Here is a 115,343-nt window from a genome sequence, read left to right as displayed (position 1 = left end):
AAAATTGGAATTTCATAACACAGAAATTGGTATCTTTAAACATGGAATGACTCCTGAAGGGACATCTTTAAACATGTGCAAACAAATATTAGAACAAAAATTTAAGAATGACAATTCTTTCAAATTAGGATATGTCCCTGATTGTGATGGAGACAGAGGCAATTTGGTCGCAATTTTAAAAAAAGAACAAGCGAGTATCATTACACCACAAAAAATATTTGCACTCTCAGTACTCTCAGAGCTTAGCTATCTTTACCATACGGGAATTAAAGACAATTTAGCTGTCGTAGTTAATGATGCAACCTCACTAAACATTGAAAAAATAGCCTCGTTATTTAACACAAAAGTTTATAGAGTGGAAGTTGGTGAAGCTAACTTAACAGAAATGGCTGACCTTTTACGAAATAAAGGATTAATAGTAAAAATTTTGGGAGAAGGATCAAATGGGGGAAATATTACATACCCTTCAAAAGTAAGAGACCCACTAACAACTCTCTTTAGCATCATAAAATTGCTTAAAATCAAAAATCTTTACAAAATATGGTGTTCAATATCTAATAATTCATATAATGAACACTATACTCTTGAGGACATATTAAAGACAATCAATTTTTATAGCAATGTAGAAGTATCATCAGAAAAAGCCATGCTTAAAATAAAAGCAAAAAATCAAGAAATACTAAAAACCAACTACGAAAAATTATTAGAAAAAGAATTCAACAATAATACCGTATTACAAAAACTACCAATACATAATTATGAAATTATAAATTATGAGGGTATCAAACAAACTCTATCTAGAACAGGTGACTCATCAGGAGGGCTTAAAGTTTTATTTAAAAATAATAAACATGAAATAATTGCTAGTTTATGGTTCCGTGGCTCAAAAACGGAACCAATATTTAGAGTATTAAGTGAGGTCATATCTGAACATAATGATTTACTATATCCTCTCTTAGATTTTCATACAGATTTAATACACTCGGCTAACTCTTTAACCTAATTAACATACAGAAATTATGACACAAAATTCAAACAAATTGATTTCTTATGGTTAATTACGCGGTACAACTTACATACTTGGATTATTTTTTAAAATTTTCTCTACATTTCTTCTAACCCCATTCCACGTCTTTGATATACCCATTAAATTTTTAGCATTTTTTATAACTTCTACTGCAACTTTTCTAGTTTTACTTGTCCCTTCAAATATTATTTCATCAATATAACCCTTTTTAGCTTTAAAAAATTTTCTTCTCTCTCTAATTGGTATTAAAAATTGATTTAAAACCTCAAAAAGCCTCTCTTTAACTTCAACATCTCCAATTGTACCCTTCCTATACCTAGTTTTAAACTCATAAAGCTCATCAATATTACTATTAAAAAGATCATGATAAATAAAAACAGGATTACCATCAACTTCTCCTGGTATATCTGCTCTCACTCTTTTTGGATCTGTAAACATAGACATAACTTTCTTACGCAATAATTCCTCATCATCACTTAAAAATATCGCATTACCAAAACTTTTACTCATCTTAACCTTGCCATAAATTCCCACAAGAGCCTGAGAATCTGTAAAGACAGCTTCAGGGATTGGAAAAAAATCTCCATAAAGATAATTAAATTTCCTAGCAAGTTCTCTTGTAAGTTCAATATGAGCCTCATTATCACGTCCAACTGGAACTAAATTAGCCTTTGTCATCAAAATATCCGCACTCATAAGAACAGGATAACCCAAAAGTCCATAAGGAATCTCAGATAGTCCAGCAGCAATACTCATGTCCTTGATACTAGGAATCCTTTGCAAACGATTAACCATTACAATCATTGACAGCACTAAATTTAACTCTAAAAGCTCAGGTATAGCTGATTGCAAATAGATATTAACTTTTTCAGGATTAATCCCACACGCCAAATAATCCAAAACCATTTCTCTAACATTAACAGATATTTCATTAATGCTTTTTAAATCTGGTTTTGTAGTAAGAGTATGCAAATCCGCTATAATAATATAAGTCTCATATTCCTCCTGATACTTTAATCTATTAACAATAGACCCAACATAATGCCCTAAATGAAGAGAGCCTGTAGGTCTATCCCCTGTAAGCATAACTTTTCTCTGCAAACCTAACTCTCCTTATTATTATCAACACTTAAGATCTTTGAACCACTTAAAAACACAGAAAAAGGTTTTAAACACACTATATTATCTACTATTACTTTTATAATCACTGTAAAAGGATAGGCTATTAAAAGTCCCACAATACCCCAAAGCCATCCCCAAAAGAAAAGAAAACAAAGCAACAAAAAAGGAGAAAGATCAAGCCTATGTCCTTGCATCTTAGGCTCAAGAATATTCCCAATCAACATTTGAACAAATGTATTATATATAAATATATAAAAAACCAAATTTAAATTAGGATAAAACTGTACTAAAGCAGCTATCACAATAAAAAAAACTGCTAAAATTGAACCTATACTTGGAATAAAATTAAAAACAAATGTAAGAACGGCCCATACACGAGGAAAATCTTGTCCAAACAACTTTAAACCTATAAACACTAAAAACCCTGTAAGACAACTAACAAAGAGCTTTATTCCCAGATACTTACTAATCTGATTATTTATTGTACTTAAAGCCTCAATAAATATACTCGAAACAGATTGTTTAAAAGCATTTTTAACCTTGATATCAAAAATGTGTATTTCTGATAGTAAAAAATATAACAATAAAAATAATACAACCAAACTACTTGCAAATCCAATAATCTCATTAGATATCCGAGTTAAAAAAGGATAAATATATTTAGAAAAATCTATATTGCTAATAATATCACTATCTAACTTATATTTTTCAAGAATATCTACCATAATAAAAATTAACTGCTTCTGATAATAAGGTAATTGATCAATTAATACAGTAACACTATAATAAACAAAACTAAAAACCAAATAAGAAAATGAAAAAAGAACAAAAAAAATTACAAAAACTATTAAAACTCTTGGGATCTTTAGTTTTTTAAGAAAAGTATAAATGGGATATACCAAAAACCCAAGAACCACCGCAATAGCTAAAGGTTTAAATATTGTTTGTGCTATTTTTAAAATAGCAATTAACATTACAATCAAAGCTACAACATAAAACACAGACTGTAATTTAACAAACTTTAATCTATCAGTTGATTTTAGCTCTAAAGACATCTCATTGCTCCTTCAATATATCTTAATTATTATGAAAAATATTTAAAAACAAAATCAATATTCACTCACGAATATTTGCCAAAATTTAAAATCAATTTATATATTTAAATGAATCTTTTCCATTATCCAATTATATAACTTAGTTCCCTTACTATAATTAGCTTCGGCTAAATCCCCTACTCTTTTCTCTTTAACTAGCCTCTTAGCATTCTCAGCATTGCCATGATAAACCGTCAACGTATTTTTATAATGATTTAAGCTGTTATTCAAAATTTCAAAGGCTGGAATATCATTAAAACCATCTGCAATATAAAACATATTTTCAAAAGGAATCTCTCTTCTACCTTTAGGAATCCTCTTATTAATTTTATCATAAGATCCCTTATTTAGCTCGAAAATTACCCGGGTTTTTATTGTATGATCTACGAAATAACATACGCTACTTAAAACAACATTTTCTGAAAATTTATTATCTAAATTCTGATAAAAAGGCATAAGGTATGTGTCTATAAATTCACAAGCCCAAACCTTAGTAACATAAGGAGCAATACTACTGCCCAAAATCATCTGCCTAAAACCACTTGAAACAACATAAATATTTATCACAGTAGCTGATTTCTTTAAACTTCGATTTATTTCATCGATTTCTTTAAACAAAGAAAGAACTCCTTCAAAAAATCTCAATTTTGAGCCCAATTCAAATAATATTTTATTATTTAAGCCTTTAAAAATACCTTCCCTGACATATGTTAAAAAATGTGACAAATATATCATTTCATTAGCAATAATATTACAATGATTTTTATTATAAGTAATAGATAAATTTTCAACTTCATTCCAAAATAAACTAGCATCAACATTATACTCATCAAAAAGTACCTGTTGCATATTACCATAAATTAAAGTGTCATCAAAATCAAATATCAAAGCTATAATCTTTTCTTTTCTACCCATAAACAAAAAATAAATTTAAATTAACATTAACTCGTATTATAATATATACTTATATATGGTAAGATAATACCATATATAAGTATATATTGAATAAAAATGATTATGATAGATATAAGTAGTATAAATCAAATAAAAGATATTACATCTAAAGTATTAGATATAAGTTTAATCAGCATTTTAGTTTATTATATCTATAAAAATGTCATTAATTCTTATTCTGTAAATTTACTCAAAGGAATGATCATCATTACATCTATTGGTATCGTATCTTATTATTTCAACTTATACACAATAAATTGGCTATTAAATTACATAGCAAACATATTGCCAATTGCAGTGCTTATACTATTTCATCAAGAAATAAAAAAAATAATTATGCAAATTGGAAATTTTAATTTATCTTTTAAACTTGCAAATAACAAAGAAGAAACTACCAAAACTATTGTCGAGATAATAAAAGCAGTTAAACATTTATCAGAAAATAAATCTGGTAGCTTAATCTGCATAGAAAAAAAAATACAATTAGATCAAATAATAAATAAAGGCATAAAATTAGATTCAATTATATCTAATGAAATATTAATATCAATTTTTGATTATGAAACACCTTTACATGATGGAGCAGTAATAATTAGCAATAACAAAATAGTTTATGCTAGTTCTTTTCTACCATTATCTAATGTCGAATCTATCAGCAAAACCTTTGGAACAAGACACAGAGCAGGGCTTGGAATTTCTGAAAATTCAGATGCAATAACAATAATAACATCTGAAGAAACTGGTTCTATTTCACTCACACAAAACGGAAAATTAGAATATAATTTAAGCTTAAATGAAATCAAAAAAAAATTAAATCTTGCATTAATAGAATGAATAATGATTATAACTAAAAAACTCATGAATATAATAAAATTATTATTTGAAGATTGGCAAAATAAAGCTATTTCTATCCTAATAGCTATTATTATGTTCACGACATCTTACTTTAATAGTATAGAATCAATCACAATAGAAAAAAAAATTAATATTTTATTAGAAGATGAAGTTACATTAGGTAAAATACCTGATTTTAATAAACTGTTACTTACAGTCAAAATCAACAAAAAAGACTTAAAATATTTAGATCTTGACCGAATAACCTTATTAGTTGAAGCCAATAACATAAAAGAAGCTGGTGAATATGAACTGCCAATAAAGATCAAAAACTTTAATCCCATACCTATTGTTGAATATAAGCTTTCAAAAAATAAAATTACACTAAACATTGATAAAAAAATCTCAAAATTAGTCAAAGTTGAACCCAAATTTAAATTACTTGAAAAAGAGGATAAAGAGGGTAAAGGGGAATATTTCATTGCCAAATATAATATAGTACCTGAAAAATTAAAAATACATGGTCCTGAAAAAGTAATCAAGACAACAAACTCAATCAAAACCAAAATAAAAGAACTCGATATAAATACTGTATTTATTTCAGAACACCTAGAAGTAATCTCTCCAAACCCACTAATAACGCTTGACAAAAATCACGTAATAGTCAATATTACACTAGGTAAAAAATATATACATACAACAATAAAAAACCCAAATTTAATTTTCAATAACCTAAAAAATGGACTGGAAATAAAAAACAAAGAAAAAATCTTAGACCCAGAAAATGAGATGTTTATTAAGATAAGAAGCGGACTCTCAGAAAAGATAATTAAAATGCATATAGCTAACAAAAATATTAATCTCAATCTCGATTTAAGTCAAATTGCAACTCCTGGAATTTATAATATTAACACAGATATAATACTTAAAAATAACACTAATGGCATAGAAGTGTATGAATATGAACCCAAAACAATAAAGATTGAAGTAATCCCAACAGAGCAATAAAATGACGAAATCAATAGGATGTGATATAATAAAAGTTACAAGATTTAATCGTTTTTTACAAAATAGAAAAAAATTAGAAAGATTTTTTACACAAAGAGAAATTGAAAATTCAGAAATGAAAGGACAAGGGGCTTTAGAAAGTTTAGCTGGTAAATTTTCAGCAAAGGAATCATTAATCAAAGCGCTAAGCCCACTAATAGATATCAAAATAAAATATTCACTTAAAGACATTGAAATTATAAGCTTACCAAAAGGTAACATAATATTTAAATTACACAATGATATTAAAACTTTGATTAACCAAATGAACTTAAAATTATACTTGACAATTTCACATGAAAGGGAGTATGCTATTGCGTTTGTAATAGTAGAGAATTAATTTATGAAAAAAATATCATATTTGACAAAATACGAAATTGAATGTCCTTTATGCAAACACAAATTTAGGAAAGAAGAACTATTAACAGGAAGTAGCAGATTAATAGCTGGGGAGTTAAAAGTTGATTTAAAGAGAGAGTATATAAAAAATGAAAAATATGGCAACATTTATCCCAGGATATATTCAATAACAGTATGTCCCAATTGTTATCTGGCTGCATTCCCAAATGAGTTCAATGCAATAGCACTTATTAACAACAGAATAAAACAAATTCTAATCATCCGTACTGATGAACGTAAAGAAATAAAATCAATTTTTGAAGACAACCTAAATTTTAATGAACCAAGAAGACTTCAAGAAGGAGCTGCTAGTTATATCCTTGCTATAATGTGTTATGAACATCTGGATAAAACTCATAATCCAACTTTTAATCAAGCAAAATGTGCAATAAGATCGGCATGGATTTTTGAAGATCTAGACAAAGAATATCCAAATCAAAACTATAACTATTTGCAAAAAATATTTTATCATAAAGCAGCATACCTTTATAAATTAACAATCGAAAAAGAGCAAAATAATTCAGAACCAATTAACGCTGAAATAGTATTTGGTCCTGATACAGATAAAAATTATGGATATGACAGTGTTTTATACCTATCAAGTTTACTAGAATATTTTTATGGTAATAAAGAAGATAAACAATACAGATACAATCAATTAACTGAGATAAAAACTCTACTATCTAAAATAACCGGAATGGGAAAATCATCAAAAGAAAAACCTTCAATACTTTTAGATAAAATAAAAGAAGTTTATTTTAAAATTTCAAAAGAAATAAAAACTTTTAAATAAATGAAAAAAGTACTTGCAGAAATAACATATGACGGTTCGCCATATTATGGATTTCAAATCCAACCAAAAAAACCAACAATTCAAGGAGAAATTGAAAAGGTATTAGAGAAAATAAGTAAAACAAAGATTAAAATTCATTCAGCAGGAAGAACAGATAAAGGAGTACATGCAAGAGGACAAATAATATCTTTTTATATAAAAATAAATATTAAGCTTAAAAAGCTAAAGACAGCAATAAATTCCCTATTAAAGGATGATATTAGAATAATAAAATTAAAGTACGTAGAAGATAAATTTCAACCTAGATTTGATGCCAAGGGAAGAAAATATAGCTATTATATACTCAACAATGAAAAACACTATCCTTGGGAAGGATATCAGGCTTATTATGTAAAGAAAAAATTAAATATTAATAGACTAAATGAAATGGCTAAAATGCTAATTGGAATACATGATTTTACTACCTTTGCATGCAAAAGAGACCAAACAAACTCAAAATTGAAAGAAATTTATTCTGCTAGATTTAAGAAAAAAAATAAATTTATAATCTTTGAAATAATAGGATCCTCATTTTTATGGAAAATGGTAAGATCAATAGTAGGAGCAATGATCGATATAGAGATAAAAAATGAACCTGTTGATACTTTTAAAAAAATTTTAAACTCAAAAAATAGAAAATTTACAAGAAAAACAGCACCTGCTAAAGCTTTATTTTTAGATAAGGTTTTTTATGAATAAAAGCAAATTGCTTAAAAAATTGATACTTCTCAGAATACTTAAAAACAATATATCGGAAAATATTTATAGCAAACAAGAAGAATTTGAGAAACTCAAAAATCAAATAATTAAAGCTAGAAACATAAAAATTTTAAAACACACAGAACAAAAAGATACAAAAGAAAATAATAGATTAATAAAATCAATAGGATACAAAATAAATAAAAATGACAAAAAAAGTTTATTAATAATATATATAGATAAAAAACATCTAAATCAAAATGCAAAAATAATAGTAAAAAAATGGTGTGAAAGTATTAAAATATTAAATTACAAAATAATAGATAATCCTAACACTTTAACATTAGAGATTAACAACCAACAACCTAAAGCAATTCTTGCATGTGAAGAAGTAGCATTATTCTTAAACCAACACTTAAGAATCCAAATTGTGAGAGGATTTGAATTAAACTTTAAAGGAATTCCAATAGTATTTACATATCTCCCTAAAAACCAATTAACAAATCCAGAACTCAAAAAAGAAATCTGGCAAGACTTAAAAATCATAAAAGGTATAATAAAATATGGATAAAAACTCAGAACACAATTTTTACTATGAAATTGCGTTTAATATTCCCGTAAATAGACTTTTTTTTTATAAGTACAACTTAAAATTAGAAACAGGAATAAGAGTAATAACAAATTTTAATGGAAAAGACACAATTGGAATAATAATTAAAAGATATGCCAAGGAAGAACTTAGGGAAAATTTCACGTTTGAAATAAAAGATATAATAAAAGTCATTGACGAGAATGCAATAATAATAGAACATAACATCAATCTTGCACACTGGATTAGTCAAAAAACATTTTCTGGATTTGGAGAAACTCTATTTTGTGGATTACCTAAAATTTCAACTTCAAATAAAGAAATAAAAAATAATGACAATAAAAATTTAAGCTATAAACTACCCATTCAATTAAATGAAGAACAAAATAATATTTATAAAGAAATTATTGAATCAAACATACAAAATACATTTTACTTATTTGGTGTCCCCGGCTCTGGAAAAACAGAAATATTTATTAAACTATGCGAAAGCTATTTGGAACAAAAAAAACAAATAATTTTCTTAATTCCCGAAATTTCTCTGGGCTATCAAATAATTCAAAGGATCAAATCAAATCTAAGTACAAATAAAGTCTATGAATATAACTCAAAAGTATCAAATTCAATGAAAACCTTAATATGGAATAAAGTCAAGAATGGAGAAAATTTAATTATAATTGGTGTTAAGAGCGCATTAATGTTGCCATTTAAGAATTTAGGGTTAATAATAATGGACGAAGAACATGAATACACATATAAATCTGAAAATACTCCAAGATTTCATTCAAGACACATAGGATTTTTTCTACAAAGCACATTTAATGCCAAATTTGTCATGGGAAGTGCAACCCCATCACTTGAAGCATATCTTGCTATGGAAAATAATCAAATAAAAAAAATGGTTTTAAAAAATAAATTTTTTGAAAGAACATTCAAAGAACTTAAAATAATAGACATGAATAAAGAAAGCCAAATAATATCTTCAGAATTGCTTTACAGCATACAAAAAAGTTTAATTGATAAAAGACAAGCACTAATATTTATCAATAAAAGAGGATATTCAAAAACACTTGAATGCAAGATCTGTGAATATATAATTTACTGTCCACATTGTTCTTTCAATTTAATTTACCATAAAAGCGAAAATAAGCTCATCTGTCATTACTGTAATTACAAAACAAAAATAATAAACAATTGTCCTAATTGTAACTCACAAGACATCATATACAAAACACATGGGATTCAATTTATTGAAAGAGAATTAAAAAATTTTTTGCCGAATGCAAGAATAGCAAGAACAGACTCTGATCTTAATAAAAAAGAAATTATTCAATCAATAAATGCATTTGAAAATGGACAATTAGATATCTTAATTGGAACACAAATCATTGCAAAAGGTTTTAATTTTAAACAGATCAAAACACTAGGTATCATTAATGCAGATATTGGAATGGGTTTGCCTGATTTTAGAAGCAGTGAAAGAATTTTTGCAATAATTTCACAAGTACTAGGCAGAGCTGCAAGATTCCAAAGTGATAATACAATTATTATTCAAACAAAAAATCCGGATTATTATCCTATAAAATACGCATATGAGGGCAAATATGAAGAATTTTATAAAGAAGAAATAAAAATTCGAAAAGAATTAAATTACCCTCCTTTTAAAAAAATTATTAGAATAGTAGTTAGAAGCAAAAAACAAGAAGCTGCTAGACATAAATGTTTAGAATTTTTTGAAATATCTAAAGAATTATTAAATGATAAAATCGAATATATTGGCCCATCAAAAGCACCCATGTCAAAAATATCCAAACACTATAGGTATAACATAATATATTTATCAAAATCATTCAATTTACTTGAAAAGCTAATACGTTACACAAAAGAAAAAATAAAATTAACGAGAGATACGTATATTGAAATAGATTATTACCCAATTTCATTGCTTTAAAAAAAACCTGAACTCTCTTTCCCAAGAGTCCTTAAGAAAGATGAGAGAACATAAAGGGCTTTATCATTATGTCCTCCTTCAGGAATAATAAGGTCAGCATATTCCTTGGTAGGTTCTATAAACCTATAATATCCTGCCCTAGTAGTATTTAAATACTGTTCAATAACGGATTTCAATGTACGCCCTCTCTTAGACATATCTCGTTCAAGTCTCCTAATAAATCTAATATCGTTAGGCGTATCAATATATATCTTTAAATCTATCAAATTGCGCACTCTCTCTTCAACAAAAATCATAATACCTTCAACAATAACAACAGGGGTTGGAACTATTTCAACGGTTTCATCTTTTCTTTTATGATTAATAAAATCATAAAGAGGCATATGAATTAACTTATTTTCTTTTAGTTTCTTTAAGTGCTTATAAAACAAATTATTATCAAAAGCATCTGGATGATCAAAATTAACATCTAAAAATTCATATTCATAATCACCGACACTTTTATAATAATTATCTTGCGATATAAGAACAAATTCAGGAATAACTTCACTAATTTTATTAACAACTGTAGTTTTCCCACTCCCAGATCCACCTGTTATTCCGATAATCTTAACCATTAACCTCTTCTTTAGAACTAGGCAATTTAGGCATATTTTTTAAAGTTCCTGCAACAAATACATTATTAAAGCCTAATCCTTTTAAAATTTTCTTAGCCTCAATAGATTTGTTAAAACTTTTACCATAAATTATTATTTGAGTTTCAATATTACCTAACTTATCTTTTTTAGCAAACAAATCCTTAAAAGGAATATTGATTGATTTTGCATAATGAGATTTACTATACTCTTTAGGAGATCTAATATCTAATATTTTTGCACCATTTTTAATTTTTTCCAGTAATACCAAATTAGTTCTTTTCATCTTTAAAACAATAAAGAACCAAATATAAAAAAAGAGAAAAACCATCAAGCATATAAGCTTTATATAATTAACAATCATATCTTTTATAAAACAATAATATCAAAAAAAAAGAAATAAATGCAATAAAATTGAATTGTTTTTTAGTAAAATTAATATAAAATTCAAGTAAATCAATGATTTTATACTAAAGAGTAAGTAATAAAAAAATGAAAAAAAAAAGGAATAAATGGACTAGAACAAAACAAAAGATTAAGTTCATTGTATTAAAAATACTGAGAAAACAGCTAAAGAATATTCTCAAAGATCCAAAATTAATACTGATTAGCACATTGCAAATAACAACTGGTTCACTTTTAATGGCAATATCCACAAACATTCTATACATACCACACGGACTTTTAAGTGGTGGCATTGCAGGAATTGCACTTATGCTGCATTACCTCTTAAACTTTAATCTAGGACTTACAATCTTCATATTAAACATTCCTTTATTCATTATTGGAATCAAGTTCTTAAATATAACATTTGTAATTCAAAGCTGGATCGCAATGGCTCTATACTCACTCATAGTCAATTATTCACAATTTTTACAATACAAAATGCAAATAAATGATATGATACTTGTATCAATTTTAGCAGGTCTAATATCAGGTCTTGGACTTGGTCTAATCTTTAGAGCAAAGGGATCATCAGGTGGTACAGACATTGTCTCCATGATAATTAAAGAAAAATATTCAATTAGCATTGGAACTACAAATTTCCTCTTTAACCTTGCAATATTACTAATTGCAGCAGTATTTTTCAATATTGAAATTGCCCTTTACACCTTAATTGCTTCATTTGTAACAGCTATAATGACGGATAAGACAAGTACAGGATTTGGTAATCAAAAAGCAATACTTATTATCTCAGATAAAGGAAAAGAAATATCTTATTTGCTTACCAATAAATTAAAAGTAGCAGCTACATTACTTGATGGAAAAGGTGCTTGGGCTGGAAACGATAAAACTATAGTTTTCATAGTAGTTCCTACAATGCGTATGTCCAGAATCAAATATATTTCTCAAAAAGTTGACCCTAACTGCTTTATTACAGTACTCAACACAAATGAAATAACTGGAGGAAAAAAAATTATTGAATCACCAATTATAAATAAATACGATACTACAACTTAAAACTTATCTAAAAACACAATAAAATCATTAACAAGCATACTTAACGTCTCTTTATCATAAAATATCGACAAAAAATCAATGAATCTTTGTGGAAATGCTGAAATAAATTTTTTCAAAGAACATTCTTCAATATTAATTTCAAGTTTGAAAGCATGAAGCATCAAAGACATTTCTTTAAACTCTTTATCCAATCTAGCATAAATACTATCTCCTAATATTGGATGATTTAAATGCTTCATATGAACTCTTAATTGATGAGTACGTCCTGTTTTAGGCTTTAAAGCTACCAAGGAATAATTGCCTATACTAGCCAATACTCTATACTCAGTTAATGCTCTCTTTCCCCTATTATCATGCACGCTAAATCTTTTTCTATCATGTCTATCTCTATCTATAAAAGTCTCAATAATACCAGAATCAATTTTAAAATTTCCTTTAACAACTGCAATATAAACTTTCTTCACAAATCTTTCCTTAAACTGTCCAGATAAGAAATTTAAAGTTTTCAAATTTTTAGCACAAATCATCACACCAGATGTTTCTTTATCTAACCTATGTACAATTCCGGGTCTAATTTTATCCTCCTGAAAACTATCTCTTAAACCCGAGATATGATATAAAAGAAAATTTACAACAGTATTCTCCAAGCTAGATATACCAGGATGACTTAAAATACCTTGGGGTTTATCCACAACAATGACATTTATATCTTCATAAAGAATACTAATAGACAAATTCAAAGGTCTTAAATATTCCCTTAAATTAATTTCTTCATTAAACTCTATTAATATTTTATCATCCACAAAAACGGGTCTTGATAATTTTATCGCAACAAAAACACCATCATGATATCTAAAAGCTTTTACCTCTCTTTTCTTAATTTGACTTCTAGTAAAAAGACATAAATCTTCAGATAAATAAATATCCAGTCTTTGAGAATCTTTCCTTATAATAAACTCTTTTTGAAATTTTTTCATCTAATAACCAAAACAATCAATCAAGGCAATTATTAAAGATATTGCTAAACCAGCTGATGCTGAAATCATAAATTTTTTAAAAGTTTCATCTTTTGAAAGCCCAAAACCACTTGAAAAAGGATATGGAAAATTTTTCCCCTCCATATTATTAAAATAATAAGATAAATCAAAACAATACAAACCTATAAATAACGCTATAGGAAAAGTGCCAACACTTATTGCTGAAAATCTAAATAATTTCTTACCCCAATTAGAATTAATAGTTTTTTCTATGTTTAAATCTTTATTTTCTTGAACATCTTTATAAAAAAAATCATCATCAGATTTAAGCCTCACAAAAACTTCACTACTAAAATCAATATTATTTTCGCTGGAGGAAATTTTATCTCGCAGCGAAAATTTATAATAATCCAAAGAATTTGAATAAAGAATAAAAACATTAAAAAGCAAGAGCAAAAATCTAATCATCAATATTTTAATTTTCCAATTCTAATTGCAATGTTAAAGTAATTTCATCAACAAGCTCAGAAATACCAAAATATTGAATAGGTCCTGGGAAAACATATAAATTATTCACAGCCCATTCTTCACGATTTTTCACAAACTCATTAAAAGGCGCTCCTTTCAAATCAACAAGGGCCTTCTTAATAACTGGTTTAGCAACACCATATCTCTCTTCCATATTCATCATCATTGTTAAAGGTACTCCACCTGCAAGCCATTCAGTAGCATTTTTATTTAAGTTTTTAATACTAGACATATAACCTGTTAAGCCATTTAAAACAAGGATTGCAGCATTATATCCCAAACTATAACAATAATCACTATCAAAATTGGAAGGAGCAACACTTCTACCCTCATAGCCAAAAAAATGATTAATAGGAACAAATTTACCACTATATTCACCTATTTTTCTCAACTCTTCTAATCTAACATTAACCATTTCCATAAATAGTTTCTCAGTAGGAACTCTTGACACATTAAAGTTACCATGGGGATCTCTCTCTAAAACAGAATTTACAAGTTCAACTTGAATAAATAAAGGCAAAGATACATATACTTCCCTCATATAACCACTAAGCTTAGAGATAAAAATTTTTCGTACATCCTCAACATCTAATCCCTTAAACTCACTTTCATTACTGTCAAATATGCTGCACAACTCAATCATCAAAGATTTAACTTCGGGAATGAATTCAATAACACCTTCAGGTACTATAACAACACCAAAATCATATCCTTTCAAAGAACGTTTGACTACAACAGAAGTTATGTCTCTTACAAGCTCCGATAAAGTTTTCTTCTTTGCTAAAATTTCTTCAGATATAATGCAGATATTAGGACGTGTCTTTAATGCACACTCAAGAGCAACATGAGATGCACTTCTTCCCATAAGCTTCACAAAATGCCAATATTTCCTAGTTGACATAGCATCACGACATAAATTGCCTATCATTTCAGAATAAGTCTTAGTAGCAGAATCAAATCCAAACGAAATCTGAATATGTGCATTTCTCAAATCAGCATCAATTGTTTTTGGAATACCAATAACTTGAACATCATGACGTTTTTTCTTAAAAAATTCTGCCAATAAAGCCGCATTGGTATTTGAATCATCTCCACCAATAACAATAAGAGCATTAAGATTATTTTTAAGAACAACTGACAAAGCCTGTTCATATTGAGTATCGGTCTCTATTTTAGTTCGACCAGAAGATACAATATCAAACCCCCCTGTATTTCTATAAGAATCTATTAAATCTTGTGTAATCTCAATTTTTTTATCCTCTAATAAACCTGAAGGTCCACCTTTGAACCCAAAAATTTTTGAATTCGGATTAGATTTTTTTATCGCATCAAAAATGCCAGCAACAACATTATGCCCTCCAGGAGCAGGTCCACCAGAGAGAATTACTCCTACATTCAAAACCCTTGTAAAATCCACATTTGAAGAACCTTGGATAAAATTTACAACTGGAAACCCATAAGTATTTTTAAAAATTTCTCTTAAAGCATCTCTATCTTCAAGGGCTTCTGTTTTTTCACCAAAAACCACACTAATATTTTGAAAATCATTTTCCAAAATTTTCGGCAGTTTTGGAACATATTTATATCTTTCTTTTTGAAAAACTGACATCATATACCTTCTCCTTTCAAGATGTATCTAATTATTATTAAATAAATAGTAAAATAATTAACCATGAATATCTACATATGATTTAAAAATAAAGTAGCATCACCATAAGAGAAAAATTTATAATTCATTTTTACAGCTTCCCTGTAAGCATTAAATACAAAATCTTTACCACCAAATGAAGAGACTAACATTAAAAGAGTTGATTCTGGTGTATGAAAATTTGTAAAAAGCATATCAACAAACTTAAATTCATATCCCTTACCTGGGTAAATAAAAAGATTAGTCTTTTGTTCACCTCTCACAAAACCTCTTTGCTTATCATAAGCAGATTCTAATGCTCTAAGAGTAGTAGTTCCAATAGCCAAAATCTTCTTACCTAAAGTCTTTGCCTCCTCAAGTCTAAGCGCTACAGAATTTTTTATTGAAAAACTTTCAAAATGCATTCTATGTTCCTCTATTGTCTTAGTTCTTACAGGAAGAAAAGTACCAAGCCCAACATGAAGTGTAATAAAATCGTATTCAATATTATTTTCATCCAATTTAGAAAAAAGTTCCTCACTAAAATGTAACCCTGCTGTAGCTGATGCTGATGAACCAATATATTTTGAATAAATCGTTCGATAACGCTCCTCATCCTCTCTATCATAGTTTCTCTTAATATAAGGTGGTAAAGGAATAAGTCCATGCTGTTCAAAATAAGACTCATTCACACACTTATTAAATTTAATTATAAATTCATTACCTGTCTTTGAAATTATTTGAGCCAATAAACCTTGAGGAAACATATAGACTTTGCCAATATTCTGTTTTTTAGCCTTAGAAATTAAAGACGTAAACCTATCCCCTGACAATCTATCTAGAATTAAAAACTCAATACTACCTCCATGTTCCGTTTTGGCATATATTCTCGATTTCCTAACCCTTGAATCATTAAAAACCAAAAAAGTATTGCTATTAATATACTTAAAAATATCGTTTATTGAATCATTATGATAAATCTTCTGATTGCCAGGATCCAGCACCATTAATCTTGATAAGCCTCTTTTCTCACTTGGATACTGTGCTATTAAATTACATGGTAGATCAAAATAAAATTCTTTAGTATCCATTTTCTCCACTATTTAAGTCATCATGATTATTTTTATTCAAATTTAGATGAAAATATGCAAAATCAGTAGCCTTGCGTCCTCTGCTAGTCCTCTCAATCAGACCCTTTAAAATAAGATAGGGTTCGTAAAAATCCTCAAGAGAATCTGCTGTCTCGCCAACAGAAATTGCTAAAGTTTCAACACCAACAGGTCCACCTTTAAATTTCAGTATTAAACTCCTTAAAATATTTCTATCTTGTTCATCAAGTCCTTTATGATCAATTTTTAACATTTCAAGTCCAGAACTCACAATACTCTCTGTAATCAAATCACAACCACCAACTTGTGCAAAATCTCTCATCCGTCTTAAAAGCCTATTTGCTATACGAGGCGTTCCTCTTGAACTTTTTGCAAGAAGCCAGGCGGCTTTATTCTCCAATTCAATATTTAAAATAATCGAATTTCTCTGTATTATTTTCACAAGTTCATCTTCATTATAAAGATCAAATCTAAATAAAATTCCAAATCTCGCATAAAGCGGTGACGCCACTTTCCCCGGCTTTGTAGTAGCACCAATTAAAGTAAACTTAGGAATTGGCATTCTTACAGTCCTTGCAGCAGGACCTTGTCCAATTATCCAGTCTATCTTATAATCTTCCATTGCAATATAAAGCATCTCTTCTATTACGGGTTTAAGCCTATGTATCTCATCAATAAATAAAATACTCTTATCATCAAGCGTCGTTAAAATACCAACAATATCTTTTGGCTTATCAAGAACTGGAGCTGAAGTCATCTTAATTGTAGTATTCATTTCAAAAGCAATAATACTAGCCAGAGTAGTCTTCCCAAGCCCTGGAGGACCACTTAAAAAAACATGATCAAGCGCTTCATTTCTATCTCTAGATGCCTTTATAAAAATATTTAAATTTTCTTTAATATGAGATTGTCTCACAAAATCTTTAAGGGATTTTGGCCTAAGTTCACTCTCATTTCTATCATACAAAAAATTCTTGTCAGAACTTAAAAACCTAGATCCCCCTCCAAAATCCATCTAATCACCCTCTCTTTAATAAACAATCACCTATAATCCTCTAATCTAACCTGAAAGCTTTCTTAAAATTTCTCTAAACAAAAATTGTTCTTGATCAACTTCTCTCAACATTAAAAATTCATCAATAAGCATAATTTCCTTAATAGCAGCTGAAACCAATTTTCTATCAAAACCCATATTAACAATTGATTGTTCAAGCTCCTTAAATTTCAATACACCTGAACTTGCCTCATTATTAACTTTGATAAGTTTTCCCCTAAGTTTTAAAAAGATTTTACCCGCCATTTTATTTCCAATACCCTTGACATTAGAAATAAGCTTAACATCCTCCCTTTCAACTGCATCTCTAAATTCATTATATTTTATTCCAGATAATATCCTTAAAGCCGCTTTTGGACCTATTCCATCAACACTAATAAGTTTTTCAAAAACTTCTCTTTCTGATACATTTAAAAAACCAAAAAGTCTAATTTCATCCTCTCTAAGATGAAGATAAGTTAATATTTCAACATCTTCTAGCAACCCCAATTCTGCATTACAAAAAGAACTAACTAAAATTTCAAACTCAAAAGGAAGTGCTACAATGACAATACTAGACTCTCGTTTCTCTATAATTTTACCACAAATTTTATTGATCATAGACTTAAACCTATAATACATAAAAACTCAAGCATACCTTATTTATATCCAAATTATTATTATATATTTCATTTTTTTTATTAAATTTCACAAAATATGATAATTACCATGACAAATTGCAAGCGCTAATGCATCACTACTATGATCACTAGTAAAAATAAAATCGGATTTCATTCCAAGTAAAATACGAATGACATATTTTACTTGTACTTTTGCAATTCTACCAAACCCAGAAATTGAATTCTTGACCTGTATTGGAGTATACTCATAAAAATCTAAATTTTTCAAAGCAAAAGTTAAAATAATAGCTCCTCGTGCTTCAGACACACTCATAGCTGTTTTTTTATTCTTAGCAAAATAAATATTTTCAATGCTTGCAACATCCGGTTTAAAATTATCAATAATAAGAATAATTTCATCAGAAATTAATTTTAACCTATCTTTCAAAGACATCAAAGGATGAGTTATGACAGTTCCATCTTGAACATACATGTACTTACTATCTTTCCTATCTAAAATTCCCCATCCAACATTTGCAAGCCCAGGATCGATACCTAATATTCTCATAATCAACTTTCAGAAAAAATTCAATGATAAACTAATCAATCTCATCAACAATTTCTAAATTATGCACAACTTCTTGAACATCATCAAAATCTTCTAATTTTTCAATAATAGCAAGAACTCTATCCATATGTTCTTTATTTAAAGAAAGCTTGTTTTCAGGAATAAGAGCAATTTCTGCTATATCTTCCTCAAACTTAGTTCTCAAAATAGATGAAATAGCTTCAAAATTTTCAGCACTTGTTATTACTTCTATCTGAGGCCCTTCACTATAAATATCTTCTGCACCAGCTTCTAATGCAAGCTCCATTATTTCATTTTCAGAATATTTATCTAAACCATAAGAAATTAATCCTTTTTTATGAAACATATAAGATACAGAACCTGGAGCACCAAGAGAACCACCGCTCTTTGAGAGAACACTCCGTACCTCACTTGCCGTTCTATTTTTATTATCAGTTAAGCACTTAATTATTAAAGCTACACCATAGGGCGCATAAGCCTCATAAGTAAGTTCAAAATATTCAGCACCTGTATGATCCCCAATGCCCTTCTTTATTGCCTTTTCAATATTATCCTTAGGCATATTAGCAACTCTGGCTTTATTAACAGCAAGTCGTAATCTAGAATTAGATTCAATATCACCTCCTCCCATCTTAACAGCAATGCTTATTTCACGAATTAGTTTAGTAAAAATCTTATTTCTCTTAGCATCAAGAGAACCTTTTTTTCTCTTTATAGTTGACCACTTACTATGACCAGACATTCAAACCTCCACCAACTTTTCTAACTTTTCTAAAATAGAAAACTTATTATGCCTAATTAGATGGGCCTTAATTGTATTAAACATCAACATAAGAACCGTAACAGGGCCGATTCCACCTACTACAGGAGTAATAAACTTAGCTTTTTCTTTAACTGATTCAAAATCAACATCTCCTATAAGAACATTATTACCATCAATCTCTACTCTAGAAATACCAATATCAATAATATAAGGATGTCCATCAATCATACTAGCATTTATTAATTTAGGTTTTCCAACAGCAGAAATAATAATATCTGATTGTCTTACATAAATATCTAAATTAGTACTTTTACTATGACAAGTAATTACAGTAGCATCATAGGGCTTAGAAGAAAGCAAGATAGAAATAGGTCTCCCAACAAGAGAACTTCTTCCAATCACAACAACAGTCTTACCAGAAATTTCTATTCCCTTATCAAATAAAACTTTTAAAACAGCAAAAGCTGTACAAGGAATAAATCCTTTCCTATCACCCGAAATTAACTTGCCCAAGTTAATAGCAGAAAGTCCATCTACATCCTTAGTACTCATTATACTGTCTAAAACCATATTTACATCTATTTCACTAGCAAGGGGCAATTGAACAATAATTCCATCAGTATATTCATTTATATTTTCAGTCTCGATCAATGTCAAAATATTATCTTGTCCCGAATTACCAGCTAACTTAATAACATGAAAATTAATACCAATTTCTCTAGATACTCTTTCCTTAACAGCAACATAAAGTTTACTTGTAGGGTTATCATTTGCCAAAATCACTTTTAAAGAAACTTTATTCACTAAATCATGATGAATTAAAAACTCTTTAAGTAATAAATAATATTGATTTGCAAAAAATTTACCATCAAAAACATTGCTCAACTCAGTTCCCTCACCAATTTAGATCAAAACATTATATATTATACTATACTTGTATTGTAAGTATAAATAAAAATAGATTCACACAAAAATTAATTGTAATAAAACATATTTTTCAATATAATAACTTTTAAATAAAGAGTTTTTGAAATATGGAGAATAATGAAAAAGAATTTTTTAGTTGGTCTCATCTTACTATTCTTATTGCATGCAAATGTGAACAGAATTGAAGCATATTCAATTGATAGAAACGGAAATTCTATTATAGAAGTAGATTTAAGCTTAGGAATTCCCCTTTTTTACCATAGTTTATCAAAAGTCTTTTCTTCAAATCTGTACCCAGGAGGAATTGGGGCACTTAAATATAAATATCACATCCTAAGCAGCTTAGCTATAGGGTTTGAGATTAGATACATGTTCAATTTTGATATCAATCATTCATTTAACCTATTAAATCCTGATTCGGGCATAGGTAAGACATTTAGTACAGTGCCTATCACATTCTTAACAGCCTATGTTTTTGACATAGGTGAAATGTTTCAGATACCCATATTTTCAAATATAGGATTTTCTTTAAGCTCCTACGGAGATAAAAGTGATAATATCTCAAATTTAAGGACTTTTGATGCAATGCCTATAATGTCTATTGGCTCTGGAATCTTATGGAATTTCAACTACCAATGGGCTTTAGGAATTACAACTGCATGGTGGACAATGTTTGAATTTGGAAATATGGCTAAAACCGGACATTTTTTAATAATATCACTCTCGGTAATAGTGAATATCAATAAATTGTAGGTAAATATGGATAAAAAAAGTTACAAAAAATTCATGATAATAATGTTAATAATGTTAGTTTTATCATGTTCAAGTGAATCTATATTTTCTCAGCTCAGCAAGTTACAAAAAATAAATAGTAATAATAACATTTTAGACACTTCAAGTCCAAGTGGCATCTCATTAGTCAATGATACCCTTTATATTTCAGCCATGCATTTATTTAAAAAATCAAATGGAAATGTTGAAAGAGTAAATTTTAGCAATTCTTATGAATTTGTAATTGACCTTGTAAATATATCAGGCAAAACATATTTACTAGTTCAAAATAAAAATGGGCAACTAGAACTCTACTCTCTTGAAAGCAATAATTGGAAACTTCTATTTCAAAAGAATCTAATCCCAATTAAATTCTTAAAATCCATAGGAACAAGTGGTATTACTTCTGCTTTCATCCTAGCATTAGGAGAAAATGGAAATCAAACTATTCTAAATATAAATGGAAATAATGAAACTCCCAACAACACAACTAACAATGATAAATTTTATCAAATTTCAAATGACCAGAAGTTCATTACAGGAAAATTTGCAAAAATCTGGAAACTAAACGGTGACGGAGTTATAAATGTTAAATCAACAAATGAAATAATGGCAATAATAGAAACAAGTATTCGTGGCACCAAAGAAACTTTGGTGTTTACTGGAAAAGATCATGATACATCAGATCACAAATTCAAAATATACTCAAGCACAAATAATTATCAAGATCCAATATTCAATCGAAATGGCATAGGAGAATTTATTGCATACTTTGCAAGAGAAGTTGATGGAATAATACTTATCGGCAGTAATAATGGATTTGTAGAACTTGTAAGGGATAAAAACACATTTGATCTGCAACCACCTTCACAATCTGTATTACCAGGTTCTTATAATGGTTCACAACTAAGTAAAACAAGACTTAATGATATTATACCCACATCAAATAAAACAATTTACATACTAACCCAAGGAAAAGGATTATGGAAAATTGAAAATAAAAAGCTAATTAAAGAATAAACGATGAAAATTCATTGCAAAATTTGAATACCGAACTTTATTAGTTTCTTCATGAAAATATTTTTTAACTTTAATACCTAAATTAATATTTAATTTAGATCTAAAATGCAAATAATTTATATTATTTGTATCAAAAATTTGTCCCTCATCATTCATAACTTTAATTTGCAAATTCAATAAGTTTTTAACAAATAATATGTCCCTGGTAACCACCATACTATTCTTATCAATTAATTCTAAAATCAAAGAATCAACATCACTTACAATTTTAACAGAAGTATTTTTTGACATCTCTAAATTTAAATGCCTGTTTGCAACCAAAATAAGCCTCACATTTCTATGGGAAACAAAATTTTGTAAAAATTTTATTATTTGTAAATTACAAGAATCAGCATCAACAAAAATTTTATTTAACAATTTTATAATCCATTATCCTTAATACTAAGAAAGACAAAATATGAGATTGTTTAACAGGCCCAAATACTCTAGAATCATTTAAAATTTTCAAATTCTCATTTAAGAGAAAAAATTCATTTTTCTTTAAAGCAAAACACTTAATTACTTCATTAAAGTTAAAAAAATCATTTAATCTATAACCACTCATAAAATTACCATTCAAATAATAAGAATTATCATCTATCCTATGAACCAAGATATCAAAACCTTTAACATAAACTAGATCTCCCTGAGTAGCAACTATTTTTGCAATTTTATAACTTCTTGTATTAAAAATCTTGTTTAAAAAAAATAAATCCCTAAAAAAATTTAAAACAAAATTTCTCCTTAAATTTGAATCTTCATAAAGCACAATATCATTAACTTTAAAAGGAACAAAAAAAGATCGCATATATTTTGAAATAAAAACCAAACTATCATTTTTTGTTATTAAAGGCAACATTTCATCACCTTGAAAAATAAAAATTTGTAAGACAAATTTTGTAAAAAAATAATTTAATACCAAAAACAACAGAATAATCTTAATAAATTTTTGTCTTCTCTTTTTTCTTAAAAGTTTTTGTTCAAAAGTTAAATATGCTGCCATATTTAAATCAAACCTATTCTAGAAAAAGGGAAATACATGAAAAAAGCTCTACCAAGAATTTTACTTTTATTTATAACACCAAAAAATCTACCATCATAAGAATTATCTCTATTATCCCCAATAGGCAATACATATCCATAAGGCACATATATTCCATAATCCCTTATTATTGCCTTTTCCATATAATAATCAACATATGGCATGAAAGCTACCAAATAACGATATTCCAATCTTTCAATTTCAAATCTATCAACTTCCCTAACATTAAAAAATGAAAAATCAGATATATTCTCTAAATCAACACTCAATTGATTTAACGCAATAAACATAGCAAGATTATCATAAACCTTATAGTCCGCATCTTCTATAAGCTTCTTAATACCAAAATTATATCCTAATGAAGCTTTATAAGAATTTTCTTCTATAAAATTTTCTTCGCCTTCCTTCTTAACAAAAACTGTCCCATTTCGAAATCTTACAAGCTTACCATCCGCAAATAACGCTCTTTTAACAAAGAATCTAACACTAGGATTTCCATTTTCATCTCTATCAAGATCAACAAAACTAAAAGACAACATGTAAAGTAATCTATGCAAAATATCAAAAAACAGCCCTTTTGATTCATATTCTACATTTTCAAAAATCACAATCTCTGCTTCATTTGGCTCTTTTATTCCATTTATTTTACATACTCCTGGCAAAAGTTCAGGTCCATAAGAAAATTTATCTACAAATAATAAATCTCCAATTTGAAGAGTATTTTCCATTGATCCTGATGGAATTCTATATGCTTGTAAAAAATATTGATTTATTCCCAAAACAAAAATCGAAGCACCCAAAAGTTCAAGTAAAAAATTAAGCATAAAGCCTCGTCTTTTAGCTTTAAGTTTATAAAAATACTTACTTTTTTTCCTATAAGTTAAATATTTTTCAATAATCTCCACTAAAAAGCTGGCAAACTTATTTAATTTTTCTAAATACATAAACTTATCCTCAAAAATAAATTATACATAAAATAAATAATTATCACTATCTTCATAATCACAAAGCTTTATTAAAAAGAACAAAATATGAAAGAAAACATAAATATATTTGTTTATATTTTCTTTAACTAACATAAATAAAAATACATGTAATATTGAATTTCTTTTCATACTTTTTTATAATCATTATATATGCTCAAAGAGAGTGATGGTCTTGATATTAATGAAGAATTACTTACAGTAAAATTAAAGCCAATATTAGGAATAACCCCAAAAATTTACGTTTTATTTACAATAATTATCCTACCTTTAATATTAGTATTTAGTTTAATCATAAATACCAAATTAAACAATCCTGGAGCATACTTAAAGATAAAAACCAATGTCAATAATGCATATGTTTACTTAGACGAAAAATACATTGGAAGAACCCCACTAAAAAAATACATAAATGCTACTAAAGGAACCTTAAAAATTCAAAGACTTGGATTTGATACTTATGAAAAGAAAATTGATATACAAAATAAATTTTTCACAAGCTATCAATTCAACATTGATTTAAAACTAAAAAATCCTGATAAGATCATTGCACAAAGACAAAAAGAACTCTCAGTTATGACAAAAATTAAAAACAATAACGACAATATACAATTAATCCCCGTATTCTCATTAATTGTAAACGACTTACAGAACAGCCCAGAACATATAAAGAAATTCTTTAAAACATCCATTCCACATATACATTCAAATACAATGTTTAAAGACTTTCTCATAGCATACAAAAATATTTATTCAATAAACAATAATAACAGCAAAGAAATATGGCAATCTCTTCAACAAAACTTTAATTTGGAAAATAGGTCAATAATTTGGTTTTTTAAAAATTTAGATAAAGAACAACAAAAACAAATATCCAACGAAACATGGTTTCAAACACTAATAGAAAAAATAAAAAATGAAAATAAAGTATTAAACTTTGAAACTAAAAATATAAATTTACATCTAAAGAATTTTAAAAAGATAGCTCCACAAAATATTGAAAGTATCCAAAATTACAAATTATATTCACAAAATCTCACACTTAAGACTACATATAAATTAAAAGAATTTTTAATCCAAAACAGAAATGTAACTAAAACCGAATATCAAAAATTTTTAAATGAAAATCCAAAATGGACACTAAATAATAAAGATAATTTAATAAAAGAAGAACTTGTAGACGAAAGTTACCTTAAAACCTTTAAACAAATGCCTTCAAATGAAGATATTACTCACATATCTTATTATGCAGCAATAGAATATACTAAATGGTATTCTTCAAATTTACCTAAAGGATTTAAAGCAAGACTTCCTATATCTCAAGAATGGGAAGTATATCAAAAAGAAGTACCAAAATCTATAGAAAGTTTAAATATGAATGAAATATCTAAAAAAGTTGGTTTTTGGAATTTAATGCAAAATCCAAACATCAATAACTCCATATTATTTCAAGACGAAAACGATATATACTATGCGAATTCAAACTTTAACTCACTAATCACTGAGATTAGAACATACAATTATAATAACAACTCAACACTTCAACCTTCAACTCAGGCTTCATTCCTAAAACATTGGTGTTCACCAAACATTGGATTTAGACTAGTTATTGAAAAGGAATAGATGTGAGTATATTACTGCTTGAAAACAAAAAAGCAAGATTCAATTACTTCATTGAAGATAAAATAAACTGTGGAATCATCTTAAAAGGAACTGAGGTTAAATCCATTAAATTAAAAAAATTTTCATTTAATGACAGCTTTGCCAGCATTAAAAAAGATGAAGTATGGCTTGAAAATTTACATATAGCAAAATATAAAGAAGGTAATCTCTTCAATCATGAAGAGATAAGACACAGAAAACTTCTTTTAACAAAAAAAGAAATACAAAAACTAAAAAAATTTAAAGAAAAAGAAGGATACACATTAGTCCCTATCTCAATTTATCTGAATAATTCATTAATAAAAGTAGAACTTGGGGTATGTAAAGGAAAAAAATTATTTGATAAACGAGAAGTGTTAAAACAAAAAAGCATAAAAAAAGATTTGAACCGTGAGATCAAACAATACAGATGAATCAAATACAATTTATAAACCATGTAATAATAATATTAAAGCACAAATAAAAATCACTTACTTAAAAAAACTACACAATAACAAAACATTAGAAATTAGAAAAATGAAACCTATTCTTATAGGTAATGAAAAACAAATATTACCAAAATTCTCATAAAATGAGTAATCATAATTAATATACTACAATTACTCAATTTTTATTTTGATTTTTATAATCAATACAATCAATACCTCTTAGTGAAAGAGACTTCAAACATTAACCTAGCATCTTCATTAAAATTCATATCAACTTCTGGTTGCAATCCTCCCAATGTTATTCCCAAATTCTCTTGAAGTTTTCTATTATAACTAGAAGCATATGTAAAAGGAAGTATAGCTTCAATAATTCGTGTTAAAATTAGAGTAGCTCCCCCTGCCGCCGCTAAAGATAAAGCAAGTACTGTTGGTTTTTCCTTCTTTTTATAATGAGATTCAATTATAGAATATGTACCATAACTCAACAAACCAATACTTAAAGCATCAAAGCCTAAACTCAGCAAACCACCAGTAATATCTCCTTGTACTAAAGATCCTACCCCAAAACCTACAAAAACATTCAATAAAAAAGGCATTACAGGATCTTTTTTATAAGTTTCATAAAGTAACATCTTTTCCACGCTGCCACCACTACTCACAAGTTCATTATGATTTTGAGCAAAACTAACAAAAGCACAAAAGAAAACCAACATTAAAATCAATATTTTTTTCATAAAATACCTCCCAAATATAAACTGCTCAATCTTTGCAGTATATATCGTATCATATACTTCATTACATACTTATTACATTTTTATTATATACTTATTAATCAAATTGTTCAATCTTTAATTTTGATACGAATCATTTAAACTTAACCTTCTTAATAACACCGCTTGAAATTCTCTTACCCATAGAAATACGTGATTTAATTATAAAATCATCAATGCTAATCATTTTAACAATATCTTTACTAGTAGAAAATTCTACAAATTCTGGATTTAAAGCAAAATCTATAAATTCATCTCCATCATTTAAAAATTCATAAACCTTGTCTGTGATAAACTTATCTATCTTAAACCTCTTAACATAATAAAAATTATTAGGTTTATTTAGATAAATTATAGAAAATACTTGATCTTTAGAATTATTGATATCATACACTAAAATATTCACATTATTCTTATCAATGAATGTTTTATCTTCAATATTTTTTAAAACATAAGAATTTTTCTTAAATATCAATATTTTATCATAATAGCTAGCATTACCAATAAATTCACCATCAATAAGACTAGTTCCAACAAAACCTGCCTTCAAGTTCAAATAAACCTTCATATTCTTAGTAGCTATTTCTTTAACATTTTTTGACTTAATAAGGGATATTTCCGTTTTTCTACGATAAACTTTAGAATATTTTGCAAGCAGAGTATCAATAAAATTTATTGAAAAACCTCTAATTGATTTAATATTACTCTCTACACTTTTTAATTCTTTATTTAAAGTTCGAATATGTTTGTTATTTTTATCAATATCAAACATACTGATTTTCCTAATAGGAATTTTAAGTAAATTTTCAATATCATCTAAAACAATCTCTCTATACAAAAAACTATCTTTATATTTTAAAATTTCACTTAAAACAATATTAACAATATCAGATTCTTTAGAAATAGTCTCAAGAATTTTATAAATCTTCTTTTCAATAAAAATTTGTTCTAGGGTCTTAGAAAATATTTTTTCAAGTATTTTATTTCTCTCCAATTCAAGTTCCATCTTTAAAACCTTTTGCAAATGCTCAGCATGAAACTTGATAATATCTGTAACAGTATAGATAACAGGATATCTATCACTCAGTAAAAGCAAATTAACAGAAATAGAAACTTGACAATTTGTATAATGATACAATTTTTCAATAACTTCACTCGCATAAACTCCTCTTGGGAGGGTTAATTCAATCTCAACATTTTCGGTAGTAAAATCATTAATACTTGAGACTTTAATATAATTTTTCCGAATAGCTCTCTCAATTGAAGCTATCAAACTCTCAGTAGTCTCTCCAAATGGCAATTCCTTTATTAAAATGGCCTTATTATCATCTGTAGGTTCAATCCTTGCACGAACCAAAACTTTTCCATTTCCATCAGCATACTCATTAACATCGACTATTCCACCAGTTGGAAAATCAGGATAAAGCTCATAAGACTCCCCAAGCAACTCACTTTTAACAGCACTTAAAATCTCATTAAAATTATGAGGAAGAATTTTAGCAGCCATGCCAACAGCTATCCCTTCACTTCCCTGCACAAGTATTACAGGAATTTTAGCAGGAAAAATTAAAGGCTCATCATTGCGACCATCATAAGAAGGTTCATAAGAGGTTATTTCCTTGCTATAAAGCACTTCAAATGCTAGAGGGGTTAATCGACATTCAATGTAACGCGATGCAGAAGCAGGATCTCCTGTTAAAAGATTACCAAAATTTCCTTGCTTTTCAATAAATAAATCCTTATTTGCCATATTAACAAGTGCTTCATAAATTGAAGTATCACCATGGGGATGATATTTCATTGTATTTCCAACAACATTCGCAACTTTATGAAAATTGCCATCATTCATCTCAAAAAGAGAATGTATGATTCGTCTTTGCACAGGCTTAAATCCATCAATAACACTAGCGATTGCACGATCTTTAATGACATAAGATGAATACTGTAAAAAATTATCCTTAAGTAATGTTTTAATATCCATTAAATTAAATTCTCCATAATAAAGTTTCGCCTCTCAGGAGTATTTGGTCCCATATAAAACCCTAAGTGCTCTCTTATTTCCTTAATATTGACAAGATCTACTTTTGTAAGTCTAATACTAGAAACATCAATAAAACTCCTAAACTCACTTGGAGAAATTTCTCCAAGTCCTTTAAATCTTGTAACTTCAGGATTCTTAAGTTCACGAATAGCTTTTTGCTTCTCTTCTTCAAAATAACAGTAAATAGTGGAACTTTTATTTCTTACTCTAAAGAGTGGTGTCTCTAAAATATACATATGTCCATTCAAAACTAAATCTTCAAAATAAGTCAAAAAAAATGTTAAAAGCAAATTTCTAATATGAAAACCATCAAAATCTGCATCTGTAGCAATAACTATTTTATTATATCTCAAATTTTCAATTGATTCTTCAATACCAAGAGCCACCATCATATTATACAGTTCTTCATTTTTATATATCTCAGACTTATTTTTTTCAAACATGTTTTGTGGCTTCCCACGAAGAGAAAATATAGCCTGCGTATATACATCTCTACAAGACACCATTGACCCTGTTGCAGAATCTCCTTCTGTTAAGAAGATCATAGTCGAATCAGAATGCATACTCTTTTCATTAAAATGAAATTTACAATCTTTAAGTTTAGGAATTTTAAAAGATATTTTCTTTGCTCTCTCTTTTGCCTCTTTGCGTACACTACTTAATTCTTTTCTAAGACGCTCATTATCAACAACTTTATTTTCAATTGCCTTTGCAAGGGTCTTATCCTTATAAAGGATTTCCAAAATTATCCTTTGTACCTCTTTAGCAACACTGCTTCTAGTTTCAATATTACCAAGCTTATTTTTAGTCTGACTTTCAAATATTGGATCTTTTATCTTAACTGAAAGTGTAGCTATAAGACCTTCTCTAATATCAGTAGATGAATATGTTTTTTTTAGAAAATCATTAATGGCTCTAGCAAAACCTTCTCTAAATCCTGTCTGATGGGTACCTCCATCACTAGTATATTGTCCATTCACAAATGAAAAATATGTCTCACCATAATTATTTGTATGAGAGAAGGCAAATTCTAAAGTCTTACTGGAATAATAAACAAAATCATAAAGTAAATCTTCACCCTTAATCTCAGCATTTATAAAATCGAGAAGTCCATTATCAGATTGAAAAATCTGACCATTATAATTAATTTTTAAACCTTTATTTAAACAAGCATAATGAAAGAATCTTCTTCGTAAAAAATCTTCACTATATTTATATTTACCAAAAATCTCTGTATCAGCTAAAAATTCAATATAAGTACCATTTTGCTCATTCGATTTTCCTTCTGTAGTATTAATTAAATTACCTTTTGAAAAAATTGCCTCAAAGAAATTTCCGTCTCTGATTGACCTTACTAAAAACTTTGAGCTTAAAGCATTAACCGCTTTAGTTCCAACTCCATTAAGTCCCACAGAAAATTGAAAAACATCATCATTATATTTAGCACCAGTATTAATAACAGAAACACTCTCTACAACTTTTCCAAGAGGAATTCCACGACCATAATCTCTTACACTAATTATATTATTTTCTTTTTTTATCAAAATTTCTTTGCCATGGCCCATAATAAATTCATCAATTGAATTATCAATAATCTCTTTAACTAAAATGTAAATACCATCATCAATATTAGAACCATCTCCCAATCTCCCAATATACATTCCAGACCGCAACCTAATATGCTCAAGGGAAGACAAGGTAACAATCTTACTCTCATCATAACTATTTGTCTTCATTTAAATTCCTATCAACATTATATTGAATTTTCATATTTTCTAATTTTTTAATTATCTTATCTCTAACAATAATATGAAGCCTCGCCTTATCATCATCTGTCAAATTAGAAACATCTATTAAAGAATGAACATGTACATATATGGATAAACCTGAATTCAATATCAAATTTTTAACAAAAACCTTATGTGTATTAAACAAAGTCACAGGAATAATTGGAGAATTTGTTCTTAAAGCCAGATTAACAGAACCTCTTTTAAAATCTCTTGTCCTACCACCTCGATTTCTAGTCCCCTCAGGAAAAATTCCAATAGCTCCACCTTCTTGAATAACTTTCGCTGCTTTCCTTTGAGTAATAGCAGAAGATTTTAGACTATTCCTATTTATAAAAATAGATCCCATAGAAATTAATAGAAAATTAATTAACGGTATTTTTAAAAGGGATTTCTTAGCAACTATCACAAAAGGTTTCATAAAGACATAAATTAAAAAAAGTGGATCCATTGAAGCAATATGATTTGCCATAATTACTACACCATCCTCAGGTAAAGAATAATCATCATCCTTTGTAACAATAACTTTAATTCCAGAAAACCACAAACTGATCTTAATAGCAAATCTAACTAATATAAAACTAAACTTTATAAAATAATTTTCAAACCTAAAAATCTTAAAAATTAAAAATACTGGAAATAAAACAGTAAAAACCAAAACAAAGAAAAAAAAATTAATATAAGTAACAATACTCCTTAATATCTTCATAAAATTTAACCTAATTTTTCTATCCTTTCAAGTTTCAATTTTTGCCCCTTAACCAGACTTACTTCATCTTTTAAAATTTTAATAGGATTAAGGAGAATTGTAGAAAATTTTTGTTTCTGAACTATTCTCTCGCTATACTCAATAATAAAGGCTTCACTTATCTTATTTTCATCCATACTAATTTCATACTCAAGTACTAAATTACTATCTAAACTAAAAACATTAAAAATTCCATAATAAATGTTATCTCCAACAATATAAGTAAGATTAGGATAAGAAAAATCATAAATGATATCCTTACACACATAATTACCACTTGGAATAAACAAAGAATTCTTATCATCCTCAACTAAAACAGAATCATTAAATCGCTTAAAAACACCTGAAAATCCATATTTATCATAAGCATCTGTTCCAGTATCAATTTTTATCTCAATATTATCAATGTCAATAATTTTAATCCAAAAATTATATACTATTAAATCTGAAAAAATAGATTTGGTACTGATATTAAGAGTATTATAAGCAGGTCTTGAGATATACTCAATATGTGCAATTTCTTGAGAATTGTTTTTAAAAATACTAATTTCATTAAGATGCCTATTAAATGATAAAAATAAAGCATCCTCAAAATTTGACTTCCTTAAACGCTGATGTGCATTACTATCATACCAAACGCCATATAAAAATTTATAAACTTCTTCTTTGGGTAAATTTTTTAAAGTTTTATATACATCATTATCTATCCGCCTGACTTTTTCACTAGCAGATAAAGGATAATATTTACCTTGCAATTGAGAATACTCATACTTTTCTATTTTACTTACTATCATATCCTCACCCTGCTTCTCATACCTTTCCAAAGAAATAGAATAACTCTCCCTTGATTTTTTATCATCATAAGCTGAGGATCTATCATACTTATTTATAATAATACTTCCATTCACCTTATCAAAAAATATAGGTCTATACGAAGCGACATCATTAGCAACCGCTCTTTGAAAGACATACAAAACAGAATCTTCATCTAAAAAACCTTGGATTACTATATCAAAATTATAATCACCAGTAATATCTTCAAGATAAATATTGTAAGAACTTTTAGAATCAATATTTACTTGGGTTTTAAAAAGAACGACTGCTTCATGATTCTTTGGATCAAAACCAATAATAAATAAATAAGTTTTAAGATCTGCAAAATTCTGTGCTAAAACCACCTGTTCAAAATAAACATCCAAATTTAAATTTTCCTGATGAACTGACAAAATTTTGTAACCCTTAAGGTCAATCAAAGAACCAAAAAAATCTTCTCCAGTATCTCCACTTAAATCTGTATCAGAATAACTTATTTCACTAATTTTTTTCATCTCTTTATTAAAAATAATAAAATCCTTGCTGCCTTCAACACAAGAAAATAAAGTTACAAAAAGAAATATAATCCATTTTTTAAAACACATATCACATGATTTTCATCTATACCAACAACAACTTAAATGTCTAAACATACTAATTGCTGGCCTTTAAACTAAAATCCTGTAAAGAAAAGAATGCTTCATTAAAATTTTCCTTAAAATTATTTTTATTCAAAATATAATCCAACACCAACTTATTATTTGCCTGATAAAGGACATCAATAATACGATCTTCTTTAATTAAATTATCAGAATTATTAACACTTGAACTAAAAGAAAATAAATAAACTCGCTGATCTGCTAAAAAGGGCTTAGACCACTGACCTTCTTTCAAATCAAAGATGACATCATAAAAATCTTTACTATTACTGAAAACTGACAGTTCCCTTAACGTACTAGGATAAATATTCATATTATATGCAAGATTAACAACATCCTCTTTCAATACCAAATTATGTTTTTTAAAAACTTGTTGCGGTCCATCAAAATTAACTTCAGTCAAAATATCATTAAGCTTTTTTTCAAGAAAAGTCTCAATAACACTAGGTTCATAAGTTTCTATATAGTTTCTAACAGAACTAATATCATGCTCTGAATTTTTATCAAAATCACCAATATTGCTCAATGCTTTGTATATATCATATCCATTTCCATTTTTAGATTTAATAGGGCTAGTAAATTCATTCACCTTCAAAGCAAAAATTGCAGCAAGATCTTCCTTTTTCTCAAGGACAAGATCAAAATCAAAATAATACTTCTTAGAAGATGCAATACCTTTAAAATTAGTAACGTCTTCGGAATAAAATTTAGCAACTTCTTCAAAAGGCATACCTTTAGATAATTTCTCATAAGCACCACCAGCATCGCTTAAATTTTTAAAACGAATAGAAACAATATCTAAACTCTTAAATAATTTCTGATTCTGATCAGCATAAGAGATCACCTCATCTTTTGGAAAGTCCTGGTATGAGAGTGAAACATATACAATATTGCGTCTAATCTCATTCATATTTTTAATAGAATTTAGAAGAGAATCTGGCAATATGAAGCTGCTGCTTAACAAAACCTGTATGTTTGTAGAGAGCAAATTGTCTACTGCTTCATTATGAATTTTAAACTTCTGATAATCAGAAACTTTATTGTATCTCTTGGAACTAAAATTACCACTAGAGTCTAAGTACACAGGAGAATTCATTAAATTCTTATTCAAAATATTTTTTGAAACATAGAAACTATTAGTCTTTGCTAAATCAATAAAGGCAATATCTTCAATATATTTCATAAAAGCCATGTTCCAAATAAAATACTCTATATCAAGACTATTATTTTTTTTCAATTTAGAATAAAAATTTGAGTAAGATTTAACATATTGAGCAAATTTATTGTCTTTTTCATAATAAACTGGTTGTCCCTTATAAGATCCAAACTTTAAACTAGATGAATCAGTAGTATCAAATAAACCTGGCATTAAGGGTGCAATAATAAACCCAAATACAATTAAGATAAGTGCTAAAAGCCCCCATATTCCAACTTTTCTATCATTAAAATCAACTTTGGATATAACTTCTTTTGCTTGATTTACTCTCTTACTCATAAACATAACCTTTGTAATTTAAATAAAATAACATTTTAGATATTAAAATAGCATAATTAACATATTATTTCAATTAAAATATTTATATCAAAAAGCATTTTTGGTATCATAAATATACGTAAATGCTTTTGAGAATTTAAGAGATCCTACAACTTAATGATGAAAAATATTATAGAAGACAATGCCATATGAATAATGAATTTAATATCAAAATAAATCAAAAAGAGTTTAATAGGCTTACCAAAATAATTTATAATAATTTTGGTATTAATCTGAACGACAAAAAAAAATTGTTAATTGAAAGTCGATTATCATCAACAATTAGAACAAAAAATTTGAGCAACTTTACAGAATACATTAATTACTTAGAAAAACAAAATAATCAAATATCTTTAATAGAACTAGTGGATAAAATATCAACAAACCACACTTATTTTTTTAGAGAACCTAACCATTTTGAATTTCTTGAGAAAAAATTGTTACCCAAAATGCTTAAGCAAATGGCTCAATCAAGAGAAGAAGAAATTAGAATATGGTCAGCTGGATGCTCAAGTGGAGAAGAAGCATACACAATTGCAATGATATTAAATGAATACATAAACAACAACAAAATTAACTGCAAAGCAAAAATACTAGCAACAGATATTTCCATTACTGTTCTTAATGAAGCTAAAATGGGAATTTATTCTGAAGATCGGGTAAAGACACTCCCCAATCATCTAAAAAGCAAATATTTAAATAAGCTTACAAATGACAAATTTGAAGTCAAAGACATACTAAAAAAAATGATTCAATTTAAAAAATTGAATCTAATGAATGAAATTTTTCCATTCAAAAAAAAATTTAATTTAATCTTTTGTAGAAATGTAATGATTTATTTTGATGAAAAAACTAGAAATAAACTTGCTGAAAAATTCACTCAACATTTAAAAGATGACTCTTATTTGCTAATTGGTCATTCAGAAGCAATTAGAGACAGTAAAAATTTAAAGTACATCATGCCAGCAACATATAAAAAAATCAACTGAATAAAACAAGTGAAAATTGTTTATTCATAACTTAAATCATATTTCTTTAAGTCAGATTTACTTTTTCTCCCACTTTAACAAAATAAAGTAACTCACCTATCGTTGCAACATGATCCCCTACTCTTTCTAAAAAACTATTTAAAAATAATATATTTAAAAGATAATCTAAATTCTCTGGATTATTTTTCATCGCATCAATTACAATTGTTTTTTGCTTTGAAAATAATTTATCTATAATGTTATCATACTTTACTATTTTAAGTATTTTAACAAAATCTCCATCAAAATACGCATCAAAAATATTCGCAAGCATATCTTTTGCTGTGTCTGCCATCTCCCTTAAAGGCTTTTGATAAATATCAACCGAAGAAAAATCAACTACATTAGATTCTAAAAGAAGTACAACCTTTACAATTTTAGTAGAATGATCCGCAATACGCTCAAGAGAACTGATTATTTTAATAATTGCCAAAATCTCTCTAAGTTCAGTAGCAACAGGATGTTCAGTAGCAATTATTCGTCCACATAAATCCTCAATATCATATTGATAATCATCTATCATTTTCTCATCCTCATTGATAATTTTTTTAGCCAAATTTTTGTCTCTAGATTCCAAAGCTATTAACGAGTTTTCTATGATTTTAAGAACACACTCCTTCATATCCCAAAGATAATCTTTAATAACTTCAAGTTGTTTAGTAAGCCTACGTCTAATCATACCAAATTCTCCTAAAAAAACCGTTTTAAAAATAAAAATCTCAATTTAGAAAGCTCATAATAATTGCTAAAAGGATAGCTATCAATAACTCTCTTATAATAACTAAGAGACTTTATAAAATCTTTATACTTGCTCTCAGTCTCATATAGTTTGCCCAACAAATAGTTATATCTATCTGGAAACCTTGAATTTAAATACTTTGGATAGTATAGCAAACTTAAATTCAAAAAAAATTCATATTCGCCATTCATTAACAAAAACTCAAGAACATCAAGATAAATATTCTCACTAAAATCAATATTATTTTCCACTAAGAATCTAACATCTCTTAATACATTTTCCACATTACTTAATTTAATTCCAAGATCAATCAGATTTAAAAAAATCTTATTAAAGTATACATCTCTTAAACTCAAGTAATTTAAGTAAGAATTCAGATAATCTCCACTCTTATAATAAAGCTCGGCTTTTAATAAAGTATATTCATTATCATCAAAATCGTATTTATTAAGTAATGCAATTGACCCTTTATAGTCATTAATGTAAGATAAATTTAAAGCTCTCTTCATAATGTCTCTCAAGTTTAAATTATTATTACTCTTATCAGTTTTAATAACCTTATCTAAATTTAAATTATCTTCGGGATTCATTCCATTCAACTTGGAAGATTCTTCCCCCTTAGCAATTTTCAAAATTACATTTTTAGTAAACTCCCTAGAATCCTTCACATTTTGATATTTAAAAGTCAACATAATAATTCCAACATTCTTTGAAGTTTGAAAAGTAAACATAGCTCCATTTTGATAAGATTCTGCTAAAAGCCTAATGAAGGCATTATTTTTAACATTTTTAATATAAATCCAAGTAGCATCTTTAAAAAAAAAATTAAATTTTGAATTAGTACTCACCAAAAATTCTTGCTTCTCACTACTAAAATCAAGCTCATAAGTACTATATCGATTTTCAAAAGCCAAAGAAGGTATAACATTAATAATAAAAAATAAAAAATTACAATAAATAAAACATTCTCTACTCACTTATAATTTTCCAAAATTTTATCAACTAATGATTCATTTTCTTTCTCTAAATCAATATTAAACAAATTATCCGACTTTACCCAAAGACTCTTAAGAAGTTCTTCACTAATTGACTGATGAGGCATTACACTATCTCCTAACTTACCATCAGGAAGATTAGGCTTAGGAAAGAAAAAATCATCCATATTTAGACTAGAATTTAAATCAAAATAAAAATCTTCTATATTAAGTAATTTTAATTTTTGATTTAAATGTTCTTCTGTATTACTTCGAGTCTTTTCAATCATTTTATATGAATAAAAATAAGTAAGCAAAGAAACAATAATCGATAAAAATATCAAAATTAAAAAATATTTTTGAAAACGAAATTTTTTCTCTCTCATAATAAATTCCCTAATTAATATACTTAATAAAATTATATATTAAATATTACACTTTCTCCATTATCACTAGTAACACCGATTAAATTTTTACTTCCTTGAGCAACATACATATTATGAGTTATTATAAACAATTGAACTCTCTGACCAAGTTCCTTAAAAAGTACTGATAGCTTATTACTATTTTCAAAATCAAGAGAAGCATCTATTTCATCAAGAACACAAAATGAAGCAGGGGAATAATAATACAAAGCAAATAAAAATGCTATGCTAATTAAAGAATGTTCACCCCCAGAAAGCATTTTATTTCCCTTTGCTAATTTATCCTTAAAGTCTATTTTGATTTCTATCTCACCTGAATCCTTACCATAAAAAAGACTCCCATTGCCCTTAAACATTCGATTAAAAAAATAAATAAAATGATTATTAATTTCATTAAAAGCATCATTAAATCTTTTATCAATTTCCCTTTTTATTTTTTTTCTCAGCTTATTTAAAGATTCCTTAGTCGAATTTAAATCATCTATTTGTAAATTTATTCTCTCAACCTTTTCTTTTATCTCATTATATTCTCTCTCAACATTAAAAAAAATATAATTATTATGTTCAATCATATTAATTTCTTTTTGTAAAGCATCTATTTTGGCCATATCTTCTGTAAATTCAAATTTTTCTAAATTATTATTAACAAGATTAAAATCTTTTATCTCATCTGCAATATCTAAACTAGAATTAAATAAAATGTCATATTCTGCCTGTTTTTTCATATATTCATAATAAGACGAATTTTTAAAAGCATCTAATAAATTTAAAGAATTAATCTCATTACTAGGAACTAATTCACTACCCTTAGCTTCACTTAAAAATTTATCCAAATTAACATTAATATCACTTCTCTCCAAACTTAATTCATCTAATTTTAAGTTCAAATTATTAAGTCTTTCTCTAAGTTCATCCCTAGTTTCAAATAAAAATCTTAAATTACTATCTATCAACTTAATCTCATCTTCATTCTTAAGCCTAGAAAGCTCTGTATATTCAATTTCTCCTAATATCTCGTTTAATTTTGCCGTTTTATTCGACACAAGCCCCTCAATAGTAGTGATTTCCTTTGCAAGACTAGTCTTTGAATTATTTTTTGAAAGCAAAAATTTCCTTAAATCAACATTTTGCTCAAAGATAGGTTCAATTTTTTCCTTTAATAAATTTAAAAGCTTATCTTCTTTGACTATATACTTAAGTAAATTTTCCCTAATCTCTTTAATATATTTTATACTTAAAGTATCCTCAAAGGATTTTAAAGCACTCAAAATGTTTTTCTTTAGCAGTTCAAATTCTTCTATGTTACTCTCCTTAGAAATTGATAAAACTAAATCAACAAGTTCAAAAAAACTCCTAGTATACCTATTTATTTCATCAATAACAGCAAAAAAATCTTTCTTCTTAGATTGAAGTGAATTATTTAAATTCATTAATTCTTCATTTATGCCAACCTTTACCGATTCAATTTGCACTTTATTGCTCATAAAAATATCTGTTAAGTTCATTTTTCCTTTTCTGTCATGTTCTAATTTTTGAATCTTGATCTCTATTTCAAGCAATTTGGATTTTAAAGTTTCAATTTCTTTCTTTATTACCTCAATGTTCTTAATAACATTTTTTTCTCTAAAAGAATAAAATTCTAACTTTTCCTTAACACTTTCAATAGAAAAGCTATTTAAAGATAAAATTTTATCTATATCCTTAATATCCAGTTTGTTCTTAAGTTCATTTAACTCAAAATTAATATTAAAGAGTTTTTTTAATCTTAAATTCTTCTCCAATATCTCTAAATCTGTCTTTAATTTTTGATACTTACCCTTAAGAAAAAAATCATTTTTGATCTTTTCATATTTTTCATTCAACTCATCTCTTAAAGTCCAAAGAGAATTCAAATTCTCTTTGGACTTTTCCAACTTCTTATATGCCTGTTCTTCTTCAACTCTAAGTATATCTATTCCACTCGCCTCTTCTATTAAAGATTTCAAATTAATATTTCCACTGGAAGAAATTTTCTCAATTCTACCTTGATTAATAAACATATAAGGTGAATTCTTTAGCCTTAACTTATTGATAAGACTTTCATAACTTTTAAGATTTAAAGTATCATTATTCAAAAAATATTCACTTGTACCATCTTTATAAAGCCTTCTTCTAATGTAAAACCTATCTCTAAAATCACTCACAGATAAATCTTCATTATTAAAAAAAAGAGTTACTTCAGCAAAATTAGATTCTCCAGACTTAGCAGCAGAAATCAAATCTGTTATATATTTAACTCTTAAAACACTTAAATTATCTTCCCCTATACAAAAACGAATTGCATCTAACAAATTACTTTTTCCACAACCATTAGGCCCAACAATAAAATTTAAACTACTATTTAATTTCAATTCCTGCATCTTAACAAAAGATTTAAAACCTAAAAGTCCTATTTTTTCTAAAAACAAAGCCACTCCCAATTAAATTATAAATAAAATTAATTTACTAAGAATAATTTCATATTATAATCAATAGTGATGATTTGTGGAATTGATGAAGTTGGACGAGGCTGTATCTTTGGACCTGTTTTAAGTGCAGCTGTTATTTTTAAAGGAAATCCCAAATTTTTAAATGAACTAGATGATTCAAAAAAACTTAACAAAGCAAAAAGAGAATACTTATCATCATTAATACTCGAAAATTCATATTATGCATTTGCAGAAGTACCTAATAAAATTATTGATAAAATCAATATTCATCATGCTTCGCTCCTTGCAATGCAAATTGCATATGAAAAATTAAATATAGACTGTGATTTAGTACTTGTAGACGGAAAATTTACTCCAAAAATAAAAGCTAAAAAAATCCAAGCAATTATTAAAGGAGATTCCATAATTAATGAGATAAAAGCAGCATCAATCATTGCAAAAGTACAAAGAGACAAATTGATGGATGAATACGATAGAATCTATCCTCTGTATGCACTTAAAAAAAACAAAGGATATCCAACAAAAGAACATAAAGATGCAATAAAAAAATATGGAATTTTAAGGCTTCACAGAAGAAGCTTTCAACTCATTTAAATAAAATTTTAGTTATTATCATCTCTAAATTTGTCTGAAAAACGATAATTCCTGTCAAAACTAAGATTGCCGTTTTTACTCCTTTCTTTGTGTCGATCAAAATCATTATGATATTCCCCTCTTGTAACCGAATTCTTAGAAATTTTTTTCTTAACCACAGAAATAGCCCTTAATAAATTTGACTCAAATTCTTCAATATTTTCTTCATAAACAAAAACTGAATGTCTCTCAAAATCTCCATTAACATTTCTCTTACTCTCTACAATATTCAAAAAATAATCGCCCTTTCTATTTTCTTTGACATTAAAAAAATAAGTTCTATCAGAATTTGTAAATAACTTATCAGAATATACTTCCCCTCTCTCGCCCATTAAGTCCTCCACACAAAAAGTCTTTATATTATATCAACCCACACAAAAGTTAACATAATTGTACTTACTAAACAAAAAAAATACTAGCCAAAATTAATAATAAAATCAATTGACATAAAGTACAATTTTTTTATAAAATCAACTCTGTTCTTTATGCGTCCTTCGTATAATGGTTAATTACCTTAGCCTTCCAAGCTAATGATGTCGGTTCGATTCCGATAGGACGCTTTTCAAATAATACCTTAAATAAGTGTGTATCCTAATGCATAACAATATTGGAGATGGCGGGAATTGAACCCGCGTCCTAAAAATAATATCATAAATATCTACAAGCTTAGCTAGTGTTTAAAAAAAAGTAACAAGGTTTGGGAAAACTAGCAAACCGCCAAATTACTCCCAAGTTTAAAAGTCCCTAAAAATCAACTTGAAATATTTTTAAGCAAGCTTTGATGTCTTGAAAGAGTATAAGCTGAACCTCAAAGCAAAATCCAACAGAACTCTCTGCTAATTTAAGCAGCCATTACAAGATTTGAACTTGTAAAGTCATTATTTTTTGCATTTATTAAAGAAGTTTTAAGAGATTCCCTCTGCTTGCAATTTATGCTACTAAAGTTTTTAGTCAAATCCAAAACATCCCCTGATCATAATTTAAAGAAGAAGTATAACATAAATGCACCTAAAAAGGCAAAACAATCCAATTTGCAAAACAACATCTAAAAGCTTATAATGGTCCTAATATATTTAAACAATATTATTAATAAAAAATAAAATAATCAATGATGAAAGGAGTCCTTTTGAATAATGAAATTTTATGGTTCATTATGTTAATCTGTATTTATTCAGTTCTAATTATTATATACAAACTTTTTGGAAAAAAGGGATTGTTCGCATGGGTAACATCATCTGTCATTATCGCAAATATTCAAGTTTTAAAGCAAATCTCAATATTTGGATTTAATGCTACACTTGGTAATATTATTTATGCTTCATCATATGTTGCAACAGATATTTTATCAGAATTTTATGGTCGAAAAACTTCAAAAAAAGCAGTTTATATTGGATTTATAAGCTTCATAGCTTTTGCATTCATGACAAATATTCAACTTTATTTTTCAACAAGTAGTTCCGATATATATTTAAAAAACCTAGAAAGCATTTTTTCTTCAATTCCAATTCTATTAACTGCATCAGTTATCGCATATATCATATCTCAACTAAATGACATATACCTATACCAATTTATTAAAGATAAATTCCCAAAATTCTTATTTATAAGAAGCAACGGCTCAACATTAGTAAGCGAGCTAATAGATACAATAATCTTTATAAGTATTGTAACATATTTTAATATATTTCCAAAAGAAGCTTATTTAGATATAGTAATTTCCACATATTTCATTAAAGGATTTGCAGGCATACTAGGAACTCCTTTCATTTACATTGCAAAATGTGTATATCAAAACAAAAAAAATTCAATATAACAGCAATATCCCTCTAACTATTGCCTACCAATCTATGCTATAATTAATGATATGATGGACATGATTTTATGGACAACCTTACTAGTATTTGTATACCTACAATTAATATTATTATACTATCTATTCGGAAAATCGGGTCTTTTTTGCTTTAACAGCATTATGACAATACTTTCAAATCTCATTATACTTAAAAAAGTATTTATATTCGAACAGCAAATAAGCCTAGCAGGAATAATATTCCTCTCAATTCTCTGCTCATTAAACCTGATTACAGAAAAATACAATGATAAATTAGCAATAGAGTCAATAACATTAAACATGTTTATACATATAACTTTTGTAACAATGATTTATTTTACATTATATTTTCAACAAAATGAATTTGATACTTCTAATATACATTTAAAAGTATTGTTTAACAATGCTTCCTATACTGCAATAATTTTCACTGGAACATACATTATATTTTTATGTAATTATATTAACATAAAAATATACTCTACATTACAAAATAACAACATAAGCAATAAACTTATAAATCATAATTTGTCAAGATTATGTTCCTCATGTATAGCTTATATATTAGCTAACATCTCAATGCATGTGATAGCACAATTATATCCTGGCAATAATATCAATATGGTAGAAAGCTCATGGATTTTTACTATCACAATCATGATAATTGATACTTTTATCTATTATTTCTTAAATGCTTTGAAAGTTAGAAAAGCTTAAGTTTTTCAATAGTTTGATACTTTTTTACAATTTTTCTATAATAATCAAGTTTTAAAACCAATTTTTCATCTTCATTCAACAAATATTCAATAGAACTTTTTCTTAAACGACTAATCAATGAATAAAAGACTATTGAAACGGCTACAGAAAGATTATAACTTTGAGTAAACCCATACATTGGAATTTTTAAATGCAAATCAGCATTTTCTAAAACTGTATTACTAAGTCCTGTTAATTCTGTTCCAAAAAATATTGCCATTTTAGAATCAATTGGAAAATCCTCAAGAAATATAGCTTTATTATCTAACGATGTAGCTACTATTTTATATCCATTATCCTTAAGATTATCAAATGCAGATCTAACACATTTATATTTAATTATATCTATCCATTTTGAAGCTCCAAGAACAATACCTGGATTTAAAGTATATTTATTACTGGTCTCAATAATATGAATATTACTAAGTCCCAGAATTTCAATCGTACGCATCGTCGCACTTGCATTTTGAGGCTGAAAAATATCTTCAAGTACAAGTGTCAAATAATTTGTGCGATTAATTAACACTTCATCTATTCTCTCTCGCCTTCTTTGCGTGATAAATTCAGACAAAATTTCTATTCTCTTCAAGATATCATTACTCACAAAATACAATTTTATATAAAAAAATAATAAAATCCAATTCAAATGTTAAAAAACAATTTATTTTTTATATAATTATAAGAGTGGAAGTAAAGATAGAAGAATCTTGGAAAGAAATGTTAAAAGGTGAATTTTGTAAAAGCTATTTCAAAAGGCTTGTGAATTTCATAAAAAACGAATATAAAACTAAAAAGGACAAAATATTTCCACCACCAAAATTAATATTTAATGCATTTGATTCTTTGCCATTCAAAGATATAAAAATAGTCATACTTGGACAAGATCCGTATCATGGAAAAGGACAAGCTAATGGTTTAGCCTTTTCTGTTAATTCAGATATCAAAATACCCCCATCACTACAAAATATTTTTAAAGAAATAGAGAGAAGTTTAAAAATTAAAACTATTCCAAATGGAGATCTAACACGATGGGCAACACAAGGCGTATTTTTACTAAATTCAATATTAACAGTAGAAGAAGGATGTCCATCATCTCACAAGGACATTGGCTGGGAAATTTTTACAAACGAAGTAATAAAAATTATTTCAAACAATCTAAATAATATTGTGTTTATGTTATGGGGTAATTTTGCAAGAGGAAAAAAAGAATTAATAGACGCATCAAAACATTTAATTCTTGAAACAAGTCACCCATCCCCTTACTCTGCACATAACGGTTTTTTAGGCTCAAATCATTTTAGTCAAACTTTAAAATATCTAAAAGAACACAATAAAATTGCAATAGACTTTCAATAGACTAACTTGCCTAATATTTAATTTCAATAGCCTATCAGACAAGTCATCCTAAACATTATTTTTCTTTCTTTAAAGTATCTTCATTAACAGTATCATCATTTTGATTTGTATCATCATTCCAAAACGTTGAACTTTTTTCATTTGCCTTAACATCCTTTAACAAACTGTTATCAACTCTTTTGGTATTAATAAAAGACAATGCTATCACAAAAATAAAGAAAAGCATAATAAAAAATGCTGTAATCCTTATCGCAATATTTGAAGATTTTGCTCCAAAAATAGAAGAACTACCACCTCCAAACACGCCTCCAATACTATCACCTTGTTCATCTTGAAATAAGACTAACAAAACAATCATAAATGAAGTAATAATAAAAAAGACAAAGATTAAAAATCTAAATAACTCCAAAATACCCCCCTCTATTTAGCCACCTTATTAACTATATTCAAAAATGAATCGGCCTTTAAAGATGCACCTCCAATCAATGCTCCATCAATGTCACTCTCACCCATAAGGCCTTCTACATTATCAATATTAACAGAACCACCATACTGAATAATAATGTTATTTGCCGCTGAAGCTGAATACAATGATTCAATCTCATGCCTAATTGCTCTGTGAACTTCTTGTGCCTCTTCTTTTGTTGCTGTCTGTCCAGTTCCAATTGCCCATACAGGCTCATAAGCTAAAATTATTCGTTTAAGATCAGATTCAGACACAGAAATTAATCCTTTTCTAATCTGATTTAAAACCACATCTAAAGTTTTATTATTCTCTCTCTCCTCAAGAGTTTCCCCAATACAAAAAATTAAATACTTAAATGGATGTTTAAGTCCTGCAAGAACTTTTTTATTTACTACTTCATCAGTATCCCCAAGATAAGTTCTACATTCAGAGTGCCCAAGTATTACGTAATCGACCCCAAATTCCAAAAGCATAGAAGGTGAAATTTCACTTGTTCTTGCTCCACTATCCTCATAAGACATATTTTGTGCACCAAGAAGAACATTACTTCCCCTCGTAACTTCACAAACCTTACAAAGAGATGTAAATGCGGGTGTTATCATAACCACAACATCATCCTTAATATTTTTAACTCCGTCTACAATTTGTTTAGCAACACCTGCGGCTTCCATACTTGTATAATGCATTTTCCAGTTTCCCGCTAAAAATATCTTTCTCATTTTACTTCTCCAACACTTTTATACCTGGTAAAATTTTTCCCTCAAGATATTCAAGAGAAGCACCACCCCCTGTTGAAACATGGGTTATCTTTTCAGATAAATTAAATTTATTCACAGCAGCCACTGAATCTCCTCCACCAACAACCGTAATTCCAGAACAATTTGCAACATATTCTGCAACCTTTGCTGTACCTTTAGAAAAAGCATTAAATTCAAAGACCCCAAGAGGCCCATTCCAAATCACAGTCTTCGCACTAACAAGAACTTCTCCAATTTTTCTCAAAGTTTTCTCACCAATATCCATACCAATCTTATCATTAGGGATATCAACAGAATCAACATACTCAGGAATAGAATCTTCCATAAATTCACTTGCAACAATATGATCAAGTGGTAAAATAACTTTCACATCTAATTCTTTTGCCTTTTTCAAAAAAGATGAAGCCACATCAATATATTCACTCTCCAAAAGAGACTTTCCAATAGAATACCCTTCTACCTTTAAAAAGGTATATGCCATTCCACCACCAACTACCATTACATTCGATTTTGGCAAAAGAGACTCTAGTACTGCAATTTTTGAAGAAATTTTTGAACCACCAATTATTGCAACAAATGGACTCTCAGGATTTCTTAAAATTTTGCCCAAAAATTCATCTTCTTTTTCCATTAAAAATCCACCAACAGCTGGTAAATAAGCTGCAAGGCCTGATGTAGAAGCATGTGCTCTATGAGCAGTGCCAAAAGCATCATTTACAAAAATATCACCATTTTGAGATAATTTCTTTACAAAAGCATCACAATTGTCTTCTTCTTCCTTATAAAATCTTAAATTCTCAAGTAAAACAATATCTCCATTTTTCATACAAGAAACAGTAGTTGCTACTTCATCACCAATGCAATCAGGTATCATCTTAACATCTTGTCCTAATAGTTCTGACAACCTTTTAGCAACAGGCATAAGAGAATATTTAAGATTTTTCTCTCCCTTTGGCCTACCCAAATGACTCATAAGAACAACTCTGGCTCCCTGAGACTTAAGATACTCTATTGTAGGTAATGCAGCCTTAATTCTGGTATCATCAGTAATGTTCCCTTCTTTTAAGGGAACATTAAAATCACATCTTACTAAAGCACGCTTGCCTGAAAAGTCACAATCCTTTATTGTTTTTATTGACATTTATAACTACCTCAAGACCATTTTTTTCTTATTTCATTAACTTTTGTGCAAGATCAACTACTCTTGTAGAATACCCAAATTCATTATCATACCATGAGAGTACCTTTACAAAACCATTTAATAACACCATTGTTTCAAGACCATCAACTATTGAAGAATGAGAATTTCCCTTAATATCTGAAGATACTATTGGATCTTCTGTATATCCTAAAATACCACTAAGTTCTCTAGACTCTGATGCTTTCTTAAGCACAGAATTGATCTCTTCTTTTGTAACATCTTTTTTCTTAAGTTGCACTGTAAAGTCAACAATAGAACCTGTTGGAACAGGAACTCTCATAGAAGTACCATTAAGTTTACCCTTAAGTTCAGGTAAAACAAGTCCAACAGCTTTAGCAGCACCTGTTGAAGTAGGAATAATTGAAAGAGCCGCAGCTCGTGCTCGTCTAAGATCAGCATGTGGCAAATCAAGGATTTTTTGATCATTTGTATAAGCATGAACAGTAGTCATAAGACCTTGTTCAATCCCAAAAGTCTCATGCAAAACTTTTGCAAGAGGTGCAAGACAGTTTGTTGTACATGAAGCATTAGAAACAGCTCTCAAATCAGAAGTAATCTCATGATCATTTACACCAAGTACAATTGTCTTAATCTCATCCTTAGCAGGTACTGTTAAAATTACTTTTTTAGCACCGGCATGCCCAACATGATCAAGATACCCACCTCTATCAGTTGTTGCTGTTGAAAACACACCTGTTGATTCAATTACAACATCAACTCCAAGCCTACCCCAAGGAAGATTTTTTGGATCGCGTTCAGCAATAATCTTTATTTCTTTTCCATCTACTACAATTGACCCATCCCTTACCTCTACTTTTTTATTATATATTCCAAAAGTTGAATCATATTTCAAAAGATGAGCAAGTGTCTTAGAATCTGTTAAGTCATTTATTGCAACAACTTCAATTCCTCTCTCAAAAGCAATTTTAAAAATATTTCTACCTATACGCCCAAAGCCATTAATAGCTAGCTTCATACAACTCCTCCATCATTTTGTATTATCTACTAGAATTATTAAATAATAAATTAATTAACCACAAGTGTCAAACTATTTTTTTATAAAAACTGTATATCCTTCCTGAATATAATCTCTTAAAAGAGTAGGTGCTTTTAAAATTCCTCTGGAAATGTAATCACCAATCTCTTCAATAGAAATTTCACCTAAAATATCTGACTTACTATAGTTAATAAAACTAGAACTATCACTATTATACTTTAAAGCCCCTTCTTTAAGAACTAAAAAAACATCTCCTTTTTTCACATCATTCACATGTCCAAGATTAATAAGAACATCATCTCTCTTAATCTGAAGGATCTCTCCCTTTTTAGGTAAATAATTATTAAAATCTCTAGAAAAAGAACTTAAAATATCACTTAAATAAAGAACTCCTCCCGAATTATAATCAAAAGTCTTAACTTTAACACCCGTCTTACCTGAAAAAATATCTACTCTTAAATTAGCCGAATTTTTAAAAATATCTACATCAAGATCGAACATCAAAAACAAATCAAGATTATTATCCCTTGCATAAGAAAATTCTTCAGAAAAACTACTTACCAAATAATCTTTATCTTTATTATAATCGAATCTATAATTAACTACTTCTATATTTAAATTACGATCAAGTATTCTCTCAGCATATTTTAAAATTAAATCATTTGCACCAAAAATTTTGTTCTCATTTTGAGTAAAAATACCTACCCTATAAACTGTTTGATTATTATAAAGCCTATTTAAATCACCAATAGTCTTATAACCATACTTAAAAAACAAAGAACTTCTAATATCAAATGTAACTACATCATAAAAATCTAAAATTTTAGTATCTGTAACCTTTCTATGCTCTATTAAATAATAGAGTTCCTCATAAGCCATCACATCTAATTTCATAAATTTATAAATTTTAGCAAGCAAAAACCTAGCACTATCATTATCAGGATAAATATCAATAGCATTCCTTACATTAAATACTGCTCTATCTAAATTTAAATTTTTAAAAGCCTTAAATCCCTCATTTTCATATCTTTTAGAAATTCCTATATTAGTACCATTATTTTTTTGAAATGAACTCCTAAAATTAGATACAAAAAAACTTTCTTCAAGAGCTATATCGTAAAATTCTAAGTCCTTTTTCATACTTTTAGCTCTCTCAAAGTTTAAAACAGCTTTATCAACTATTTCAAGTTTCAAATAAGAATAACCAAGCAAATAATAAAGTTCATCAGAATTTTGATCAACAAGTATTGCCTTTTGAAGAAAATCGGTTGCATCTTCATATTTAGACTGATATAAATAAACAAGGGCAAGTAAACGGTAAGCATCAACAAGTCCAAAATCTCTATAAGTAGTTCTTACTAACATTAAGTAATTTTGAGCATATTTCTCAGCAACTCCTAAACTATTAGTCTTAATAGAAAATTCTGCCACCCTTTTATGAAAATCTGGCAAAGAAGTAAAATTACCCCTTACTTTGTTTATTAAATGCTGTGCCTTATCATTCATGTTCAATTTTTCATAAATGCTCATAAGACGCTCAAAGGCATTATAATTTGTCTGATTATATTCAAGAATAGATAGATAATAATTAGCAGCTGCAACAAGTAATCCTTCTTCCTCAAAAATTGAAGCAAGTCCCACTAAAGCATCAATATTATTTTTTTGCTTTGCTAAAACTTCCGAATAAAATTTCTTAGCCTGTGCTGTTCCATTATTTTTAAGCAATATATTCGCATAAAGAATCTTATATTCAGTATCACCATTTGACATTTTATAGGCTTTCTCTATAAAAAACTGAGCCTGATTATATATCTTCAATAGATAATAAATTTCTGCAATAAACTTATATGCCTCATAATAATTAGGATTAATCTTTACAGCCTCAAGAAGTTCGTCAATAGCATCATAATACTTTTGCATAAGATAATATGTTTGCGCATTTTGATAATATTTGATTGCAGTTGTAGTATTACCTATTAAACTCCCAAAATTTAAATTAAAAATTAAAAGCATTATCAAAAATCTCTTCAAATTCATAAACCTTCCTTCTGGGAAATTTTTATTACTTTAATGTTTCTTTGATGCATATTTTTAATGGTAAATGTTAAATTATTATATTTTATTTTTTCATTTTTCAAAGGAATCCTTCCGAATAGATCATAAACAAATCCCCCAAGAGTATCAAAGTCCCCATCTGGAAGACTTAATCCAAGTTTTTCATTTAAATCTTCAATCAAAACTCTAGCGGTACAAAGATAACTCCCATCATCAAGAGGTACTATTTCATCAAGCTCATTATCAAACTCATCTTGAATATCTCCTACAATCTCCTCAAGAATATCTTCAAGAGTTACAAGACCTGCAACTCCCCCATATTCATCAACTACAATAGCAATATGAATATGATTTTCCTGGAACTCTTTTAAAAGTGAATCAATCTTCTTACTCTCAGGAACAAACATAACCTTTCGCATAATATCTCTTAGATCTATTTCATAAAAATCTCTCTTCCACATATGCAAAAGTATATCTTTCGTATGAATTATCCCAATAATATCATCTATTGTTTCTCTATAAACGGGAAATCTTGAATGATTGCTAGATGTCACAACTTTCAAAATTTCATCTTTACTCCCAAAATAATCAACAAAAACCACACTTATTCTTGGAATCATAATTTCTTTAACAATTGTTTCCTTTAGAGAATTAAAATTCTTAAGCAAAGATGTTTCAAATTTCGACTTTTCCTCAACATTTTTATAATCAGCATCTCTTATTTTTTTATTTTTAAAACTCAAAAACTTGAACATCAAAATACCCTTCTGGTTTCTCTTAAAACTTTCTCCTGAATAATTAACATCTCTTCATTTTGGAAGTCATTTGTTTTGTGAGTATATCCTATTAAATGTAAAATACCATGTATAGTATTCCTTTGAAGTTCATCGTACAGTTCAACATTAAACTCCAAAGAACTAAACTCTAAATATTCAAGAGATATTATAAGATCACCTTGTATTTTATGATCTATTTGTCCACTCTCTTCAAGATAATTAAAAGAGAGAACATCAGTGGGCTCAGATTTTTGTCTAAATTGACTATTTAACTTTTGAATGTACTCATTATTACACAAGATAACAGAAAATTCATATTCTTTAATACAAAGAAAACCTAGAACAGATAAAATAAAATTATAATAAGCATCCCAATGTTTAAACTCAACACCTTCTGCCCATAAGTTTAACTCTTCTTTTATCAATTCACTATATCCTAAAATAATTATAACTTAAAAAAATATTATATAAACAGACAAGATTTTAATTTTTTATTAAAATTCTCTACACATGCTAAACTTTAAATAAATCTTTAATTGCATCTTCAAAAGAATCTTTTTGAATAAAACCAACAGAAACCCTTGGCTTTTCTCCAACAGGAACAAAAATAATAGTAGGAAGACTTTGAACACCAAGTGCCATAGAAATTTCCTGTTCTTTATCAGTATTGACTTTATAAAAATCAATTCTATCTCCATATTCTTTTGAAAGTTCATCATAAATCGGAGCAAGCATTTTACATGGGCCACACCAATCAGCATAAAAATCAATTATTGCAGGTTTTTTTCCCTTAAAATCCCACTCTTTATTATTTTTATAATCAAAAACCTTATCAATAAATTCCTGCTTAGTTAAACTAATTGCCATATTTTCTCCTAAATCAATCGATTTTTCATTATAACATAAATACAACATATACAATATAATTAATAAAGGATTACATATAGAAATGAACTTAATATTAATAAACCCAGATGAACTTAAAAACGGATTGATACTCAATGATTCAAGAGTAAAACACATAAATGAGATATTAAAACTTAAAAATAATGAAACATTTAAGTTTGGTATTATTGGGGAAAAATACATTTACTCATGCGTATATCAAAAAGATGTAAAACTTTTTTTTAGAGAAAATCGTAAAATAGCAAAGTCAAACAAGCTAAAAAAGTTAAAAGTAATAATTGGTTTAGTGCGACCAATTGCAGCAAAAAGAATAATTACACATCTTGGAAGCATCGGAATATCTGAACTGATTTTTTTTAATGCTTTACTTAGCGAAAAATCTTATTTATGTTCCAAACTCTTTAAAGAAAGGGAATATGAAAAATATCTAATAGAAGGTGCCATGCAAGGTGGAATCACCTACATACCAAAAGTCAAAATTTTTAATAATCTAAGAGGAGTTTTAAAGAACACAGAATATGAGGGAGATAATACCACAAAAATACTACTTGAAAGAGAAAGCAAAAACAAATTAGTTGACTTAAATATACAAACAAAGAATACAGCTGTTATTATTGGACCAGAGAGAGGATTTATAACAAAAGAAATAAACTTAATCAAAGAATATAATTTTAATGCCTATAATATCTCATCAAATATTTTAAGAACAGAAACGGCCACAATTGTAGCATCCGCTATTATCACATCAAAAATGAATATTAAATAATATTTTTTAACATCTTAAATATGTATCAAACAAATAAGCATATTACCAAACATTTCACTTTTAAATTCACTTTAAAAGTGAAAAGAATACAAATAAAACAAATAAACTCAGTTTACTACTGTTTGATTCACAAGTTTATCATAAATATAAAGTTCAATTATCGAACCTTTTAATGCCTCATAAGGCAATTTAATAAGTCCGCCCTTAGATCTAAAAGAATAAAGCAAAGAACTACTTCCACTAGAATCCTTGATCTTAACCATTATATCCACACTAGATGAGTACATATCCAATTTATAAGTCAAAAACCCAAAAACACTTGTATCATTTCTCCTTGGTTCATTAATAGTAATTGTTAATTTATCTAAATTTTCAATTTTACTACCGGGAGATAAAGATTGAAAAATAACACTTCCAAAATCATTGCCACTTGACAAATTCACATCAAAAGCAATCTCATCATTTAAAAGAGAAATAATCGCATCTTTATAATAAAGACCAATATAATTTTTTGCATATTTAACAGGGGAGCCTCCTTGCCCCTTGCTTACTAAAAATTGAAGATCAACTAAGCTTGAAATCTTAGTACCTGGAGATGGTTCCTGACGAATTATTGTCCCCTTTGGAAGAGTACTCTCAATTTCAATGGGTTTTAACAAATGATAAAGCATCCTGTTATTATTAATTGAATTGGCTTTTAAATTAATAAGCACATCATCAATATTTTTTCCAATAAAACTATCAACTTTATTGATCACAGCTCCTTTACTAATAAAGATCTTAACCTTACTATCAAGTCTTAAAACAGTACCTTCCTTAGGATTTTGATCTATTACCTTTCCCTTATCAAGAGAAGTTGATGAAAATTTAAGTTCAACATAAGGAATAAGTTCTTTATTTTGAAGCTCAGTAATTGCATCTTCAAGATAAAGTTCACTAAGATTCGGAACAACAACAATATCACTACTTTTTAAAAAAATAAAAAATATTGCACACGAAATAATTAAAGAACCAAAAATAGTAAGTATTAAACCCTTAGCTACATGTTTGGGCAATGTGAGAACTTTCCTATCGAAATTTTCATTATATTCACACAAATCATTACTACTACTTAAATTTTTATCATCTAAAAAATTTTTATTATGTGGTGGTCTATTATCACTCAATACTATATCATCTCCTTATAGCCTCATATTTAAGATTTAAGAAAAATTTCACCTATCAAATCCCTATTTCCATTATAAAAAGACTTATAATCTACAACCTTCCTCCCAGATCTTTGAAGCTCTAATAACAATAAAATTCCATCTCCTGTCTTCACCAAAATACCTTTACTAGGATCAAATGAAACAATTTTTCCTATTGTCTGATCACTATAATCAGTAGTCTTTATAAAGTCAGCTCTATGAAAAATAATTTCATCTTTATCAAGCTTAGCTCTTGCAAGTGGCCAAGGATTGCAAGCATTGATCTTATTCTTAATCTCAAAGGCACTCAAATTAAAATCAAGCATTCTATGTTGTTTATTTAAAAAAGAACAATATGTTGCCTGGCTTGAATCTTGAACAATGCCAATATGTCCTTTATTCAGTTTACTTAAAGCTTCCAAAACAAGATTAAAGCTATTTAAAGAAACATATTTAAAAACATCATCACTTGTATTAAAGCTCTTTATTTCAAACTGACTCTGTGCTAAAATGTTGCCACTATCCATCTCCAAAGCCATTTTTTGAATAGTAATCCCTCCAATAGCATCACCATTTAAAATAGCGGTTTGAATGGGGGAAGGTCCTCTATATTTTGGTAAAAGAGAAGGATGAATATTAACACAACCCATTGGGAAAATATCTAAAAATTCTTGCCTAAATATCTTTCCATAAGAAAAAACTAACATAAGATCAGGTTTTAATTTCTTAACCATTCCTATTACATCAGAATTAAGTACAACGGGATCTAAAACAGTAATATTCCTATTAATGGCCTCAACTTTAATGTCATTAACTTTTAAAAAAAGACCACGACCACTAGGCTTATCAGGAGCAGTTAACACACCAACTACATTATAATGATCTGAGACTTTCTTTAAAACCTCTAAAGCAATACTGTCAGAACTTGCAAAAAAAATCCTCAAGTTTTAATAAACCTCCTTTTTTTCATATAAGGCTCCAACAATTCATTCTTAAGTTTATCCTCATAATAATCAATAAAAAGCACACCTTTTAAATGATCCATTTCATGCTGAACAATTCTGGCTAACAAATCTGAACTTTCAATCTTAAAAAACTCACCATTTTCATCATAAGCTTCAACTACAATAGATTTTGGCCTCAAGAGATCATAATAAACTCCAGGAATACTCAAACAACCTTCTTTATAAAGAACAAGTTCAACAGAAGTTTCTGTTATCAAAGGATTAATAAAAATTAAAGGTTTTGACATTGCATTTTCTCTGATCACAAAAATAGACAAATCAAGACCTACTTGAGGTGCCGCTAGCCCAACACCATTATTAGCATCCATCAAATTTACCATTTTAAAAGCAGTATTTCTAAGCTCATTATCAATATTTAAAACCGCCTTTGTCTTTACTCGCAATAGATCATTAGGATAAAAAAATATTTTCATAAAACCCTCAACTAAAATTTAAACTATAACTTTATTTGTCCAAAAAGCTTCCATTCCTCATTTTCTGCTTCTGAGAAATAAATACTCCCTTTCCTAGACTTAGGAAAAGCATAAAGCTTACCCTCATTTTCATCCTTAAATACTAAAAATTCCTTAAGCTCTATTTTTGAAGGAAGGAGTTTTTTGTCTTGACCATTCATTTTTAATCTCCAATGACCGTCCAATGTTTTATAAAAAAAAACTTTGTCATCAAGAGTATTAATTTCATAGTTATTCTTTTTATAAATAATATCATCTAATTTAGAAACTCCCAAAGCATAATTTAAAAACTCTTGATTGCTCTGAACAGTATTCCTAATAGAACCAATATACGCGGCCTTAATTTGCTCACTCTGTGAATTAACAAAAAACAAGGTGGGACTTTTTTTTAAATTAATCTTACCAAAAATTTCATTATTCACATCAATAATTAAAAAAACATTATTTTTAGCAATAGCCTTAAGAAGGTTATCATCTTCAAACGACTTTAAAAAATCTCTTATCAAATTACCTTTAATATCTTTTCCAACCAATATTAAAACATTTTTATGTAAATTTCGGGCCTCATTCATAGCATCTTTATAAGAATCATAAAAAATAATATCTGATGACAGCGAAAATAAATGCACAAAACCAAAAACAATAAATATTACAAATAAGCTTACAAATCTCATATCTTATTAGTTAATATCTCTAAAAATTTCAGCTCATCACCACTAAGATATTCTTTCAAACTAGAATATATAAATTCATGATAACTATTAATATAGTCTAATTCATCCTTTGAAAGCATTTCGGTAACTATTAATTCTTTTTCAAAAGGCACAAGAGTTAGATTTTCAAACTCCAAAAAAGTTCCAAATTCATTTGAATAACTTTGCTTCACAAAAACTAAATTTTCAGTTCTAATTCCATATTCAGAATCTCGATAGAGCCCAGGCTCAATTGAAGCAATTTCAGAACCTTTAAAAGAATAAGTAGACAAAGGACTAATAGAAACAGGAAGTTCGTGAACATTAAGAAAAAAGCCTACCCCATGACCTGTTCCATGAGCAAAATTCAATCCTTGCTTTAGCAAAGGAAATCTAGCAATACCATCAAGAGAAGAACCTAAAGTCCCAAATGGAAATTTTAAAGACGCAAGAGCAATAAAAGACTTAAGGACTAAAGTATAATCTTCCATCTCTTTACAAGATGCTTCTCCAATTAAAATAGTTCTTGTAACATCTGTTGTACCAAGTTCAAGGTAAGAACCTCCAGAATCTATTAAAAGCAATCCATTACCATCAAGATTTTTAGCTCCTTTTGTAGGTCGATAATGAGGCAAAGCCGCATTTTCTTTAAATCCAACTATTGAATCAAAACTAGAACTAAAAAATTCATCTCTTGCTGTCCTAAATTTTAACAACATATTTGCAACATCAACCTCATCTAACTTAGAAAGCTCATCTTTGCTTAAACTCTTAAATTTATACAAAAATTTAATCAAACTCACAGCATCAATAATATGAGCCTCTTTCATCTTACTAATCTCATAATCTGATTTTATCGCCTTAAGTTCATTAACAATACTCCCTCCAAGTACTGCATTTGATTTACCAATAGATTCCAATATTTTAACATTACTCTCAACTGATATAAAAAATTTCCCTTCATGATTAATCTCTGCTAAAAACGAATAAAAATTACCATAATCTTCAATCTCAAAACCTTCGGCCTCAAACCTCTCTCTTAACTCAGAATCAAGTTTATCAATATTAATAAAAAGAACATTCTTATATCTCTCACTTCTAGCAATAAACAAAAAAGCATAAAATAAAGCGGATGATTCAATATCCAAACCTCTTAAATTTAAAAGCCAAGCTATTTCATCCAAAGAGCTTATGATAAAAAAATCAATTGCCTTTTCTTCTAATTTTGCATTAACTCTATCAAGCTTATCCGTTCTTCTATCGATTTTTTGAGCTTCACTCAACTCAAATATCTTATTGCTTTCTAAAACGGGTCTATCCTGCCAAATTTTAGAAACTAAATCTTCATGTAAGATCTCAATATCTGTATGTCTACAATTTTGAACCAAATCATTATAAAATTTTATATTAACATCTTCAGAATAAATTCCAAGCCTTAAGCCCTTAAGATTTGCATTTATGTAACTAAAAATATCAGGATACCCTTTAACTCCAAGTCTCATCAATTTAAACTCGGTTCCTTCAAGTTCACTCAATGCTTGTAAAAAATACCTACCATCTGTAAAAAGCACTGCCTCTGTTTCTGTAACGATTACTGTCCCAGCACTTCCTGTAAATCCTGTAATAAATTCACGAATATTAAATCTAACATGAGAATATTCACTCATATGTGGATCATAACTTGCTATTAAATACGCATCGATTTCACTTTTCATCATCAAATTTCTCAATGAAAATATTTTTGTACTAATTCCCATAAAAGCAAGCTCCTTAGATTTTAAAAAGTAACTTTTATTTAATTATAACAAATAATTCAATTTTAAAAAATTTCTTTATTTGTTATAATTAAATCCAACGGTAAAATCAAAGGACAAAAGTATGAAAGATATTAAGGCTATTATTTCTGATCTTGATGGCACACTTCTACTCTCAAATAGCCAGATAGGAGCTTTTAGTGAGATTGTAATAAAAAAACTAACAAAAGAAAACAAAAAGTTTATTATTGCAACAGGAAGAAGCAAAAATGAAATAATTTCCCTTACAGAACACTTAAACTCACATGTTTCATTTTTTATAACATTAAATGGAGCAAGAGTCTACAACAATCAATGGCAATTGATAAGTAGTTATGACTTGTCCTCTGAAATTGTAAATGAGATTTTAAATCTCAGAGAGAACAAATACAAAGATATACCCCATTTTTTACAAAAATCTGAAGATATAGATGAAAGGCTTTACGCTGATAACATAACTAAAAATGCTATTAATAATATATTTAAAAAACATGAATTGTTAAGGAAACACAAATATATAGAACATGAACTAAAAGATATAAGTATAAAATATCATGAAGTCAACAGTTTTAGAGAAATTAAAAACTTTAACAATATAGCAAAAATATTATTACTGCATGATGAAGAACCTCAATTAATAAAATACGAAGCAATAATTTTAGAAAAATACAGAAAAGAAATAAATGCTTATTTATCAACACCACACTCACTTGAAATTGTTAATAACAGAGTTTCAAAGGGAAATGCATTAAAAGACGTCCTTAAAAGCATCCATATTAATTTAAATGAAGCAATTGCATTTGGAGATGGGTTTAATGATGTTGACATGTTAGAAAATGTAAACAAAGGATTATTAATGGGTAATGCAAATTATAGACTAAAGAAAATGTTATCATATTTAGAAATAATAGGCACTAATGATAATGAGGCTGTTGCACATTATATTAATGACAACATTTTAGAAGAACCTGTATAGCATAGGACACAATATGAAAACAGATTTAATAAAATATGCAGAGCTCATTATCTTAAAAGGAATTAACTTACAAAAGAATCAATGCATACTTATTACAGGTTCAATTGAAAATTACGAATTTTTAAAAATTCTAGCACAAAAAGCTTATGAATATGGGGCAAAATACGTAGAACTCAATATTGAAGACACTGACATTTTAAAAACCAGATTAAAATCATCACCAGAAGATCTCTTAGAGTTTATTCCAGATTTCAAGCATAAATTTTTTGAAGAAATGATAAATGAAAAATGGGCAAAGATACGAATTGATAACACAGAAAATTTAGACACATTGAAAGATAATGACAGTAAAAAAATATCAAAATACTTTAAAGCACTAAATATAGCATCAAGAAAAGTTTCAAGTGCAATAATGAATAACGAATTAGCATGGTGCATAATTTGTGCTCCAGGTCCAAAATGGGCTGCAAAAGTTTTAAATAAACCTGAAAATCAAGAAACATTAGAAGAATTTTTTAAAATTCAAAAAAAAATCATGTTACTCGACTCAAAAGATCCAATAAAGGCATGGGAAGACCATGGAAAAAAACTTCATCAAAGATGCGAAATCCTAAATGAACTCAAATTAGAAAAAATAATTTTTAAAAACCAGAAAACAAATTTAGAAATATATCTTCTAGAAAGTTCTATTTGGACAGGAGGAAGTGAAAAAATAAGAGGAACGGATATTGAATTTAATGCAAATATGCCTACTGAAGAGATTTTTACAACCCCTAATTACAAAAAAACAAATGGAATCATGTATGTAACCCGTCCAATAACGATACTTGGAAACTTAATAACCGGAACATGGCTAGAATTCAGAGATGGAAAAGTAATCAACTTTGGATGTGACAATGAACATTCAAAAAACATATTAAAAAAACATATGGAAACTGACATTCAAGCACAATATATAGGAGAAGTTGCATTAGTAGACTGTAACTCTACAATATATCAAAGTGGTTTAACGTTTTACAATATACTATACGATGAAAATGCAAGTTGCCACATTGCACTGGGCAATGCATATCCCTCTTGTTTAAGCAACGGACAAGAACTAAAGACTGATGATGAAAAATTAGATTATGGCTGTAATGTTTCTTTAATTCATACAGACTTTATGATTGGTAGTAATGACATAAACGTCATTGGCATTGACAAATCAAACAAAGAACATACAATAATACAAAATGGACAATTCGTAATATAAAACGGAGTAATCAAATCATGATAAAAGAGTTATTCACAAATGACCTTTTCCTGTCTTGTTTCGTTTCAGGCATTGTTGCACAAATGATTAAATATATTATTCAAGCAATGAAGACAAAAAAATTCAAAACAAACCCAAAACACCTTTTAAAAAGCATTTTCTTGGAAACAGGAGGAATGCCCAGTAGTCACTCTTCAACAGTAACAGCTCTTGCCACATCAATATTAATAACAGAAGGAATAAACACTAACTTTATCATTGCTCTGGCTTTTGCTTTAATAACAATAAGAGATTCATTCGGAGTCAGATACATGGCAGGGGTTCAAGCAGAATACCTAAACGCTTTGTCAGAACAATTAAAAATGAAAATCAAAATTGAACCTTTAAAAATCAAAGTGGTTAAGGGACACAAAAAAAAGGAAGTATTTACAGGAATACTTATTGGTATAATTTCCGCATGGGTAATATGCAGCCGAATAATATAGAATAATATAAATAACAAATTATAAAGGAAAAAATGAAACTACCAAAATTTTTACATATACTGTTAATACTATTACTAATCTCTTGCAATATGGCAAAATTTGGAGATTATAAACCAATATACTTCAAAGGAGAAGAAGATTTAAAAACCGCAAATGACTACATAAACTCATTAGGATATAAAACAATATCTGAATACACAACAAAAGTAAATATATTAGACTTCCCCAATTTCAAAGAGATAACAATAGACAAATTAATTCACCTTAATGACTATGATCTTCGCAAAGATCTATTTTTAAAAAAATTATTTAACCTCTTCAATATAGAAAAGAAAAAAATACTTTATGTCGAATCAGCATTCACCAATAGCGATCTTAGAAAATTAAAGCAAGATCAAAAGATTGAAGCAGAAATGCACTCACTTAACTACAAAACTAAAATTAAATATTTTTCAAGCATAACATTCATAACAATTATGATACTTTTATTACTATTAAACATCAAATATGCACCCTTTATAATCCTTTTTCTAATAAGTTCATGTACTATATTCATATTTAGCGATGAAATACTATATTTTTATCCTTTAACTATACTCTCTTACCTATTATTTACATTAATTGATAATTTTAATAAAAATTACAATAAAATATACCCAAGAGATATTAGCTTCACAGTATTAATTAAGAAAATTAAAATTCCAATATTTTTATTTTTATTTATAGTATTTTACTTTATTGTTATCATTAATTTTCTCACAACCAACCTCGAAGCACTTCTGATTATTTTTGTATCAATATCAACACTTTGTATTTTTTTAATATTCACTTGGATAAAAACTGAAAGCAATCTCAAACACACATTTTTATCCTTAATTGAAATAAAAGAACAAAAACGAGAAACAAAAATACTAAAATTCAAGATCCTCATACATATAATGTTATTCATAGCATCATTAATGCCATTCTTTTATGCACAAAATATACTTAATGCTTATAACAACTTAAATTATCTTTACAGTAAAAAATTGAACTATTTTGACTATTTAAACCCCAACAATATTTACTTAATGGTAGGACATAATGAAGAAATTCCAAATATTGTGGGTTATATGTATCACATATTTTACCAAAACGAACTTAAATATAAAATCACATCTCAATATGGCAAAGTAAACACACATGTAAAAGAGGACTACTTTGAAATAGAAAACAACAAAATAACTATCAACCAAAAAACTGTATACAAAGTAGACAAAGGATTTATATCCAAAAACCTTAATAAAGAACTCTCAAAATTATTCTTAGATAATGGAAATCCAATTTTAATATATAAAGAAACATCTGCTAATATTGCAATCAATAAAGATAATTTTACAACTTTGTTCACTCTCTCATTACCGTTTTTCTTATTGCTATTCCTATTTAAAGCAATAAGATTTACAATTCTTTTAAATATGAGTGAAAAAAGCTATAAAAAATATATTAGAGGAAATATTTGATGTCTAACTCAAAAAAACTAAAAATAAAAAAGCAGTATAAAGTAAATATAGATGAAATTCAAATGCCTGAATGTGTTTTAATTCCACTAGAAACAGAAAATGCAAAATCTACAATATACATCATTGAAAATCAAAGAATCACAGAAGGACAAATATTATCAAAAAATAAAAATGCAGAACTATACACATATTCCCCAATATCTGGAACAATCGAAAAAATATATACAGCTAATCTTCCAGGTGAACACCAATTAAAATCAGCATTAATAAGATTTCACGGAAGAATAAAAAACGAACAAGAACTCTCAGTTGAGGAAGAATCAAGAGAAAAAACACTAGAAAAGTTAATTCGACTAGGAATTCCCTGGTTTAATGAACATTCACTGTTTCAATATGTAAGTAAATGCAAAAAAATAGATAAAATGCTTTTCTTAATAAATGGTAAAGATCCATTCACAAATATCTCAGAAATATTAATAAAAGAAAAATTAGATGAAATTATTTATGGTTTTGAAACAATAGACAAAATATTTAAATTCAAAGAAATATTAATAGTACTTAGCAACTATCACTTAAAAAAAGAACTTGCAAACTTAAATATATTTCAAGACAAAAGATTAACTATCAAATTAATTCCCAATACTTCATATCCATATTCAAATCATGAAGTAATCATGCACTTTTTATACAATGAAGAGAGCATAAAAAATAATATAAATCCAAATAAAAACATACTTTTAGCTAATGTCGAAGACCTTTATAATGTATATAGTACACTCAAAACAAACTCCCCGTATAAAGAAAAGTTTATAACCATAAACGGCAACAAAAAAATACAAAGTAAACTAATCAAAGTAAAAATTGGAACATCTATCCAACAAATAATAAATGAAGATATTGATACAAAAAAATATGACATATTTATAAACAATCCTGCAAATAAGATAAAAATAAACAATCTAAATATACCTATAACAAGAGATATATACAGCATTACAATATTAAAAAAAGAATCAATATTGAGTAAAATAAAATTCTTAAAAACACCTAGTTTTTCACCACTATATATGGAAGAGATTATTTTATCAAAGATTAAGGGCAAAAATAACATTTCTAATAAACAATTACAATATCTGCAATATACTGAAACTGAAACAGAAGATGAAATAAACAAAGTAAAAAAAGAAATAAAGGAAAAGATTTTAAATTTAAGCCTCAACAATGAACCAATATACACTGAGAATAACTTAAAAGATATCTATTTAACCATTATCCTAGCCTTAATACCTAGTTTAATATTCTCTTTTACAAACAACATAAAATTTTTAATTGATACTTTAATATTAACAATGATAAGCTTGTGCTCATATATTCCAATAATGCTAAAATCCAAACATAAATATCTCTCATTCTTTATATATACTTCATTAATTATCAATATAATCTTACCTTTAAATTTCCCTATCATATTAAAAATAATGACATTACTTTTTACATTTTTAGTATTTTTTTATTTCTCAAAGCTTTCCAAATTTCTTGTAAACCCCATATTAATATCGTTCATGTTTTTATTACTAAACTTTCCATCAAGTTTTAAGAATACATATTCTAAAAAACTCTCAGAGCAAGAAGATATAATTCCTACCTGGAATAAAATAATGCAGAAAAGTTCAAACACTCAAAATTTAGAAAGCCTAAAAGAATTTAAAAGATACGAAAACAAGCACATTGATATGATTGAAAAATTTATAAATGACAATATATTATCTAATCTAAATATAATGATACCAAGATTTCACGTTGAAAACTTGTTAGGATTACAAAACGAAAAATATTTATCCCCCATTTTGATTTACATTGGTTTCTCATTTATTCTTGAAAAATTTATCATAAATAAATTAATACCACTATCTTTTTATGTAAGTCTGCTACTAATTGCTTATATCCTCAAAAGTCTTGGTCTTTACAGTTATATAAGTTTTGATATGCTAACTCTAATAATATCACCAATTCCAATGATTTTAGTATTTACAATGAGCACAGAATTACAAATAGCCCCCCCTTTTAAATTTGAACAAATACTTTATGGAATTACATTATCTTTAGCATATTTTATAACATTAAGCTATATTCCACTTGAAACTTTAGCAGCTGTAATATCCATTTTTATCCTACAGATAAGTTCAACATTAATAAAAAAATATAGCTTAACATTTCAGATTAAAAAAATATTGCATCATTTAAGCATGAATCAAGCAAAAACAATAAAATATAAAAACGAAAATGGAGAAGAAATTATATAAATTATGAAAAATAGTTTAATAATGTATCTATTAGTAAATAATCTATTACTAATACACTTTATCGGAATTGAAGACATAAAAATCAACGATAACAAGACATTATCAAAAAAGTATTTGGTCGTTATAATAACTTCTTTATTAATTTATTCAAGTCTTTTTTACGTTTATAAATTATTCTCAGAACATAACTTATTATTTATAATACCAATTATATATATAACATTGATCTATATACTAACGATAATACTAAAAACATTAAACAATATCTTAATTGTTTACAACAACAAATCAAAATATTCAAACGACTTTCTGCTATCCAATAGTAGTTTAATTGCAATAACATTCTTTGCATTAGATAAAAGTCATAACTTTTTAGAAGGCATTAAAATAATCATTTTATCTTCATTCAGCATCTTAATAGCTCTTATATTAATAACCCTAACAAAGAAAAGTTTTGAAAAAAAATTAACATCAAAAATATTAGCCAATGAAACAATATATTTTTTTATAATGTTCATTTTATCTTTAATTCCAAATATAATTATGTTAATAAATAATATCGAGGGTTTATAATGAGAGAAAAAATAAATGAACTTTTGGAACAAATTGAAAATGTATGGAGGAAACTTTGACAGCAATAAGATCAAGATAGAACTTAAAGAATATGAAAAACAAATGAATGATGAAAATTTTTGGAATGATAATAAAAAAGCACAAGAGATCCTTAAAAATCAAAATATTTTAAAAGCCAAAATTGAACCTTGGGAAGATTTGATATGTAAACTCAAAGACTTAAGAGAACTCTGCGAAATTGCAGAAAACGAAGAAGATACAGCGCTAATCGATCAAGACATTAATAAACTAAAAGAACAGTATAAGCATCTCCTAACATTATCTTATTTTAAAGAAGATATTGATATCAATAATGCATTCTTGACAATACACTCAGGAGCAGGTGGCACAGAAGCTTGTGATTGGGTTAGCATGTTATATAGAATATACCTAAGATATTCTGAAAGACATGGGTACAAAACAGAACTCATAGACTTACTTGAAGCTGAGGGGGGCATTAAATCTGTTACAATTGAAATAAAAGGAGAATATGCTTACGGATTTTTAAAAAGTGAAGTAGGAATACATCGTCTTGTAAGAATTTCTCCTTTTGACGCTGCAAAAAAGAGACACACATCTTTTGCATCTGTTTTCATTGATCCTGTAATTGATGATAAAATTGAAATAACAATTAAACCAGAAGATATTAGAGTTGATACATATAGAGCCTCAGGAGCAGGAGGGCAACATGTCAATAAAACATCTTCTGCTGTTAGAATTACACACCTTCAAACGGGAATAGTAACTCAATCTCAAACCGATAGAAGCCAACATAGAAATAAAGATCTAGCAATGAGAGTATTAAAATCAAAACTTTATGAACACTACAAAGTACTAGAACAACAAAAAAATAAATCTAAACAAGAGGAGAAAAAAGATATATCTTGGGGCAATCAAATAAGGTCTTACATCTTTCAACCCTATACTTTAGTCAAAGATCACAGAACAAAATTTGAAAATCCAAACATCATATCTGTTATGGATGGAAACATTGATAACTTTATAGAAGAATATCTTAAATGGAAAAATCTAAGTTAATTATAACATTATTTTTAATCTTAACATTAAAACTAGCATATCCTCAAAGTAAAATTGAGTATGGTTTTTCTTATATCATCAACACACAAGATGAAAATAAAAATCTTCAAGAAGGCATTGAGCAAACACTAGATAAAATTTATAAGACAATCAATGAACATATTGTAAATAATAATGATAAAGATTTCATCAGACACATTTACATAAATCAAAATATAGTGAATAAAGAACGAGAGATTAGCAAACTAAAAGAAGATATGGACAAAAAAAAGCTACAAAATGCAATAAGTTCCAGAGAAGAAAATAAAATAGAAATCAAGATAAACGAGCTTAAAAAAGACATTGAAAATATTAAAATTAAACAAAAAGAACTTGAAGAGTACCTTATAAATTTAAAAAAAATGAAAACAAAATACATAAAACATAAAGAAAAAATACATCCATCAAATTTAAACACAGAATTTTTAATAAGTCAAGAGCTATTTTTCATCAATTATATACATCTTAAAAAAATAGAAAAATATTATCTAGTTGAAATTAGCAATATCACTCCTCAAGGAGTCAAGGTTAAAAAAGAAATTTTTCACCTATCATCATCCGTTGATGATATTGCAAACAAAATAGCAGAGCTTAGTTTTGAAGAAATATTAGGAAGAGAATTTATTAAAATTAAGATCAATGTCATCAATAATTTAGATGCTAAAATATATATAAACGAACAATTTGTATCAAAAGGAATATATAACAATGATATATGGGATATTTCTAAACTCCCGAACAAAGAAATTATCATTAACATAATAAGCACAACTTACAAACCCCATACAGTAAAGCAAAAGGTAAAAAGCGGAGATACAATTAACTTAAATATCAACTTACAAAAAACAAATTCTGGAAAAATACCAATTACAAGTAATGTAACATCCAAAGTATTTAAAAAAGGAATATTCATAGGAGAAACTCCAATTGAAATTGAAGAACCTGAGGGCATAGAATCTATTTTATTACAAGCTAAAGGATACAAAAACATGTTCAAAATGATAAGCAAAGAAGATAAAGAAATTAATATTGAAATGTTAAAAGACAATAAAAATGAACTTATTATAAAAAGAGATCAATTCTATATAAATCTCGGGATCTTCACATTAAATTTAATAGGTACTGCCTTTGCCATAACAAAATACAATGAATCATCAGAACTTTATAATATCGCTTTAAAGAATATTATTAGACGTAAAATATCACCTCATGATCTATACAACGCAAAATCAGAACAAATGATTACAACATTTTTACTTGCTACAGGAATTACACTTTCTGTTGGCAGTTTTATACCGTTAATAATTCATATGGTACAATATATTCAAGAAGCAAGCAGAGGTGAATAAATTATTGTAAAATTATTTAGCAAACAATAAAAAATAGGAGAATGAAAATTTTGGGCATTTTCGACAAGATAAAAAATTTATTTAAGAACAAAGAAAAAACACAAATATTTGAAAATTTAGAAGATATTCTCTTAGAAGCAGATATTAAAAATGATATAGTAATTGAAATAATAGAAAATATAAAAAAACTTAAAGTCAAAGATGAAGAAGAAACACTCTTAAAACTAAAAGATTTTCTTAAAAGTTACATAAACCAACAATCCCTAAACTTAGAGAATAAAAGATTAAACATATTATTGATAATTGGGGTGAATGGAGTTGGCAAGACCTCAAGCATCATAAAGCTTGCAAATAAATTTAAAAATGAAGGTAAAAACGTATTAATAGCTGCAGCAGACACATTCAGAGCAGCAGCAATTGAACAAATTAAAATACAGAGCGAAAAAATTGGAATTAAAGTCATATCTCAAAATCAAGGAAGCGACGCAGCAGCAGTAATATTTGACAGCATCTCAAGTGCAAAGACCAAAAATTATGATATATTAATAATTGACACAGCAGGAAGACTTCAAAACAAAGAAAATCTAATCAAAGAACTCCAAAAGATGGATAATGTAATCAAAAAGCAAATGAGCAAAACAAATGCTAACTATAAAAAAATATTAGTAATAGACTCTATCTCTGGAAAGAATATAAATAATCAAACAGAAATATTTAACAAAGCAATAGAAATTGATGGAATAATAGCCACAAAATTTGACTCATCATCTAGAGCAGGTGGAATAATAAATATCTCAAAATTATTTAAGAAACCAATATACTTCTTTACATTTGGGGAACAAGTAGAACATATTAAAGAATTCAACATTGATGACTACTTGAATAAATTATTATGACAAAAAAGATAGTAATATTATTCTTAATATTTATAATACCAAGTACATATGGGCAAAATTACTTTATATCCGACATATTTTTCAATAAATATCAAGAAATATATGAAATCCCACAAACAGGATTCTACATTGAATACACGAAAATTAATGAAATTGAAAAATTTAGTCTCTTTAAAGACCTACAACTAATAAAATACAAAACACAAAAAACAATAAAAGATGATAAAAAAAAATTAACATTCTATAATGAAAAAGATATCAAAACAAAAGAAGAAATTTATGACAATTTGAACAATAAAATAAAAGAAATAAAATATAGTCCTAAAGGAATAATTCTTGAATCTGTCGATTTTTTTTATAAAAACAATGATTTAATTTATAAAGAAATCAAAATTTTAAACCAAAAGCCAAAAACACTACACTACATGAAAGATTCTAGTGGCAAGCTTTTAAAAATAACAGGTTCAGATTTTCAAGTTTGGAATTACGGAATCAATGGGGAGATAAAGTCCACATACTTCGACATAAAAAAGTCCAAAACAAAAGTAATTCAATATGATGATCAAAAAAGAAATTTAGAAAGCATAATATTAGACAATAACAAAATCAAATCTAGAGAAAAAAATCAATATTTAGATGATAATGAAATAATCAATACCGAAGAAAAAGAAGAAGGCAACATAAAAATTATATCAAAATATAAAGGTCCTAACTTAATCAAAAAAGAAATATACAAAAACAATAAAATAACAGAGATCAGTGATTTTGAATATAATGAATCTGGAAACGTTATAGTTGAAAATGTAACTGTAAAAGAAAACAAAAAAGAACATAACACTAAAACAAAATATGAATATAATTCTGATAATAGGTTAACGTCAAAAACAATTTATGAAAATAACTTAATATTATTAAAAACTGACTATTTTAATGATCATGAATACGAACAAGAAATATACTACAATGGAAATCCTATCTTTAAAGTAAGATACAAAAATGACGAAATTATTGAAGAAATAAATAAAAATATTAACAGAGATAAAAATGGGATTAAATAAATTTTTATTGAAAAGATTGATTTTAGATGAACAAAATAGTTTATCACTCACAATTGTAATAGTTTTAAGCATAGTGCTTGGACAAATAATTATCATTATCACAATATCAATAATGAATGGTTTTCAAAATGACTTTTTCACAAGCATATCTACTCTAGAGAGTGGTAATTTAAAAATTGAAAGCCAATTAAATGATCAAGGGCTTAATGCTCTCAAAGAGATTAAAGAAATAATTCAAATAAATAAAATCTATGAAACACAAGGCATTGGAATTGAAAACTATTACTATCCAAGTATCTTGAATATCATTGCACTTGACACAAAAGACATTATAGAAGATAAAAATTTTATCCTACTAACAGGCCTTACACAATCTGAACTCCAACTTAACGATGATGAAATCATAATAGGAGATGTACTCTCATATAACTTAGGCCTACTTGAAGGCGACATAATAGGATTAATATTAAGTGATGAAATAAAAAATTTACAAATATTAAAAAACGAAGTAAAATATTTTAAAATAAAAGCCATTTTTAAGAGCAATTATGCCAAAATAAATGAATCCACAATATTTATGAATATTAATTACTTTTACAAAAAACAAATTATAAAAGATTCAGATATTAAATATCAAATAAAAACACAAAATTTATATCCTAGCAAAAGCTTAATAAACAAAATAAAAAATATTAATCCCAACATCCAATTTAAATCATGGAACGAATATAATAAAGAATTCTATAAAGCACTAAAAATAGAAAGGAATACAATGTTAATCATTTTAACAAGCATATTTCTTGTCATTGCCGTTAACACATATTATTTACAAAAAAGAATTATAATCAATAAAAGCAAATCGATTTCAATAATCTTATCCTTAGGGCTTAAATCGCAAAAAATCAGGGAAATTTTCTTAATTCATTCAGTAATAATCTGCATACTCGGAGGAATTATTGGATTAATTGCGGGCATTATAATATCTTCAAATATAAATGAAATTTTAAATGTAATTGATATTTTAATAAACAGCCTGATTAATACTATAAATTATGTATTAAAATTAAAACTAGAAAATATAGAAATCAAAATAGTTAAAAACACAATTACACCTAAAATATTTTTAAGTGATTTAATGTTCACACTATTTTTTGCTTGCTTGTTTACCATATGCTCAAGCCTAAAGGTAACAAAAAAGATCAAATATGTTGATAAAATAAACGGAGCCTCATAAATGAAAAATATTATGTGTATAACGGAAATACATAAAACATACACTAAAAACAAAACAAAAATAAAAGTATTAGAAAATTTAAATTTAAATGTAAAAGATGGGGACTTTATTTCAATTCAAGGTAAAAGCGGATGTGGGAAATCTACACTTTTTAACATCATATCAGGAATTGATAAAATGGATTCAGGCGACATAATTTCATGCGGAATATCTTTAAAGAATGCAAGTGAAAAAACCCTAAGTTTATATAAAAACAAAAAAATAGGTCTTGTATTTCAAAATCACAATTTAATTGATGAGTTTAGTGTATTTGAAAATATTATTTTACCTAAAATAATTGAGGGGAAAGATAACTTAGAAACAATAAATAGAAAAGCTCTACGCTTAATGAAAATATTAGAAATAGATACAAGAGGAGATCACTACCCTTCAGAGCTCTCAGGAGGAGAAGCACAAAGAGCAGCAATTGCAAGGGCTTTAATAAATGAACCAAACATAATCTTATGCGATGAACCTACTGGTAATCTGGATATTAACACCGCAAAAACGGTAGAATCTTTATTAATAAACACAGCTAAAACATTTCACAAAACACTAATTTTAGTCAGTCACAATCCAGAATTTTCAAATAAAGCAGATATAAAATATGAACTTAAAGAAAAAACACTAAAGAGAATATGATGCGTCCAAATATCAAAGAACTCACAAAAATAGCATACATAATATTTATAAATTCAAAAAATAAAAAAGCCTTGATTGGTTCTGGAATATCTTTAAGTTTAGTAATGATTCCTTTAATTATTGTCTACTACATGTCAAACAATATAATGAATTCTACAATAGAAAAATATATTGAAAATGAAGGATTTTCCGTACAAATTGAATATAATGAAATTCAAAAAGATACATATCTTAAGTCTAAATTAGAAAAATTAAAAAAAGAATACCAACATGATGAACTAAAATATTTTTTTGAAAGAAGAACCTACGGAATAATCGGAAATAATAAAAAACAAGGTGTATTAATAAGAGCAATAGAGAACAAATTTATTGATGAAAATAAGCATATAAAATTAATAGACGGCACAAAGAGCTTCAACAAAAATGAAATATTGATATCAAAACAAATTAAAGACAGACTTAATTTAAACATCAACGAATCTATTTATATAGTAGTACCAAATAATAAGCATCAAAAAATATTCCCCAAAGCAAAAAAGTTTAATATATCAGGAATCATTGAAACGGGTTTAAGAGAAGTTGACAAAAACTTAGTTCTCATCTCACTACAAGATTCAAATATCATGTCGGAAGAATTTTCTAAAAGAATAATTGGAATTTCTATCAAACCCAATATCAAAGAAAAAACTGATAATTTAAAGAAAAATATTCAAAAAGAATTTCAAGAATACAAAATAAAAACATTTTATGAGCTTTATTTAAACAAATATACAAACTTAGATATCAGCAAAAAACTTTTAATATTTATTATGGCATTTATTGTAATATTTGCAAGTATTAATATATCCTCATCTCTTTGTATGTTAATACTTGAAAATAAAAAGAAAATTGCAATATTTAAATCAATTGGAATGAATAATTCAAGTCTCAAACTAATATTTATATTAATAGCACTTGTTCTAAGCTCAATATCTTGCATAATAGGAATAATCATTGGAAATTACATAACCATTAATATCGAATATTTAATTAATATAATAGATATTATTATTAATACAATTTTAAAAATATTTGGAACTTATAACACAGAACTTTTAAACTCTGATTATTATATCTCTGAATTTAATATCAAAATAAGCTACAAATTTAGCTTAATTATTCTCTTATCTTACACGCTAATTAGTATTACAACAACGCTTATTCCTCTAAATATTATTTCAAAGTTTAAAGAAAAAGAAATTCTATAAATAAATCAATATTTTATACATAAAAATACTATCTTACAAATACATTCACAATCTTAATAGAGGACAACTCTTCTTTAATATTTGGATAAATCTCTTTTGGGAAAATCGTCTTTAACGAAAAACTTTGCCTAGAGTAAGGCTTAAGAAAAGAATTGGCTTCAGAAATTAACTTTCGCTGCAGCGATCTAATAATCTGACTATCCTTAGAAACATAAGTCATTTCAATTTCCAAACCTTTAATATTATCTTTTGAACCATTGTAAACCTCTATTAAAGAATTAGCCTCATAAATTCCAAAAGATTCATTAAAATAACTCCCAAGATATTTAAAATTTAATATTGAAGAACTTGTTTCTAAATTAACACTAGACAAATTATCAACTTCACTAAAAAATTCAACTAAACGTATATCAAGAACCATTTTTTTAGGATGTCCATTAATCTCTTTGGAAATATTGTATATAAAATCAATTGGTGCATATACACCTTTACTCCATTTATTAGGAAAATCACTTGTTTTTTCAAAAACCTTATTTAAAATAGGCCTTCCTAAATCATCATAAACAGTAACACCATAATAAATCCTTTTAATAGGCTCTTTATCTGAAACAACCCCTGCTCTTAGCTGATAAGCATGTGCATCTCCAAAAACTAACACCTTAGCATCTTCAACTTCAACATGATATAAAACATAAGGACCTGCAGCAAGATTAACAGATTCAACCACTAAATCAGATGCCCTTGTAACTGAAGGTAACCCTTGAAACGTGGTCCTATTAACATCTTTTACTTCATCAAACTCTTCATAGCCATTAATAAAGGGATGCATTATTGTATATGTAATAAATGCAATAATAGCTATTAATACAAAACTTAACAATAATATTAGCACTCGATGTTTTAATCTCTCAGCTTCATCATACTCTTTTAAGTTAATCCCACTCACTATTCCAAATTCTCGAGCCTGTAAACTTATATGAATCAATTTTTTATTTACATTTTTACCATCTATTCTTCTTACAAGTCTCTTATAAAAATTAAAAAATGAAGCAAAAATAGATTTATTATGAAGAGAATACAAATATATAGTCTCAAGTTCTCTTAAAGAATCACTCAGTTCCCCCATTTCTTCTAATCGCTGAGCTCTATCATATATCTTAGAAAAACGCATTTCAATATTTTCAATATCAGCATCAGAGATATCTGCTCGTTCAATAATATCTTTTATACCGTTTTCTTTTAAAATCTTATTTTTATATTTAGCCAGTTTAGATAAATAAATCTTAATTCTTTCTTCAGAAGTCTTACTCATTATCTTCTAATTCATCAACTTTTTTTAAGAGCCAATAAGCAATATTTTTAGCAGTATCTTTTGTAATAGAAATTCCAACAAAAGAATTTATTAAAATTATCTTCTCTTTAGAACTCTTAAACTCTCCAGAAATCTCTTCCAAAGCACCCTCTTTAGTCTTAGTATAAACAATTTCTTCAGGAATTTCTGTGGATTCAAAGACAAGATCACAAAAAATCTCTCCAGTATTAGTTACACTGCCATAAATATTATTAATAGGTACTAATTTATAATCCTCTGCTTTTTCAAATCTGTAAATTATTTCTTTCATAAAACGAATTATAACATAAACGTATATTTAATATAAAAGCTTAAAATTAAACATAATGATAAAATATAGACATCAGAACACAAACTGACTTAACAAAAAAATATAAGAAATTTTATATGTCAAAATAAAATTTATAAAATAAAAAATAATGGTATAATTTTTAAAATAAAAATTCTTACATAAAAATAAAGAGTACTAAACAAATGGATCTTAACCTTGTAAAAAACACAAATGAAAAAGTCAAAATCCTAAGGAAAGACTTCCCTATTCTAAATAAAACTATTAATGACAAAAAAATCATTTATTTTGACAATGCCGCAACTTCTCAAAAACCACAAAGTGTGATTTCATCTATAGTTGAATACTACACAAATTATAATGCAAATGTGTACAGAAGCGGACATGAACTTGCAATACAATCCAGCTTAAAAGTAGAAAAAATAAGAAAAATTGTTAAAAAATTTATCAATGCAGAGTCTTATAAAAACATAATATTTAATTCTGGCACTACAGATGGAATAAACACAGTAGTAAATTCATTAATCTTTTCAAAACTTTTAAAAAAAAATGACGAAATCATCACAACAATGCTCGAACACAATAGTAATTTGCTTCCTTGGATAAATATTGCCAAATTTTTAAAATTAAAAATTAAACTTGCAAAATTTAATGAAATGGGAATAATTCAACCATCACAAATAAAAAACTTAATTACAGATAAAACAAGAATTATTGCTATATCTAGCATAAACAATATATTAGGAACTATACAAGATTTAGAAACAATTGGAAAGCTTGCTAGAGATAATAAAATTATTTTATTCATAGATGCAGCTCAAATGGCGCCTCATATGAATATAGATGTAAAAAAAATAGACTGTGATTTTTTAGTATTCTCAGGACACAAAATGCTTGCTCCAACAGGCATTGGGGTCTTATATATATCAGACAAAATTATAGATAAACTCAATAGTTCCAAATTAGGAGGTAACACCATAGAAAATATTTTCATAAAAAATGGAGAGCTTAACTTTAAAACTCTTGAATCTCCAAATAAATTTGAATCGGGCACACCAAACATTGCAGGAATCATTGGTCTTGGCAAAGCAATAGAATATATTAATAACGTCTCAATGGAATTTATTCAAGAACATGATAGAGCACTAATTGAATATTGTGTTACAAAATTAAAAGAAATTGATGAAGTTGAATTCATTCTCAATAAAGATATCAAACGGAAATCAATAATATCATTTACAGTAAAAAATATTCACTCACATGACATCGAGACATATCTTGATACAATGGGAATTGCAATTAGATCTGGGAAAACTTGCGCTTACCTTGCATTTCTTTCAGAAAATATCAAAAAAGACCATCTACTAAGAATAAGCTTTTATTTATACAATACAAAAGAAGAAATTGATACTTTCATATCCTATTTAAAGAAAACAATAAAAGCATTTTATTAAATTTATCTTTAAAAAAGCTCACAAAAGTTATTAATTAACTTACATAAAGATTACAATACTCAATAATATCAAAGATAATGTGTATAAAATCTAGTCATTACATAAAACTTAAATTAAATCAATATAAAATTATTATTGATTTAATCAAGCAAACCTCTTAAAATTGAAACATGTTTTCAGAAGAAACAAAAAAAGAACTAATAAGATTTAGCAAAATAAAAAAGTATTATTTTAAAACAGATAAAAATCAAAGTTCAGTATATCACCAATCTAAGTGCGGCGACCAAATAACTTTTAAAACCAATGAAAACAACGAAAAAATTAGATTAAAATACAACGCATATGGATGCATAATTTTTCTCTCAAGTGCTTATACTTTAACTAAGCTATGTGATAACAAACCTAAAAAAGAAATACTAGAAATAATAACAAAAACAATCAATAAAGATTTTGAAAATTTAGAAGAAATTGATAAAAGCCTTAAAAATTTTGAAAATTTCTTATATACAAATAGAAAAGATTGCTTCATGCTACCATACAAAGCTCTAAAAGAGATCTTAAATACCACATATAACTTTTAATTTAAGGAGAATTATATGAAAATATACTCTCACTCATCAATAGGATATGAAGGAGAACTCATTGAAATTGAAGTAGATATTAGAAAAGGAATATCAGGAATTGATATTGTTGGACTAGCTGGAAGTGAAATCAAAGAATCAAGAGAAAGGGTAAAATCCGCTATCAAAAATTCAGAATTTACCTTTCCAAAAGACAGGATATTAATCAATCTAGCACCAGCCGGTATCAAAAAAATCGGTACAGCAATTGATCTTTCAATCGCAACAAGCATTATAGCTATAAAAGAAAATCAAAACAATAACTTAGAAGTTTTAATACTAGGTGAATTACAATTAGACGGACAAATACGAGCAATTAAAGGGGTATTGCCTGCCATTTCACTTGCAAAAAAAAGAGGCATCAAATGTATAATCATACCTTTCGACAATTTAGAAGAATCTCTTTTAATAGAAAATCTAAACATCTGGGGAGTAAAAACTTTAAAAGAAACCCTAGAAATAATAAGTAATCTTAACAATAATATATTTCCAGCAAAACCAACAATTAACTTTAAAACAGAATACAATGAAGAAAAATTTGAATACGATTTTAAAAATATCAAAGGACAACATAGAACCAAAAGAGCACTCGAAATTGCAGTCGCTGGAGGTCATCACATCATGATATTTGGGCCTCCTGGAAGTGGAAAAACTCTCAGCATAAAATGTGTACAGTCAATCTTACCTCCACTTACAAATAAAGAAATCATTGAAACAAATAGAATCTGGTCAGTCGCGGGTAAATTAATAGATACAAAAATCATAAGACAAAGACCATTTAGACAACCACATCAAACTGCAAGTAAAGAAGGAATAATTGGTGGAGGCTCTAATGCACTTCCTGGTGAAGTATCACTTGCTCACAATGGAATTTTATTCTTAGATGAAGCTTTGGAATTCCAAAAATCAATACTACAATCACTCCGCGAACCAATAGAAGATAAGATGATATCAATAGTAAGAGCAAGTTCAAAATCATTCAAATATCCTGCAAATTTTCAGTTAATGATTGCTACAAACCCCTGTCCTTGTGGCAACCTTGGAAAAAATGATACAGAATGTTTTTGTTCACAACAAGAGGTTTCAAACTACTGGAAAAAACTTGGAGCAGCAATGCTTGACAGAATTGATATTAGAGTACCAGTTAAACCAGTAGACAATACAAAATTATTCCAAGAAGATAATGAAAACTCGAGTGAAATAAGACAGAGAATAATAAAGGCAAGGAACATACAAAGTAAAAGATACGCAAATACTGAAAATATTCACAAGAATTCTGATCTTAAACCAGAACATATTGCTATATTTTGTGAATTAGATAAAATACTAAGAGAAGAAATGATTTATATGTTAAATAAACTTAATATATCATCAAGAGCAACTCATTCAATCTTAAAAATAGCAAGAACAATTGCGGATTTAAAAGAAGAAAACCATATCTCCAGAGAATCATTATTAGAAGCAATTGAACATAGAAAACATGGAGAAAGATTACTAGAAGAGTAAAAAAGCCCCAATTGGGGCGAAATTAAAACTCTATTTTATCAATATAACTTTTCAGTTGAGTAGCAGAAATTTTAAATTTTTCAAGTTCTCTATCACTTATTTTAAAATCAAGAACCTCTTTTACACCATCTTTACAAACAACAGAAGGTGCTCCAATATAAATATCCTTAACAAAATTACCATACTGCCCATTAATATATGAAGATATCGGCAAAATAAGGTTTTGGTCACTAATTATTGCATTGACAATTCTTTTAATACCAAGTCCAATAGCATAATAAGTTGCACCTTTAAGTTTAATCACCTCATAAGCAGCATTAACAACATTCTTGTGCATCTCATCAAGTTCTTCATCACTTATTTTTCCTTCAGCAAGATATTCTGATAAAGACTTCATAGCTATTTTAGTCTCATCCCAAGTAGCAAAAGAACTATCTCCATGCTCACCCATAATATATGAATGTATATTTTGAGTATTAACATTAAAACGCTCAGCTAAAAAATATCTAAGTCTTGAAGTATCAAGCGTTGTCCCTGTACCAATAACCTTATGAGTTGGAAAATTGGAATATTTCATTGTCACATAGGTCATAATATCAACAGGATTACTTGCAATTACAAAAATACCACTAAATCCACTTGAAACAACACTTGTTACAATTTCTTTAAAGATTTTAGTATTTTTATCAACCAAGTCAAGTCTTGTCTCACCTGGTTTTTGATTAAGACCTGCTGTAATTACAACAATATCAGCATCAGAACAATCATCATAATTGCCAAATTCTATTTTAATATTTTTTTCTAAGAACATCTGACCATGGTTTAAATCCATGACTTCACCCTTAGCCTTGTCTTGAGCTAAATCAATAATTACAAGCTCATGAACAAGTGAGTTATCTATTGTCAAAGCATAAGCAAAGCTTGAGCCAACACCACCAGCTCCAACAAGAACAACCTTATTACGTTTAAGCATAAACTATCTCCATATAAAATTATTTTATTGGTATAAAATAATTTTATAACAGTTTAAAACAATTTAACAATATTTTACAAAAATGAAATATCTTATAACTTGGTTATAAATAATTGTACCAATCATCAACAATTAATATCGCTGCAATAAAAATTTAACTGTTTAAGCATAAAATTAATTATCATCTGATTTAAGAATAGCAAGAAATGCACTTTGTGGTATCTCAATATTCCCTATCATCTTCAGTCGCTTCTTCCCCTCTTTTTGCTTTTCTAAAAGCTTTCTTTTTCGAGTAATATCACCCCCATAACATTTAGCAGTAACATCTTTCCTAACAGGTGAAATTGTTTCACGCGCAATAATGTTTGAACCAATAGCTCCTTGAATCGCTATTTTAAATTGTTGTCTTGCAATCTCGTTTTTTAATTTTTTACAAATACTTAAAGCCTTTGTTCTAGCACCATCCTTAAAGATTAACTGAGATAATGCATCAACTCTATCACCATTAACTAAAATATCCAACTTAACTAAATCTGTTTCCTCATATCCTAATAGTACATAGTCAAAAGAAGCGTATCCACGACTTACAGATTTAACCTTATCATAAAAATCAAAAAGTATCTCAGCAAGTGGCATCTTATAAATAACTTCAACACGTTTTGTATCAAGATAAATCAAATTTTCTTGCACACCTCTTTTAAGCAAACAAACACTCATAACATTCCCCAAAAATTCAGTGGGAACAATAATATTTGCTCTAATATAAGGCTCAAGAGCAACTTCAATGTTCTCATTTCCAGGAAATTGTTCAGGACCCTCAATAAAATAGGAATTCCCTTTTTTGGGAATAATTTTATAACGCACTGATGGTGATGTTAATATCACATTAAGATCAAATTCACGTTCAATTCTTTCCTGAATTACCTCTAAATGTAAAAGTCCCAAAAATCCACATTTAAATCCATGCCCAAGAGCAGCCGAGGCATCTTTTTCAAAAGTAAGTGACGCATCATTTAATTTAAGTCTATCCATTGCCTTCAAAAGATCATCATACTGATTAGCATCAACTGGATAAATAGAAGAAAACACAACGGGTTTAACTTCCTTAAACCCTTCAAGAGGCGCACTTGCTGGATTATCAACAAGAGTGATAGTGTCTCCTATCTTCACATCTGATATATTCTTTATTCCCGCAATAAAATAACCAACATCACCTGCTTCCAAAAGCTCTTTTCTTTCAAGAATTATTTTAAAAATTCCAATCTCTTCTACCAAATATTCCCTATCTGCATGCATCAGTTTAATTTTGTCGCCAGTTTTGATTTGTCCTTCAAAAATTCTAAAATGCACAATAACACCACGATAAGAATCATAATGTGAATCAAAAATTAAAGCTTTTAATGGACTCTTAACACTCCCTTTGGGAGACGGAACATATTTACAAATAGCCTCAAGCAACTCATCAATTCCTATTCCATTTTTAGCTGATATGGGAACAGCAATATTTGAATCTAATCCTAAATCATGTTCTATCTGCCCTTTTACAAAATCAATATCAGCACTTGGGAGATCTATTTTGTTAATAACAGGAATAACTTCAAGATTATGTTCAAATGCCATATAAAAGTTTGAAACAGTTTGAGCCTCTATTCCCTGACTAGCATCAACAAGTAAAAGTGCTCCTTCACAAGATGAAATTGCTCTTGAAACTTCATAAGAAAAATCAACATGCCCTGGAGTATCTACAAAATTAAGTTCATAAATATTGCCATCACTACACTTATAATCAATAGTAACTGCTTGACTCTTAATTGTAATACCCCGCTCTCTTTCAATATCCATACTATCAAGAATTTGACTTTTAAATTCACGATCTGAAACTATCTTGGCCTTTTGTATAAATCTATCTGCTAAAGTTGATTTACCATGATCAATATGTGCAATAATACAAAAATTTTTTTTATAAGAACTAATTGTCAAACCTCCCCTAAATTAAAATAAAATATTTAGGAATATTATACTAATACACACTTTTATTAAGCAAAAAATTCCTGATATGAATTTTCGATTTTAAAACATAAGGCGAAAATTTAGGAGCAAGATCAACAATCAACTTCCAAGTATCTATAGATCTTAACGTATGTTTATGATCATCATAACCATAAGTAGCATAAGCAATGGTATACACTATTTCCCAAAAATCTGTAGACTCAAAACTAGTTTTAACATCAGTATATTCATTTATTTTTTGAACAAAAGATCTTAAATTTTTAAACTCATAAAGCGGTTCATAATAACTAACACAGTCATACATTTTAGTCAAAATACCAATCGCAGCTACAAGTCCATGAGTAATTGCGAGTTCATAAGCACCAATCTTTAAATATACTTTTGATAATGACTGATGGGTATCGATAATATTGTATTTATTAAATCTATAAAGATTAAAAGTAAAATCTAAACCAGAAGTTCCCCTTACCTGTTTTAAATAAGAATGTAAATAAAACGATATATTAAATTTATTACCTGCAGTATTCTCATATTTTTGAACGAAGTAGTGATAATTATAATAATCATCACTACTTGAGAACTTACTTAAAATTTCATTCAAGTAATCAATCATATCAACATAATTATCTTCAATCTCAGCAATCTTTGCCAAAGCAAAAAGTATATTTTTTTCAAAAGATTTATCTAATAAATAATCTTTATCTTCCAAAGCCTTTTGAAGATGTAATTTTTCAAACACAACATTGCCAATCATGCTATAAGCAATGGATAAATAATAATTAGCTTCTGGATATATTCCTTTTCTAAGCAAAGCTTCCTGCAAATAACTAATTGCACTAGTAAGATTAGATTTAATAAATCCTTCCTTAGAATAAATAAATTGTCGTCCCTTTTCAAGTAAAATCCAATACGGAAATTCTTTCACACCTGATGAACTTAAATTGAAGACAAAACTGAAAATAAAAAGGAGCAAAAAAAGCCTTAGCATATCTATAAATATATTAAATTTTCTCACAAATTGCGAGAAAATTTAATGCCTAATCCTTCAAATTTAAACAAATTTAAATATCATCAAGAATACCATTACAAAAAGGGCAACAGATTCTATGAGACCTAAAACCAAAAGATTTGTCGCAAATCCCTTGCCAGTTTCAGAAAAAGCATCACAAGCACCTGCAGCCGTTCTACCCTGCGCAAAAGCAGAAATAGAAATTGCAAGACCACCACCAAAACCAGCTCCAAATAATAACCAAGGATCTGCCTGTGTCATTATCCCTGCTAAAGTATTCATCAATATATAACCATATATTATTTGTGTCAAAGGTGCTGATACAAAAACAATTAATAAGAAAGGAGCTGGCTTACCTTGCATATAACATCTTTTCCATGCCCCAATAGCAGCACTTCCGGCAGCTCCCATACCCAAAGCTGAACCTATTGCGGCTATTGCTAGAGCCGAATTAACTCCTATTAAACCTATATTCATAATTCCCTCCTTATCTAATCTTTAATTTTTAATTTTTCTAAAAGGCCTATAAGAATACCCATTCCATTCTTGCCCCAAATGGTTTGAAAATTCAAGCATATTAAGTCTTACCCCATGAACAACAACAGATAACAAAGATAACGTTATATTTAAAATATGTCCAAAAAGTATCACAATAATGCCACTTATTATAAGACCAATATTAGATGATTTTAATAAAGCTGCTGACATACTATTAAAACTATCAGAAATTGCAAGTCCCGCAAGTCCGACAGCAAAAAGTCTAATATAAGATATTATGTCTGCAAATCCTGAAACAGTAGCTAAAAATTGCTCTATTATGCCTCCAAAGCTCTTTAATACGCACATAAAGAAGTTTGAACCATCTTGTTTCTCAAAAATAAAAACAAGTATAACTCCACAATATATCATATTAAGAACAATGCTATGCATAGGAAACCTACCTTTGTCAAGTATTAAATTGAGAACAAGATAATAAAGCCCAGGCATTATAATAAGCCAACCAATTTGAGCAATTGAATGTATATGTGGTTTTTCCTTCACTTTTTGAATAAAATTCCACATATGAGCTAGTGATATTTGCAAAACACCTATTGTAAAACATATAAACATAATATTTTGAACACCATTTGTACCCGTCAAATACCCAAGTTTTAAAGACTTTAAAATAGGAAATAACTCAAGAATAAAAAGATTACTGCCAAACCAAGTACCAGTCATCGAACCATATATTATTGCTGATGTACTTAGATAAAATATTAAAGCATGAATAGATGTTAAAGGCTTACCTTTTATAAAATTGCCTAAACTAAGAAAAATACCTACTAGTAAGAATATTATTCCATAAGCCGCATCACCAATTATCATTCCAAAAAACATAAAGAAAAATAACATAAAAACACAACTAACATCTCTCTCTTTATAGCCAGGAATTGTATCTAAAACATCAAAAATAGGCTTAGCAAGCTTAGCAATTCCCCTTCTCTTTATATAAGTGGGAACAACATCATCATCCGGCTCTGCAAATTGTACCACAAATTTACCCTTAAGATTTTTAAGATCCTCCCGCTTATCTTCCGGAACGAATCCTGTAATATATACAAAATTATCATACACTACATCCATGTCAGCCATAACTTGCTCAAACTCAACAATTTGATCATACTCTTTTATTTCTTCTCTTAAAACATCCCTATATTTATTTAAAATTGATAATTGAGTTAACTTTTGATCTAAAATTTCATCAACAAATCTTAACTTATTCTCAATAAAATCAAGGTCAAACTCAAACTCATATTCATCAGCTGTATCTATTGTTTGTTTAGAATAATTAATAGTTACAAAATAGGCCATACCTTTATAATTATTAATAAGAGCAACTTTTGTTTCAGAGCATGCCAACAATTTTTTATATTCACCAATCCCAGACTTAAAAAATTGCACGTAAATATTACTTTCTCTCAATTTATTAACTAGTTCAAGAGAAAAATATCCCCAAAAAGATATAATATCTCTCTTATGAAGTAATGACTGCTGCATATCCCTTAAATCTTTAATTTCAGAACCTAAACTAATTATACTCTTTGCAACATCTAAAAAATTCTCATTTGAAGAGCTTAAAAGTTTTACTTCAGAATCATCCCCAAGTAAAGATAAAGCCTGAACCAAAATTCCCCTGTCTTCAATAACTTTCTCTAAAGATTCTGAAATTCTATTGCAAAAATTAATATGAACAACTCCCAGTTCTCTTAAAATTTCGAGTGACTCTCTTTTATATTTCAATAAAGTCAAAATCAAAACTTTGCTCATTTTTACAATCATAAACACATCCCTATCTATTTTTAATCAAGCTAGCTTTAGCCATTTTACCTCTTACAACAGCTGCTGTTTGCTGATCACCAAGATAAATATTAATCTTTTTTATATTAATTTTTGCAGCAGGTATCATCACTTTTTCAAATAAATTTACCCTTTGAGAAGTAGTATTAAGTTCGGATTCCAACAACCTAATCTGCTCATCTAAAACCTCAAGCTCTGCATTTATCTGAATCATACTCTTAATAACCTCTATTCCCCTATCTACCCAATAAGGAGTCAATAAAAGATTATACTTAATATCCTCATATTCAATAAAGTCAAATACAGGAATATTGATGCCTGCAATATTTGCAAAACTCCTTACTACCCTTTTAATTTGAATCCAATCTTGGAAAGTAAATTTTTCACCAAATAAAGAAATCCAAGATTTAATATCCCTCTTAAGCCTATCTTGCTCAAGCTTGCGAGTTCTTTTAAGAGCCTCAACTTTTCTAATTTCTAAATGAAGTTGTTGTTTCTTAAGCTGAAGAGTAGGCAAATATCTACTAAACATTTTAAGGCTATCTTTTTGTTTTTTAAGCTCATTTTTAGTTAATTTAACTTTAGGCATTGCCCATCCTTTTTTTGAGGCCAATATTTCTCTACAAGTTCTGTTCTAATTCCAGTTTCTTTAGGTTCAAAACAACTAAAGAGAATTTCCCACCCCAAATCCAAGGCCTCTTCCAAAGGAATATTAACAGATAAGTCCATCAACTTACTTTCAAACATACCACTGTACTTAATAAGCTTCTCATCCCACTCTGTCATATTAAATCCCATAGCTTTTTTCTCTATAGATTCCTTTGAAGATGCATAAAGCTTAATCATCGAATCCATAATCGTTCTATGATCATCTCTTGTATTCCCGTTAACCATTTGCTTAAGTCTTGAAAGAGAACCAAAAGGTTCGATTCTACCTCCCTTTAAATAATATTGCCCTTCAGTAATATAACCCGTATTATCAGGAACTGGATGGGTAATATCATCTCCAGGCATTGTAGTAACTGCAAGTATAGTAATTGAACCTGCCCCTTCAAAATCAATAGCTTTCTCATATCTATACGCAAGCTGAGAATACAAATCACCAGGATAACCTCTATTAGATGGAACTTGCTCCATAGTAATAGCAATTTCTTTCATAGCATCTGCAAAATTGGTCATATCAGTCAAAAGTACCAAAACCTTTTTCCCTTGCAAAGCAAATTTTTCGGCAACAGCAAGAGAAATATCAGGCACTGTTAAAGACTCAACAACAGGATCATTAGCTGTATTTACAAAAAAGATTGTCCTACTTAAAGCACCACCCTTTTCAAGAGAATCTTTAAACGTCAAATAATCATCATTCTTAAGTCCCATTCCCCCAAGAATAATTAAATCTACTTCCGCCTGAAGAGCTATTCTTACAAGAAGTTCATTATAAGGTTCACCGGATACAGAAAATATTGGTAATTTTTGAGACTCAACAAGAGTATTAAAAACATCTATCATTGGAATTCCTGTTCTGATCATGTTTCTTGGAACAATACGCTTTGCAGGATTAGCTGATGGCCCGCCAATTTCAATCAAATCATCCTCAAGACTCGGTCCTCCATCTTTTGGATTACCAGCTCCATCAAAGATTCTACCAAGCAAATTCTCAGAAAATGTCACTTGCATTGGATGACCTAAAAACTTAACCTCGTCTGCAGTTGAAATACCTATAGTTCCGTTATAAACCTGAAGAGAAACTTTATCTCTATCCAACTTAATAACTTCTGCTAAAGAACTTGCATCTTTTGACCTCACAATGGCAAGTTCTCCATATTTAACATTTTGTGCCATTACAGTTATTACATTCCCAACAATAGATTCTATCTTGCTATATACTCTCTTCATTTATGCACCTCGAAAATCCAACTTCTTAGAACGTACTAAATCCTTTAAAGTATTTTCTAACATATTAAACTTTTCTTCTTTAAAGGGAGTAAGATTCATATCCAAAATATTTTGCCTTAATTCATTTACAAAACTTTTTGCTTCCAATTTATTCTCAAATTTAAAATCCGATTGTAAAATATCGTAAAGTATATCAAACATATAATTTTGACGCTCAGGACTTACAGCAGTATCAACACTATCGAACGAATTTTGTTGCAAATAACATGCATCCAAAAGCTCAGATTTCAAATAAAATAAAAAGTCACCAATACTTATACCTTCCTCACCAACAACTTTCATCATCTGATTTATCTCATTCCCTTTTGTCAAAAAAGATCTCGCATATTCTGTCTTTTCAGATTCAACAACCCCTCTATACTTACTCCAAGACTCAAGAGGATTAATGGCTGGAAATTTTCTAGCATCTGACCTCTCTCTTGTAAGACCATGAAAAGCTCCTACAACCTTTAAAGTTGCCTGAGTTACCGGTTCTTCAAAATTACCTCCAGCAGGACTTACAGAACCACCCACAGTTACAGAACCAACACTACCATCATTTAAAACAACAACACCTGCCCTTTCATAAAATGATGCAATTACAGATTCAAGATAAGCAGGAAATGCCTCTTCACCTGGTATTTCCTCAAGACGTCCTGACATCTCTCTCATAGCCTGAGCCCATCTTGAAGTTGAATCTGCCAGTAAAAGTATATCAAGACCCATTTGCCTATAATATTCACCAATAGTAATAGCTGTATACACTGATGCTTCACGAGCAGCAACTGGCATAGAAGAGGTATTACAAATAATACATGTTCTCTCCATTAATGATTTACCTGTCCTTGGATCTATAAGCTCAGGAAATTCTTTAAGGGTTTCTACCACTTCACCTGCCCGCTCACCACAAGCAGCAATAATTACAACATCAACATCAGCATTACGACTTGTAACTTGTTGAAGAACTGTTTTTCCAGCACCAAAAGGCCCAGGAATACAAAATGTACCACCCTTTGCAACCGGGAAGAACGTATCTATTATTCTTGTTTGAGTTACCATAGGCTCACTAGGAATAAGTCTCTCTTTATAACTGGTAATTGGAACTTTAACAGGCCAATGAAATGACATAGTGATGATATGCCTACCCCCAGCATCATTTTCAATAACAGCAATTTTATCATCTACAGTATAATTGCCATCACTAACGATCTCAACAATTTTGTAAGAATCTTTCCTATAAAATGGAATCATAATTTTGTGCTTAATTGTACCTTCAACAACAAATCCAAGATAACTTCCTGCAACAACAATATCTCCAACCTTTGCAGTTGCATTAAAATTCCATTTCTTACTCCTATCAAGTGCACTCAAGTATAAACCTCTCTCCAAAAAAAAACCAAATTGAGCAGCAAGTTCTGACAATGGATTTTGAAGACCATCATACACCTGACTTAAAATACCAGGACCAAGTTCAACCGTTAAAAGCTTATCTGTAAACTCTATATCATCTCCAACGGCAATTCCCTTAGTCATTTCAAACACTTGAGCATCAACTTCACCATCTCTAATACGAATTACCTCAGCTTTTAAACTGCGTCCACCGGTTTTAATAAAAACAATCTCATTCATGGAAACTGTACCAACTATCTCAATAGTAACCAAATTTCCAATAACTCCCACTACTTTTCCTCTAGCTTCCATTCAAATTCCCTTTAAAAATTTTTACTCATTTGCATACTTAATTTTTGACAAATATCATCAAAATTCTTCTCGCCTATCTCTTCTATAAAGAGATTTCTTCTTGAAACTAACATTAACTTTAACAAATAAATTACTAATTTTTCAAAGTTAAAATCATTTCCCACTTCAAGTTCTGTTAGAAACTGCCATTTTAACATATCAAGTCCTAATTCTACCTCAAAAGGATTTTCTTTAAGACAAAGGGGTTTTAAAATTCCTAAATAATAACTAGAAAAATAAGGGGATTCTAAATACACATCCTTTGGAAATCCCAACTTCTCAGCTCTAATAGTTGCCAAAGTATATCTTATCATTTCTTCAAATTCAAGAAATTGATCAATTACCTTCAAATTTACCCTATCGAATTTAGATTCTGACAAACCCTTTAGACAAAGAAAATCTTCCCTGCTTAAAGCAATCTCAATATTATCAAAAAAACCTGATATATTTCCCCCCTTACCAATTTTTAAATCAAGATAAGGTAATGACGACATAACATAGTAATATGGACTTAACATACTACATCTCCTAAATCAACTTTATAACTTCTTTAAACCTTGGATTTAAATATTCAAAAAGAATATCAGCAACAGTGTCTGATGTAAAATCATAATACAAATTTCCATCTCTTTGTTGAATTTTAAAACCTTTACTTATGCCTTCAAAAGGTTTAATCTCAATTGAATCATCAAGTCTATTTCCTATCTTTGCTCTTAAAACAGATAATAAATTAGAAAAATCAGATCCATTAAGCATTATATCTATCTTATCGTTCTTACTCCAAATATCTACAACCTTAATAATAAGGTCCCTCAAAAAATTATCATCATACACTCTAGAAACAGAATCCTTTAAAGCAGTCTTAAAAAGAGATTTAATATTTTTTTCAGTACCAATAATCAAATCCCTAACTGCTTGACGAGATGCCTCAAGAGAATGCCTTTTATACTCATTAGTTTCCGCTTCAGCTTGTATTTTTAAGTCCTTAGCATCACTCTCAGCTTTTAAAACAATAGCCTCAGCATCTCTCTTTGCATTAAGAATAATCTCATTTGCTAATTTTTCAGCTTCCTCAAGTCCATCTTTTTTAATTTTATTTATCAGATCTTTAACTTCAAACTGCACTAGAACTCCTTAATATACAAAAAAATAACTCAAAATACTTAATAAACAAATCTTTCAATAAATAAGTATAACAATAAATTTTTAATCATTAAAAGCCAAATTACTGAAAATTATACATCACTAAAAAAATCTCCTATAATTTTATAAACATTCATATCATGAACTATAGAAAGTTTTTTTCCTGAAAATCTTTCCTTAAGCTTTTCACCAAAAACCTCAATACCCCTTTCTATAACTCTGTTACTAAATTCTACATCGACTATATCAAGAGTTATTATTTCAATAATAACTAAATACCCTCTTCCAAATTTAGAACCATATCCAAGGGTAAAAGAAGTAGTAACACGAAAAAGCCCATCCAAAAGTCCATTAGCTGCCGTCCCTCTAGAGAGCCTACTTGGATGCACTTTATAAGAATTACCAAATTCATCTTCAAGAACACAATCAACATCAAGACAAATCTTAAACAATGCATTCTCAAATTCCTCAAATCTTGATATACCCATTTAAAATTCTACTATTGTTTTTCCAACTCCTCCATCACTTGGATAAGCAAAATAATATTTTTTAACAAATTTCACATCTCTTAAGAATGCATGTATTCCTTCCATAAGAAGACCTTCTCCTTTGCCATGAATAATCTCAAATTTACAAACATTCCTCAGTAACATATTATCTATTTTCCTGTTTAAAAAGTCTATAGCCTCAACCACTCTCATTCCTCTAATATCAACAGTTAGACTCAATTCATCATCTTGACTCTCAAAAGAAAAACTAAAATTTTTATCACGATCATTTTTAGACTTCTTATTATCCAATATTTTCTCTAAATTCGAAGATGCAACCGTAATATTAAAAACACCAGTATTTACAATAAACCCTTTTTTAGTAACACCTATTATTTCCCCCGAAGCATTTGACCCAGAGACTCGGACCTTATCACCCACACTAAATTCAATCTTAGTGGCAATCTCTTGACTAAGCAATCTAATTTTAGCAGTTTTGGTAATTATATTATTTGTAATATTAGATATAAATTCCTTATTTTTAGTAGTACAAACACTGCCCTCTTTTATCTCTCTAACTAAATTTTCTAAAATTTTCCTTGAATTTTTTAAAAATTCTTTCTGCTCATTTATCAATCTCTCTTCAAAATCTATTTCTTTCAAGATAATATTATTCCGAATATTATTAATCTCTATTTCCTTAAGTTCAATAAGCTTAACTTTATCTTTTAATTCCTCTTCAAGTAAATGAATTTCCTGCTCCTTTTTTGTAAGTCTTTCCAATATTTCATTAACTTCCGTTTTATTAGATGAATGAATCTCTTTCGCTCTAAGTACTATATTAGAATCAATAGAAGACTTACTTGCAACACTAAAAGCAAAGCTTTCACCTGGAACAGAAAATATTAAATTATAATTAGGTTCCATTTTGTTTAAATCCATCTGCATAGAAGCATTAACAACAAATTCATGGGTATATGCAAAATATTTAAGAACATTGTAATGAGTCGAGATAATAACACAAGAATTAATATTAATTAAATGCTCAAGAACAGCTACAGCTAATGCTTGTCCTTGTTCAATATCAGTACCTGAACAAAATTCATCAAATATTAACAGGCTATCTCTTGTTGCACACTTTAAAATATAAGCAATATTATTCATATGACTTGAAAAAGTTGAGAGTGAATTTGCAATTGATTGATCATCACCAATATCAACTAAAATATTATCAAAAATCTTAAAAGTACTAGACTCATCAACTGGAACAGGAATTCCAAATTGGAACATAGCGCCCAAGAGAGCAACTGTTTTCAAAGTTGCCGTTTTACCACCAGCATTAGGACCTGTAATAACTACAACTTTATTATTTAAAGGACAAAAATTTATAGATTTTGCATGCTGTATTAAAGGATGACGGGCATTGATAATATTAATATTACTATCAAATTTAGGAAATACTCCCTGATTTTTTATTCCATAAATTGCTCTGGCCTTTAGAGAATCATAATATAAAAATTTATTATAAAGGGCTTTCAAAAGAACAATATGTTTGCGAATCTCATCTGAGAGTTCTTGCAGAATTTTTAAAACTATACGCTTTTTTTCAAAACTTAAAAACCCTAATCTATTATTTTCACTAACTATATCATTTGGTTCAATATAAAATGTTTCACCAGATGATGAAATAGATATGATATTACCCTTGATTTTATTTTTAAAACTAGATTTAAGTGCAATAGTATATTTGCCTGATTTATAATAAATAAGCGTAGAGGTTAAATATTGCGAATTTAAGCTTATTATCTGCTTGAGATGTTTTTCAATTTTTTTATCTAAATTTCTAATTTCAAAATCAATCTCATCATAATTTTTGACAACACCCCGTTTTATTTTAAGTTCATCAATATCAATATACTTACATAAAATCTCTAATAAATGCTTTAAACTTGGATCTACAAATAATAATTCTCTCAAAATTTCAACTTCATTTTGAATCTTAAACTCATTTTTATCTAAAAAAAGCATTATTCTTAAAACTTCTCTTAGAAAAAAAATAATATTCTTAATCTCCTCAAGAGAAATTCTTGAGTTCTCTTTAAGAAGTAAAACAATAGAACCACTTATACTCTCAAGACAAGAATTTGGATATTCGTCATAAACTTCAATAAGATTTTTGATAAGTTTAACAAAAAAACATACTCGACTAACTTCTTCCTCGGTTTTCAATATTTGTTGCTCACCTAGAAGGTTAACCGTATCTGAAATAGCTACGTAAGAAGCAACTGAAGCTAATATTTGATAAAAATCAATTTTTTCCAAATATTTCTCTTGCATAACTCTTATATCTCTTAAGCTCATTTACAATTTTTAAATAACTATTGTATCTAACTTCTGAAATTTTAAATCCAATTTGATTCATTATAAAACAATTTGGCTCATTTGCATGCAAACAAGAATTAAATCTACAAAAATTATTCAAATCTTTAAATTCTCTAAAATAATATCTAAGCTTAAGGGGTTCTAAGCTTTCAATTCCAAATTCCTTTATTCCAGGAGTATCAATTACCACTCCATTATCAGAATGAAAAGCCATAGCATAAACTGTAGTATGTCTGCCTCGTGCATATTTATAAGATATTTCATTTATAGCCTGCGCTGCATTTAAATCCACCTCATTTATAAGTGAAGATTTTCCAACTCCAGACTGCCCAACAAAAGAAGTTCTCGAATTCTTAATAATTTCCTTTATTTCTTCAATTCCCTGCAAAGTGATAGCAGAAGTTTTAATAACCCTATAACCTAAATTTTCATAAATTTTAATTAGAGTCTCAACTTTAGTGTTTATACCCTCATCAACCTTATTTATCAAAATAATAGGAGTAATCCCTTGTTCCTCAGCAACTACTAATACTCTATCTATAAATGAATTTTTAATCTCAGGAAGACTAGCAGAACTAACAATTAAAACATTATCTATATTTGAAACAATAACTTGCCTAAGAGCAGCCTTCTTATTATAACGCCAAATGACACTTTTTCGTTTAAGTCTCTCTTTAATATATACCTTGCACTCATCATAAATATCTCCACAAACAAAATCTCCAGGAATTAAAGGACTATATTCTTTATCCTGGATATTTAAAATCTTCCCCTTAATAACTCCTTCATAAATTTTATTGGTATTAACATTAACAATAGAATAAATATTATTCACACCCCAGAGAACTTCAAATCTAAGGTCATTCAATTGATTATTCCTTTAAAATGCAAACCATATTTTTTACAAAAATTCTTATAGAAATACAAATTTTCATCTTGTGTTAAATAAAAATAACGTGTAAAACAATCATCACAACTCTCAATGTTCTTTAATTCTTTAACAAGCTCATTAGTTACAAGTTCACGATTCTCATAAACAGGAATTCCTAAAAAATTTTCAATCATGTCTTTAATGTGCAAATAATGTGTACATCCTAAAAAAACCATATCTCGCCTACTAGCTTTAACCTCTAATTTTAAGAAATTTAAATATTTAAGTGCATCTTCCTTAAATCTATCTCCATATTCTACAAAATTCACAAGATCACTTGCAGGTTTTAAAACTAAATCCCAATGACAATCTTTTTCTCTTTGAATAAATTTACTATTAATGGTAGCATGTGTCGCAATTAAAATAACCCTCTTATATGCAAGCTCTTCTACTAAACCAACTGAAGGCAAAGTATATATTACAGGAAAACTAAAATTTAACTTGTCATATACACTAACAGAAGCTGTATTACAAGCAATAACAATTGCAGCAACATTATACATTTGTTCCAATTTCAAAACTAGTTTCAAAATCTCTTTTAAAAGAAAGTCTGAACTCTTCTCACCATAAGGAAAGTTCTTGTTATCTGCAATATAGACATAATTTCTCTTAACAAGCCTTTTGCTTATATACTCAAAATAAGAAAGTCCACCAATACCCGAATCAAAAATAACTATAACATTCTTTAAATTGCTCATAAGCCTTACTTAAATCTAAGTATAAAAATTAATTTATTCTCTTTCAATGACAATTGATAATATTTACAACCTAACAAACTTTCAAACTATCATAGTTTAAATTATAATTATTATTAATACCAAATCATAGAAGAGGAAAATATGCATAAGAGCATCAAAGAAATTTTAAATAATCCTATATTAGATAGTATAATCACAGTGAAAGGATGGATTCGCACAAAACGCAGTAATGGTAAAATCTCTTTTGTAGAAATTAATGATGGCTCAAATATTAAAGGAATTCAAGCGATCATTGATGAAGAAAATCATCAATTTGAAAAAAAAGAATTTAAAAAGCTCACAACAGGTGCCAGTGTATCATTAACCGGAATTTTAATCTTAAGCCCAGCAAAAGGACAAACCTATGAAATCAAAACAACAAATTTTAATATAATTGGAGAAGCGGATCAAGAAACATATCTTTTACAAAAGAAAAGGCACACCTTTGAATTTTTAAGAGAAATCCCTCATTTAAGAATTCGTACTAATACATTTGGGGCTGTAGCCAGAATTAGAAATCAAATTTCTTATAAAATTCACGAATATTTTCAAAAAAATGGATTTTTATACATACATACCCCAATTATTACATCAAATGACGGAGAAGGGGCCGGTGAAATATTTCGTGTATCTACCTTAGATTTTAATAACATCACAAACGGAAAAGAAGTTGACTTTACAGACGATTTCTTTGGTAAACAAGCATTCCTTACAGTAACTGGACAACTGCACGGCGAAGCTTATGCAATGGCCTTATCAAAAATATATACATTTGGACCAACCTTCAGAGCAGAAAATTCTAACACAACACGCCATGCCTCAGAATTTTGGATGATTGAACCTGAGATGGCATTCTTTACACTTGAAGACAATATCAATTTAGCAGAAGATTTTCTTAAGTACATTTTAAAAGAAACTTTAAATAATTGTAATCAAGATATGGAATTTTTTGATAATTTCATTGAAAAAGGCTTAATCAAAAAAATTGAAGATGTAATAAACTCTAACTTTGAAGTCATTACATATACCCAAGCAATTAAAAAACTTGAAAATGCAACAAAAACATTTGAAATAAAACCTTACTGGGGAATGGATTTACAAACAGAACATGAAAGGTATTTAACAGAAGAAATCATCAAAAAACCTGCCATAATTATTGATTATCCAAAAGAATTTAAAGCATTTTACATGAAAATGAATGAAGACGATAAAACTGTTAAAGGAATGGATATTTTAGTTCCACGCATAGGAGAAATAATTGGAGGCAGTGAAAGAGAAGATAATTTGGATAAGTTGAATAAAAGAATAAAAGAGCTAAATTTAGAAACAGAAACTCTTAATTGGTACTTAGACTTAAGGAGATTTGGATCAACTCCTCATTCTGGATTTGGACTTGGACTTGAGAGATTAATACAATATATAACAGGAATGGCCAATATTAGAGATGTCATCCCATTTCCAAGAACTCCTAAAACTCTTTATTTCTAACAAAAAACTTTATGAGGAAACAATTGCAAATAAAAATTTTATGTCAACTAACATTAATGTTATCAGCATTGATGTTACATTCAATAGAAAAAGAAATCACAGGTAAAAAATCAAATTATCAATACAGTAAAGAAACGCCCAAGATTAACAAATCCAATAAAATAAACTATCCACACAAAAAAGAAGACTATCATCATAACATTATAAGAAAAAAAAATACAAATCTACAAATTGATAAAACCAATAAAAAGCAAGACGCACAACAAACCATAAACAATATCGTAAAAATAAGAAAATCTAACAAAATATATTATCCCCAAGACAAAAACAACATACAAACATCCAAATCAAAGAAAAATATATGGTATAACATCAAAGTCCATTCAATTCATACGAAAGATAGATTTAAAAAAATAAAAGCACTAAATAAAATAAATACACAAATAGAAAATAATTTTGCTTTAATTGGTCCAATCTCAGAAGATAATTTAGGAGAAATAACAAAAGCATTACACATCATAGGGTATAATGAACTGGAATATATCAAAGTCGAACAAAACTAAAGTTTGCTAGACAAAAATTTTAAAATATCATTCAGTTCATCATCTAAATTAAAAAAACTTAATTTATACTCATCTTCTGATAAGCCTATTAACTCATGATTACTGTAATGTATCCAGGTGTTTAACTCATCTTCACTTGAATATTTATTAACATAATAATCCGGTTTATAATCCAAATACCCACGTTCCTTATAATCATAAACAGCAATCTTAACATTTTTACTATCTATTCCTCTCTTTAGAACTTCTTCTCGCAAATAAATAATTGTACGACCAGTATCAAAAATATCATCAACAAATAAAACATTATCCCCTGCTCTTAAATATTTTGGATCATAAGTCCATCCATCTATCATTATTTTTTTTTGCTTATTCGAAACATCATATGATCTTGCAACAACAGCAGCATAAAGAAGGGGTTTTTCTGGCTTAACAAATTTAAAGAATTCACTAATAATATTACCAAGATAAGCACCTCCTCTTAAAGAAACATACATAATATCAGGAATAAATCCATTTTTATAAATTTTATAAGCAAGCTTAAGACCATTTATTCTTATCTCTTCATAAGAAACAAATTTTTTCATTAATATAACACCTCAAAACGCATAAAAATTAAGATTTATCTAAATATTTACCTTTGCATAAAATCAACATATTTGCTACTCTGGCAAGCGCTCAACATTACAAAATAATTCATAATTACTCATCTTTAATTAAAAACAAAACTCATTAATATAAATAATAACTCTTCTCCTAAAACACTTAAAAAATAAATTCTTAGTTAGAATCACTTCCATTTAAAACTTTAACCTCTTCACAAAATATTGCCTTACTAAAGTTGAGAAATTTTAAAATATAAGACAAAATTAATAACTCTAAGCTCTAAATAGGCTTAAAGATATCCATTCTTTAAGCCTAAACTAAAAATAAAGTTTATTACTAAAAAGATACTTTAAAAGTTTGACCATCTCTTAAAACAGTATAAGTATTCTTCCTATGTTCAACAGCATCATAAAAATCTCTTAAGCTTTTAATACTTTTTGAATTAACAACCATAATGATATCTCCTGTTGAAATTTTAGGATTTGTACCTAAAGTTGGATCAACACTGTCTACAACAACTCCATTAGTCCAATTTCTTAAACCAAGTTGAGTCCTAACCTCCTTAGTTAAAGGATAAACAGTAAAACCTGGCATCAATTTTAGCTCTGAGACATATTCTTTCTCATTACTAATTTTGGGCTTAACATCAAGTTCTATTTCAACATTCTTTTTCTCTTTTCCTCTTAAAATTTCAACTTTAATTTTCTCTTTCGCATAAAAATCATTAATATACTGCTTAACATCATAGAAAAAACTCATTGAAACATCATTGATCTTGCTAATTACATCACCTGCTTTAAGCCCTGCTCTAAAAGCAGACGTACCATCATAAACCCCCGCAATAATTGCTAATGATTCAAAATTATCCTCATAACCTAAGCTTTTAAGAAGTTCCGGGTCCTTACTTCTTAAACGATGCAAATCAACTCCCATCCAAGCCGATTCACTCTTCTTACCACTCATCAAAACATCGAAAATACTTTTAGCGTTATTAATAGGAACAGCAAAACCAAGTCCAAGATTACCCCCAGAAGGAGAAGCCGATATCCAAGTATTGATCCCAATAACTTCTCCTTTAATATTTACAAGAGGTCCCCCAGAATTACCACGATTAATAGCTGCATCTGTTTGAATAAATGAATTTCGTGCTTTTAAATTAGGATTAACCGAACGATGAAGACCACTTATAATACCTGCTGTAACTGAAAAACTAAAGTTATGGGGACTCCCAACAGCTATAACCCAATCCCCTATCTCAAGCATATCACTATCACCAAGTTCAGCTATTTCAATAGATGCATCATTAGCCTCAAAACTAACTAGTGCAATATCTTTTTTATCATCCTTACCTACTAGTTTTGCTTTATAAGTTTTATTGTCATAAGTTCCAACTTCAAATTCAATCGCATTATCTACAACATGACTATTTGTAAGAGCATAAAATAAATTTGTTTTCTTAGAATCTCTTCCAATAATTACTCCAGAACCACCCCATTGCGCCTTTTTTTCAAGGTTAAGACCTGGAATATCAAAAAAAAAGAATAAATGGAAAAGATCGCGTGTTTTAACTATTCCAGTAGCATAAATTTCCACAGTGGATGGTAAAATCTTTTTAGATACCTTTCTAAAAGAATCTTGAAGAGACTCGCCAGCATCACCTTTCTCCTGTGCAAAAACAATAGTATTTTTATCAGATCCTAAATAATGTATTCCAACAAAAAATCCAATAGTTAAAGCTAAAAAGCTTGCTAAAAATACGGAAATAAAATTTTTCTTCATTTTATACACCTCCATAATATAAAACCAAATCTTTTAAATAACACTTAATTAATATCTATCAAATCTTACTCAAAATCAAAGGCAAACCATCAACAACAGCAACAGTATGTTCAAAATGAGCAGAACAACTAAAATCAGATGTAAACACCGTCCAACCATCATTCTTAACAGAAACTTTATGGCTCCCTAAATTTACCATCGGCTCAATCGCTAAAACCATACCCTCCTGAATTCTAACATTTTTAAAAAAAGGCTCATAATAATTTGGAACATTTGGTTCTTCATGCAAAGCAAAACCAACACCATGTCCTGTATAATCCCTAACAATTCCAAAACCAAATGGTTTAATATAATTTTCTATAGCTTTTGAGATATCTAAAACTCGATTACCAGCCTTCATTTCATCAATTCCTCTATAAAGAGCAGACTCTGTAACTTCTAATAATTTATTGATCCTAGGACTTACTTTACCCACCTTAAAAGTCTTAGCCATATCACTATAAAATCCATCTAAAATAACCCCACAATCAACACTAATAACATCTCCATATTTCAGTTCTCTTGTTCCAGGAATTCCATGAATAACTTCTTCATTTATAGAAGCACAAATAGCTCCCTTAAATCCAGCATATCCCTTAAAAGCAGGCTTAGCCCCATTCTTAACAATAAAATCACTAGCAATCAAATCAAGCGTTTTAGTGTTAATTCCAGGAGTAATATTTTTTTCAATCTCTAAAAAAGTCTGGGCCAAAAGTTTTGCAGATGCCCTAATTTTCTCAATCTCTGCTCTAGACTTTAATCTTAATTTCAAATAATCAATTCCTCTCTTTAAGTATTTCTATCATATTCATATAAAGTTTACCTTCATTAGTTTCATAAAAAAAATTAGAAGTTAAAATAGCTTCTCGTCCCTTTTCAAATTCACCTAAATAAAGATAATTAATTCCACGCTTTAAATACACTTTTGCCACATCTTCACGTTCTCTTAAAGTAATTTTACTCTTATCATCAAGAGTGAAAGGCAAAAGAGAAACTGTCTTACTAAAATATTCTTCAGACTCTTTATAATTTTTTTGATACAATTTTAAAACCCCAAGATTATAATAAAAACCATATAAATATTTGCCCACTTGATTCTCAATAATCACTTTTTCCGCAACACTTAAGTCTTTTTTAAGAAAAAAATAATAAAATTTATAGAAATAATACCAATCTTGAACTTCATCGACAGAATCATAAATCTTAAAAAATAAATCTAAATCTTTTAGATCAGAATAAAGAAGCAAATTCCAAGCCAAAAGCTGAGCAACATCAGCACTATAATTTGATCTATAAAATAAACGCCATAAAAAAGACTTTTTAGCCTCATATTTTAAATTTGAATAATTCAACACAAAGTAAAGTTTAAAAAATAAAGGACTCTCTTTATACTTTTTTGCAATCTCATTTGCATTAAAATAATCATTGGCTTCAAAATAAACATTAGCCAAATAATAATTCACAATTTCATTTTCTTTAAAATTTTCATTAGCCTTATTTAAATAAGCAATAGCACGCTTTAAATCATGCTCCTTCTTAGCAATAAATGCCAGACCAAGATATACCATCATACTATAATCAGGAAAATTAGTATAAAGTTTTAAATATTCAATCTTAGCATTATTAATATCACCCTTCTTCAAATAGGCGTCTGCTAGCAAAAACATCAAACTTGGGTCATTACTATTATTAAGCTTAAGATTTGCAATAGTAAAATCCAAATTATCAAGACCATAAGAAATATAGGCAAGCTCTTTAGAAAAATCCTTATCTTCCTTTATCCTCAAAAGTATTCTCTTAGCAGAATCTAAATCCTTTTTCTCTATATACAAAAGCATTGCATCAATTAAAAATGCATTATTCTGAAGATTTAAACCTATAGTCTCAAAAGTAAAAGCATCTCTTTCATGTTCTATTTTGATTAAAAAGCTTTTAATATCTTTTACATCATAGCTTAAAATTAAACTTTTAATAAAAGCCTCATCATACAAATGCTTATATTCCTTATATCCTAAAAGATACTGCTTTGCAATATCATAAGCCTCTAAAACAGCTCCCACCTTAAGTTTTGAATATACTTCAAGTGCCCTAAGCTTTAAATTTCCCGGCAAACTTTTAACACTTAAGTCCAAAATATCCCTCATCAATAAATAATGTTTAATTTTAACAGAATAAAGCTTTGCTCTTTTAATAAGAGAAAGCCACTTGTATTCAGTATCAGCATAATAAGAATAAAATCTCATTGCATTTTCAGCACTCTCTAAACTTTCATTTAAAAGATAACCATCAACTTCTACAAGAATCTCATTAAAATCTAGTTCGCCCTTTAACATATATAAAACGTATGGATGCAAGCTCAAATAAACAAAAATTGATATAAAAAGGACTAAAAATAAAATAAAAAACAACAACACCTTATTTGCTTTCAAATGAGCTCTCCATATTTTTCAACAAAGCATCAAGTATTCCATTAACAAATTTATAAGAATTTTTACTACCATACTTTTTGGCAATTAAAATAGCCTCATCTATTATAACTCTCTTGGGAACATCTAAATTTTGAAACTTAAGTGAATACACACTCATCCTCAATATGGCAAGATCAACCTTATCCATACGGTCTAAACGCCAATTAAGAGAAATATCACTAATCAATTTGTCAATAGATTCTAAATTATCATAAGTACCATTAACCAAAACAGAATAAAATAATTTTAAATCTTCTTCTAACTCAAATCCATGATCTTCAAGATTAAAAATATCATAAATATTATCTTTTGCCTTACAATTAACATCAATACTGTAAATTTTTTGAAAAGCTAATACCCTAGCCTTATGTCTCAAATCCATAACCAATATAAATATCTTATCTTTATTTTAGACTAGAATCCAAAATTTGTATACTAGCAGACTTATTGAGTTTATCATAAAGCTCTTGTTGTACTCTAACAACAATTTGCTGCTGATGAATATTAACCATATTATTTTTTATGGCATCCTTTACAGTCATATCAATATTAGGAGATATCTTATCTTGAAGACCTAAAAATCTCTGAGAATACATTTCAGTAACTTTAACTATATGAAAACCTTCTTTTGATGATATTGGCTGAGAAATGTCTCCCTTCTTAAGCATAAATACTTCTTTAATAAAATCTAATCCAAGAACATTTTGTGCATTTTGATCACCTCTTGTCAAGAATCCAAGATCACCATTTTTAATCTTAGAACCCTCATCACTTGAATATTTTCTTACAGCTTCCTCAAAGGTAATCTTTTTCGATTTTATCTGATTTACAATATCCTTTGCATTTGCAAGAACCTCTGATCTCTTTTTATCTTTTGAAGAAAAGAAAACATGACTAATCCTTGCTATATCAGGATTAACAAACTTAGTTTTATTAGCCTCATAATATTCAACTACTTCTTTTTCTCCTGGGATTTTTATTTCTGAAAATTTAGGCTGAGCAATCTTTAGAACTAACTTTTGTGCAGAAAGAGACCTCTTCATTGAAGATAAAAGCTCATTCCAATTTGTACCCTGACTTTCTATCATTTGTTTAATTTGCTCATCTGTAAGATTTAAAAGTCCAAACTGAGTTCTAATTGTTTGCATAACTTCCGAATCTTCAACCTTAATACCTTGCTTTAAAGCCTCTTGACCAAAAAGGACATCAGCTATTAAAATCTGCAAAACTTGCTTTCTCTCAGCATTACTTAAATCTTCTCTACCTTGTGTCTTTTTCAATGTATTTACTTTAGAATCAAATTCTGTCTTAGTAATAATTTCGTTACTATGCAAATTAATAATTACAACAGGAGTATTTTGAGCAAAAGTAGTTATTCCTACAACAAAAAATAACAGAAAACACAAAACATTACCCATAAAAATCACCTTTATATCAATCATCGAACTAAATCACTGCATAAGATTTTAACAAAACATTAAATTTAAATCTAGTTTAAAATAAGAATATCATTCATCTATATAAAAAGGCCGCCATACCCTGTCCACCTCCAATACAAAGAGAGGCAATTCCTTTTGATTTATTATTTATTTTAATAAGACGTGCAAGGGTTAACAAAATCCTAGCGCCACTAACTGAAAACGGATGCCCTAAGGCAATAGCCCCTCCATTAACATTGATAATACTATCTCTCACATCATATTTTTGATGTAAAGTTTTCACAACACTTAAAGATTGTGCTGCAAAAGCTTCATTTGTTTCGATAAAATCAATTTCACTTGGGGTTAAGTTAAATGCCTCTATAATCTCTTCAATAGCAAGAAAAGCCCCAAATCCCATATAAAGAGGATTTAAGCCTACACTTTTAAAACCACCAACATAAGCTAAAGGTTGTAATCCCATTTTGCAAACAAAATCCTCACTTGCCAATATTAAAAAACAAGCTCCATCATCTAAACTAGAAGAATTGCCGGCAGTAACAGTACCTCCCTCCTTAAAGACAGGTTTTAAAGACGACAGTTTCTCCAAACTTAAACTATCACGTATCTCCTCATCACTACATATAACACTTTTAAGTTTTGTCTTTTTATCAAAAACTGATAAAGGATATATTTCATCATTAAAATATCCACTATCTCTTGCTGCTGTTGCCTTAATATGAGAATTATATGCAAAATGATCTTGCATTTCTCTTGTAATTTTATACATTTCAGCCAAATTTTCCGCTGTAAGTCCCATCACAGTACTACTTGGAGTATCAACTAATGCATCTTTATATATCAAATCTTCTATTTTAAAGTCGCCAAATTTTAAACCATCAAATCTGACACCTCTTGGCAAAAGATAAGGCGCATTACTCAAATCTTCTACACCACCAGCTAAAACAATTTCACTACTACCAAGAGCTATAGAATTAAACGCAAGTTCTAAAGACTTAAGTCCTGAGCCACAAACTTTGTTTACAGTAAAAGCAGGAGTAATTTCACCTAAACCAGCCTTCAAAGCAATTTGTCTGGCAATATTTTGACCAAGCCCTGCAGAAATTACATTTCCAATAATAACCTCATCCACTTTCTCAATATTATTTCTCCCAAGCAAAGCCTTAACAATATCTGAGGACACATCAACAATATTCATTCCCTTTAAGGCACCCCCAAATTTAGTAATCGGCGATCTAAGTCCGTCAATGATTGCTATTTTTCTCATATAAAACCCCACACAAAAAAACTAATCTTCAACTATATAATAACAAAACACAATTTGAAAAAATAGAATATAAAAGATATTATAAATGATTTGATAAAAATTATCATCAACATTAATTATCAAATACACCAAAAACACAATGATATATTCAAACAAAAATGTTATATTAATTACTAATGTATTTAGCAAAACTTAGCCTCAAAATGACAATTATAATGCTAGCAATTAATTCTCATGCTTATAACCATTTAATCAAATATCAAAATGATAGGGTTAATAAATACCACTTTAACAATCTAAATGACGGCCTTGGATTTGCATTCTGTGATTTTTTTGATGATCTCAGAAGCGGTTCTTTAATATTTATCCATGAATCAAAATATAATTTCATGATAAATGCAGAAGCACACATGTTAACTTTTAGAGGGAACAAAGATTCTCCTGAGCAATTAAGAAGAAGAGTTGATCTCCTAGAAATTGGATTTATGTATTATTTTCCATTCTCAATACAAACAAAAACACAATATTTTGGAAATATTGATATTGGTATTGGTATTAAAAATTTAATCTATGGAAACTGGGGCGGAGCTTTAATACAACAAGCAGTGCATTTTACCCTAAGACAATTAAGACCAATTCCTAAAAATTATGAAAATTACAATTACAGAGGTTTCTTAAGTACAGCTATCAATTATTCTTACATGAAATTTTTTAATCTTGAAAATTATATAGACTTATCTTATTTTGCAGACTATTTTTTCAAAACAAGCATTGCAATGGACTTTAGAAATGAGTCTATAGGGATTGAAACTAAACTCTTTTATCAAATTCAAAGTAAAATAAATAGCATAGAAACATATTCAAAAATACAAGAAGCAGAAACTGGAATTGGAATTCAATATAGACTTCATTCTAAAAACTTTTTTACAATAAATAACCTTAATTTAAACAATTTTTCAACCAAAGAAAAATTTTTCAGTGTAGGAGGATTTGGCATAATCTTTACTGAAGAATACGACAATCCCTCGAAAGATAACTTACATCTCCTCAACCAAAATTTTTCTTTTGGATTTGACATTATGATCCCATTCCAAACTAGAAATTTAATATATTACATAATAAAACCTTCATTAAAATATTATTTTGCCATTGCAACAAATTATGATATTAATTTAGCTGAATTCAATAGCCGTACAAATAGATTTTCATCCGGATTGATGTATGAATTATTCACAAAAGATCGATTTATATTATACATATGTTCTGGAATATTTGTATCTTACAATCAAGATAAAAAAGATATAAAATCCATTTACAGACCATTAAAAATAAAAGATACACTGCAAGCAGGACTTGAAATTGAACCTGGCATATCAATAGAAACACTTAAATACAATAAAGTAACATATAATGTAAAAATATTTACAAAAATTAATTATCACCCAATTGTTCATAACACAACAAATTATACTTTAGAGACACATAAATTAAATTTTAATTACCTTGGAATCGGTATAACAATAAACATATAATATAAATACGTCAAATTAGTCAAGTTATATGAATGCAACAAATAATATTAATAATCATTTTCATGTTCTTTATTCACAAATTTAACAACATGTGGCAAAAATAATATATCAGCTCTTCCTGTAGGCCCATTTCTATGTTTAGCAACAATAATTTTAGTATCGATAGCACTAATCACTCTCTCATCATCAGAGCCACTTCTTAAGTCCTTATCCCTATGAAGTAAAATAACAATATCTGCATCCTGCTCTAATGCACCTGATTCTCTTAAACTAGCAAGACTGGGTTCACGTCCCTCAGTATCTCTTGTAAGCTGTGAAAGGGCAATAATTGGAATCTTAAGTTCTCTTGCAAGCTCTTTGAGTGTTTTACTAATTGAGGCTACCTGCTCATGACGTGGAATATTCCTAGCTTCGAGGGAAATAAGGCTAATATAATCAACAAATAATATATCTATACCCGAAAATCTCTTAAGCTTCCTAGCTTGAGTTGCAAGCGTTAACAAACTAATATTAGCAGTATCTTCGATATAAAATTCAGAATTACTAATATCATTCACAACATCATTGATTGCCTTAATTTCATGACCTGACAAAATACTATTTTGAATCTTAAAACTATCAATATTAGCTTGAGCTGCTATTATTCTTTTAATCAAAGCATCAGAAGTCATTTCAAGAGAAAAAAAACCTACTTTTCTCTTTTTATCATTCCTCAATGCAATACTTGATGCAATATTAAGTGCAAAGGCAGTCTTACCAACACTAGGACGAGCACCAATAATAATAAAATCACTCTCTCTAAAACCTCCAATAAGACTATCAACCTTCTTAAAACCACTTGGAATACCAAAATTAACTTCTCGTTTTTTCATGCTTCTCTCATATATTTCAGCATGAACTCTCTCAGCAATAATTTTTGCATGATTAAGATTTTTACTAGAACAATCTAATTCAATTGAAAGAATATGCCTTTGTGCTTCTTCCACAAATTGTTCAACTTTTTTTGTAGAATCATTAGCTAAATCATTCAGTTCCCTAGAAATTTTAGAAATATCTCTTCTAATGCGATGTTCTTTAACAATTTTCGCATAAACATTTATAGTCTTATCAGTTGGAAGATACCCTGAGAGAAAACTCAAATAATCCTGCAATCCTGTTAAAGCTTTAAAATTACTTAAAAGCTGTGATTTAGGTGTTAAAGAAGATACTTCCTCAAATACAGTTATTGGATCAATATTTTCTCTTTTTTCATAAAGAGAAATCATCGCTTTAAAAATCATCTCATGATTTTGACTATAAAAATCATCCGGTTTTAAATATAATAATGCCTCTTCCACCTTTCCTGGATTATAAAATATACTAGAAATAACTGCCTTTTCTGCGCCTTCGTTAAAAAGAAGTGTAGAGGCTGTACTTACTGAAGTAAAAGCCACAAACTATACCTCTTCTTTAAACTTCCTTTTCAACACTTTTGGACTTTTTAAGAGAATGTTTTTTCTCTTCCCTTTTTATCTCAACTTTAATGACAGAATTAATTCCCTCATAAAGCTTAATAGTTACATCATAAATTCCAAAAGTTTTTAATGTACCATGGTGTATATCTATTTTTCTTCTCTCAATTTCAAACCCAAGCTTTAAAAGCTCATCGGCAATATTTAAGCTATTGATACTATGAAACAATTTTCCACTATCATTAGACTGCATTACGAATTCTAAATTGATCTTATCAAGTTTTTCTTTAAGTTCAAAAGCTGCTTTTTTTCTTGTTTCTTGTCTCTTAAGTATTGATCTCCTTTTTTGATTGAAAATATCAATATTATGCTTATCTGAAAAAACAGCAAAACCTTTTGGTAACAAATAATTTCTAGCAAAACCATCCTTTACATCAACAATATCACCTTCTTTTCCAAGATTAATAAAATCTTCTCTCAAAATTACTCTCATCATCTCTCCTTAATATTTCTTCACAAAAGGAAGTAAAGCCATATATCTAGCTTTTTTAACCTCTAGTGCAAGACGCCTCTGATGCTTAGCAGAAGTGCCTGTAATTCTCCTAGGCAATATTTTTCCTTGCTCTGTAATAAACTTCTTAAGGAAATCAAATTCTTTATAATCAGGAACTCTGTCCATATCACAAAATCTGCATGTTTTTTTCTTAAAAAATCTAAAATTAGGGTTTTTTTTAAAACCATCTTGATGTCCATCAGTCCTTGAATCTCTCTGATGGGAATCTATATCTTTATACATAAATTCAAACTCCTAAAAAGGTATATCTTCATTAAAACCGTCATCAAAACCAATATCCGTAAACGAATCTGGCTTCTTATAATTTTCAAAACCAACATCATTAGCACCTTTAGTAGCAATAAGTGAGCCAAACATTTGAATATCATCTACTAAAACACTGCATCTATTCTTCTTATCTCCAGTATTTTTATCTTGCCAACTCTCATACCTTAAAGAACCACTAATCACAACTTGTTTTCCTTTCTTAAGAAAAGAACCAAGACTCTCAGCTCTTTTTCCAAAGAGAGTACAATCAAAAAATTGAGCATAATCCATCCATTCGTCATTTTTTTTAACCCTTCTGTTATTAGCTAAACCAAATTTAAGAATAGCCATACCTGCCTCAGTATAAGTAAGCTCAGAATCTCTAGTAAGCCTACCAGATAATACTAAGGAATTAATATCGGCCATCTACAACCTCCTCAATCTACTTTTACATCAACATTAGAATTAAACTCTGATGATTCTTTTTCTTTAATATCTCTATTATCCTTGAACTCTCTAAAATTTCTTCTCTTAACTTTTTTGACACTAACCTTTTTGTTAATCTTAACCAAGATCATATGTCTTAACAAATTTTTAATAAGTTTTAATTGAATTTCAAGTTCTTTCAAATTCTCACTATCCATCTTAAATTCTATTATTTCATATCTACCACGCAACTGCTTCCTAATAGGATATTCTAATGCCCTCTCTCCAAGAGAATTTTCAGCAAAATCACTAGCATTAAAAGCTGTTAACTGTTTTTTTACCTCTTCTAAAGCAGCTTTATATTCAAGTTCTTCACTCTTAAACAAAAAACAAGCTTCATACTTTTTTATCATTATAACTCCTTATGGTCTTAATCGTACCATAAACCCTTTAAATTTATGGCAAAGGTTATCTCGATACTATAATAGATTATTTAAATAGTATATAAAAATACTTATTTTTTTTCAATATTGAGCAAAAAATCTTTTCAAAACACTCCTCACAGAACAATTAAAATCCTACCCCCACTATCTTTAAAAATTATTCTATTAAAAGGTACCTTTTATACACCATACAATAAACCCAGCTAAAAATATTAAGTTCTTAAAAGGTTTCTTTAAAATAAAGACAAAGCAAAAAAATAACTTATCTCACACAAATTCATAATTTTAAGTACATCTTCTAACCTAAATAAATTCTAATTATCCTCATCATCCTTATTGAGTTTGTAAACTTTTCCTGTTAAACCTTGTCCTTCAAGCTTATCATCTTCTTTCATTTCAATATATGCTTTAATACCATGTTTCACATTATCAGATGCAACAATAGCACTGGTCTTAAAAAGTTTTTCAGGAGAATAATTTTTAATCGCTTGTTTTATATAATAAACATTTGTTCCATAATCAATTTTAATTGTATTATCAATTGTAACAATATTTAAAGCACCTGTTTTGTTAAGAAAATCTTCTGATATAAGCTCAGGACTGAAAACTACAAACCTTAAGTTTGTTGAGACAACATTAAACTCTTGAATATTATCAAGACCTCCAAGACCTTGAGCTATAAGATGCGCAATTCCCATTCCTTCAACTTCCCCTTCACTACCAGCAAAAAATGGCTCACCAACACCAAAAATCTGAAAATCAAAATAATTATAAACCCATTTAAAAGTAAAATAATACAAAGCAAAAAATGCAAATCCTAATGGTAATAAATAAAGCCAATTTGTCTTGTCATGTCCCTGTAATACCCCAAACATTAGAAAATCAAAAAATCCAGCAGAAAAAGTCACACCAACTGCAATATCAAATATATTAGCAATCAACAACGCAAACCCAGTATAAATGGCATGTATAAAATAAAGCAAAGGTGCAGTAAAAACAAATAAAAATTCTAAAGGCTCTGTAACTCCAGTCAAAAAAGCTGTAAAAGCACCTGAAAATAGCAAAGACACGATTTTACTCTTATCATCATGAATGATTCCTCTATAAACTCCCAATGCTGCCCCAGGAAGTCCAAACATAATAGAGAGATAAAACCCACTATTGAACCTGGAAATACTTGAGGAAAACCTAATAAGATATGGATCTGCTAACTGAGCATAAAATATATTCTGAATACCACCAACAACTTGACCATCAATAACTTCTGTTCCTCCCAACGAAGTAAAATTAAAAGGAAATGTAAGAATGGAATGAAGCCCCAAAGGAATGAGCAGTCTATTTAAAAATCCATAAAGAAAACTATTAAAATAGTTAAATTTAGCAATAAAAAATCCAAAAGAAGTAATTAATTCATTAAAATACGGCCAAATTAAAACAAATATTATCCCTAATAAAATACAAAAAGGAAAAACTACTATGGGAACAAAACGAAAACCAGAAAAAAAGCTTAAAGGCCCAGGCAACTCGATACAATAAAACTTATTGTGCAAATATCCAACTAATAATCCAACTGATAAAGACCCCAAAATACCTGTATTTAAAGTTTGAATTCCCAAAATATTTACTTGACCAATAGAAGACATTAAATTAGGCTCAACAAGTCTTGAAAACACATCAAGAAAATAATTTTCAGTAATATTAAAAATCAAATATCCAACAAGACCTGAGAGTGCAGCAGAACCCTTTTGAACTCTAGCGATCCCAACAGTAATCCCTATAACAAAAAGCAATGGAATATTCAAAATAATGATATTACTGGTACTCTTAATAAGCCCCAAAACAACTTTAACAACAAAGTTATCAACGTAAAATAAATTAGAAGGATTTAGCAGTGCAGATCCAATTCCAAGCATTAAACAAAAAACTGTCACAACAGAAATTGGTAGTCTTACTGCACTAGAAAACTTTTGAAAACTAGCAAATCTAAAAACTTTTAAAAAATTTATCACTCTAGACCTCTCCATTCAAAAACTTAAGACAATATGCATTATATAGCTTTTTTACAAAAAAAAGGTATTAATAGAAAAAATTTAAGAAGAAAATTATGCAATAACATCAATTTAGCCTTCAGTTTCATACTAAACTATTCTTGATCACTTGATTTATGTACTTTTTTGAACTAATATACCTAAAATAAATAAGAACAAATGTATGTTCTAAAAATAAAAAAAATAAAAAGCACAAAGGGAAGACTAGGTTTATGTTTGAAAAAGATAAAAAATACACATCACATAATGAGCCAATACCTAAGAATGAATTGTTTAGCTCAATATCTCACTTATTTGGCATTATTTTATCAATCATAGGAACAACAATTCTCATTACTCTATCAACTCATTCAAAAAAGTATCTCCATGCAGTATTATTTCTTATCTATGGTTCATCAATGACATTACTATATACCATGAGTACTCTTTATCATATTTTTACAAAAGGAAGCAAAATAAAACAACTCTTTAGAAAATTTGACCATATTTCAATATTTATATTGATAGCAGGAACATACACTCCACCATGTCTAATTCTCATGCCAAATGTTTATGGAAAAATAATCCTCATAACCGTTTGGGGATTTGCTATCCTAGGAATTATTTTTAAATCAATATACGTAAACAGTCCTGGATGGCTTAACGGATGCATATTTATACTTATGGGATGGAGCATCATATTCGGAATCAGACTCATTTATAACATTCTCCCTATACAAGGATTTTTATGGCTAGCACTTGGGGGTATTCTCTACACATTAGGGGGAATAGTTTACTCAACAAGCAAAAAACTTAATCCAATAGCAAATATGAGAATGCATGATCTTTTCCATATTTTAATATTATTTGCATCTTTTGCTCATTTTTGGTTCATGTTCAAATATGTACTCCCTATTGATTAAATATCAAATAAGATCTGCTTGAACAAAACAGCATAAATTGACTAAAGATTACGTAAATCATTAAAAAAACCTAATATAAAAAGACTTAACATCAACAAAATACCAAAAATATAAAAATAATAAATAACTTTCGCCCTAAATCGTTTCCCACGCAAGATTTCAATTAAACTAATAAGAATTTGACCTCCATCAAGCATTGGAATTACAACAAAAAATAAATTCATACCAGCAATAAGTAAATTAAAAATAGCAATAGTATTAAACCAAGATAATATTCCAACAGAAAAAGAATCAACAATAATGTTAATCATACCAACAGGTCCTGTAACATTTTTAGCATTATTCTTAAAATTAGTGAATAATGCAACAATGGAGTAAAGAATATGACCTAAAATATCTAAGACCTTATTAAAAGAATTTTTAATAGCAATCCCTAAATTATCTGACTTAACCACTCGCTCTAAACCAGGCAATAAATAAATTCCTAAGCTTTTATTAGTATCTTGAAACACCAACTTAGAAGTTAAAATCTCTCCATTTCTCTCATAATTAATATCCACAATGTTAAAATCAAGCTTTTCAATCAAATTGTTTAACTCCACATTATTATTTAAAATAATATCATTAATGCTTACTATCTTATCATTAGGTTTAAGACCGGCAACTTCAGCTGAAGAATTTGTTTTAACTTTAGAAACAATAAGATTTATCCAAGGACCAATTTCCTTTAAAAGCTTATCTAAGCTTGTATAATCTTCAAAACTAATAGTCTTACTGTCCCTTAAAACTATGAAAGTTACTCTTGAATTTTTTAAAGGAACAACTTTATTTAAATCGGAAAAATATCTTACATCACTATTATTAACGCTTAAAATAATATCCCCATCTCTAAATTTACTCAAAACACTATCATTAATAACTACTATTTTATTAGAATAATCAGGATAAACAATACCTATCATTTCTATTGCAATAAAAACTATTAATGCAAAAATTAAATTAAAAAGAGGACCTGCAAAATATATTAATATTTTCTTAAAATTAGAAATACCAAAAATAGAATCTCTATCCGCTTCAAGCTGCCTATTTAATCTAAGCTCATTTTCTAAATGTTCAGCTCCTTTAAGCTTACAATATCCACCCAAAAAAATAGGAGAAAATCTATACTCTGTGTCTTTTATTTTAAATTTAAAAAGACTAGGGCCTATCCCTATAGAAAAAACTTCAACCTTAACTTTAAAAAGTTTTGCAAAAAATAAATGACCTAATTCATGAATGAATATTATAAAGGTAAACGCCAAAATACTAAGAAAAATATACATCAATTACTCCCAAAAATTATGACAAATATAAATAAAATATAGGACCTGTCAAAAGATATGAATCAATTGAATCAAGAGCACCACCTCTACCAGGAATAATATTGCCAGAGTCTTTAACTCCTGCACTACGTTTAAGTCCAGATTCAAATAAATCACCAATAATAGTAAAAAATCCTATTAAGACACCAAAAATCATAGCTTCTCCATAAGTTAAATTTATCAACCCTAAACATACTACAACTATTGCAACAATAACAGAAAATAATATACCGCCTAAAAATCCCATTATCGTTTTATTGGGACTAATAATTGTAGGTCTATAACTATTTTTTCCCAAAAAATATCCAACAAGATAAGCAAAAGTATCATTACCACTAACCATAGAGAAAAGTATTAACAAAAGAATAGGTGCTCTTGGCAAAGTAGTAATAGCAACAACAAATGACATCAAAATACCCGGATATATAAGTATGAAAATTATCGAAGTTGCCTGAGATAAAAAATTAACAATTTCATTCTCTTTAATGAAAACCAAATTAACAATCCAGTTACTAAAAACTAAAGTTATAAACAAATAAAATATTATATTTATACCCAAATCAAAAACATTGAAATGTACATATGTCAACATTGGAGGAGCTATCCCTAAAAAGAAAGATAAAGTACTAGAAATGGAAGAAGATTTAACCTTAAGCAAATCATTAATTTCCTTTGCAGCAACTCCACTAAACATAAAAACTAAAATATTAATAAATAAATAATTATTGAACTCTAAAAATATTAAAAACAAAACTAAAGGAACAAAAAACAAAAATGTCCCCAGTCGTGCAATAAACGCTAATTTTTTAGACCTAAGATTAAATAAACTTTTATCTCCCAAAATTTCTCTTCCTATTTTTAAAACATTCCAAGTCGTTATCATAATGTGAAACGGAATACTCTGGCCACAAAACACTTGAAAAAACAAATTCACAATAAGCAATTCTCCATAAAAGAAAATTACTTATTCTCATGTCTCCACCAGTACGAATTAAAAGATCAAGATCACAAAGCTCAGGATTATCCAAAAATTTAGAAAACACAATTTCATCTAAAGCCTCAAATTGTAAACCACTTCCCAAAATTTTCTTAGTAGCTCTAACTATTTCATTTCGACCACCATAATTAATTGCCAAATTTAATACAAGCCCATCAAAATTTCTTGTAAAATCAATAACATCGATGATTGACTTTCTTACTTCCTTACTTAAAGCTTCAATATCTCCTGATAATAGTATTTTTATATTATTTTTACTATAAAATTCAAACTCAGAACTTAAATAATCGGCAATCAAAAACATCAAATGCTCTATTTCAAATTTTGTCCTATTCCAATTCTCTGTAGAAAAAACATAGAGAGATAAATATCTTATGCCTAATTTAAGAGAATATTTAACTATTTCCTTAGCTCTCTTTAAGCCTTCTTTGTGTCCTTCAAACAATGACAGACCTCTTTTTAAAGCCCATCTTCTATTTCCATCCATGATGATCCCAACATGCATTGGAAGGGAATTATTATTCATAAATTTAAACTTCCATTATTTCTTTTGTTTTTACATCAAAAATCTCATCTATTTTCTTGATATAAGAATTAGTATCTCTTTGAATATCATCTAAAATCCGACGCAAATCATCTTCAGTAATCTGAGAATCTTTTTCTTGCTTCTTGACCTTATTATTTAATTCCTGCCTTACATTTCTGGCCGCAACCTTATATTCTTCCGCAATTTTTTTTGCCTGCTTTACTATTTCTCTACGTCTCTCAACAGTCAATACAGGTACTTTAATTCTAAGGACTGCCCCATCACTTGAAGGATTCATAGAAAGATCTGAATTAAGTATAGCCTGTTCTATTTTAGATAATAAGCTTTTATCCCAAGGCTGAATTACAATAAGCCTTGCCTCGGGAATACTAACATTGGCAACCCTAGTTAAAGGGGTTTTTTCTCCATAATAATCAACTAATATTTTATCAAAAAGAGAGCTATTTATCCTGCCCGTTCTTAAAGATCTATATTCACTCTCAAGAGATAAAAGAACTTTACCCATCTTTTCATCCAATAAAGCCTTATATTCCTCCATTCAAGCCTCCTTAAAATTAAAAAGATCATAAATAATTACCCAACACTTAAATATTTAAAATCTACTATCTCTATCTTCGTTAAAATTGCTTTAGAAATCTCTTCAATCTTTTCTTTAACGGTAAGCTTATCATCCTTTACAAATCCTTGTTCCAAGAGAGCAATTTCGCCCAAATGCTTTTTAAGTTTCCCAGATACTATTCCTTTAATTACAGCTTCAGGTTTACCACTAGCTTCCATCTGCTTTGTAAACAATTCTTCCTGTTCTTTAATATAATTAGGACAAATATCACCAACGCTTAAATAAAGCGGTGCAAAAGCTGCTACATGTAAAGCTAAATCCACTGCAAGATTATTTAAACTCTCATCTTCCATTTTTAAAATATCATCTACCTTTAATTTAATAAACACACCTATCTTAGATTGCTCTCCATGAAGATAATTTTTTAAAAGTTCATTAGATGCAATATTTGAAATATAAATCTTACTTACATGAATATTTTCCTTGATTGTGGCTGCTAAATTTTTAATTTCAAGCTCTTGCTGCTCATCTAAAGAATCTTTACCACTTTCAACCAATTGTTTTATCAAAGAATTTCCAAAAGTCACAAAATCACTATTCATAGCAACAAAATCTGTTTCACACGAAATAAGCAAA

General features: G+C 28.2%; 115 protein-coding genes, 1 tRNA gene and 1 other RNA gene (2 of these 117 cut by a window edge). 40 read left to right on the top strand and 77 right to left on the bottom strand.

Going from position 1 to position 115,343, the window contains the following annotated elements; all coding sequences use genetic code 11:
• Nucleotides 1-1,003, top strand: the 3' portion of a protein-coding gene (locus tag R5397_RS04375) for a phosphoglucomutase (RefSeq protein ID WP_421622457.1). Its footprint begins 785 nt before the window's first position; the window shows 1,003 of its 1,788 coding nt (coding positions 786-1,788); the start codon falls outside the window, past its left edge; its stop codon occupies nucleotides 1,001-1,003.
• Between the two features lie 69 nt (nucleotides 1,004-1,072).
• Here R5397_RS04375 and trpS read toward each other — a convergent pair whose 3' ends face one another.
• The 3 genes from trpS to R5397_RS04360 all read right to left on the bottom strand — a co-directional run bounded on the left by trpS (nucleotide 1,073) and on the right by R5397_RS04360 (nucleotide 4,158).
• Nucleotides 1,073-2,128 (bottom strand): tryptophan--tRNA ligase, encoded by a 1,056-nt coding sequence (gene trpS, locus R5397_RS04370; RefSeq protein ID WP_421622458.1) that lies wholly within the window; start codon nucleotides 2,126-2,128, stop codon nucleotides 1,073-1,075.
• A 2-nt stretch (nucleotides 2,129-2,130) separates the two neighbouring features.
• Nucleotides 2,131-3,204 (bottom strand): AI-2E family transporter, encoded by a 1,074-nt coding sequence (locus R5397_RS04365; protein ID WP_421622459.1) that lies wholly within the window; start codon nucleotides 3,202-3,204, stop codon nucleotides 2,131-2,133.
• A gap of 96 nt (nucleotides 3,205-3,300) precedes the next feature.
• Nucleotides 3,301-4,158, bottom strand: a complete 858-nt coding sequence (locus R5397_RS04360; protein WP_421622460.1) for a hypothetical protein — start codon at nucleotides 4,156-4,158, stop codon at nucleotides 3,301-3,303.
• A 102-nt stretch (nucleotides 4,159-4,260) separates the two neighbouring features.
• Between R5397_RS04360 and cdaA the strand changes: the two genes are divergently transcribed.
• From cdaA to priA, 7 genes are read left to right on the top strand one after another with little or no spacing between them, the layout of a single operon-like run.
• Nucleotides 4,261-5,031 carry a diadenylate cyclase CdaA gene (cdaA, locus tag R5397_RS04355; RefSeq protein ID WP_421623031.1) on the top strand — a complete coding sequence of 257 codons (771 nt, stop codon included), beginning with the start codon at nucleotides 4,261-4,263 and terminating at the stop codon, nucleotides 5,029-5,031.
• 3 nt (nucleotides 5,032-5,034) lie between these two features.
• Nucleotides 5,035-6,039 carry a YbbR-like domain-containing protein gene (locus R5397_RS04350; RefSeq protein WP_421623030.1) on the top strand — a complete coding sequence of 335 codons (1,005 nt, stop codon included), beginning with the start codon at nucleotides 5,035-5,037 and terminating at the stop codon, nucleotides 6,037-6,039.
• A gap of 1 nt (nucleotide 6,040) precedes the next feature.
• Nucleotides 6,041-6,418, top strand: a complete 378-nt coding sequence (acpS, locus tag R5397_RS04345) for a holo-ACP synthase (RefSeq protein ID WP_421623029.1) — start codon at nucleotides 6,041-6,043, stop codon at nucleotides 6,416-6,418.
• A 3-nt stretch (nucleotides 6,419-6,421) separates the two neighbouring features.
• A complete protein-coding gene (locus tag R5397_RS04340) occupies nucleotides 6,422-7,270 on the top strand; it encodes a DUF2225 domain-containing protein (RefSeq protein ID WP_421623028.1) in 849 nt (282 codons plus the stop codon).
• The gene (gene truA / locus R5397_RS04335) at nucleotides 7,271-8,008 is read left to right on the top strand and encodes a tRNA pseudouridine(38-40) synthase TruA (RefSeq protein ID WP_421623027.1); all 738 of its coding nucleotides are present in this window, start codon (nucleotides 7,271-7,273) and stop codon (nucleotides 8,006-8,008) included.
• The gene (locus R5397_RS04330; RefSeq protein ID WP_247065104.1) at nucleotides 8,001-8,579 is read left to right on the top strand and encodes a hypothetical protein; all 579 of its coding nucleotides are present in this window, start codon (nucleotides 8,001-8,003) and stop codon (nucleotides 8,577-8,579) included. The genes truA and R5397_RS04330 overlap by 8 nt, the downstream gene beginning before the upstream one ends.
• Nucleotides 8,572-10,548: a replication restart helicase PriA gene (gene priA, locus R5397_RS04325; RefSeq protein ID WP_421623026.1), complete on the top strand. Its 1,977-nt coding sequence runs from the start codon at nucleotides 8,572-8,574 to the stop codon at nucleotides 10,546-10,548. The genes R5397_RS04330 and priA overlap by 8 nt, the downstream gene beginning before the upstream one ends.
• Here priA and udk read toward each other — a convergent pair.
• Nucleotides 10,545-11,165, bottom strand: coding sequence for a uridine kinase (gene udk / locus R5397_RS04320; RefSeq protein WP_247065108.1), 621 nt, complete (start codon nucleotides 11,163-11,165; stop codon nucleotides 10,545-10,547). The genes priA and udk overlap by 4 nt on opposite strands.
• Nucleotides 11,158-11,547, bottom strand: a complete 390-nt coding sequence (locus tag R5397_RS04315) for a rhodanese-like domain-containing protein (RefSeq protein WP_421623025.1) — start codon at nucleotides 11,545-11,547, stop codon at nucleotides 11,158-11,160. Before R5397_RS04315 ends, udk begins: the two co-directional genes overlap by 8 nt.
• A gap of 128 nt (nucleotides 11,548-11,675) precedes the next feature.
• Here R5397_RS04315 and R5397_RS04310 point away from each other — a divergent pair, with 128 nt between their 5' ends.
• Nucleotides 11,676-12,644, top strand: coding sequence for a YitT family protein (locus R5397_RS04310; RefSeq protein WP_421623024.1), 969 nt, complete (start codon nucleotides 11,676-11,678; stop codon nucleotides 12,642-12,644).
• Here R5397_RS04310 and R5397_RS04305 read toward each other — a convergent pair.
• The 9 genes from R5397_RS04305 to R5397_RS04265 form a co-directional block, all read right to left on the bottom strand.
• Nucleotides 12,641-13,621, bottom strand: coding sequence for an RluA family pseudouridine synthase (locus R5397_RS04305; protein WP_247065115.1), 981 nt, complete (start codon nucleotides 13,619-13,621; stop codon nucleotides 12,641-12,643). The genes R5397_RS04310 and R5397_RS04305 overlap by 4 nt on opposite strands.
• A complete protein-coding gene (locus tag R5397_RS04300) occupies nucleotides 13,622-14,092 on the bottom strand; it encodes a hypothetical protein (RefSeq protein ID WP_421623023.1) in 471 nt (156 codons plus the stop codon).
• Between the two features lie 4 nt (nucleotides 14,093-14,096).
• Nucleotides 14,097-15,761, bottom strand: coding sequence for a diphosphate--fructose-6-phosphate 1-phosphotransferase (locus R5397_RS04295; RefSeq protein ID WP_421623022.1), 1,665 nt, complete (start codon nucleotides 15,759-15,761; stop codon nucleotides 14,097-14,099).
• A gap of 68 nt (nucleotides 15,762-15,829) precedes the next feature.
• A complete protein-coding gene (gene queA / locus R5397_RS04290; protein ID WP_421623021.1) occupies nucleotides 15,830-16,867 on the bottom strand; it encodes a tRNA preQ1(34) S-adenosylmethionine ribosyltransferase-isomerase QueA in 1,038 nt (345 codons plus the stop codon).
• Entirely contained in the window at nucleotides 16,857-17,900 is a 1,044-nt protein-coding gene (ruvB, locus tag R5397_RS04285) for a Holliday junction branch migration DNA helicase RuvB (RefSeq protein ID WP_421623020.1), read from the bottom strand. Before ruvB ends, queA begins: the two co-directional genes overlap by 11 nt.
• A gap of 45 nt (nucleotides 17,901-17,945) precedes the next feature.
• Nucleotides 17,946-18,539, bottom strand: a complete 594-nt coding sequence (ruvA, locus tag R5397_RS04280; RefSeq protein ID WP_421623019.1) for a Holliday junction branch migration protein RuvA — start codon at nucleotides 18,537-18,539, stop codon at nucleotides 17,946-17,948.
• Between the two features lie 87 nt (nucleotides 18,540-18,626).
• A complete protein-coding gene (gene ruvC / locus R5397_RS04275) occupies nucleotides 18,627-19,106 on the bottom strand; it encodes a crossover junction endodeoxyribonuclease RuvC (protein WP_421623018.1) in 480 nt (159 codons plus the stop codon).
• 31 nt (nucleotides 19,107-19,137) lie between these two features.
• Nucleotides 19,138-19,869 (bottom strand): YebC/PmpR family DNA-binding transcriptional regulator, encoded by a 732-nt coding sequence (locus R5397_RS04270; RefSeq protein WP_421623017.1) that lies wholly within the window; start codon nucleotides 19,867-19,869, stop codon nucleotides 19,138-19,140.
• Nucleotides 19,870-20,775, bottom strand: coding sequence for a bifunctional 5,10-methylenetetrahydrofolate dehydrogenase/5,10-methenyltetrahydrofolate cyclohydrolase (locus R5397_RS04265; RefSeq protein ID WP_421623016.1), 906 nt, complete (start codon nucleotides 20,773-20,775; stop codon nucleotides 19,870-19,872). It abuts the gene before it with no gap.
• 159 nt (nucleotides 20,776-20,934) lie between these two features.
• Here R5397_RS04265 and R5397_RS04260 point away from each other — a divergent pair, with 159 nt between their 5' ends.
• Together R5397_RS04260 and bamB are read left to right on the top strand one after the other, a co-directional pair.
• Nucleotides 20,935-21,570, top strand: coding sequence for a BB0027 family outer member beta-barrel protein (locus tag R5397_RS04260; RefSeq protein ID WP_421623015.1), 636 nt, complete (start codon nucleotides 20,935-20,937; stop codon nucleotides 21,568-21,570).
• 6 nt (nucleotides 21,571-21,576) lie between these two features.
• Nucleotides 21,577-22,608 (top strand): outer membrane protein assembly factor BamB, encoded by a 1,032-nt coding sequence (bamB, locus tag R5397_RS04255; RefSeq protein ID WP_421623014.1) that lies wholly within the window; start codon nucleotides 21,577-21,579, stop codon nucleotides 22,606-22,608.
• Here the strand turns inward: bamB and R5397_RS04250 are convergent.
• The 3 genes from R5397_RS04250 to lepB (R5397_RS04240) are packed head-to-tail and all read right to left on the bottom strand — an operon-like array spanning nucleotide 22,594 to nucleotide 24,633.
• On the bottom strand, nucleotides 22,594-23,025 hold the full coding sequence (locus R5397_RS04250; protein WP_247065137.1) for a DUF188 domain-containing protein: 432 nt from the start codon (nucleotides 23,023-23,025) through the stop codon (nucleotides 22,594-22,596). The two genes, bamB and R5397_RS04250, sit on opposite strands and share 15 nt — an antisense overlap.
• Nucleotides 23,015-23,650, bottom strand: a complete 636-nt coding sequence (gene lepB / locus R5397_RS04245; protein ID WP_247065139.1) for a signal peptidase I — start codon at nucleotides 23,648-23,650, stop codon at nucleotides 23,015-23,017. The genes R5397_RS04250 and lepB (R5397_RS04245) overlap by 11 nt, the downstream gene beginning before the upstream one ends.
• A 2-nt stretch (nucleotides 23,651-23,652) precedes the next feature.
• Complete coding sequence (gene lepB, locus R5397_RS04240) at nucleotides 23,653-24,633, bottom strand: signal peptidase I (RefSeq protein WP_247065141.1); 981 nt, start codon at nucleotides 24,631-24,633, stop codon at nucleotides 23,653-23,655.
• A 192-nt stretch (nucleotides 24,634-24,825) separates the two neighbouring features.
• Here lepB (R5397_RS04240) and R5397_RS04235 point away from each other — a divergent pair, with 192 nt between their 5' ends.
• Together R5397_RS04235 and smpB are read left to right on the top strand one after the other, a co-directional pair.
• The gene (locus tag R5397_RS04235) at nucleotides 24,826-26,295 is read left to right on the top strand and encodes an SUMF1/EgtB/PvdO family nonheme iron enzyme (RefSeq protein WP_421623013.1); all 1,470 of its coding nucleotides are present in this window, start codon (nucleotides 24,826-24,828) and stop codon (nucleotides 26,293-26,295) included.
• Nucleotides 26,296-26,297: 2 nt separating this feature from the next.
• Nucleotides 26,298-26,747, top strand: coding sequence for an SsrA-binding protein SmpB (smpB, locus tag R5397_RS04230; RefSeq protein ID WP_421623012.1), 450 nt, complete (start codon nucleotides 26,298-26,300; stop codon nucleotides 26,745-26,747).
• Between the two features lie 224 nt (nucleotides 26,748-26,971).
• Here smpB and R5397_RS04225 read toward each other — a convergent pair whose 3' ends face one another.
• The 6 genes from R5397_RS04225 to R5397_RS04200 all read right to left on the bottom strand — a co-directional run bounded on the left by R5397_RS04225 (nucleotide 26,972) and on the right by R5397_RS04200 (nucleotide 35,075).
• Nucleotides 26,972-27,496 carry a P13 family porin gene (locus tag R5397_RS04225; RefSeq protein ID WP_421623011.1) on the bottom strand — a complete coding sequence of 175 codons (525 nt, stop codon included), beginning with the start codon at nucleotides 27,494-27,496 and terminating at the stop codon, nucleotides 26,972-26,974.
• A 130-nt stretch (nucleotides 27,497-27,626) separates the two neighbouring features.
• A complete protein-coding gene (locus tag R5397_RS04220; RefSeq protein ID WP_421623010.1) occupies nucleotides 27,627-29,513 on the bottom strand; it encodes a DNA topoisomerase IV subunit A in 1,887 nt (628 codons plus the stop codon).
• Nucleotides 29,513-31,309: a DNA topoisomerase IV subunit B gene (locus R5397_RS04215; protein WP_421623009.1), complete on the bottom strand. Its 1,797-nt coding sequence runs from the start codon at nucleotides 31,307-31,309 to the stop codon at nucleotides 29,513-29,515. The genes R5397_RS04220 and R5397_RS04215 overlap by 1 nt, the downstream gene beginning before the upstream one ends.
• A complete protein-coding gene (locus R5397_RS04210; protein WP_421623008.1) occupies nucleotides 31,296-32,069 on the bottom strand; it encodes a lysophospholipid acyltransferase family protein in 774 nt (257 codons plus the stop codon). Before R5397_RS04210 ends, R5397_RS04215 begins: the two co-directional genes overlap by 14 nt.
• A 5-nt stretch (nucleotides 32,070-32,074) precedes the next feature.
• Nucleotides 32,075-33,526: a pallilysin-related adhesin gene (locus R5397_RS04205; RefSeq protein ID WP_421623007.1), complete on the bottom strand. Its 1,452-nt coding sequence runs from the start codon at nucleotides 33,524-33,526 to the stop codon at nucleotides 32,075-32,077.
• Nucleotides 33,527-33,575: 49 nt separating this feature from the next.
• Nucleotides 33,576-35,075: a foldase protein PrsA gene (locus R5397_RS04200; protein WP_421623006.1), complete on the bottom strand. Its 1,500-nt coding sequence runs from the start codon at nucleotides 35,073-35,075 to the stop codon at nucleotides 33,576-33,578.
• 188 nt (nucleotides 35,076-35,263) lie between these two features.
• Here R5397_RS04200 and R5397_RS04195 point away from each other — a divergent pair, with 188 nt between their 5' ends.
• Nucleotides 35,264-36,103 carry a CheR family methyltransferase gene (locus R5397_RS04195; RefSeq protein ID WP_421623005.1) on the top strand — a complete coding sequence of 280 codons (840 nt, stop codon included), beginning with the start codon at nucleotides 35,264-35,266 and terminating at the stop codon, nucleotides 36,101-36,103.
• Nucleotides 36,104-36,149: 46 nt separating this feature from the next.
• Here R5397_RS04195 and phoU read toward each other — a convergent pair whose 3' ends face one another.
• From phoU to R5397_RS04175, 4 genes are read right to left on the bottom strand one after another with little or no spacing between them, the layout of a single operon-like run.
• The gene (gene phoU / locus R5397_RS04190) at nucleotides 36,150-36,821 is read right to left on the bottom strand and encodes a phosphate signaling complex protein PhoU (protein ID WP_247065157.1); all 672 of its coding nucleotides are present in this window, start codon (nucleotides 36,819-36,821) and stop codon (nucleotides 36,150-36,152) included.
• Nucleotides 36,822-36,832: 11 nt separating this feature from the next.
• Entirely contained in the window at nucleotides 36,833-37,858 is a 1,026-nt protein-coding gene (locus tag R5397_RS04185; RefSeq protein WP_421623004.1) for a hypothetical protein, read from the bottom strand.
• A complete protein-coding gene (locus R5397_RS04180; protein WP_421623003.1) occupies nucleotides 37,855-38,241 on the bottom strand; it encodes a hypothetical protein in 387 nt (128 codons plus the stop codon). The genes R5397_RS04185 and R5397_RS04180 overlap by 4 nt, the downstream gene beginning before the upstream one ends.
• Nucleotides 38,242-38,273: 32 nt before the next feature.
• Nucleotides 38,274-40,727 carry an AAA family ATPase gene (locus tag R5397_RS04175; protein WP_421623002.1) on the bottom strand — a complete coding sequence of 818 codons (2,454 nt, stop codon included), beginning with the start codon at nucleotides 40,725-40,727 and terminating at the stop codon, nucleotides 38,274-38,276.
• Between the two features lie 69 nt (nucleotides 40,728-40,796).
• Here R5397_RS04175 and R5397_RS04170 point away from each other — a divergent pair, with 69 nt between their 5' ends.
• Nucleotides 40,797-41,342, top strand: a complete 546-nt coding sequence (locus tag R5397_RS04170) for a ribonuclease HII (RefSeq protein ID WP_247065164.1) — start codon at nucleotides 40,797-40,799, stop codon at nucleotides 41,340-41,342.
• Nucleotides 41,343-41,350: 8 nt separating this feature from the next.
• Here R5397_RS04170 and R5397_RS04165 read toward each other — a convergent pair whose 3' ends face one another.
• Nucleotides 41,351-41,713 carry a DUF3276 family protein gene (locus R5397_RS04165; RefSeq protein ID WP_247065166.1) on the bottom strand — a complete coding sequence of 121 codons (363 nt, stop codon included), beginning with the start codon at nucleotides 41,711-41,713 and terminating at the stop codon, nucleotides 41,351-41,353.
• Nucleotides 41,714-41,868: 155 nt separating this feature from the next.
• Between R5397_RS04165 and R5397_RS04160 the strand changes: the two genes are divergently transcribed.
• Nucleotides 41,869-41,941 (top strand) — tRNA-Gly (locus R5397_RS04160).
• Nucleotides 41,942-41,986: 45 nt separating this feature from the next.
• Here R5397_RS04160 and ssrA read toward each other — a convergent pair.
• Nucleotides 41,987-42,351: a transfer-messenger RNA gene (ssrA, locus tag R5397_RS04155) on the bottom strand.
• 156 nt (nucleotides 42,352-42,507) lie between these two features.
• Here ssrA and R5397_RS04150 point away from each other — a divergent pair.
• Complete coding sequence (locus tag R5397_RS04150) at nucleotides 42,508-43,194, top strand: queuosine precursor transporter (protein ID WP_421623001.1); 687 nt, start codon at nucleotides 42,508-42,510, stop codon at nucleotides 43,192-43,194.
• A gap of 159 nt (nucleotides 43,195-43,353) precedes the next feature.
• Nucleotides 43,354-43,929, top strand: coding sequence for a VUT family protein (locus R5397_RS04145; protein WP_421623000.1), 576 nt, complete (start codon nucleotides 43,354-43,356; stop codon nucleotides 43,927-43,929).
• Here the strand turns inward: R5397_RS04145 and R5397_RS04140 are convergent.
• A complete protein-coding gene (locus tag R5397_RS04140; RefSeq protein ID WP_247065172.1) occupies nucleotides 43,916-44,572 on the bottom strand; it encodes a TrmH family RNA methyltransferase in 657 nt (218 codons plus the stop codon). The two genes, R5397_RS04145 and R5397_RS04140, sit on opposite strands and share 14 nt — an antisense overlap.
• 80 nt (nucleotides 44,573-44,652) lie before the next feature.
• Here R5397_RS04140 and ung point away from each other — a divergent pair, with 80 nt between their 5' ends.
• On the top strand, nucleotides 44,653-45,324 hold the full coding sequence (gene ung, locus R5397_RS04135; protein WP_247065174.1) for a uracil-DNA glycosylase: 672 nt from the start codon (nucleotides 44,653-44,655) through the stop codon (nucleotides 45,322-45,324).
• 55 nt (nucleotides 45,325-45,379) lie between these two features.
• On the opposite strand, the gene secG is transcribed toward ung, so the two are convergent.
• The 8 genes from secG to trxA form a co-directional block, all read right to left on the bottom strand.
• Nucleotides 45,380-45,733 (bottom strand): preprotein translocase subunit SecG, encoded by a 354-nt coding sequence (gene secG, locus R5397_RS04130; RefSeq protein ID WP_421622999.1) that lies wholly within the window; start codon nucleotides 45,731-45,733, stop codon nucleotides 45,380-45,382.
• An 11-nt stretch (nucleotides 45,734-45,744) separates the two neighbouring features.
• Nucleotides 45,745-46,509 (bottom strand): triose-phosphate isomerase, encoded by a 765-nt coding sequence (tpiA, locus tag R5397_RS04125; protein ID WP_421622998.1) that lies wholly within the window; start codon nucleotides 46,507-46,509, stop codon nucleotides 45,745-45,747.
• 1 nt (nucleotide 46,510) lies between these two features.
• Nucleotides 46,511-47,689 carry a phosphoglycerate kinase gene (locus R5397_RS04120; RefSeq protein ID WP_421622997.1) on the bottom strand — a complete coding sequence of 393 codons (1,179 nt, stop codon included), beginning with the start codon at nucleotides 47,687-47,689 and terminating at the stop codon, nucleotides 46,511-46,513.
• Nucleotides 47,690-47,717: 28 nt separating this feature from the next.
• The gene (gene gap, locus R5397_RS04115) at nucleotides 47,718-48,725 is read right to left on the bottom strand and encodes a type I glyceraldehyde-3-phosphate dehydrogenase (protein WP_421622996.1); all 1,008 of its coding nucleotides are present in this window, start codon (nucleotides 48,723-48,725) and stop codon (nucleotides 47,718-47,720) included.
• A gap of 72 nt (nucleotides 48,726-48,797) precedes the next feature.
• Nucleotides 48,798-50,783, bottom strand: coding sequence for a tetratricopeptide repeat protein (locus tag R5397_RS04110; RefSeq protein ID WP_247065183.1), 1,986 nt, complete (start codon nucleotides 50,781-50,783; stop codon nucleotides 48,798-48,800).
• Nucleotides 50,780-51,556, bottom strand: coding sequence for a hemolysin family protein (locus R5397_RS04105; protein WP_247065185.1), 777 nt, complete (start codon nucleotides 51,554-51,556; stop codon nucleotides 50,780-50,782). Before R5397_RS04105 ends, R5397_RS04110 begins: the two co-directional genes overlap by 4 nt.
• On the bottom strand, nucleotides 51,556-52,002 hold the full coding sequence (ybeY, locus tag R5397_RS04100; protein ID WP_247065187.1) for an rRNA maturation RNase YbeY: 447 nt from the start codon (nucleotides 52,000-52,002) through the stop codon (nucleotides 51,556-51,558). The genes R5397_RS04105 and ybeY overlap by 1 nt, the downstream gene beginning before the upstream one ends.
• 88 nt (nucleotides 52,003-52,090) lie before the next feature.
• Nucleotides 52,091-52,444, bottom strand: a complete 354-nt coding sequence (gene trxA, locus R5397_RS04095) for a thioredoxin (RefSeq protein WP_011772022.1) — start codon at nucleotides 52,442-52,444, stop codon at nucleotides 52,091-52,093.
• A gap of 82 nt (nucleotides 52,445-52,526) precedes the next feature.
• On the opposite strand from trxA, the gene R5397_RS04090 reads away from it, so the two are divergent.
• On the top strand, nucleotides 52,527-53,249 hold the full coding sequence (locus tag R5397_RS04090; RefSeq protein ID WP_421622995.1) for a 16S rRNA (uracil(1498)-N(3))-methyltransferase: 723 nt from the start codon (nucleotides 52,527-52,529) through the stop codon (nucleotides 53,247-53,249).
• Nucleotides 53,250-53,356: 107 nt separating this feature from the next.
• Here R5397_RS04090 and R5397_RS04085 read toward each other — a convergent pair whose 3' ends face one another.
• Genes R5397_RS04085 through R5397_RS04065 form a run of 5 tightly spaced genes read right to left on the bottom strand, consistent with a single transcriptional unit; the run spans nucleotide 53,357 to nucleotide 58,362 of the window.
• Nucleotides 53,357-54,415 carry a PASTA domain-containing protein gene (locus tag R5397_RS04085; protein WP_421622994.1) on the bottom strand — a complete coding sequence of 353 codons (1,059 nt, stop codon included), beginning with the start codon at nucleotides 54,413-54,415 and terminating at the stop codon, nucleotides 53,357-53,359.
• 29 nt (nucleotides 54,416-54,444) lie between these two features.
• A complete protein-coding gene (gene fmt / locus R5397_RS04080) occupies nucleotides 54,445-55,380 on the bottom strand; it encodes a methionyl-tRNA formyltransferase (RefSeq protein ID WP_247065193.1) in 936 nt (311 codons plus the stop codon).
• Nucleotides 55,377-55,874 (bottom strand): peptide deformylase, encoded by a 498-nt coding sequence (gene def, locus R5397_RS04075; RefSeq protein WP_247065195.1) that lies wholly within the window; start codon nucleotides 55,872-55,874, stop codon nucleotides 55,377-55,379. Before def ends, fmt begins: the two co-directional genes overlap by 4 nt.
• Before the next feature lie 23 nt (nucleotides 55,875-55,897).
• Nucleotides 55,898-56,587 (bottom strand): hypothetical protein, encoded by a 690-nt coding sequence (locus R5397_RS04070; RefSeq protein ID WP_421622993.1) that lies wholly within the window; start codon nucleotides 56,585-56,587, stop codon nucleotides 55,898-55,900.
• Nucleotides 56,584-58,362: a M24 family metallopeptidase gene (locus R5397_RS04065; protein ID WP_421622992.1), complete on the bottom strand. Its 1,779-nt coding sequence runs from the start codon at nucleotides 58,360-58,362 to the stop codon at nucleotides 56,584-56,586. The genes R5397_RS04070 and R5397_RS04065 overlap by 4 nt, the downstream gene beginning before the upstream one ends.
• A 121-nt stretch (nucleotides 58,363-58,483) precedes the next feature.
• Between R5397_RS04065 and R5397_RS04060 the strand changes: the two genes are divergently transcribed.
• From R5397_RS04060 to R5397_RS04000, 13 genes are all read left to right on the top strand, one after another.
• Nucleotides 58,484-59,374 (top strand): HAD family hydrolase, encoded by an 891-nt coding sequence (locus R5397_RS04060; RefSeq protein ID WP_421622991.1) that lies wholly within the window; start codon nucleotides 58,484-58,486, stop codon nucleotides 59,372-59,374.
• Between the two features lie 13 nt (nucleotides 59,375-59,387).
• A complete protein-coding gene (locus R5397_RS04055; protein WP_421622990.1) occupies nucleotides 59,388-60,626 on the top strand; it encodes an aminopeptidase in 1,239 nt (412 codons plus the stop codon).
• A 17-nt stretch (nucleotides 60,627-60,643) separates the two neighbouring features.
• The gene (locus R5397_RS04050) at nucleotides 60,644-61,111 is read left to right on the top strand and encodes a divergent PAP2 family protein (protein ID WP_421622989.1); all 468 of its coding nucleotides are present in this window, start codon (nucleotides 60,644-60,646) and stop codon (nucleotides 61,109-61,111) included.
• Nucleotides 61,112-61,143: 32 nt separating this feature from the next.
• Nucleotides 61,144-62,613, top strand: a complete 1,470-nt coding sequence (locus R5397_RS04045) for a hypothetical protein (RefSeq protein WP_421622988.1) — start codon at nucleotides 61,144-61,146, stop codon at nucleotides 62,611-62,613.
• Nucleotides 62,613-64,916, top strand: a complete 2,304-nt coding sequence (locus R5397_RS04040) for an RnfABCDGE type electron transport complex subunit D (protein WP_421622987.1) — start codon at nucleotides 62,613-62,615, stop codon at nucleotides 64,914-64,916. Before R5397_RS04045 ends, R5397_RS04040 begins: the two co-directional genes overlap by 1 nt.
• Before the next feature lie 3 nt (nucleotides 64,917-64,919).
• Complete coding sequence (locus R5397_RS04035) at nucleotides 64,920-65,489, top strand: hypothetical protein (protein ID WP_421622986.1); 570 nt, start codon at nucleotides 64,920-64,922, stop codon at nucleotides 65,487-65,489.
• Nucleotides 65,489-66,566, top strand: a protein-coding gene (gene prfB, locus R5397_RS04030) for a peptide chain release factor 2 (protein ID WP_421622985.1) whose coding sequence is annotated in 2 segments (ribosomal slippage) — nucleotides 65,489-65,544 and nucleotides 65,543-66,566 — 1,080 coding nt in all. Because the reading frame shifts where the segments join, the coding sequence is not laid out codon by codon here. Before R5397_RS04035 ends, prfB begins: the two co-directional genes overlap by 1 nt.
• A complete protein-coding gene (locus tag R5397_RS04025; protein WP_421622984.1) occupies nucleotides 66,548-67,954 on the top strand; it encodes a hypothetical protein in 1,407 nt (468 codons plus the stop codon). Before prfB ends, R5397_RS04025 begins: the two co-directional genes overlap by 19 nt.
• A 50-nt stretch (nucleotides 67,955-68,004) precedes the next feature.
• Nucleotides 68,005-68,850 carry a signal recognition particle-docking protein FtsY gene (gene ftsY / locus R5397_RS04020; RefSeq protein WP_421623068.1) on the top strand — a complete coding sequence of 282 codons (846 nt, stop codon included), beginning with the start codon at nucleotides 68,005-68,007 and terminating at the stop codon, nucleotides 68,848-68,850.
• Complete coding sequence (locus tag R5397_RS04015) at nucleotides 68,847-69,908, top strand: hypothetical protein (RefSeq protein ID WP_421622983.1); 1,062 nt, start codon at nucleotides 68,847-68,849, stop codon at nucleotides 69,906-69,908. The genes ftsY and R5397_RS04015 overlap by 4 nt, the downstream gene beginning before the upstream one ends.
• Nucleotides 69,895-71,142, top strand: a complete 1,248-nt coding sequence (locus R5397_RS04010; RefSeq protein ID WP_247065218.1) for an ABC transporter permease — start codon at nucleotides 69,895-69,897, stop codon at nucleotides 71,140-71,142. Before R5397_RS04015 ends, R5397_RS04010 begins: the two co-directional genes overlap by 14 nt.
• On the top strand, nucleotides 71,143-71,823 hold the full coding sequence (locus tag R5397_RS04005) for an ABC transporter ATP-binding protein (RefSeq protein WP_247065220.1): 681 nt from the start codon (nucleotides 71,143-71,145) through the stop codon (nucleotides 71,821-71,823).
• Entirely contained in the window at nucleotides 71,820-73,070 is a 1,251-nt protein-coding gene (locus R5397_RS04000) for an ABC transporter permease (RefSeq protein ID WP_421622982.1), read from the top strand. Before R5397_RS04005 ends, R5397_RS04000 begins: the two co-directional genes overlap by 4 nt.
• Before the next feature lie 28 nt (nucleotides 73,071-73,098).
• On the opposite strand, the gene R5397_RS03995 is transcribed toward R5397_RS04000, so the two are convergent.
• A complete protein-coding gene (locus R5397_RS03995) occupies nucleotides 73,099-74,382 on the bottom strand; it encodes a hypothetical protein (RefSeq protein ID WP_421622981.1) in 1,284 nt (427 codons plus the stop codon).
• The gene (locus R5397_RS03990; protein WP_247065224.1) at nucleotides 74,375-74,692 is read right to left on the bottom strand and encodes a hypothetical protein; all 318 of its coding nucleotides are present in this window, start codon (nucleotides 74,690-74,692) and stop codon (nucleotides 74,375-74,377) included. Before R5397_RS03990 ends, R5397_RS03995 begins: the two co-directional genes overlap by 8 nt.
• Nucleotides 74,693-74,895: 203 nt before the next feature.
• Between R5397_RS03990 and R5397_RS03985 the strand changes: the two genes are divergently transcribed.
• The 3 genes from R5397_RS03985 to R5397_RS03975 all read left to right on the top strand — a co-directional run bounded on the left by R5397_RS03985 (nucleotide 74,896) and on the right by R5397_RS03975 (nucleotide 78,290).
• Nucleotides 74,896-76,164, top strand: coding sequence for a cysteine desulfurase (locus R5397_RS03985; protein WP_421622980.1), 1,269 nt, complete (start codon nucleotides 74,896-74,898; stop codon nucleotides 76,162-76,164).
• A 170-nt stretch (nucleotides 76,165-76,334) separates the two neighbouring features.
• Nucleotides 76,335-76,745, top strand: coding sequence for an iron-sulfur cluster assembly scaffold protein (locus tag R5397_RS03980; protein ID WP_247065228.1), 411 nt, complete (start codon nucleotides 76,335-76,337; stop codon nucleotides 76,743-76,745).
• 15 nt (nucleotides 76,746-76,760) lie between these two features.
• Complete coding sequence (locus tag R5397_RS03975; protein WP_421622979.1) at nucleotides 76,761-78,290, top strand: YifB family Mg chelatase-like AAA ATPase; 1,530 nt, start codon at nucleotides 76,761-76,763, stop codon at nucleotides 78,288-78,290.
• A 22-nt stretch (nucleotides 78,291-78,312) separates the two neighbouring features.
• Here R5397_RS03975 and R5397_RS03970 read toward each other — a convergent pair whose 3' ends face one another.
• The 14 genes from R5397_RS03970 to murI form a co-directional block, all read right to left on the bottom strand.
• Nucleotides 78,313-79,263: an L-lactate dehydrogenase gene (locus R5397_RS03970; protein ID WP_421622978.1), complete on the bottom strand. Its 951-nt coding sequence runs from the start codon at nucleotides 79,261-79,263 to the stop codon at nucleotides 78,313-78,315.
• A 174-nt stretch (nucleotides 79,264-79,437) separates the two neighbouring features.
• On the bottom strand, nucleotides 79,438-81,243 hold the full coding sequence (gene lepA, locus R5397_RS03965) for a translation elongation factor 4 (RefSeq protein ID WP_421622977.1): 1,806 nt from the start codon (nucleotides 81,241-81,243) through the stop codon (nucleotides 79,438-79,440).
• A gap of 40 nt (nucleotides 81,244-81,283) precedes the next feature.
• Entirely contained in the window at nucleotides 81,284-82,261 is a 978-nt protein-coding gene (locus tag R5397_RS03960; protein ID WP_421623067.1) for a hypothetical protein, read from the bottom strand.
• A 63-nt stretch (nucleotides 82,262-82,324) separates the two neighbouring features.
• On the bottom strand, nucleotides 82,325-82,759 hold the full coding sequence (locus R5397_RS03955; RefSeq protein ID WP_247065237.1) for a V-type ATP synthase subunit K: 435 nt from the start codon (nucleotides 82,757-82,759) through the stop codon (nucleotides 82,325-82,327).
• Nucleotides 82,760-82,780: 21 nt separating this feature from the next.
• Nucleotides 82,781-84,601, bottom strand: a complete 1,821-nt coding sequence (locus tag R5397_RS03950) for a V-type ATP synthase subunit I (protein WP_421622976.1) — start codon at nucleotides 84,599-84,601, stop codon at nucleotides 82,781-82,783.
• Nucleotides 84,602-84,611: 10 nt separating this feature from the next.
• Nucleotides 84,612-85,208 (bottom strand): V-type ATP synthase subunit D, encoded by a 597-nt coding sequence (locus tag R5397_RS03945; protein ID WP_421622975.1) that lies wholly within the window; start codon nucleotides 85,206-85,208, stop codon nucleotides 84,612-84,614.
• A complete protein-coding gene (locus tag R5397_RS03940) occupies nucleotides 85,190-86,512 on the bottom strand; it encodes a V-type ATP synthase subunit B (RefSeq protein WP_247065243.1) in 1,323 nt (440 codons plus the stop codon). Before R5397_RS03940 ends, R5397_RS03945 begins: the two co-directional genes overlap by 19 nt.
• Nucleotides 86,513-88,252 carry a V-type ATP synthase subunit A gene (locus tag R5397_RS03935; RefSeq protein WP_421622974.1) on the bottom strand — a complete coding sequence of 580 codons (1,740 nt, stop codon included), beginning with the start codon at nucleotides 88,250-88,252 and terminating at the stop codon, nucleotides 86,513-86,515.
• Between the two features lie 11 nt (nucleotides 88,253-88,263).
• Nucleotides 88,264-88,809, bottom strand: a complete 546-nt coding sequence (locus R5397_RS03930; RefSeq protein ID WP_247065247.1) for a DUF2764 family protein — start codon at nucleotides 88,807-88,809, stop codon at nucleotides 88,264-88,266.
• A 10-nt stretch (nucleotides 88,810-88,819) separates the two neighbouring features.
• Entirely contained in the window at nucleotides 88,820-89,416 is a 597-nt protein-coding gene (locus R5397_RS03925) for a V-type ATP synthase subunit E (protein WP_421622973.1), read from the bottom strand.
• Between the two features lie 110 nt (nucleotides 89,417-89,526).
• Nucleotides 89,527-89,922 (bottom strand): hypothetical protein, encoded by a 396-nt coding sequence (locus tag R5397_RS03920; RefSeq protein WP_247065251.1) that lies wholly within the window; start codon nucleotides 89,920-89,922, stop codon nucleotides 89,527-89,529.
• On the bottom strand, nucleotides 89,923-92,259 hold the full coding sequence (locus tag R5397_RS03915; protein ID WP_421622972.1) for an endonuclease MutS2: 2,337 nt from the start codon (nucleotides 92,257-92,259) through the stop codon (nucleotides 89,923-89,925). It abuts the gene before it with no gap.
• Nucleotides 92,231-93,172: a ribosome small subunit-dependent GTPase A gene (gene rsgA, locus R5397_RS03910; protein WP_421622971.1), complete on the bottom strand. Its 942-nt coding sequence runs from the start codon at nucleotides 93,170-93,172 to the stop codon at nucleotides 92,231-92,233. Before rsgA ends, R5397_RS03915 begins: the two co-directional genes overlap by 29 nt.
• Nucleotides 93,169-93,933 carry a glutamate racemase gene (gene murI / locus R5397_RS03905; protein WP_421622970.1) on the bottom strand — a complete coding sequence of 255 codons (765 nt, stop codon included), beginning with the start codon at nucleotides 93,931-93,933 and terminating at the stop codon, nucleotides 93,169-93,171. Before murI ends, rsgA begins: the two co-directional genes overlap by 4 nt.
• 141 nt (nucleotides 93,934-94,074) lie before the next feature.
• Between murI and asnS the strand changes: the two genes are divergently transcribed.
• A complete protein-coding gene (gene asnS, locus R5397_RS03900; RefSeq protein ID WP_247065259.1) occupies nucleotides 94,075-95,460 on the top strand; it encodes an asparagine--tRNA ligase in 1,386 nt (461 codons plus the stop codon).
• A 23-nt stretch (nucleotides 95,461-95,483) separates the two neighbouring features.
• On the top strand, nucleotides 95,484-96,023 hold the full coding sequence (locus tag R5397_RS03895) for a hypothetical protein (RefSeq protein WP_421622969.1): 540 nt from the start codon (nucleotides 95,484-95,486) through the stop codon (nucleotides 96,021-96,023).
• Here R5397_RS03895 and R5397_RS03890 read toward each other — a convergent pair.
• The 7 genes from R5397_RS03890 to R5397_RS03860 all read right to left on the bottom strand — a co-directional run bounded on the left by R5397_RS03890 (nucleotide 96,020) and on the right by R5397_RS03860 (nucleotide 103,621).
• On the bottom strand, nucleotides 96,020-96,610 hold the full coding sequence (locus tag R5397_RS03890; protein ID WP_421622968.1) for a phosphoribosyltransferase: 591 nt from the start codon (nucleotides 96,608-96,610) through the stop codon (nucleotides 96,020-96,022). The two genes, R5397_RS03895 and R5397_RS03890, sit on opposite strands and share 4 nt — an antisense overlap.
• A gap of 355 nt (nucleotides 96,611-96,965) precedes the next feature.
• Nucleotides 96,966-98,408 carry a trypsin-like peptidase domain-containing protein gene (locus R5397_RS03885; RefSeq protein WP_421622967.1) on the bottom strand — a complete coding sequence of 481 codons (1,443 nt, stop codon included), beginning with the start codon at nucleotides 98,406-98,408 and terminating at the stop codon, nucleotides 96,966-96,968.
• Nucleotides 98,409-98,466: 58 nt separating this feature from the next.
• Nucleotides 98,467-99,219, bottom strand: a complete 753-nt coding sequence (map, locus tag R5397_RS03880) for a type I methionyl aminopeptidase (protein ID WP_421622966.1) — start codon at nucleotides 99,217-99,219, stop codon at nucleotides 98,467-98,469.
• 4 nt (nucleotides 99,220-99,223) lie between these two features.
• Nucleotides 99,224-100,876: a tetratricopeptide repeat protein gene (locus R5397_RS03875; RefSeq protein WP_421622965.1), complete on the bottom strand. Its 1,653-nt coding sequence runs from the start codon at nucleotides 100,874-100,876 to the stop codon at nucleotides 99,224-99,226.
• A complete protein-coding gene (gene nusB / locus R5397_RS03870; protein ID WP_247065271.1) occupies nucleotides 100,863-101,297 on the bottom strand; it encodes a transcription antitermination factor NusB in 435 nt (144 codons plus the stop codon). Before nusB ends, R5397_RS03875 begins: the two co-directional genes overlap by 14 nt.
• A gap of 22 nt (nucleotides 101,298-101,319) precedes the next feature.
• The gene (locus R5397_RS03865) at nucleotides 101,320-102,357 is read right to left on the bottom strand and encodes a peptidylprolyl isomerase (protein ID WP_421622964.1); all 1,038 of its coding nucleotides are present in this window, start codon (nucleotides 102,355-102,357) and stop codon (nucleotides 101,320-101,322) included.
• A 70-nt stretch (nucleotides 102,358-102,427) separates the two neighbouring features.
• Nucleotides 102,428-103,621 (bottom strand): acetyl-CoA C-acyltransferase, encoded by a 1,194-nt coding sequence (locus R5397_RS03860; protein WP_421622963.1) that lies wholly within the window; start codon nucleotides 103,619-103,621, stop codon nucleotides 102,428-102,430.
• Between the two features lie 176 nt (nucleotides 103,622-103,797).
• Between R5397_RS03860 and R5397_RS03855 the strand changes: the two genes are divergently transcribed.
• Entirely contained in the window at nucleotides 103,798-105,153 is a 1,356-nt protein-coding gene (locus R5397_RS03855) for a hypothetical protein (RefSeq protein WP_421622962.1), read from the top strand.
• A gap of 47 nt (nucleotides 105,154-105,200) precedes the next feature.
• On the opposite strand, the gene dnaB is transcribed toward R5397_RS03855, so the two are convergent.
• From dnaB to R5397_RS03825, 6 genes are all read right to left on the bottom strand, one after another.
• Entirely contained in the window at nucleotides 105,201-106,586 is a 1,386-nt protein-coding gene (gene dnaB, locus R5397_RS03850; RefSeq protein WP_421622961.1) for a replicative DNA helicase, read from the bottom strand.
• A 16-nt stretch (nucleotides 106,587-106,602) separates the two neighbouring features.
• Entirely contained in the window at nucleotides 106,603-107,097 is a 495-nt protein-coding gene (rplI, locus tag R5397_RS03845) for a 50S ribosomal protein L9 (RefSeq protein WP_247065281.1), read from the bottom strand.
• A gap of 9 nt (nucleotides 107,098-107,106) precedes the next feature.
• Nucleotides 107,107-107,400, bottom strand: a complete 294-nt coding sequence (gene rpsR, locus R5397_RS03840) for a 30S ribosomal protein S18 (RefSeq protein WP_025375161.1) — start codon at nucleotides 107,398-107,400, stop codon at nucleotides 107,107-107,109.
• A 12-nt stretch (nucleotides 107,401-107,412) separates the two neighbouring features.
• Nucleotides 107,413-107,850 carry a single-stranded DNA-binding protein gene (locus R5397_RS03835; protein WP_247065283.1) on the bottom strand — a complete coding sequence of 146 codons (438 nt, stop codon included), beginning with the start codon at nucleotides 107,848-107,850 and terminating at the stop codon, nucleotides 107,413-107,415.
• Nucleotides 107,851-107,861: 11 nt separating this feature from the next.
• A complete protein-coding gene (rpsF, locus tag R5397_RS03830) occupies nucleotides 107,862-108,263 on the bottom strand; it encodes a 30S ribosomal protein S6 (RefSeq protein WP_421622960.1) in 402 nt (133 codons plus the stop codon).
• Between the two features lie 344 nt (nucleotides 108,264-108,607).
• Nucleotides 108,608-110,302, bottom strand: a complete 1,695-nt coding sequence (locus R5397_RS03825; protein WP_421622959.1) for a PTS transporter subunit EIIC — start codon at nucleotides 110,300-110,302, stop codon at nucleotides 108,608-108,610.
• A gap of 251 nt (nucleotides 110,303-110,553) precedes the next feature.
• Here R5397_RS03825 and trhA point away from each other — a divergent pair, with 251 nt between their 5' ends.
• A complete protein-coding gene (trhA, locus tag R5397_RS03820) occupies nucleotides 110,554-111,243 on the top strand; it encodes a PAQR family membrane homeostasis protein TrhA (protein ID WP_421622958.1) in 690 nt (229 codons plus the stop codon).
• Between the two features lie 41 nt (nucleotides 111,244-111,284).
• Here trhA and rseP read toward each other — a convergent pair whose 3' ends face one another.
• The 5 genes in view from rseP to tsf are tightly spaced (at most 35 nt apart) and all read right to left on the bottom strand, a layout consistent with a single transcriptional unit that may run on beyond the window.
• Nucleotides 111,285-112,565 carry an RIP metalloprotease RseP gene (gene rseP / locus R5397_RS03815; protein WP_421622957.1) on the bottom strand — a complete coding sequence of 427 codons (1,281 nt, stop codon included), beginning with the start codon at nucleotides 112,563-112,565 and terminating at the stop codon, nucleotides 111,285-111,287.
• A 16-nt stretch (nucleotides 112,566-112,581) separates the two neighbouring features.
• Nucleotides 112,582-113,487, bottom strand: a complete 906-nt coding sequence (locus tag R5397_RS03810) for a phosphatidate cytidylyltransferase (RefSeq protein ID WP_421622956.1) — start codon at nucleotides 113,485-113,487, stop codon at nucleotides 112,582-112,584.
• Entirely contained in the window at nucleotides 113,435-114,127 is a 693-nt protein-coding gene (gene uppS / locus R5397_RS03805) for a polyprenyl diphosphate synthase (protein WP_421622955.1), read from the bottom strand. The genes R5397_RS03810 and uppS overlap by 53 nt, the downstream gene beginning before the upstream one ends.
• A 4-nt stretch (nucleotides 114,128-114,131) precedes the next feature.
• Nucleotides 114,132-114,686 carry a ribosome recycling factor gene (gene frr, locus R5397_RS03800; RefSeq protein WP_247065293.1) on the bottom strand — a complete coding sequence of 185 codons (555 nt, stop codon included), beginning with the start codon at nucleotides 114,684-114,686 and terminating at the stop codon, nucleotides 114,132-114,134.
• Between the two features lie 35 nt (nucleotides 114,687-114,721).
• On the bottom strand, nucleotides 114,722-115,343 hold the 3' portion of the coding sequence (gene tsf / locus R5397_RS03795; protein ID WP_421622954.1) for a translation elongation factor Ts. The gene runs 215 nt beyond the window's last position; 622 of the gene's 837 nt are visible here — the last part of the coding sequence; the start codon falls outside the window, past its right edge; it ends in the stop codon at nucleotides 114,722-114,724.

Source organism: Borrelia sp. MN22-0132 (assembly GCF_049201035.1).
GTDB classification, from domain to species: Bacteria; Spirochaetota; Spirochaetia; order Borreliales; family Borreliaceae; genus Borrelia; species Borrelia puertoricensis.
This window is presented reverse-complemented; position numbering and strand designations above follow the sequence as displayed.

Bases quoted from the DNA above. Each gene is read 5' to 3' on its own strand.
- R5397_RS03945 (WP_421622975.1), bottom strand. From the start codon at position 85,208: ATGCCTAAAGTTAAATTAACTAAAAATGAGCTTAAAAAACAAAAAGAT.
- R5397_RS03930 (WP_247065247.1), bottom strand. From the start codon at position 88,809: ATGTTAAGTCCATATTACTATGTTATGTCGTCATTACCTTATCTTGAT.
- R5397_RS04340 (WP_421623028.1), top strand. From the start codon at position 6,422: ATGAAAAAAATATCATATTTGACAAAATACGAAATTGAATGTCCTTTA.
- R5397_RS03865 (WP_421622964.1), bottom strand. From the start codon at position 102,357: ATGATTGATATAAAGGTGATTTTTATGGGTAATGTTTTGTGTTTTCTG.
- R5397_RS04305 (WP_247065115.1), bottom strand. From the start codon at position 13,621: ATGAAAAAATTTCAAAAAGAGTTTATTATAAGGAAAGATTCTCAAAGA.
- R5397_RS04200 (WP_421623006.1), bottom strand. From the start codon at position 35,075: ATGAGTAAGAGAGTAAATCAAGCAAAAGAAGTTATATCCAAAGTTGAT.
- R5397_RS04315 (WP_421623025.1), bottom strand. From the start codon at position 11,547: ATGATTGTTAATTATATAAAGCTTATATGCTTGATGGTTTTTCTCTTT.
- R5397_RS04210 (WP_421623008.1), bottom strand. From the start codon at position 32,069: ATGAAGATATTAAGGAGTATTGTTACTTATATTAATTTTTTTTTCTTT.
- murI (WP_421622970.1), bottom strand. From the start codon at position 93,933: ATGAGCAATTTAAAGAATGTTATAGTTATTTTTGATTCGGGTATTGGT.
- R5397_RS03995 (WP_421622981.1), bottom strand. From the start codon at position 74,382: ATGAGTAAGACTTCTGAAGAAAGAATTAAGATTTATTTATCTAAACTG.
- R5397_RS04055 (WP_421622990.1), top strand. From the start codon at position 59,388: ATGAAAACAGATTTAATAAAATATGCAGAGCTCATTATCTTAAAAGGA.
- R5397_RS04005 (WP_247065220.1), top strand. From the start codon at position 71,143: ATGAAAAATATTATGTGTATAACGGAAATACATAAAACATACACTAAA.
- R5397_RS04170 (WP_247065164.1), top strand. From the start codon at position 40,797: ATGATTTGTGGAATTGATGAAGTTGGACGAGGCTGTATCTTTGGACCT.
- acpS (WP_421623029.1), top strand. From the start codon at position 6,041: ATGACGAAATCAATAGGATGTGATATAATAAAAGTTACAAGATTTAAT.
- R5397_RS03860 (WP_421622963.1), bottom strand. From the start codon at position 103,621: ATGAGAAAAATAGCAATCATTGACGGACTTAGATCGCCGATTACTAAA.
- phoU (WP_247065157.1), bottom strand. From the start codon at position 36,821: ATGATTAGACGTAGGCTTACTAAACAACTTGAAGTTATTAAAGATTAT.
- asnS (WP_247065259.1), top strand. From the start codon at position 94,075: ATGCATAAGAGCATCAAAGAAATTTTAAATAATCCTATATTAGATAGT.
- R5397_RS03890 (WP_421622968.1), bottom strand. From the start codon at position 96,610: ATGAAAAAATTTGTTTCTTATGAAGAGATAAGAATAAATGGTCTTAAG.
- priA (WP_421623026.1), top strand. From the start codon at position 8,572: ATGGATAAAAACTCAGAACACAATTTTTACTATGAAATTGCGTTTAAT.
- R5397_RS03915 (WP_421622972.1), bottom strand. From the start codon at position 92,259: ATGCAAGAGAAATATTTGGAAAAAATTGATTTTTATCAAATATTAGCT.
- R5397_RS04165 (WP_247065166.1), bottom strand. From the start codon at position 41,713: ATGGGCGAGAGAGGGGAAGTATATTCTGATAAGTTATTTACAAATTCT.
- cdaA (WP_421623031.1), top strand. From the start codon at position 4,261: ATGATAGATATAAGTAGTATAAATCAAATAAAAGATATTACATCTAAA.
- R5397_RS04270 (WP_421623017.1), bottom strand. From the start codon at position 19,869: ATGTCTGGTCATAGTAAGTGGTCAACTATAAAGAGAAAAAAAGGTTCT.
- R5397_RS04360 (WP_421622460.1), bottom strand. From the start codon at position 4,158: ATGGGTAGAAAAGAAAAGATTATAGCTTTGATATTTGATTTTGATGAC.
- def (WP_247065195.1), bottom strand. From the start codon at position 55,874: ATGAAAATATTTTTTTATCCTAATGATCTATTGCGAGTAAAGACAAAG.
- R5397_RS04310 (WP_421623024.1), top strand. From the start codon at position 11,676: ATGAAAAAAAAAAGGAATAAATGGACTAGAACAAAACAAAAGATTAAG.
- R5397_RS03985 (WP_421622980.1), top strand. From the start codon at position 74,896: ATGGATCTTAACCTTGTAAAAAACACAAATGAAAAAGTCAAAATCCTA.
- R5397_RS03855 (WP_421622962.1), top strand. From the start codon at position 103,798: ATGTATTTAGCAAAACTTAGCCTCAAAATGACAATTATAATGCTAGCA.
- R5397_RS04225 (WP_421623011.1), bottom strand. From the start codon at position 27,496: ATGAAAAAAATATTGATTTTAATGTTGGTTTTCTTTTGTGCTTTTGTT.
- R5397_RS04235 (WP_421623013.1), top strand. From the start codon at position 24,826: ATGCTCAAAGAGAGTGATGGTCTTGATATTAATGAAGAATTACTTACA.
- R5397_RS04120 (WP_421622997.1), bottom strand. From the start codon at position 47,689: ATGTCAATAAAAACAATAAAGGATTGTGACTTTTCAGGCAAGCGTGCT.
- R5397_RS03885 (WP_421622967.1), bottom strand. From the start codon at position 98,408: ATGAAGAAAAATTTTATTTCCGTATTTTTAGCAAGCTTTTTAGCTTTA.
- R5397_RS03960 (WP_421623067.1), bottom strand. From the start codon at position 82,261: ATGCTAAGGCTTTTTTTGCTCCTTTTTATTTTCAGTTTTGTCTTCAAT.
- ruvB (WP_421623020.1), bottom strand. From the start codon at position 17,900: ATGGATTTTGGAGGGGGATCTAGGTTTTTAAGTTCTGACAAGAATTTT.
- R5397_RS04090 (WP_421622995.1), top strand. From the start codon at position 52,527: ATGAACTTAATATTAATAAACCCAGATGAACTTAAAAACGGATTGATA.
- R5397_RS03810 (WP_421622956.1), bottom strand. From the start codon at position 113,487: ATGATAACGACTTGGAATGTTTTAAAAATAGGAAGAGAAATTTTGGGA.
- nusB (WP_247065271.1), bottom strand. From the start codon at position 101,297: ATGGATTTGAGACATAAGGCTAGGGTATTAGCTTTTCAAAAAATTTAC.
- R5397_RS04050 (WP_421622989.1), top strand. From the start codon at position 60,644: ATGATAAAAGAGTTATTCACAAATGACCTTTTCCTGTCTTGTTTCGTT.
- R5397_RS03970 (WP_421622978.1), bottom strand. From the start codon at position 79,263: ATGCTTAAACGTAATAAGGTTGTTCTTGTTGGAGCTGGTGGTGTTGGC.
- R5397_RS03935 (WP_421622974.1), bottom strand. From the start codon at position 88,252: ATGGAAGCTAGAGGAAAAGTAGTGGGAGTTATTGGAAATTTGGTTACT.
- rseP (WP_421622957.1), bottom strand. From the start codon at position 112,565: ATGTATATTTTTCTTAGTATTTTGGCGTTTACCTTTATAATATTCATT.
- R5397_RS04105 (WP_247065185.1), bottom strand. From the start codon at position 51,556: ATGTTCAAGTTTTTGAGTTTTAAAAATAAAAAAATAAGAGATGCTGAT.
- R5397_RS03835 (WP_247065283.1), bottom strand. From the start codon at position 107,850: ATGGCCGATATTAATTCCTTAGTATTATCTGGTAGGCTTACTAGAGAT.
- R5397_RS04110 (WP_247065183.1), bottom strand. From the start codon at position 50,783: ATGAATTTGAAGAGATTTTTGATAATGCTTTTAATTTTTAATTTAAAT.
- R5397_RS04060 (WP_421622991.1), top strand. From the start codon at position 58,484: ATGAAAGATATTAAGGCTATTATTTCTGATCTTGATGGCACACTTCTA.
- R5397_RS04215 (WP_421623009.1), bottom strand. From the start codon at position 31,309: ATGAAGACAAATAGTTATGATGAGAGTAAGATTGTTACCTTGTCTTCC.
- rpsR (WP_025375161.1), bottom strand. From the start codon at position 107,400: ATGTATAAAGATATAGATTCCCATCAGAGAGATTCAAGGACTGATGGA.
- R5397_RS04205 (WP_421623007.1), bottom strand. From the start codon at position 33,526: ATGTGTTTTAAAAAATGGATTATATTTCTTTTTGTAACTTTATTTTCT.
- queA (WP_421623021.1), bottom strand. From the start codon at position 16,867: ATGGATACTAAAGAATTTTATTTTGATCTACCATGTAATTTAATAGCA.
- udk (WP_247065108.1), bottom strand. From the start codon at position 11,165: ATGGTTAAGATTATCGGAATAACAGGTGGATCTGGGAGTGGGAAAACT.
- gap (WP_421622996.1), bottom strand. From the start codon at position 48,725: ATGAAGCTAGCTATTAATGGCTTTGGGCGTATAGGTAGAAATATTTTT.
- trhA (WP_421622958.1), top strand. From the start codon at position 110,554: ATGTTTGAAAAAGATAAAAAATACACATCACATAATGAGCCAATACCT.
- R5397_RS04260 (WP_421623015.1), top strand. From the start codon at position 20,935: ATGAAAAAGAATTTTTTAGTTGGTCTCATCTTACTATTCTTATTGCAT.
- R5397_RS03980 (WP_247065228.1), top strand. From the start codon at position 76,335: ATGTTTTCAGAAGAAACAAAAAAAGAACTAATAAGATTTAGCAAAATA.
- R5397_RS04350 (WP_421623030.1), top strand. From the start codon at position 5,035: ATGATTATAACTAAAAAACTCATGAATATAATAAAATTATTATTTGAA.
- R5397_RS04220 (WP_421623010.1), bottom strand. From the start codon at position 29,513: ATGGATATTAAAACATTACTTAAGGATAATTTTTTACAGTATTCATCT.
- lepB (WP_247065141.1), bottom strand. From the start codon at position 24,633: ATGTATTTAGAAAAATTAAATAAGTTTGCCAGCTTTTTAGTGGAGATT.
- ruvC (WP_421623018.1), bottom strand. From the start codon at position 19,106: ATGAGAATATTAGGTATCGATCCTGGGCTTGCAAATGTTGGATGGGGA.
- R5397_RS04195 (WP_421623005.1), top strand. From the start codon at position 35,264: ATGAATAATGAATTTAATATCAAAATAAATCAAAAAGAGTTTAATAGG.
- R5397_RS04015 (WP_421622983.1), top strand. From the start codon at position 68,847: ATGACAAAAAAGATAGTAATATTATTCTTAATATTTATAATACCAAGT.
- R5397_RS04145 (WP_421623000.1), top strand. From the start codon at position 43,354: ATGACAATACTTTCAAATCTCATTATACTTAAAAAAGTATTTATATTC.
- truA (WP_421623027.1), top strand. From the start codon at position 7,271: ATGAAAAAAGTACTTGCAGAAATAACATATGACGGTTCGCCATATTAT.
- R5397_RS04045 (WP_421622988.1), top strand. From the start codon at position 61,144: ATGAAACTACCAAAATTTTTACATATACTGTTAATACTATTACTAATC.
- R5397_RS03940 (WP_247065243.1), bottom strand. From the start codon at position 86,512: ATGAAGAGAGTATATAGCAAGATAGAATCTATTGTTGGGAATGTAATA.
- frr (WP_247065293.1), bottom strand. From the start codon at position 114,686: ATGGAGGAATATAAGGCTTTATTGGATGAAAAGATGGGTAAAGTTCTT.
- uppS (WP_421622955.1), bottom strand. From the start codon at position 114,127: ATGAATAATAATTCCCTTCCAATGCATGTTGGGATCATCATGGATGGA.
- R5397_RS04065 (WP_421622992.1), bottom strand. From the start codon at position 58,362: ATGGGAATTAGTACAAAAATATTTTCATTGAGAAATTTGATGATGAAA.
- R5397_RS03990 (WP_247065224.1), bottom strand. From the start codon at position 74,692: ATGAAAGAAATAATTTACAGATTTGAAAAAGCAGAGGATTATAAATTA.
- R5397_RS03975 (WP_421622979.1), top strand. From the start codon at position 76,761: ATGAAAATATACTCTCACTCATCAATAGGATATGAAGGAGAACTCATT.
- R5397_RS04365 (WP_421622459.1), bottom strand. From the start codon at position 3,204: ATGTCTTTAGAGCTAAAATCAACTGATAGATTAAAGTTTGTTAAATTA.
- bamB (WP_421623014.1), top strand. From the start codon at position 21,577: ATGGATAAAAAAAGTTACAAAAAATTCATGATAATAATGTTAATAATG.
- R5397_RS04025 (WP_421622984.1), top strand. From the start codon at position 66,548: ATGGAAAAATCTAAGTTAATTATAACATTATTTTTAATCTTAACATTA.
- R5397_RS04295 (WP_421623022.1), bottom strand. From the start codon at position 15,761: ATGATGTCAGTTTTTCAAAAAGAAAGATATAAATATGTTCCAAAACTG.
- ruvA (WP_421623019.1), bottom strand. From the start codon at position 18,539: ATGATCAATAAAATTTGTGGTAAAATTATAGAGAAACGAGAGTCTAGT.
- R5397_RS04010 (WP_247065218.1), top strand. From the start codon at position 69,895: ATGGGATTAAATAAATTTTTATTGAAAAGATTGATTTTAGATGAACAA.
- R5397_RS03950 (WP_421622976.1), bottom strand. From the start codon at position 84,601: ATGATTGTAAAAATGAGCAAAGTTTTGATTTTGACTTTATTGAAATAT.
- R5397_RS04040 (WP_421622987.1), top strand. From the start codon at position 62,613: ATGTCTAACTCAAAAAAACTAAAAATAAAAAAGCAGTATAAAGTAAAT.
- R5397_RS04330 (WP_247065104.1), top strand. From the start codon at position 8,001: ATGAATAAAAGCAAATTGCTTAAAAAATTGATACTTCTCAGAATACTT.
- R5397_RS04070 (WP_421622993.1), bottom strand. From the start codon at position 56,587: ATGAGATTTGTAAGCTTATTTGTAATATTTATTGTTTTTGGTTTTGTG.
- lepB (WP_247065139.1), bottom strand. From the start codon at position 23,650: ATGGCAGCATATTTAACTTTTGAACAAAAACTTTTAAGAAAAAAGAGA.
- rpsF (WP_421622960.1), bottom strand. From the start codon at position 108,263: ATGATAAAAAAGTATGAAGCTTGTTTTTTGTTTAAGAGTGAAGAACTT.
- rplI (WP_247065281.1), bottom strand. From the start codon at position 107,097: ATGAGAGTAATTTTGAGAGAAGATTTTATTAATCTTGGAAAAGAAGGT.
- R5397_RS03920 (WP_247065251.1), bottom strand. From the start codon at position 89,922: ATGGGTATATCAAGATTTGAGGAATTTGAGAATGCATTGTTTAAGATT.
- R5397_RS04180 (WP_421623003.1), bottom strand. From the start codon at position 38,241: ATGAGAGAGAAAAAATTTCGTTTTCAAAAATATTTTTTAATTTTGATA.
- R5397_RS04000 (WP_421622982.1), top strand. From the start codon at position 71,820: ATGATGCGTCCAAATATCAAAGAACTCACAAAAATAGCATACATAATA.
- trxA (WP_011772022.1), bottom strand. From the start codon at position 52,444: ATGGCAATTAGTTTAACTAAGCAGGAATTTATTGATAAGGTTTTTGAT.
- R5397_RS04035 (WP_421622986.1), top strand. From the start codon at position 64,920: ATGAAAAATAGTTTAATAATGTATCTATTAGTAAATAATCTATTACTA.
- tpiA (WP_421622998.1), bottom strand. From the start codon at position 46,509: ATGAGAAAGATATTTTTAGCGGGAAACTGGAAAATGCATTATACAAGT.
- R5397_RS03955 (WP_247065237.1), bottom strand. From the start codon at position 82,759: ATGAATATAGGTTTAATAGGAGTTAATTCGGCTCTAGCAATAGCCGCA.